General features: G+C 72.8%; 107 protein-coding genes (2 of these 107 cut by a window edge). 87 read left to right on the plus strand and 20 right to left on the minus strand.

The window, feature by feature from the left end:
* The 6 genes from rfbB to IE332_RS13520 all read left to right on the plus strand — a co-directional run.
* Positions 1–603, plus strand: partial view of a dTDP-glucose 4,6-dehydratase gene (gene rfbB / locus IE332_RS13495; RefSeq protein ID WP_189916057.1) — the 3' portion only. The gene continues 375 nt to the left of window position 1, outside the view; only the last 603 of its 978 coding nucleotides appear in the window; its start codon lies beyond the left edge, outside the window; it ends in the stop codon at positions 601–603.
* Positions 600–1,514: a dTDP-4-dehydrorhamnose reductase gene (gene rfbD / locus IE332_RS13500; protein WP_268256563.1), complete on the plus strand. Its 915-nt coding sequence runs from the start codon at positions 600–602 to the stop codon at positions 1,512–1,514. The genes rfbB and rfbD overlap by 4 nt, the downstream gene beginning before the upstream one ends.
* The gene (locus IE332_RS13505) at positions 1,511–2,815 is read left to right on the plus strand and encodes a lipopolysaccharide biosynthesis protein (protein WP_189916058.1); all 1,305 of its coding nucleotides are present in this window, start codon (positions 1,511–1,513) and stop codon (positions 2,813–2,815) included. The genes rfbD and IE332_RS13505 overlap by 4 nt, the downstream gene beginning before the upstream one ends.
* A gap of 91 nt (positions 2,816–2,906) precedes the next feature.
* Positions 2,907–3,299 carry a DUF2304 domain-containing protein gene (locus IE332_RS13510; RefSeq protein ID WP_189916059.1) on the plus strand — a complete coding sequence of 131 codons (393 nt, stop codon included), beginning with the start codon at positions 2,907–2,909 and terminating at the stop codon, positions 3,297–3,299.
* Entirely contained in the window at positions 3,296–4,075 is a 780-nt protein-coding gene (locus tag IE332_RS13515; RefSeq protein ID WP_189916060.1) for a glycosyltransferase family 2 protein, read from the plus strand. Before IE332_RS13510 ends, IE332_RS13515 begins: the two co-directional genes overlap by 4 nt.
* Positions 4,076–4,084: 9 nt before the next feature.
* On the plus strand, positions 4,085–4,978 hold the full coding sequence (locus tag IE332_RS13520; protein ID WP_189916061.1) for a glycosyltransferase family 2 protein: 894 nt from the start codon (positions 4,085–4,087) through the stop codon (positions 4,976–4,978).
* Positions 4,979–5,072: 94 nt separating this feature from the next.
* On the opposite strand, the gene IE332_RS13525 is transcribed toward IE332_RS13520, so the two are convergent.
* Entirely contained in the window at positions 5,073–6,281 is a 1,209-nt protein-coding gene (locus tag IE332_RS13525) for an acyltransferase family protein (RefSeq protein WP_189916062.1), read from the minus strand.
* A gap of 323 nt (positions 6,282–6,604) precedes the next feature.
* Between IE332_RS13525 and IE332_RS13530 the strand changes: the two genes are divergently transcribed.
* The 37 genes from IE332_RS13530 (at position 6,605) to glmM (ending at position 31,316) form a co-directional block, all read left to right on the plus strand.
* On the plus strand, positions 6,605–8,419 hold the full coding sequence (locus IE332_RS13530; RefSeq protein ID WP_189916063.1) for a phospholipid carrier-dependent glycosyltransferase: 1,815 nt from the start codon (positions 6,605–6,607) through the stop codon (positions 8,417–8,419).
* Between the two features lie 391 nt (positions 8,420–8,810).
* Positions 8,811–9,119 carry a 30S ribosomal protein S10 gene (rpsJ, locus tag IE332_RS13535; protein WP_012785157.1) on the plus strand — a complete coding sequence of 103 codons (309 nt, stop codon included), beginning with the start codon at positions 8,811–8,813 and terminating at the stop codon, positions 9,117–9,119.
* A gap of 14 nt (positions 9,120–9,133) precedes the next feature.
* Positions 9,134–9,781, plus strand: a complete 648-nt coding sequence (gene rplC, locus IE332_RS13540; RefSeq protein WP_189916064.1) for a 50S ribosomal protein L3 — start codon at positions 9,134–9,136, stop codon at positions 9,779–9,781.
* 5 nt (positions 9,782–9,786) lie between these two features.
* Positions 9,787–10,464, plus strand: coding sequence for a 50S ribosomal protein L4 (rplD, locus tag IE332_RS13545; protein WP_189916065.1), 678 nt, complete (start codon positions 9,787–9,789; stop codon positions 10,462–10,464).
* Positions 10,464–10,784, plus strand: a complete 321-nt coding sequence (gene rplW / locus IE332_RS13550) for a 50S ribosomal protein L23 (protein ID WP_030055819.1) — start codon at positions 10,464–10,466, stop codon at positions 10,782–10,784. The genes rplD and rplW overlap by 1 nt, the downstream gene beginning before the upstream one ends.
* Before the next feature lie 43 nt (positions 10,785–10,827).
* Complete coding sequence (rplB, locus tag IE332_RS13555; RefSeq protein ID WP_030393297.1) at positions 10,828–11,664, plus strand: 50S ribosomal protein L2; 837 nt, start codon at positions 10,828–10,830, stop codon at positions 11,662–11,664.
* Positions 11,665–11,675: 11 nt separating this feature from the next.
* Positions 11,676–11,957, plus strand: coding sequence for a 30S ribosomal protein S19 (rpsS, locus tag IE332_RS13560; RefSeq protein ID WP_030055821.1), 282 nt, complete (start codon positions 11,676–11,678; stop codon positions 11,955–11,957).
* Positions 11,958–12,014: 57 nt separating this feature from the next.
* Positions 12,015–12,362 carry a 50S ribosomal protein L22 gene (gene rplV / locus IE332_RS13565; protein ID WP_030055822.1) on the plus strand — a complete coding sequence of 116 codons (348 nt, stop codon included), beginning with the start codon at positions 12,015–12,017 and terminating at the stop codon, positions 12,360–12,362.
* Complete coding sequence (gene rpsC, locus IE332_RS13570; protein ID WP_030393298.1) at positions 12,362–13,186, plus strand: 30S ribosomal protein S3; 825 nt, start codon at positions 12,362–12,364, stop codon at positions 13,184–13,186. Before rplV ends, rpsC begins: the two co-directional genes overlap by 1 nt.
* Positions 13,187–13,191: 5 nt before the next feature.
* Positions 13,192–13,611: a 50S ribosomal protein L16 gene (rplP, locus tag IE332_RS13575; RefSeq protein WP_030055824.1), complete on the plus strand. Its 420-nt coding sequence runs from the start codon at positions 13,192–13,194 to the stop codon at positions 13,609–13,611.
* Positions 13,611–13,835: a 50S ribosomal protein L29 gene (gene rpmC / locus IE332_RS13580; protein ID WP_049649042.1), complete on the plus strand. Its 225-nt coding sequence runs from the start codon at positions 13,611–13,613 to the stop codon at positions 13,833–13,835. Before rplP ends, rpmC begins: the two co-directional genes overlap by 1 nt.
* The gene (gene rpsQ, locus IE332_RS13585; protein ID WP_030055826.1) at positions 13,835–14,107 is read left to right on the plus strand and encodes a 30S ribosomal protein S17; all 273 of its coding nucleotides are present in this window, start codon (positions 13,835–13,837) and stop codon (positions 14,105–14,107) included. Before rpmC ends, rpsQ begins: the two co-directional genes overlap by 1 nt.
* Before the next feature lie 102 nt (positions 14,108–14,209).
* Positions 14,210–14,581 (plus strand): 50S ribosomal protein L14, encoded by a 372-nt coding sequence (rplN, locus tag IE332_RS13590; protein WP_030393301.1) that lies wholly within the window; start codon positions 14,210–14,212, stop codon positions 14,579–14,581.
* 15 nt (positions 14,582–14,596) lie between these two features.
* On the plus strand, positions 14,597–14,908 hold the full coding sequence (rplX, locus tag IE332_RS13595; RefSeq protein ID WP_030055828.1) for a 50S ribosomal protein L24: 312 nt from the start codon (positions 14,597–14,599) through the stop codon (positions 14,906–14,908).
* Entirely contained in the window at positions 14,908–15,477 is a 570-nt protein-coding gene (gene rplE, locus IE332_RS13600) for a 50S ribosomal protein L5 (protein WP_030393302.1), read from the plus strand. The genes rplX and rplE overlap by 1 nt, the downstream gene beginning before the upstream one ends.
* A 3-nt stretch (positions 15,478–15,480) precedes the next feature.
* On the plus strand, positions 15,481–15,666 hold the full coding sequence (locus IE332_RS13605) for a type Z 30S ribosomal protein S14 (protein WP_030393303.1): 186 nt from the start codon (positions 15,481–15,483) through the stop codon (positions 15,664–15,666).
* A gap of 266 nt (positions 15,667–15,932) precedes the next feature.
* Complete coding sequence (gene rpsH / locus IE332_RS13610; protein ID WP_030055831.1) at positions 15,933–16,340, plus strand: 30S ribosomal protein S8; 408 nt, start codon at positions 15,933–15,935, stop codon at positions 16,338–16,340.
* Positions 16,341–16,362: 22 nt separating this feature from the next.
* Positions 16,363–16,902: a 50S ribosomal protein L6 gene (gene rplF / locus IE332_RS13615; protein WP_189916066.1), complete on the plus strand. Its 540-nt coding sequence runs from the start codon at positions 16,363–16,365 to the stop codon at positions 16,900–16,902.
* A gap of 3 nt (positions 16,903–16,905) precedes the next feature.
* The gene (rplR, locus tag IE332_RS13620; RefSeq protein ID WP_030280785.1) at positions 16,906–17,289 is read left to right on the plus strand and encodes a 50S ribosomal protein L18; all 384 of its coding nucleotides are present in this window, start codon (positions 16,906–16,908) and stop codon (positions 17,287–17,289) included.
* A 48-nt stretch (positions 17,290–17,337) separates the two neighbouring features.
* Positions 17,338–17,961: a 30S ribosomal protein S5 gene (rpsE, locus tag IE332_RS13625; RefSeq protein ID WP_030055834.1), complete on the plus strand. Its 624-nt coding sequence runs from the start codon at positions 17,338–17,340 to the stop codon at positions 17,959–17,961.
* On the plus strand, positions 17,961–18,143 hold the full coding sequence (gene rpmD / locus IE332_RS13630; RefSeq protein WP_030055835.1) for a 50S ribosomal protein L30: 183 nt from the start codon (positions 17,961–17,963) through the stop codon (positions 18,141–18,143). Before rpsE ends, rpmD begins: the two co-directional genes overlap by 1 nt.
* A 2-nt stretch (positions 18,144–18,145) precedes the next feature.
* A complete protein-coding gene (rplO, locus tag IE332_RS13635; protein WP_189916067.1) occupies positions 18,146–18,598 on the plus strand; it encodes a 50S ribosomal protein L15 in 453 nt (150 codons plus the stop codon).
* 354 nt (positions 18,599–18,952) lie between these two features.
* Entirely contained in the window at positions 18,953–20,263 is a 1,311-nt protein-coding gene (gene secY, locus IE332_RS13640; protein ID WP_189916068.1) for a preprotein translocase subunit SecY, read from the plus strand.
* Complete coding sequence (locus tag IE332_RS13645; RefSeq protein WP_189916069.1) at positions 20,263–20,916, plus strand: adenylate kinase; 654 nt, start codon at positions 20,263–20,265, stop codon at positions 20,914–20,916. The genes secY and IE332_RS13645 overlap by 1 nt, the downstream gene beginning before the upstream one ends.
* 117 nt (positions 20,917–21,033) lie before the next feature.
* The gene (map, locus tag IE332_RS13650) at positions 21,034–21,873 is read left to right on the plus strand and encodes a type I methionyl aminopeptidase (protein ID WP_189916070.1); all 840 of its coding nucleotides are present in this window, start codon (positions 21,034–21,036) and stop codon (positions 21,871–21,873) included.
* A gap of 150 nt (positions 21,874–22,023) precedes the next feature.
* On the plus strand, positions 22,024–22,449 hold the full coding sequence (mscL, locus tag IE332_RS13655; RefSeq protein WP_189916071.1) for a large conductance mechanosensitive channel protein MscL: 426 nt from the start codon (positions 22,024–22,026) through the stop codon (positions 22,447–22,449).
* Positions 22,450–22,643: 194 nt separating this feature from the next.
* On the plus strand, positions 22,644–22,865 hold the full coding sequence (gene infA / locus IE332_RS13660; RefSeq protein ID WP_003956442.1) for a translation initiation factor IF-1: 222 nt from the start codon (positions 22,644–22,646) through the stop codon (positions 22,863–22,865).
* Positions 22,866–22,897: 32 nt separating this feature from the next.
* Positions 22,898–23,011, plus strand: coding sequence for a 50S ribosomal protein L36 (rpmJ, locus tag IE332_RS13665; protein ID WP_003956441.1), 114 nt, complete (start codon positions 22,898–22,900; stop codon positions 23,009–23,011).
* Between the two features lie 175 nt (positions 23,012–23,186).
* Entirely contained in the window at positions 23,187–23,567 is a 381-nt protein-coding gene (gene rpsM / locus IE332_RS13670) for a 30S ribosomal protein S13 (RefSeq protein WP_189916072.1), read from the plus strand.
* A 72-nt stretch (positions 23,568–23,639) separates the two neighbouring features.
* Positions 23,640–24,047 carry a 30S ribosomal protein S11 gene (gene rpsK, locus IE332_RS13675; protein ID WP_030232513.1) on the plus strand — a complete coding sequence of 136 codons (408 nt, stop codon included), beginning with the start codon at positions 23,640–23,642 and terminating at the stop codon, positions 24,045–24,047.
* Positions 24,048–24,177: 130 nt separating this feature from the next.
* A complete protein-coding gene (locus tag IE332_RS13680) occupies positions 24,178–25,200 on the plus strand; it encodes a DNA-directed RNA polymerase subunit alpha (protein WP_030232516.1) in 1,023 nt (340 codons plus the stop codon).
* 122 nt (positions 25,201–25,322) lie between these two features.
* A complete protein-coding gene (rplQ, locus tag IE332_RS13685) occupies positions 25,323–25,802 on the plus strand; it encodes a 50S ribosomal protein L17 (RefSeq protein WP_189916073.1) in 480 nt (159 codons plus the stop codon).
* An 82-nt stretch (positions 25,803–25,884) separates the two neighbouring features.
* Positions 25,885–26,841: a tRNA pseudouridine(38-40) synthase TruA gene (gene truA / locus IE332_RS13690; RefSeq protein ID WP_229928574.1), complete on the plus strand. Its 957-nt coding sequence runs from the start codon at positions 25,885–25,887 to the stop codon at positions 26,839–26,841.
* Positions 26,842–26,883: 42 nt separating this feature from the next.
* The gene (locus tag IE332_RS13695) at positions 26,884–28,542 is read left to right on the plus strand and encodes an ABC-F family ATP-binding cassette domain-containing protein (RefSeq protein ID WP_189916074.1); all 1,659 of its coding nucleotides are present in this window, start codon (positions 26,884–26,886) and stop codon (positions 28,540–28,542) included.
* Positions 28,543–28,784: 242 nt separating this feature from the next.
* Positions 28,785–29,228, plus strand: a complete 444-nt coding sequence (gene rplM, locus IE332_RS13700; RefSeq protein ID WP_030055846.1) for a 50S ribosomal protein L13 — start codon at positions 28,785–28,787, stop codon at positions 29,226–29,228.
* A 45-nt stretch (positions 29,229–29,273) separates the two neighbouring features.
* Positions 29,274–29,783, plus strand: a complete 510-nt coding sequence (gene rpsI, locus IE332_RS13705) for a 30S ribosomal protein S9 (protein WP_229928575.1) — start codon at positions 29,274–29,276, stop codon at positions 29,781–29,783.
* 168 nt (positions 29,784–29,951) lie between these two features.
* A complete protein-coding gene (glmM, locus tag IE332_RS13710; protein ID WP_189916075.1) occupies positions 29,952–31,316 on the plus strand; it encodes a phosphoglucosamine mutase in 1,365 nt (454 codons plus the stop codon).
* A 76-nt stretch (positions 31,317–31,392) separates the two neighbouring features.
* Here glmM and coaA read toward each other — a convergent pair whose 3' ends face one another.
* A complete protein-coding gene (gene coaA / locus IE332_RS13715) occupies positions 31,393–32,388 on the minus strand; it encodes a type I pantothenate kinase (protein ID WP_189916076.1) in 996 nt (331 codons plus the stop codon).
* Between the two features lie 99 nt (positions 32,389–32,487).
* Between coaA and glmS the strand changes: the two genes are divergently transcribed.
* A complete protein-coding gene (glmS, locus tag IE332_RS13720; protein WP_189916077.1) occupies positions 32,488–34,344 on the plus strand; it encodes a glutamine--fructose-6-phosphate transaminase (isomerizing) in 1,857 nt (618 codons plus the stop codon).
* Positions 34,345–34,385: 41 nt separating this feature from the next.
* Here the strand turns inward: glmS and IE332_RS13725 are convergent, their stop codons facing one another.
* On the minus strand, positions 34,386–34,943 hold the full coding sequence (locus IE332_RS13725) for a Uma2 family endonuclease (protein WP_308437565.1): 558 nt from the start codon (positions 34,941–34,943) through the stop codon (positions 34,386–34,388).
* 170 nt (positions 34,944–35,113) lie between these two features.
* Here IE332_RS13725 and IE332_RS13730 point away from each other — a divergent pair, with 170 nt between their 5' ends.
* From IE332_RS13730 to IE332_RS13750, 5 genes are all read left to right on the plus strand, one after another.
* A complete protein-coding gene (locus IE332_RS13730; protein WP_189916078.1) occupies positions 35,114–36,589 on the plus strand; it encodes an NAD(P)H-hydrate dehydratase in 1,476 nt (491 codons plus the stop codon).
* 187 nt (positions 36,590–36,776) lie between these two features.
* Positions 36,777–37,976, plus strand: coding sequence for an alanine racemase (gene alr / locus IE332_RS13735; RefSeq protein ID WP_189916079.1), 1,200 nt, complete (start codon positions 36,777–36,779; stop codon positions 37,974–37,976).
* Positions 37,973–39,265, plus strand: coding sequence for an alpha/beta fold hydrolase (locus IE332_RS13740; protein WP_189916080.1), 1,293 nt, complete (start codon positions 37,973–37,975; stop codon positions 39,263–39,265). The genes alr and IE332_RS13740 overlap by 4 nt, the downstream gene beginning before the upstream one ends.
* 109 nt (positions 39,266–39,374) lie before the next feature.
* Positions 39,375–39,872 (plus strand): tRNA (adenosine(37)-N6)-threonylcarbamoyltransferase complex ATPase subunit type 1 TsaE, encoded by a 498-nt coding sequence (gene tsaE / locus IE332_RS13745; protein ID WP_189916081.1) that lies wholly within the window; start codon positions 39,375–39,377, stop codon positions 39,870–39,872.
* Between the two features lie 183 nt (positions 39,873–40,055).
* Entirely contained in the window at positions 40,056–40,250 is a 195-nt protein-coding gene (locus IE332_RS13750; protein WP_189916254.1) for a hypothetical protein, read from the plus strand.
* Positions 40,251–40,257: 7 nt separating this feature from the next.
* Here the strand turns inward: IE332_RS13750 and IE332_RS13755 are convergent, their stop codons facing one another.
* The gene (locus IE332_RS13755; protein WP_189916240.1) at positions 40,258–40,845 is read right to left on the minus strand and encodes a hypothetical protein; all 588 of its coding nucleotides are present in this window, start codon (positions 40,843–40,845) and stop codon (positions 40,258–40,260) included.
* Positions 40,846–40,997: 152 nt separating this feature from the next.
* Here IE332_RS13755 and tsaB point away from each other — a divergent pair, with 152 nt between their 5' ends.
* Genes tsaB through IE332_RS13780 form a run of 5 tightly spaced genes read left to right on the plus strand, consistent with a single transcriptional unit; the run spans position 40,998 to position 44,535 of the window.
* The gene (tsaB, locus tag IE332_RS13760) at positions 40,998–41,672 is read left to right on the plus strand and encodes a tRNA (adenosine(37)-N6)-threonylcarbamoyltransferase complex dimerization subunit type 1 TsaB (RefSeq protein WP_189916082.1); all 675 of its coding nucleotides are present in this window, start codon (positions 40,998–41,000) and stop codon (positions 41,670–41,672) included.
* Between the two features lie 23 nt (positions 41,673–41,695).
* Complete coding sequence (rimI, locus tag IE332_RS13765; RefSeq protein WP_189916241.1) at positions 41,696–42,184, plus strand: ribosomal protein S18-alanine N-acetyltransferase; 489 nt, start codon at positions 41,696–41,698, stop codon at positions 42,182–42,184.
* Positions 42,177–43,277, plus strand: coding sequence for a tRNA (adenosine(37)-N6)-threonylcarbamoyltransferase complex transferase subunit TsaD (gene tsaD, locus IE332_RS13770; RefSeq protein ID WP_189916083.1), 1,101 nt, complete (start codon positions 42,177–42,179; stop codon positions 43,275–43,277). The genes rimI and tsaD overlap by 8 nt, the downstream gene beginning before the upstream one ends.
* Entirely contained in the window at positions 43,274–43,576 is a 303-nt protein-coding gene (locus IE332_RS13775) for a hypothetical protein (RefSeq protein ID WP_189916084.1), read from the plus strand. Before tsaD ends, IE332_RS13775 begins: the two co-directional genes overlap by 4 nt.
* A 38-nt stretch (positions 43,577–43,614) precedes the next feature.
* Positions 43,615–44,535: a polysaccharide deacetylase family protein gene (locus IE332_RS13780; protein WP_229928576.1), complete on the plus strand. Its 921-nt coding sequence runs from the start codon at positions 43,615–43,617 to the stop codon at positions 44,533–44,535.
* A gap of 14 nt (positions 44,536–44,549) precedes the next feature.
* On the opposite strand, the gene IE332_RS13785 is transcribed toward IE332_RS13780, so the two are convergent.
* From IE332_RS13785 to IE332_RS13795, 3 genes are read right to left on the minus strand one after another with little or no spacing between them, the layout of a single operon-like run.
* Entirely contained in the window at positions 44,550–45,725 is a 1,176-nt protein-coding gene (locus tag IE332_RS13785) for a THUMP-like domain-containing protein (protein WP_189916085.1), read from the minus strand.
* A 50-nt stretch (positions 45,726–45,775) separates the two neighbouring features.
* Positions 45,776–46,102 (minus strand): hypothetical protein, encoded by a 327-nt coding sequence (locus IE332_RS13790; RefSeq protein WP_189916086.1) that lies wholly within the window; start codon positions 46,100–46,102, stop codon positions 45,776–45,778.
* Positions 46,099–46,410, minus strand: a complete 312-nt coding sequence (locus IE332_RS13795) for a hypothetical protein (RefSeq protein ID WP_189916087.1) — start codon at positions 46,408–46,410, stop codon at positions 46,099–46,101. Before IE332_RS13795 ends, IE332_RS13790 begins: the two co-directional genes overlap by 4 nt.
* A gap of 248 nt (positions 46,411–46,658) precedes the next feature.
* On the opposite strand from IE332_RS13795, the gene groES reads away from it, so the two are divergent.
* The 3 genes from groES (at position 46,659) to IE332_RS13810 (ending at position 49,887) form a co-directional block, all read left to right on the plus strand.
* Complete coding sequence (groES, locus tag IE332_RS13800) at positions 46,659–46,964, plus strand: co-chaperone GroES (RefSeq protein WP_014136232.1); 306 nt, start codon at positions 46,659–46,661, stop codon at positions 46,962–46,964.
* Positions 46,965–47,081: 117 nt separating this feature from the next.
* Entirely contained in the window at positions 47,082–48,710 is a 1,629-nt protein-coding gene (gene groL / locus IE332_RS13805; RefSeq protein WP_189916088.1) for a chaperonin GroEL, read from the plus strand.
* Between the two features lie 178 nt (positions 48,711–48,888).
* Entirely contained in the window at positions 48,889–49,887 is a 999-nt protein-coding gene (locus tag IE332_RS13810) for a LysR family transcriptional regulator (protein WP_189916089.1), read from the plus strand.
* Positions 49,888–49,971: 84 nt separating this feature from the next.
* Here the strand turns inward: IE332_RS13810 and IE332_RS13815 are convergent, their stop codons facing one another.
* Positions 49,972–50,298, minus strand: coding sequence for a WhiB family transcriptional regulator (locus tag IE332_RS13815; protein ID WP_189916090.1), 327 nt, complete (start codon positions 50,296–50,298; stop codon positions 49,972–49,974).
* Positions 50,299–50,861: 563 nt separating this feature from the next.
* Between IE332_RS13815 and IE332_RS13820 the strand changes: the two genes are divergently transcribed.
* The 4 genes from IE332_RS13820 to IE332_RS13835 all read left to right on the plus strand — a co-directional run bounded on the left by IE332_RS13820 (position 50,862) and on the right by IE332_RS13835 (position 55,582).
* Positions 50,862–51,473 carry a response regulator transcription factor gene (locus IE332_RS13820; protein ID WP_014136228.1) on the plus strand — a complete coding sequence of 204 codons (612 nt, stop codon included), beginning with the start codon at positions 50,862–50,864 and terminating at the stop codon, positions 51,471–51,473.
* Between the two features lie 332 nt (positions 51,474–51,805).
* A complete protein-coding gene (gene shbA, locus IE332_RS13825; RefSeq protein ID WP_189916091.1) occupies positions 51,806–52,516 on the plus strand; it encodes an RNA polymerase sigma factor ShbA in 711 nt (236 codons plus the stop codon).
* 287 nt (positions 52,517–52,803) lie between these two features.
* Positions 52,804–54,306 carry an IMP dehydrogenase gene (gene guaB / locus IE332_RS13830; protein ID WP_189916092.1) on the plus strand — a complete coding sequence of 501 codons (1,503 nt, stop codon included), beginning with the start codon at positions 52,804–52,806 and terminating at the stop codon, positions 54,304–54,306.
* A 148-nt stretch (positions 54,307–54,454) separates the two neighbouring features.
* The gene (locus tag IE332_RS13835) at positions 54,455–55,582 is read left to right on the plus strand and encodes a GuaB3 family IMP dehydrogenase-related protein (RefSeq protein WP_189916093.1); all 1,128 of its coding nucleotides are present in this window, start codon (positions 54,455–54,457) and stop codon (positions 55,580–55,582) included.
* Between the two features lie 82 nt (positions 55,583–55,664).
* Here IE332_RS13835 and IE332_RS13840 read toward each other — a convergent pair whose 3' ends face one another.
* Positions 55,665–56,228 carry a hypothetical protein gene (locus IE332_RS13840; RefSeq protein ID WP_189916094.1) on the minus strand — a complete coding sequence of 188 codons (564 nt, stop codon included), beginning with the start codon at positions 56,226–56,228 and terminating at the stop codon, positions 55,665–55,667.
* Positions 56,229–56,480: 252 nt separating this feature from the next.
* On the opposite strand from IE332_RS13840, the gene IE332_RS13845 reads away from it, so the two are divergent.
* Positions 56,481–58,493, plus strand: a complete 2,013-nt coding sequence (locus IE332_RS13845; RefSeq protein ID WP_189916095.1) for a serine/threonine-protein kinase — start codon at positions 56,481–56,483, stop codon at positions 58,491–58,493.
* A 25-nt stretch (positions 58,494–58,518) separates the two neighbouring features.
* Here IE332_RS13845 and IE332_RS13850 read toward each other — a convergent pair whose 3' ends face one another.
* Positions 58,519–59,067, minus strand: a complete 549-nt coding sequence (locus tag IE332_RS13850) for an SHOCT domain-containing protein (RefSeq protein ID WP_189916096.1) — start codon at positions 59,065–59,067, stop codon at positions 58,519–58,521.
* Positions 59,068–59,124: 57 nt separating this feature from the next.
* Between IE332_RS13850 and IE332_RS13855 the strand changes: the two genes are divergently transcribed.
* The 7 genes from IE332_RS13855 to IE332_RS42220 all read left to right on the plus strand — a co-directional run bounded on the left by IE332_RS13855 (position 59,125) and on the right by IE332_RS42220 (position 71,895).
* Complete coding sequence (locus IE332_RS13855) at positions 59,125–60,282, plus strand: protein kinase family protein (RefSeq protein WP_189916097.1); 1,158 nt, start codon at positions 59,125–59,127, stop codon at positions 60,280–60,282.
* 161 nt (positions 60,283–60,443) lie between these two features.
* Positions 60,444–62,267 (plus strand): serine/threonine-protein kinase, encoded by a 1,824-nt coding sequence (locus IE332_RS13860; protein ID WP_189916098.1) that lies wholly within the window; start codon positions 60,444–60,446, stop codon positions 62,265–62,267.
* Positions 62,268–62,369: 102 nt separating this feature from the next.
* A complete protein-coding gene (locus IE332_RS13865) occupies positions 62,370–64,001 on the plus strand; it encodes a succinic semialdehyde dehydrogenase (RefSeq protein WP_189916099.1) in 1,632 nt (543 codons plus the stop codon).
* Between the two features lie 163 nt (positions 64,002–64,164).
* A complete protein-coding gene (locus tag IE332_RS13870) occupies positions 64,165–65,955 on the plus strand; it encodes a GMC family oxidoreductase (RefSeq protein WP_189916100.1) in 1,791 nt (596 codons plus the stop codon).
* Positions 65,956–66,348: 393 nt separating this feature from the next.
* Positions 66,349–68,034, plus strand: a complete 1,686-nt coding sequence (locus tag IE332_RS13875; protein ID WP_189916101.1) for a proline-rich domain-containing protein — start codon at positions 66,349–66,351, stop codon at positions 68,032–68,034.
* Positions 68,035–69,040: 1,006 nt separating this feature from the next.
* On the plus strand, positions 69,041–70,636 hold the full coding sequence (gene guaA / locus IE332_RS13880) for a glutamine-hydrolyzing GMP synthase (protein ID WP_189916102.1): 1,596 nt from the start codon (positions 69,041–69,043) through the stop codon (positions 70,634–70,636).
* Between the two features lie 224 nt (positions 70,637–70,860).
* Entirely contained in the window at positions 70,861–71,895 is a 1,035-nt protein-coding gene (locus IE332_RS42220) for a Rieske 2Fe-2S domain-containing protein (protein WP_189916103.1), read from the plus strand.
* Between the two features lie 33 nt (positions 71,896–71,928).
* Here the strand turns inward: IE332_RS42220 and IE332_RS13890 are convergent, their stop codons facing one another.
* Both IE332_RS13890 and IE332_RS13895 read right to left on the minus strand, forming a co-directional pair.
* Positions 71,929–72,138 carry a hypothetical protein gene (locus IE332_RS13890; protein WP_189916104.1) on the minus strand — a complete coding sequence of 70 codons (210 nt, stop codon included), beginning with the start codon at positions 72,136–72,138 and terminating at the stop codon, positions 71,929–71,931.
* Positions 72,135–73,577 carry a PspC domain-containing protein gene (locus IE332_RS13895; RefSeq protein ID WP_189916105.1) on the minus strand — a complete coding sequence of 481 codons (1,443 nt, stop codon included), beginning with the start codon at positions 73,575–73,577 and terminating at the stop codon, positions 72,135–72,137. Before IE332_RS13895 ends, IE332_RS13890 begins: the two co-directional genes overlap by 4 nt.
* Before the next feature lie 218 nt (positions 73,578–73,795).
* Here IE332_RS13895 and IE332_RS13900 point away from each other — a divergent pair, with 218 nt between their 5' ends.
* The 3 genes from IE332_RS13900 (at position 73,796) to pcrA (ending at position 78,638) form a co-directional block, all read left to right on the plus strand.
* Positions 73,796–75,172: an ATP-binding protein gene (locus tag IE332_RS13900; RefSeq protein WP_229928595.1), complete on the plus strand. Its 1,377-nt coding sequence runs from the start codon at positions 73,796–73,798 to the stop codon at positions 75,170–75,172.
* The gene (locus IE332_RS13905; RefSeq protein ID WP_229928577.1) at positions 75,165–75,869 is read left to right on the plus strand and encodes a LuxR C-terminal-related transcriptional regulator; all 705 of its coding nucleotides are present in this window, start codon (positions 75,165–75,167) and stop codon (positions 75,867–75,869) included. The genes IE332_RS13900 and IE332_RS13905 overlap by 8 nt, the downstream gene beginning before the upstream one ends.
* Before the next feature lie 120 nt (positions 75,870–75,989).
* Complete coding sequence (gene pcrA, locus IE332_RS13910; protein ID WP_189916107.1) at positions 75,990–78,638, plus strand: DNA helicase PcrA; 2,649 nt, start codon at positions 75,990–75,992, stop codon at positions 78,636–78,638.
* Between the two features lie 58 nt (positions 78,639–78,696).
* On the opposite strand, the gene IE332_RS13915 is transcribed toward pcrA, so the two are convergent.
* Positions 78,697–79,491: a M23 family metallopeptidase gene (locus IE332_RS13915; RefSeq protein ID WP_189916108.1), complete on the minus strand. Its 795-nt coding sequence runs from the start codon at positions 79,489–79,491 to the stop codon at positions 78,697–78,699.
* A gap of 324 nt (positions 79,492–79,815) precedes the next feature.
* Between IE332_RS13915 and icmB the strand changes: the two genes are divergently transcribed.
* Complete coding sequence (icmB, locus tag IE332_RS13920) at positions 79,816–80,220, plus strand: coenzyme B12-dependent isobutyryl CoA mutase small subunit (RefSeq protein ID WP_189916109.1); 405 nt, start codon at positions 79,816–79,818, stop codon at positions 80,218–80,220.
* Between the two features lie 106 nt (positions 80,221–80,326).
* Here icmB and IE332_RS13925 read toward each other — a convergent pair whose 3' ends face one another.
* Together IE332_RS13925 and IE332_RS13930 are read right to left on the minus strand one after the other, a co-directional pair.
* A complete protein-coding gene (locus IE332_RS13925; RefSeq protein ID WP_189916110.1) occupies positions 80,327–81,925 on the minus strand; it encodes a DUF5691 domain-containing protein in 1,599 nt (532 codons plus the stop codon).
* An 87-nt stretch (positions 81,926–82,012) separates the two neighbouring features.
* A complete protein-coding gene (locus IE332_RS13930; RefSeq protein ID WP_189916111.1) occupies positions 82,013–83,311 on the minus strand; it encodes an SWIM zinc finger family protein in 1,299 nt (432 codons plus the stop codon).
* A 180-nt stretch (positions 83,312–83,491) separates the two neighbouring features.
* Here IE332_RS13930 and IE332_RS13935 point away from each other — a divergent pair, with 180 nt between their 5' ends.
* The 5 genes from IE332_RS13935 to sucD all read left to right on the plus strand — a co-directional run bounded on the left by IE332_RS13935 (position 83,492) and on the right by sucD (position 90,679).
* Positions 83,492–84,574: an ATP-binding protein gene (locus tag IE332_RS13935; protein WP_189916112.1), complete on the plus strand. Its 1,083-nt coding sequence runs from the start codon at positions 83,492–83,494 to the stop codon at positions 84,572–84,574.
* A 64-nt stretch (positions 84,575–84,638) separates the two neighbouring features.
* The gene (locus tag IE332_RS13940; RefSeq protein WP_189916113.1) at positions 84,639–87,086 is read left to right on the plus strand and encodes a DUF5682 family protein; all 2,448 of its coding nucleotides are present in this window, start codon (positions 84,639–84,641) and stop codon (positions 87,084–87,086) included.
* Positions 87,087–87,125: 39 nt separating this feature from the next.
* Positions 87,126–88,292, plus strand: a complete 1,167-nt coding sequence (locus tag IE332_RS13945; RefSeq protein WP_189916114.1) for a VWA domain-containing protein — start codon at positions 87,126–87,128, stop codon at positions 88,290–88,292.
* Between the two features lie 304 nt (positions 88,293–88,596).
* A complete protein-coding gene (gene sucC / locus IE332_RS13950) occupies positions 88,597–89,769 on the plus strand; it encodes an ADP-forming succinate--CoA ligase subunit beta (RefSeq protein ID WP_189916115.1) in 1,173 nt (390 codons plus the stop codon).
* 19 nt (positions 89,770–89,788) lie between these two features.
* Positions 89,789–90,679 carry a succinate--CoA ligase subunit alpha gene (gene sucD, locus IE332_RS13955; RefSeq protein WP_189916116.1) on the plus strand — a complete coding sequence of 297 codons (891 nt, stop codon included), beginning with the start codon at positions 89,789–89,791 and terminating at the stop codon, positions 90,677–90,679.
* Between the two features lie 61 nt (positions 90,680–90,740).
* On the opposite strand, the gene IE332_RS13960 is transcribed toward sucD, so the two are convergent.
* A complete protein-coding gene (locus IE332_RS13960; RefSeq protein WP_189916117.1) occupies positions 90,741–93,071 on the minus strand; it encodes a LuxR C-terminal-related transcriptional regulator in 2,331 nt (776 codons plus the stop codon).
* A 132-nt stretch (positions 93,072–93,203) separates the two neighbouring features.
* Here IE332_RS13960 and IE332_RS13965 point away from each other — a divergent pair, with 132 nt between their 5' ends.
* A complete protein-coding gene (locus tag IE332_RS13965) occupies positions 93,204–94,712 on the plus strand; it encodes a cell division protein PerM (RefSeq protein WP_189916118.1) in 1,509 nt (502 codons plus the stop codon).
* Between the two features lie 37 nt (positions 94,713–94,749).
* Here IE332_RS13965 and IE332_RS13970 read toward each other — a convergent pair whose 3' ends face one another.
* Complete coding sequence (locus IE332_RS13970) at positions 94,750–95,433, minus strand: hypothetical protein (RefSeq protein WP_189916119.1); 684 nt, start codon at positions 95,431–95,433, stop codon at positions 94,750–94,752.
* A 561-nt stretch (positions 95,434–95,994) separates the two neighbouring features.
* Here IE332_RS13970 and purN point away from each other — a divergent pair.
* Together purN and purH are read left to right on the plus strand one after the other, a co-directional pair.
* Positions 95,995–96,654: a phosphoribosylglycinamide formyltransferase gene (gene purN / locus IE332_RS13975; RefSeq protein ID WP_189916120.1), complete on the plus strand. Its 660-nt coding sequence runs from the start codon at positions 95,995–95,997 to the stop codon at positions 96,652–96,654.
* A complete protein-coding gene (gene purH, locus IE332_RS13980; RefSeq protein ID WP_189916121.1) occupies positions 96,651–98,228 on the plus strand; it encodes a bifunctional phosphoribosylaminoimidazolecarboxamide formyltransferase/IMP cyclohydrolase in 1,578 nt (525 codons plus the stop codon). The genes purN and purH overlap by 4 nt, the downstream gene beginning before the upstream one ends.
* Positions 98,229–98,347: 119 nt before the next feature.
* On the opposite strand, the gene IE332_RS13985 is transcribed toward purH, so the two are convergent.
* Positions 98,348–98,950 (minus strand): hypothetical protein, encoded by a 603-nt coding sequence (locus IE332_RS13985; protein ID WP_189916122.1) that lies wholly within the window; start codon positions 98,948–98,950, stop codon positions 98,348–98,350.
* A gap of 548 nt (positions 98,951–99,498) precedes the next feature.
* Here IE332_RS13985 and IE332_RS13990 point away from each other — a divergent pair.
* From IE332_RS13990 to IE332_RS14015, 6 genes are all read left to right on the plus strand, one after another.
* Positions 99,499–100,353, plus strand: a complete 855-nt coding sequence (locus IE332_RS13990; RefSeq protein ID WP_189916123.1) for a bifunctional methylenetetrahydrofolate dehydrogenase/methenyltetrahydrofolate cyclohydrolase — start codon at positions 99,499–99,501, stop codon at positions 100,351–100,353.
* Positions 100,354–100,372: 19 nt separating this feature from the next.
* Entirely contained in the window at positions 100,373–100,798 is a 426-nt protein-coding gene (locus IE332_RS13995) for a DUF3017 domain-containing protein (protein WP_189916124.1), read from the plus strand.
* Between the two features lie 296 nt (positions 100,799–101,094).
* Positions 101,095–102,087, plus strand: a complete 993-nt coding sequence (locus IE332_RS14000) for a malate dehydrogenase (RefSeq protein ID WP_189916125.1) — start codon at positions 101,095–101,097, stop codon at positions 102,085–102,087.
* Positions 102,088–102,198: 111 nt separating this feature from the next.
* Positions 102,199–103,524 (plus strand): hemolysin family protein, encoded by a 1,326-nt coding sequence (locus tag IE332_RS14005; protein ID WP_189916126.1) that lies wholly within the window; start codon positions 102,199–102,201, stop codon positions 103,522–103,524.
* A gap of 75 nt (positions 103,525–103,599) precedes the next feature.
* Positions 103,600–104,595 carry a tryptophan--tRNA ligase gene (gene trpS / locus IE332_RS14010; RefSeq protein ID WP_189916244.1) on the plus strand — a complete coding sequence of 332 codons (996 nt, stop codon included), beginning with the start codon at positions 103,600–103,602 and terminating at the stop codon, positions 104,593–104,595.
* Between the two features lie 47 nt (positions 104,596–104,642).
* Positions 104,643–105,131 (plus strand): 2'-5' RNA ligase family protein, encoded by a 489-nt coding sequence (locus IE332_RS14015; RefSeq protein ID WP_229928578.1) that lies wholly within the window; start codon positions 104,643–104,645, stop codon positions 105,129–105,131.
* Here the strand turns inward: IE332_RS14015 and IE332_RS14020 are convergent.
* Together IE332_RS14020 and IE332_RS14025 are read right to left on the minus strand one after the other, a co-directional pair.
* Positions 105,116–107,641 (minus strand): CDP-glycerol glycerophosphotransferase family protein, encoded by a 2,526-nt coding sequence (locus IE332_RS14020; protein WP_189916127.1) that lies wholly within the window; start codon positions 107,639–107,641, stop codon positions 105,116–105,118. The genes IE332_RS14015 and IE332_RS14020 overlap by 16 nt on opposite strands.
* 229 nt (positions 107,642–107,870) lie before the next feature.
* On the minus strand, positions 107,871–111,231 hold the 3' portion of the coding sequence (locus IE332_RS14025) for a bifunctional glycosyltransferase/CDP-glycerol:glycerophosphate glycerophosphotransferase (protein ID WP_189916128.1). Its footprint extends 212 nt past the window's final position; only the last 3,361 of its 3,573 coding nucleotides appear in the window; its start codon lies beyond the right edge, outside the window; its stop codon occupies positions 107,871–107,873.

Raw genomic sequence — 111,231 nt, forward strand, 5'->3', positions numbered from 1 at the left:
GTCTACGGCTCCATCACCGAGGGCTCCTGGACCGAGTCCTGGCCGCTGGCCCCGAACTCCCCCTACTCGGCCTCCAAGGCCGGCTCCGACCTGCTCGCGCTGGCGTACCACCGCACCCACGGCATGGACGTCGTGGTCACCCGCTGCTCCAACAACTACGGGCACTACCAGTTCCCGGAGAAGGTCATCCCGCTGTTCACCACCAACCTGATCGACGGCAAGAAGGTGCCGCTGTACGGCAACGGTGGCAACATCCGCGACTGGCTGCACGTCTCGGACCACTGCCGGGGCATCGAGCTGGTCATGCGCGGCGGCCGCGCCGGTGAGGTCTACAACATCGGCGGCGGCACCGAGGTCACCAACAAGGAGCTGACCGGCCTGCTGCTCGAGGCCGCCGGCGCCGGCTGGGACATGGTCGAGTACGTCGAGGACCGCAAGGGCCACGACCTGCGCTACTCCCTGGACATCAGCAAGATCGGCGAGGAGCTCGGTTACGAGCCGCAGGTGTCCTTCCCGGACGGCCTCGCCGCGACTATCGCCTGGTACCGCGAGAACCGCGCCTGGTGGGAGCCCCTGAAGCAGAAGGCGGCCCTGGAGAAGTGACCGCGAACGCCGCCGGCCCGGTGCGCTGGCTGGTCACCGGCGCGGCCGGGATGCTCGGGCAGGACCTGCTGTCGGTGCTGTCCGCCGACCCGACCGCCGAGGTCACCGCGCTGCGCCGGGCCGACCTCGACATCACCGACGCGGCGGCCGTGCAGGCCGCCGTCGAGGGCCACGACATCGTGGTCAACTGCGCCGCGTGGACGGACGTCGACGGTGCGGAGGCCTCGGAGGAGGCCGCCACCGCCGTCAACGGCACCGGTGTGCGCCACCTCGCGGCGGCCTGCGCCAAGACCGGCGCCCGGCTGCTGCACGTCTCGACCGACTACGTGCTGCCGGGCGACGCGACCGAGCCCTGCCCGGAGGACGCCCCGACCGCGCCGGTCAACGCGTACGGCCGCGGCAAGCTGGTGGGGGAGCGGGCCGTCGCGGAGCTGCTCCCCGAGCACGGCTACGTCGTGCGCACCGCCTGGCTGTACGGCGAGCACGGCCCGAACTTCGTGGCCACCATGCTCAAGCTGGCCGCCCAGCGGGACACCCTGGACGTGGTGGACGACCAGCACGGCCAGCCGACCTGGTCGTACGCGCTGGCCGGCCGCCTGGTCGAGCTCGGCCGCGCCGCGCTCGCCGGGCGGGCCCCGGGAGGGGTCTACCACGGCACCGCGAGCGGCCGGACCACCTGGTGCGGGCTGGCCCGCGAGACCTACGCGCTGAGCGGGCTGGACCCGGAGCGGATCCGTCCGACCACCTCGGAGGCGTTCGTCCGCCCGGCCGTCCGCCCCGCCTTCAGCGTGCTGGGCCACGACCGCTGGGCCGACGCCGGCCTGGCGCCGCTGCCCGAGTGGCGGGCCATGCTGGCCGAAGCCCTGGAGCGCCCGGCCTTCCGGGCGCTGCGCACCGCGGCGGAGCGGTGAGCGGCGTGCTCGGCCGGCTGACGCGCGCGCTGCCGCCGGGACTGCTGGCGGTCGGCGTGGGGACGGTCACCCTCGGGGTGGCCTCGTACGCGCACCTCGCGGTGGCCGGGCACGCCCTCGACCGCGAGTCGCTCGCCGAGGTCTCCGTGCTGTGGACCATGGCGATGTCCTTCGCGCTCGGGCTGTTCTTCCCGGTCGAGCAGGAGCTGACCCGGGTCATCGCGGCCCGGGCCGCCCGGGGCGAGGGCGCGGCCCCGGTGCTGCGCAAGGCGGCCGTGCTGACCGGCGGGCTGCTGCTGGCGGTCCTGATCGGGCTCGGGGCGTTCTCCCGGCAGCTCGCGGACGTGTTCTTCCACGGCGACCGGAGCCTGGTGGTGGTGCTGGCCGCCGCCTTCGTCGGCCCGGCCGCCTGCTACCTGACCCGCGGGGTGCTGGCCGGCCTCGGGCACTTCGGTGCGTACGGCCTCCAGCTCGGCCTGGACGGCGTCCTGCGGATCGTCTTCTCGATCGGCCTGCTGGTGGCGGGCGTGCACTCGGCGCTCGCGTACAGCCTGATCCTGGCCGTCTCCCCGGTGCTGGCCATGCTGGTCAGCCTGCCGCGGACGCTGCGGATCGCACTGCCCGGGCCGGCCATCGGCTGGCGGGAGCTGTGCAGCGGCCTGGGCATGCTGACCGTCTCGTTCCTGCTGGCGCAGTTCGTCGCCAACGCGGCCGTGCTCAGCATCCAGGTGCTGGCGCCGTCGCAGGCCGTCCTGGTCGGCGCGTTCACCGGCGCGATGGTGCTCAGCCGGGTCCCGCTGTTCGTCTTCGGCGCCCTGCAGGCCTCGCTGATGTCGGGGCTGTCGACGGCCGTGGCGACCGGCGACCGGGCCGGGTTCCGTAAACTCCTCACCAAGACCTGTGGCATGGTGGCGGCCCTCGGCCTCCTCGGCGGAGTGCCCGCCGTGGTCCTGGGGCCATGGGTGATTCACGTCGCGTTCAACGCGGACCGGCATGCTCTGGGCCCGGTGGACTTCCTCTGGCTCTCGGTGGGCACGCTCGCCTACCTGCTCGCCACGGTGGTCGGCCAGGCGGTCATCGCCCGCGGCCACCACCGCCGGCAGCTGCTCGGATGGGTGCTCGGCACCGCCGCGCTGCTGCTGGTGACCTGCCTGCCGGGCGCCCCGGCGACCCGGGTCGAGGCCGCGTACACCGTCGGCCCGCTGGTGGTGCTGGTGTTCATGTTGCTGGCGCTGCGCGGCGGCGGTAGCGTGCGCGGCGCCGAGGCCGACGTACCGCGAGTGACGGTCTCCGCGGGTTGATCGCAGTGTCACCACCGTTCCCCCGGAGACGTGCCGTCATTTCGGCATCTCTACTATGTGCCTCACCCACGCGAGAAAGGCGAGATCCATCGTGCAGCTGAGTGTGCTGACTTCGATCACCGGCGTGCTGGTGCTCGTGTGGATCCTGGAGCTGCTGCGTCGTCAGCAACTCCGGGAGAAGTACGCGGCGCTCTGGCTCGGCATCGGTCTGGTGGTCGCGCCGCTGGGCTTCTTCCCGCGGCTCCTGGACTCGACCGCACGGCGGCTGGGGGTGGCCTCCGGCGTGAGCCTCGTGCTGTTCGCCGGCTTCCTGCTGGTCCTGCTGGTCTGTGTGCACCTCAGCTGGGAGACCAGCCGTCTCGAGGCGGAGACCCGCACCCTGGCCGAGGACGTCGCGATGATGCGCGCCCACCTCGCCGAGCACCACGACTTCCCGATTGCGCGCACGGGCAACGGCGCGATTGACCCCGAGGTGAAGGCATGATCGACGGCAAGCGGGTACTGATCATCCTCCCCGCCTGGAACGAGGCGGACGGTCTGCCCAAGATCCTCCGCGAGATCCAGCAGAAGCTCCCCGGCGTCGACACCCTGGTCGTCGACGACGGCTCGACCGACAGCACCGCCGCCGTCGCCGCCGCCTACGGCTCCAAGGTCGCGCAGCTGCCGTACAACCTCGGTGTCGGCGGCGCGATGCGCTTCGGCTACCGCTACGCGCACCTGCACGACTACGACGTGGCGATCCAGTGCGACGCCGACGGCCAGCACGACCCGGCCTACGTGCCCGCGCTGCTGGAGAAGCTCCGCAGCGAGGCGGACCTGGTCATCGGCGCCCGCTTCGCCGGCGAGGGCTCGTACAAGGTGCGCGGGCCGCGCGCCTGGGCGATGAAGCTGCTCTCGGTGGTGCTGTCGCGGGTCGCCAAGACCCGGCTGACCGACACCACCTCGGGCTTCAAGGCCTGCAACAAGCCGATGATCGAGTTCTTCTCGCACTGGTACCCGGTCGAGTACCTGGGCGACACCATCGAGAGTATGGTCGGCGCCGCCCGCTGCGGCTTCGTCATCCGCCAGGTCCCGGTCGCGATGCGCGAGCGGACCACGGGCACGCCCTCCGCCTCCCCGATCAAGGCGACGATCTACCTGGCCCGGGCCGGTCTGGTCCTGCTGCTCGCCCTCATCCGCCGCATGCCGGCGAACGTGAAGGCCATCGAGCCCGCCACCCGTACCGCCGCTCGTCGGCCCGAGCTCATTGGCAAGGTCTAGGTCCTGCAGATGTCCCGTTTCGAGATCCTGATGCCGTACTACGGCGACGTCCGGCTGATGCAGGACGCCGTCCGCAGCGTGCTGGCCCAGGACGGGGACGACTGGCGCCTCACGGTCGTCGACGACGGCAAGGAACCGGACGTTCCGGGCTGGTTCGAGTCGCTCGCCGACCCCCGGGTGCGGTACTTCCGCAACGAGAACAACCTCGGCGTCAGCGGCAACTTCAACCGCTGCGTCCAACTCGCCGAGTACGACTACCTCGTGCTCATGGGCTGCGACGACCTGATGCACCCCAACTACCTCCGGGTGGCCAGGGAGGCGCTGCGGCGCTTCCCCGAGGCGGGCATGGTGCAGCCGGGCGTGCAGGTCATAGGGGCGGACGGGCAGCCGGCGAACAGCCTCGCGGACACCGTCAAGCGCAAGCTGTACGCGCCGAAGAACCCCGGGCCGGTCCTGATGTCTGGCGAGCCGCTGGCGATGAGCCTGATGCGCGGTGACTGGCTGTACTTCCCGTCGATCTGCTGGCGGACCAAGGACATCCAGAGCACCAGCTTCCGGTCGGATCTTGGGGTCATCCAGGACCTCGCGATCATCGTCGACCTGCTGCTCGCGAACGTCTCGCTGGCGGTCATGACCGAGGTGTGCTTCAGCTACCGGCGGCACGCGGTCAGCGAGTCCTCGGTGACGGCCTTCACCGGCAAGCGGTTCGAGGAGGCCCGCCGCTTCTTCCGGGAGACGGGCAACCGGCTGGACGCCCACGGCTGGCACCGCGCCGCCGCCATCTCGCGCCGCTACGTCTCCTCCCGGCTGCACGCCATCAGCATGATCCCCGCGGCCGGCCGCAAGGCGGGCCTGCGGGGGGTCGGGGCGATGCTCAGCCACGTGGCCGGCCGCCGGGCCTGACCCGGCCGGCCGCTCCCCGGTCCCAGGACCCGGAAACGACACGGGCCCGGTACGCGAACCGCGTACCGGGCCCGGTTCCGTTTCCGGGGGCCGGTCAGGTGGAGAGCTGGGAGAGCGGCCGTACCGGCGGGGCGGCCGGCGGCTGCTCGCGCGGCGGCTTGCGCAGGCCGAGGTCCTTCAGCTTGAGGGCGGGCTTCTCCACGGCGTGCCAGGAGCAGAACGCGGCGGTGACCGAGAGCGCCACCGAGGCCGCGGTGTACGCCCAGTAGCCGTGCTTGTTGACGCCCCAGAGCGACAGGCACTGCTGGATCGGGAACGCGTAGATGTACACGCCGTAGGAGAGGTCGACCTTGGTGCCGACCTTGGTCAGCGGGCCGGGCATCCGGCAGGCGAGCCAGATCAGCAGGTAGGCGAAGGCGGGCAGGCCGAAGACGGTGAAGCCGCCGTACCGGGCGCTGCCGAGGAAGACGACGGCGGCCAGGACGCCGAGCACGTCGTTGATCGGCAGGCGCTCCTTGTAGAGCTCCGCGACCGCGCCGAGGCCGAACATGACGACCAGCGGGATCAACATGTCCATGCTGATTCCGCCCAGGAAGGGCAGCTGCCACCCGGTGAGCCCGGCCGGCGCGTACTCGGGGGCGCGCAGCAGGTGGAAGCCCCACGCCAGGTGGACCATGTACGCGTAGAGCCCGAGGACCGTCAGGGCGACGGCCCACCGCGCGCGCCGCAGCACGCCGACCGCGGCCAGCGAGACCACCATCAGGTAGCAGAGGACCTCGTACGCGAGCGACCAGACCGAGCCGTTGAAGGCGGTGGGGTGCGGGACGTGGTCGAGCAGCCCGGATATCCCCCACTGGTAGACGCCGATCGACCAGTTGGCCTGGAGGTAGGCCAGCGGGCCCTGCGGGTGCGACCAGAAGCCCGCCAGCCGGCCCTGGTGGTACGCCACGACCGGGGCGACCACGAGGGCGGTCAGCAGCAGGCAGGCCCAGAGGCCGGGGAGGATGCGGATGGCGCGGTTCCACAGGAAGCGCGCCGGGCTCAGCCGCATGCCGCTGCGCGTGATCAGCAGGCCGGACAGCACGAAGAAGCCGCTCACCGCGATCGCGCCGACGTTGGTCTGGCCGCGGCTCTCCAGCAGGCCGAGGTCGGGCTTGCCCATCCCGAGCGGCATCGCGTGGGCGAAGATCACCGCGAGGGCGAGCACCAGCCGCAGCAGGCCGAAGCCGTTCTTCCGGCCGAGGGCCTCCGCGAGCGGCGGACTTGCCGTCAGGACCGACCTTTTGCGTGCAGAGCGAGACATGGGCGGGAGACTCCGGGCCGGTGGTCGTGGAGGGGGAGGGGACTGCGCGGTGCTCACCATATCCGCACGGGTTCGGGGGATCGCGGTCGGCGGAAGGCCGGGCGGCCGGTCGGACGACTCGCGGTGGCGCGCTCCAGGGGTGCGGTTACGATGAGTCGCGCGAAGAGTGTGATATGGGAGCGGCCCGTCGATCCGGACGAGGCGAATCCGGGTGCTGTCTTCGAACCCGGGTGTGAGTGCTTCGCGTTGATTGTTAGCGTGACCTTCACAACCGGCCGGGCGGTAGCCGGAGCCGGACCATCCAGGGGAAGAGTCGGAGTTCAGTGCGTAGTCCAGCAAAGGCCGTCGAGGCGCAGCCCGATGACCTCGAGCAGACCAGACCGACCGACGCCCGCGGGGGGAGCGACCCGGTCCTCCGGATCAAGGCGTGGGCCCTGCGGGCCGCCACCCACCGGAGGTTCTGGCCGTCCGTCCTGATCGGGGGCTACCTGGCCCAGTTGCTCTTCCGGCTGTACCTGGTCCGGCACCTGAGCTACCCGTCGGTGCACGCCGACGAGGACTCCTACCTCGTCCTCGCGCGGGTGCTGGCGGGCCGGTCGACCACCGAGATGCCGATCGGCGTGGTGATCCCCGGCGGCTACCCGCTGCTGATATCCCCGGCCCTGCGGGTCACCGACGACCCGGTGCTGGCGTACCACCTGATCATGGGCATCAACGCGGTGCTCAACGCGCTGGTCCTGCCGCTCGCCTACGTCGCCCTGCGCCGGCTGGGCCTGCGCCGGATGCTGGCGTACGGCTTCGCCTTCGCCACCGCGCTGCTGCCCCCGGTGATCTTCTACTCGCAGTTCGTCATGTCCGACGCGGTGCTCCCGGTGCTGGCGCTGTGCTGGGTGATCTGCATGCACGGCTGGCTCTCCGAGGAGACCGCGAAGCGGCGGTACTGGTACGCCGCGGGCATGTCCGCCGCCGCGGCGTACTCGATGGCCACGCACGACCGCGGCGCCGTGATCGTCGCGCTGACCGGTCTGGTCATCGTGCTGGCGCTGGTCTTCCGCTGGGCGCCGTGGCGCACCGGCGTGGTCGCCCTGGTGGTGCTCGGCGCGGGCGCCGCCGCGGCGAAGGTGATGGCCGCCTGGCTGCTCAAGCAGTTCACGGTGCCGGACAGCAGCGTCGGCACCCAGGCGATCGACGCCTTCACCAACCCCGAGCTGCTGGGCCGCACCCTGGCCCGTGCGCTCGGCCAGATCTGGTACCTGATCGTCTCCACCTGGGGCATGGCCGGCCTGGCCGTCGCGGTCTGCCTGTTCGGGCTGTTCAGCGGCCGGATACCCCGGGCCTCCCGGGTGGTCGGCGCGGTGATGGTCGCGCTGATGTGCGGTGTCGCGCTGGCTTCCGCGGCCGCGCTGCCGGAGGACGGCCGGATCGACAACTGGGTGTACGCCCGCTACCTCGCGCTGCTGGTGCCGGCGATGTTCGTGACCGGCGCGGCCGTGCTGACCAGGCTGAGGCTCCGGCAGGTCGGTTACCTGATCCTGGGCGCCCTGGGCGTCACGGCGCTCTGCTACGTGGTGGTCACCCAGTACGCGAGCTGGCGCCTCTACAAGCAGGTCTTCATCGGCTGGTCGATGCCGGACACCTCGTTCCTGACCGCCAACTGGAGCGGCCTGCAGATGGCCCGGGCGACCGTCGCGGCCTTCGCGCTGCTGCTGGTCGGCTACCTGTTCCGGATCACCGCCGGGCGCAAGGGCCTCTGGGCGGTCGCCGTCTCGCTGGTCCTGTTCGCCGGCTTCGCGACCGCGACGATCACCGAGCGGGTCTCCTACTCGCACTCCAACTACCGCAAGCCCGAGGCGACCGGCTTCACCAAGGAGGCCGGGATCAAGCGCGGCGACAACCTGGTGATCGCCTGGGACATGGAGTGGGGCCTGCGGATGGCGCAGACCTACGAGATCTTCCCGGGCCGGGTCTGGTACAAGGACCCGCGCTGGCAGGAGGTGCCCGCGGAGGCGACGGCGATCGTCACCCCGCTGGCGGCCGAGGGCAAGGCCGCGGAGTCGTACTGGCCGAACCGCCCGAACGAGTGGTACGTGGCCAAGGAGAGCAAGAAGAGCGGCTGGATCGTCTGGCGCAAGCACTGACCAGCAGGATCACCCCGTCGGGGCCGGTGAGGAGCACCTCACCGGCCCCGATTGGCATCCGGGCTGCTCCATGTGGCAGTATGTCCAAGTTGCTCGGTTGAGTGCCGATGCTGCGCGCCTCCCGCCGGGAGGACCGGAAGCGAGTCCCATGTACTCGTCGTTCCCGTGATGGCCGTCAAGCGTGAGTTCTACGCCACGGCAGCTGCGGGGCGAAAGTACGGGAATCTTCCGGGAAGCGTGAGCGGGGTCTCGACCCGGCACCCCCACCCCGAAATCTCGAAACCGACGAAGTGATTCGTTGGTTTTTTGCAAGCGCGACGGCGACACGCCCGAGCGCGGGGGTCGGAGGGTCGTCGTGCAGTGACTAAGGACAAAGGACTACTGAGTAGCCATGGCGGGACAGAAGATCCGCATCCGGCTCAAGGCCTACGACCACGAGGTCATCGACTCTTCGGCGAAGAAGATCGTCGAGACGGTGATCCGTACTGGTGCGCAGGTCGCGGGCCCGGTGCCGCTGCCCACTGAGAAGAACGTGTACTGCGTCATCCGCTCGCCGCACAAGTACAAGGACTCGCGCGAGCACTTCGAGATGCGTACTCACAAGCGTCTGATCGACATCCTCGACCCCACGCCGAAGACGGTTGACTCGCTGATGCGTCTCGACCTGCCGGCTGGCGTCGACATCGAGATCAAGCTCTGAGAGGCGCACCGAAGATGGCTAAGCAGATTAAGGGCATCCTGGGCGAGAAGCTCGGCATGACCCAGGTCTGGGACGAGAACAACCGGGTCGTCCCGGTGACCGTCGTCAAGGCTGGGCCCAATGTCGTGACCCAGGTCCACACCGCCGACAGCCCGGCCGGCTACGACGCCGTCCAGATCGGCTTCGGCGAGATCGACCCCCGCAAGGTGAACAAGCCCCTCGCGGGCCACTTCGCCAAGGCCGGTGTCACCCCGCGCCGCCACCTGGTCGAGCTCCGTACCTCGGACGCGTCCGAGTACACCCTGGGCCAGGAGATCACCGCCGAGCTGTTCGAGGCGGGTGTCAAGGTCGACGTGACCGGCACCTCCAAGGGCAAGGGCTTCGCCGGTGTCATGAAGCGCCACAACTTCCGTGGTCTCGGCGCTGGTCACGGTGTGCAGCGCAAGCACCGTTCGCCCGGTTCCATCGGTGGCTGCGCCACCCCGGGCCGCGTGTTCAAGGGCCTGAAGATGGCCGGCCGGATGGGTCACGAGCGTGTGACCACCCAGAACCTGACCGTGCACGCGGTCGACGCGGAGAAGGGTCTGCTCCTTATCAAGGGTGCGATCCCGGGCCCGAACGGCGGCCTCGTCCTCGTCCGCACCGCGGCGAAGGGGCTGTGAAGGATATGAGCACCATTGACATCCTGTCGCCCTCGGGCGACAAGACCGGCAGCCTCGAGCTGCCGGCCGAGATCTTCGACGCGAAGGTCAGCGTTCCGCTGATGCACCAGGTCGTCGTGGCGCAGCTCGCTGCGGCCCGTCAGGGCACCCACAAGACCAAGACTCGTGGCGAGGTCCGCGGTGGCGGCAAGAAGCCGTACCGCCAGAAGGGCACCGGCCGCGCCCGTCAGGGCTCGACCCGTGCGCCGCAGTTCGCCGGCGGTGGCGTCGTGCACGGTCCCGTGCCGCGCGACTACTCGCAGCGGACCCCGAAGAAGATGATCGCCGCCGCCCTGCGCGGTGCGCTCACCGACCGGGCCCGCCACAACCGCATCCACGTCGTCACCGACGTGGTCGCGGCCGAGGCGCCGTCGACCAAGGCCGCCAAGGGTCTGTTCGGCAAGATCACCGAGCGCAAGAACATCCTCCTCGTCGTCGAGCGTGCCGACGAGCTGGGTCTGAAGAGCGCCCGCAACCTGCCGCACGTTCACATCCTGGACGCCGGTCAGCTGAACACCTACGACGTGCTCGTCTCCGACGATGTGGTCTTCACCCAGGCCGCCTTCGAGCGTTTCGTGGCGGGTCCCGCCGCGTCCGCCAAGGCCGTGGCTGCTGAGGGCGAGCTCGAAGGGAGCGCCGCCTGATGGCTGCAGAGATCACGAGCAAGACGTTCACGGACCCCCGTGACGTCCTGGTGAAGCCGGTCATCTCCGAGAAGAGCTACAGCCTTCTCGACGAGAACAAGTACACGTTCATCGTGTCGCCGGGCGCCAACAAGACCCAGATCAAGCAGGCCGTCGAGGCGGTCTTCTCGGTCAAGGTCGAGGCTGTCAACACGATCAACCGTCAGGGCAAGCGCAAGCGCTCCAAGACGGGCTTTGGCAAGCGCAAGGACACCAAGCGCGCCATCGTGACGCTGGCCGAGGGCAACCGCATCGACATCTTCGGTGGTCCGGTCTCCTAACGGAGATCGTGATCGTCGATAAGGACGAGGACGAGAGAGCCAAATGGGCATCCGCAAGTACAAGCCGACTACGCCGGGCCGTCGTGGCTCCAGCGTGGCCGACTTCGTAGAGATCACGCGGTCCACGCCGGAGAAGTCGCTGGTTCGCCCCCTGCACAGCAAGGGCGGCCGTAACAACGCCGGTCGGATCACCGTTCGCCACCAGGGTGGCGGTCACAAGCGCGCCTACCGCGTGATCGACTTCCGTCGTCACGACAAGGACGGCGTGCCGGCGAAGGTCGCACACATCGAGTACGACCCGAACCGCACCGCGCGCATCGCGCTCCTGCACTACGCGGACGGCGAGAAGCGCTACATCATCGCGCCGCGCGGCATCACGCAGGGCGACCGGATCGAGAACGGCGCTGGCGCCGACATCAAGCCGGGCAACAACCTGCCGCTGCGCAACATCCCGGTCGGTACCACCATCCACGCGGTGGAGCTGCGTCCCGGCGGCGGTGCCAAGCTGGCCCGCTCCGCCGGCTCCGGCATCCAGCTGCTGGCGCGTGAGGGCAAGATGGCGCACCTGCGCATGCCCTCCGGTGAGATCCGCCTGGTGGACGCGCGCTGCCGCGCGACCGTCGGCGAGGTCGGCAACGCCGAGCAGTCGAACATCAACTGGGGCAAGGCCGGCCGTATGCGCTGGAAGGGCGTTCGCCCGACCGTGCGTGGTGTGGCCATGAACCCGATCGACCACCCGCACGGTGGTGGTGAGGGTAAGACCTCCGGTGGTCGCCACCCGGTCTCGCCGTGGGGCCAGAAGGAGGGTCGTACCCGTCGCCCGAAGAAGGCGTCGGACGCTCTCATCGTGCGCCGCCGCAAGACCAACAAGAAGCGCTAGGAGCAGGTCAGATGCCGCGCAGTCTCAAGAAGGGCCCCTTCATCGACGGCCACCTTCTCAAGAAGGTGGACGCGCAGAACGAGGCGGGTACCCAGAACGTCATCAAGACCTGGTCCCGTCGCTCCGTGATCTTCCCGGCCATGCTTGGCCACACGATCGCGGTTCACGATGGTCGCAAGCACGTCCCGGTGTTCGTCACCGAGTCGATGGTCGGCCACAAGCTGGGCGAGTTCGCTCCGACCCGCACCTTCCGCGGCCACGTCAAGGACGACCGCAAGTCGAAGCGTCGCTAGTCGCCTGAGCTTCACCGCCAGACCGACTCAATGACTTACTCCATTAAGGGGACAACCATGGAAGCCAGGGCCCAGGCGCGGTACATCCGCGTCACGCCCATGAAGGCCCGCCGCGTGGTGGACCTCATCCGTGGCCTGCCGGCCACGGAGGCCCAGGCCGTCCTGCGTTTCGCTCCGCAGGCCGCCACCGTGCCGGTGGGCAAGGTGCTCGACAGCGCCATTGCCAACGCCGCGCACAACTACAACCACTCCAACGTGGACGACCTCGTCATCAGCGAGGCGTACGTTGACGAGGGTCCGACCCTGAAGCGGTTCCGCCCGCGTGCCCAGGGCCGCGCCTACCGGATCCGCAAGCGGACCAGCCACATCACCGTGGTCGTCAGCAGCAAGGAAGGGACCCGGTAATGGGCCAGAAGGTTAACCCGCACGGGTTCCGCCTCGGCATCAGCACGGACTTCAAGTCCCGCTGGTACGCCGACAAGCTGTACAAGGACTACGTCAAGGAAGACGTTGCCATTCGTCGCATGATGACGAAGGGCATGGAGCGCGCCGGCATCTCGAAGGTTGAGATCGAGCGCACCCGCGACCGCGTCCGCGTCGACATCCACACCGCCCGCCCCGGCATCGTCATCGGTCGCCGTGGCACCGAGGCCGACCGCATCCGCGGCGACCTCGAGAAGCTGACCGGCAAGCAGGTCCAGCTGAACATCCTCGAGGTCAAGAACCCCGAGCTGGACGCCCAGCTCGTGGCTCAGGGCGTCGCGGAGCAGCTGTCCTCCCGCGTCTCCTTCCGTCGTGCCATGCGCAAGTCGATGCAGGGCACCATGAAGTCCGGCGCCAAGGGCATCAAGGTCCAGTGCTCCGGTCGTCTCGGCGGCGCCGAGATGAGCCGTTCGGAGTTCTACCGCGAGGGCCGTGTGCCGCTGCACACCCTGCGCGCGAACGTCGACTACGGCTTCTTCGAGGCCAAGACCACCTTCGGCCGCATCGGCGTGAAGGTCTGGATCTACAAGGGCGACGTCAAGAACATCGCCGAGGTCCGCGCTGAGAACGCCGCTGCCCGCTCGGGCAACCGCCCGGCCCGTCCCGAGGGTGGTCGTCCCGCCCGCGGTGGCGAGCGCCGTGGTGGCGAGCGCGGTGGCCGTGGCCGTCGCCCCGCCGCTTCCGAGGCCCCCGCGGCCCCGGTCGCCGAGGCTCCGGCTGCCGAGAACACCGGAACGGAGGCCTGACCGTCATGCTGATCCCCCGTCGGGTCAAGCACCGCAAGCAGCACCACCCCAAGCGCCGCGGCGCCGCCAAGGGTGGCACCGAGCTCGCGTTCGGCGAGTACGGCATCCAGGCCGTCACCCCGGCCTACGTGACGAACCGGCAGATCGAGTCCGCTCGTATCGCCGTCACCCGTCACATCAAGCGTGGCGGCAAGGTCTGGATCAACATCTACCCGGACCGTCCGCTCACCAAGAAGCCGGCCGAGACCCGCATGGGTTCCGGTAAGGGTTCGCCCGAGTGGTGGATCGCGAACGTGCACCCGGGTCGGGTCATGTTCGAGCTGTCGTACCCCAACGAGAAGGTGGCTCGTGAGGCGCTGACCCGCGCAGCTCACAAGCTCCCGATGAAGTGCCGGATCATCCGGCGCGAGGCAGGTGAGAGCTGATGTCGGCCGGCACCAAGGCTGCTGACCTCCGCGAGCTGGACAACGAGGGTCTCGTTGCCAAGCTCCGTGAGGCCAAGGAGGAGCTGTTCAACCTCCGCTTCCAGGCGGCGACCGGGCAGCTCGACAACCACGGACGGCTCAAGCTCGTCCGTAAGGACATCGCGCGGATCTACACCCTGATGCGCGAGCGCGAGCTGGGCATCGAGACGGTGGAGAGCGCCTGATGACTGAGAACACCAACGAGACGCGCGGTTTCCGCAAGACCCGTGAGGGTCTCGTCGTCAGCGACAAGATGGACAAGACCGTCGTCGTCGCCGTCGAGGACCGCGTCAAGCACGCGCTGTACGGCAAGGTCATCCGCCGTACGAACAAGCTGAAGGCGCACGACGAGGCGAACGCCTGCGGCATCGGCGACCGGGTCCTCCTCGCGGAGACCCGCCCGCTGTCCGCGACGAAGCGCTGGCGCGTCGTCGAGATCCTCGAGAAGGCCAAGTAACGAAGTTGATGCGGTACGGCCGTATGTGCACCGGGTCCCTCGCGGGCGCCGGTGTGAGCAGCGGCCGGCCCGTCAGCTCTCGTTGACGATCAGGAGAAAGCTGTGATCCAGCAGGAGTCGCGACTGCGTGTCGCCGACAACACGGGCGCGAAGGAAATCCTTTGCATCCGCGTTCTCGGTGGTTCCGGTCGCCGCTACGCCGGTATCGGGGACGTCATCGTCGCCACCGTCAAGGACGCGATCCCCGGCGGTTCGGTGAAGAAGGGTGACGTCGTCAAGTGCGTCGTCGTCCGTACCGTGAAGTCGCGCCGTCGTCCCGACGGTTCGTACATCCGGTTCGACGAGAACGCCGCCGTCGTCCTCAAGAACACCGATGGCGACCCCCGCGGTACCCGCATCTTCGGCCCGGTGGGCCGCGAGCTGCGTGACAAGAAGTTCATGAAGATCATCTCGCTTGCGCCGGAGGTGCTCTAACTCATGGCGAACAGCATGAAGATCAAGAAGGGTGACCTGGTTCAGGTCATCACCGGCAAGGACCGCGGCAAGCAGGGCAAGGTCATCCAGGCCATGCCCGCCGAGAACAAGGTCCTGGTCGAGGGTGTGAACCGGGTCAAGAAGCACACCAAGCCGGGCCCGGGCACTCAGGGTGGCATCGTCACCGTCGAGGCCCCGGTGCACGTCTCCAACGTCCAGCTGGTCGTGGAGAAGGACGGCAAGAAGGTCGTCACCCGCGTTGGCTACCGCTTCGATGACGAGGGCAACAAGATCCGCGTTGCCAAGCGAACCGGTGAGGACATCTGATGTCTGAGACGACTGTTGAGAAGGTGACCCCCCGTCTCAAGGAGCGTTACAACTCCGAGATCAAGGGTCAGCTGCAGGAGCAGTTCTCGTACGAGAACGTCATGCTGACGCCCGGCCTGGTCAAGGTCGTCGTCAACATGGGTGTCGGCGAGGCCGCCCGTGACAGCAAGCTGATCGAGGGCGCGATCCGCGACCTGACCGCGATCACCGGTCAGAAGCCGGCCGTGACCAAGGCTCGTAAGTCCATCGCGCAGTTCAAGCTGCGCGAGGGCCAGCCGATCGGCACCCACGTCACCCTCCGCGGTGACCGCATGTGGGAGTTCCTGGACCGTCTGGTTTCGCTGGCCCTGCCGCGAATCCGTGACTTCCGCGGCCTCTCCCCGAAGCAGTTCGACGGCCGTGGCAACTACACCTTCGGTCTGACCGAGCAGGTCATGTTCCACGAGATCGACCAGGACAAGGTCGACCGTCAGCGCGGTATGGACATCACCGTCGTGACCACCGCCCAGACCGACGACGAGGGCCGGGCGCTCCTGCGCGCTCTGGGCTTCCCGTTCAAGGAGGCGTAACACATGGCGAAGAAGTCCCTCATCGCGAAGGCCGAGCGGAAGCCGAAGTTCGGCGTCCGGGCCTACACCCGGTGCCAGCGCTGCGGCCGTCCGCACTCGGTGTACCGCAAGTTCGGCCTCTGCCGTGTCTGCCTCCGTGAGATGGCGCACCGTGGCGAGCTGCCGGGCGTGACCAAGAGCTCCTGGTAATCCAGGCGCTTTAGGCACACAGCGAAGCAGAGGTGCCCGATCCCACACCGGTCCGTTTTGGGCCTGCCGTACGGAGTCCCGTAAGGTAGTGGGGTCGGGCCCCCTGCCACGGCTTCCCCATGGATGTCCGTGGCCCTCTACGGAGGGCTCGCACCCAGTCTTACGACGTCGCAGGTCCCCTGCGCTTGTGCCCCTGCCGAACTCGGAAGAGTGCGGAAGGGGGACCTGGCGCGGAGAAACCGCGGCGAGAGAGGCCTGAGGCCATCATGACCATGACCGACCCCATCGCAGACATGCTCACGCGTCTGCGTAACGCGAACTCGGCGTACCACGACTCCGTGGCGATGCCGGCCAGCAAGATCAAGGCGCACGTCGCCGAGATCCTGCAGCAGGAGGGGTACATCTCCTCCTACAAGGTTGAGGAGCCCGTCGAGGGCGAGGTCGGCAAGAAGCTGACCATCGAGCTCAAGTTCGGCCCCAACCGTGAGCGCTCCATCGCCGGCATCAAGCGCATCAGCAAGCCGGGTCTGCGTGTTTACGCAAAGTCCACCAACCTGCCGAAGGTTCTCGGCGGCCTGGGCGTGGCGATCATCTCCACGTCCTCCGGCCTCCTGACCGACAAGCAGGCCGCCAAGAAGGGCGTAGGCGGAGAAGTTCTCGCCTACGTCTGGTAATTCGGGAAACGGAGGTACAGCAATGTCGCGCATTGGACGGCTGCCCATCCAGGTCCCCGCTGGCGTGGACGTCACCATCGATGGCCAGACGGTCTCGGTGAAGGGCCCGAAGGGCACCCTCACCCACGTCGTCGCCGCGCCGATCGAGATCGGCAAGGGCGAGGACGGCACTCTGGCTGTCACCCGCCCCAACGACGAGCGTCTGTCGAAGGCCCTGCACGGCCTGACCCGCACGCTGGTGGCGAACATGATCACCGGCGTGACCGCGGGCTACCGCAAGTCGCTGGAGATCAGCGGTGTCGGCTACCGAGTTCTGGCGAAGGGCTCCGACATGGAGTTCCAGCTGGGCTACAGCCACCCGATCGTCGTCGAGGCCCCCGAGGGCATCTCCTTCGTCGTCGAGTCGGCCACCAAGTTCCACGTGGACGGCATCGACAAGCAGAAGGTCGGCGAGGTCGCCGCGAAGATCCGCAAGCTGCGTAAGCCGGACCCGTACAAGGCCAAGGGTGTCAAGTACGCGGGCGAGGTCATCCGCCGCAAGGTCGGAAAGAGTGGTAAGTAAGCGATGAGTGTCTCTGTCAAGATCGGCAAGGGCAACGCCTACAAGAGCGCCGCTCGCAAGCGCCGCGCGATCCGCGTTCGCAAGCGCGTCGTCGGCACCGAGGTGCGTCCGCGCCTCGTCGTGACGCGCTCGAACCGTCACATGGTCGCCCAGGTCATCGACGACGCCAAGGGTCACACCCTGGCGTCGGCGTCCACCCTCGACGTGTCCATCAAGGGCGCCGAGGGCGACAAGACCGAGCTGGCCAAGAAGGTCGGGAGCCTGGTCGCCGAGCGCGCCAAGGCCGCCGGCATCGAGTCGGTCGTCTTCGACCGCGCGGGCAACCGGTACGCCGGCCGCATCGCCGCCCTGGCGGACGCGGCCCGCGAGGCCGGGCTCGACTTCTAAGCCGCTCGTCGACCCTGTCGACGGACGTAAACGAGAGAGGTAATTCCAATGGCTGGACCCCAGCGCCGCGGTAGCGGCGCCGGCGGTGGCACCGGCGGTGGCGAGCGGCGCGACCGTAAGCGTGACGACCGGGGCAACGCCCCCGCCGTCGAGAAGACCGCTTACGTCGAGCGCGTCGTCGCGATCAACCGTGTCGCCAAGGTTGTCAAGGGTGGTCGTCGTTTCAGCTTCACCGCGCTGGTCGTGGTGGGCGACGGTGACGGCACCGTGGGTGTCGGTTACGGCAAGGCGAAGGAGGTTCCGGCCGCCATCGCCAAGGGTGTTGAGGAGGCCAAGAAGAACTTCTTCAAGGTCCCCCGTATCCAGGGCACCATCCCGCACCCGATCCAGGGTGAGAAGGCCGCCGGCGTCGTGCTGCTGAAGCCCGCCGCCCCCGGTACCGGTGTTATCGCCGGTGGTCCGGTGCGCGCCGTCCTGGAGTGCGCCGGCATCCACGACATCCTGTCGAAGTCGCTCGGCTCGGACAACGCGATCAACATCGTGCACGCCACCGTGGCCGCTCTGAAGGGCCTCGTGCGCCCCGAGGAGATCGCCGCCCGTCGTGGTCTGCCGCTGGAGGACGTGGCCCCCGCCGCTCTGCTGCGGGCGCGTGCTGCTGGGGTGAGCGCCTGATGGCTCGCCTGAAGATCACGCAGACCAAGTCGTACATCGGCAGCAAGCAGAACCACCGTGACACCCTGCGTTCGCTTGGTCTCAAGCGCATGCACGACGTCGTGGTGAAGGAGGACCGTCCCGAGATCCGCGGGATGGCCCACACGGTCCGTCACCTGGTGACGGTTGAGGAGGTGGACTGATCATGGGCGAGAACCCGATCAAGATCCACAACCTGCGTCCCGCCCCGGGTGCCAAGACCGACAAGATCCGTGTGGGTCGTGGTGAGGGCTCCAAGGGTAAGACCGCTGGTCGTGGTACCAAGGGCACGAAGGCCCGCTACCAGGTTCCGCAGCGCTTCGAGGGTGGCCAGATGCCGCTCCACATGCGCCTGCCGAAGCTGAAGGGCTTCAAGAACCCGTTCAAGATCACCTTCCAGGTCGTCAACCTCGACAAGCTGGCCGAGCTCTACCCGCAGGGTGGAGAGGTCACGGTCGAGGACCTGGTCGCCAAGGGCGCGGTTCGCAAGAACTCCCTCGTCAAGGTGCTCGGCACCGGCGAGGTCTCGGTTGCCCTGCAGGTGACGGTCGACGCCGTCTCCGGCTCGGCCGCCGAGAAGATCAAGGCCGCCGGCGGTACGGTCACCGAGCTCGTCTGAGCCCGCTGAGAACCGCTTTCGAGCCCCGCACCTCCTCCGGGAGGTGCGGGGCTCGTGCCTTTTCCGGGCCCGCGGTGTCCGGTGTCCCGAATCCGACGGTCGTTTTCCGGAACTCCGGGGCCTGTGAAGACGCTCGTTCTTTTGTGTGGCAAACCCGGGCATCCCGTACCCCGTGAGTGGGGGAGGGGCCGTACGCGCTTCTTCGGAGTGGCCGCGCACTGTTAGAGTCCGTGGAGTTCCCTTGTAGGCTGCGCGTAGGCTCGCCTGTGCCGTCTGTACGGGGGCCCGAACCGCAAACTCCCCATTCAGGACCGACCCTCCCGCCGACGACGCGCGGGAGGCGCAGGAGGCACCGTGCTCAGTGCGTTCGCGCGGGCGTTCCAGACGCCCGACCTGCGCAAGAAGCTGCTGTTCACGCTGGGCATCATGGTGCTGTTCCGCCTGGGCTCGCACATCCCGATTCCTGGCGTGAGCTTCACGGCCGTGAACGAGTGCGTGAAGGAGACCAAGAACAGCGGCCTCTTCGGGCTCGTCAATCTGTTCAGCGGTGGCGCGCTCCTCCAGTTGACGATCTTCGCGCTCGGCATCATGCCGTACATCACCGCGAGCATCATCCTCCAGCTCCTCACAGTCGTGATCCCGCGACTGGAGATGCTGAAGAAGGAGGGCCAGGCCGGCCAGACCAAGATCACCCAGTACACCCGTTACCTGACCATCGCGCTCGCCGTGCTCCAGGGCACCGGCATCGTGGCGACGGCCTCCAGCGGCGCGCTGTTCTCCGGCTGCCCGCTGGCCAACCAGATCGTGCCGGACACCGGCGTGTTCCGGATCGCCGTCATGGTCCTCACGATGACGGCCGGCACCACGGTCATCATGTGGCTGGGCGAGCTGATCACCGACCGCGGCATCGGCAACGGCATGTCGCTGCTGATCTTCACCTCGATCGCGGCCCAGTTCCCGTCCTCGATGTGGGCGATCAAGCAGTCCGGCACCATCGGCGGCGGCTGGGTCGAGTTCCTCTCCGTGGTCGCGGTCGGCATCGTCGTCGTGATGCTCGTCATCTTCGTCGAGCAGGCCCAGCGCCGGATCCCGGTCCAGTACGCGAAGCGGATGATCGGCCGGCGGGCGTTCGGCGGCACCTCGACCTACATCCCGCTCAAGGTGAACCAGGCCGGTGTCATCCCGGTCATCTTCGCCTCGTCGCTGCTCTACATCCCCGCCCTGGTGGTCCAGCTGACCAACAGCCAGGCCGGGTGGGCGACCTGGATCCGGACGAACTTCGTCAAGGGTGACCACCCGATCTACATGGCCACCTACTTCCTGCTGATCGTCTTCTTCGCCTTCTTCTACGTCGCGATCTCCTTCAACCCCGAAGAAGTTGCCGACAATATGAAGAAGTATGGTGGGTTCATCCCGGGTATCCGGGCCGGTCGGCCGACGGCCGAGTACCTGAACTACGTGCTGACCCGAATCACGTGGCCGGGTTCGCTCTACCTGGGCCTGATCGCGTTGATCCCGATGATCGCCCTGGTCGCCTTCGGACAGCAGACCAACTTCCCGTTCGGCGGCACCAGCGTTCTCATCGTCGTCGGCGTCGGACTCGAAACTGTGAAGCAGATCGAGAGCCAGCTCCAGCAGCGCAATTACGAAGGGTTCCTCCGCTGATGCGTATCGTCCTCGTTGGTCCTCCCGGGGCCGGGAAGGGTACTCAGGCGCACCTGCTCGCCAAGACCCTGTCCATCCCCCACATCTCCACCGGCGACCTCTTCCGTGCCAACATCGGCCAGGGCACCCCGCTGGGGCTCGAGGCCAAGAGCTACATGGACGCGGGCCGCCTGGTACCGGATGAGGTCACCATCGGGATGGCCAAGGACCGCATGCTCCAGGAGGACGCCGTCAACGGCTTCCTGCTCGACGGCTTCCCCCGCAACCTCGGCCAGGCCGAGGCGCTCGACGACTTCCTCGCCGAGCAGGGCATCAAGCTGGACGGCGTCCTGGACCTGGAGGTCCCCGAGGACGAGGTCGTCAAGCGGATCGCCGGGCGCCGGCTCTGCCGCAACGACGGTGGCCACGTCTTCCACGTGGACTACAACCCGCCGAAGGTCGAGGGCGTCTGCGACGAGTGCGGCGGCGAGCTGTACCAGCGCTCGGACGACACCGAGGACAAGGTGCGCACGCGCCTGGAGGTCTACCACACGGAGACCGAGCCGATCATCGGTTACTACAAGGAGCAGGGTCTCCTGGTGACCATCCCGGCCCTCGGCAAGGTGGACGAGGTCACCGCCCGCGCGATCGAGGCGCTGAAGCACGACAGCTGAGTCTCTCGGCGAACGTACGACGGTACGGCCGGGTCGCCCGCCCAGCGGGTGGCCCGGCCGTTTCGGCGTCGTACGGTGGTAGGGCAGTGGTAATCCGGACTTGGAAGGCGTGACCAGATGGTGGAGATCAAGACCCCCGAGCAGATCGCGAAGATGCGAGCGGCCGGGCTGGTCGTCGCCGAGGCCCTCAAGGCCTGCCGCGAGGCGGTCGTCCCGGGGGTGACCACCCAGGAGCTCAACGACGTCGCGGACAAGGTCATCACCGACCACGGTGCCACCTCGAACTTCCGCGCCGACCACGGCGGCCTCTGGTTCCCGGGCGTGATCTGCGCCTCGGTGAACAACGAGGTCGTGCACGGCATCCCGGGCGACCGGGTGCTGCAGGAGGGCGACGTCATCTCGATCGACTGCGGCGCCATCCTGGACGGCTGGCACGGCGACGCCGCGATCACCGTGGCGGTCGGCGAGGTCCGCCCGGAGGTCGAGATGCTGAGCCGGGTCACCGAGGGCTCGATGTGGGCCGGCATCGCCCAGATGAAGAAGAACAACCGCCTGGTCGACGTCTCCAAGGCGATCGAGGGCTTCATCCGCCGCCAGCCGCTGCCCCCGAAGGGCAAGTGGGGCATCACCGAGGGCTACGGCGGCCACGGCATCGGCACCGCGATGCACATGGAGCCGCACGTGCTGAACTACGTCGAGCGCGGCCGCGGCAAGGGCCCGAAGCTCGTCCCGGGCACCGTGCTGGCGATCGAGCCGATGGTCTCGCTGGGCACCCCGCACACCACCGTGCTGGACGACGAGTGGACGGTCGTCACCAACGACGGCACCTGGGCCTCGCACTGGGAGCACTCGGTGGCCGTGACCGAGCAGGGCCCGCTGGTGCTGACCGCATTCGACGGCGGCAAGGCCGAACTGGCGAAGCTGGGCATCACCGCAGCTCCGGACCCGCTCGCGTAGTCGCGCGGCGCTCGACCGGCGTCGCTGACGAGGGATCAGGGCCCTGGGGGTTTGGACCTCCAGGGCTTTTGTCCTATTTTTATCGGCTGGCAGTGGTCCACTCGTGGTCCACTGCGAACTGACCGGCAAACGAGCGATGCAGGAGAGCACGTGCTCAAGGGATTCCGCGACTTCATGATGCGCGGCAACGTCGTCGACATGGCCGTCGGTGTGGTCATCGGTGCCGCGTTCACCGCGGTGGTGACCGGCTTCGTGTCCGCCTTCCTCACCCCGCTGGTGGGTGTGGTGGTCGGCGCCGCCGGCGACTTCAGCTCGTACAAGGCGACGGTGGCCGGGGTCACCTTCCCGTACGGCCAGTTCCTCAACGTCCTGATCGCGTTCGTGATGACGGCCGCGGTGCTGTACTTCTGCGTGGTGCTGCCGATCACCAAGGCGACCGCGCGGTACATGCCGAAGAAGCCGAAGGCCCCGAAGCGCCCCTGCCCCGAGTGCCTCACCGAGATCCCCGAGGCGGCCCGCCGCTGCTCGGCCTGCACCGCCCACGTCGAGCCGCTGACGCTCACCACCGGGGTCTGAGCCGACGGCTGTGACGGGTGCCGCTTTCCGGGACCCCCGTTTTGGTCCACCCCACGCGCTGGCGTAGGATGGACCGTCGGCTCACTCGTAGCGTGCTTCAGCACGCCCTCTTCCCCTCGGGGGCGGGGTGAACCCAGGTTCGCACGAGCGTTCCGCATACGGTAGCCGGTCCCGGAAGGTGGATCTCGCAGTTCATGGCTAAGAAGCAAGGCGCCATTGAGATCGAGGGCACCGTGATCGAGTCTCTTCCGAACGCGATGTTCAAGGTCGAGCTGCAGAACGGTCACAAGGTCCTCGCGCACATCAGTGGCAAGATGCGCATGCACTACATCCGCATCCTGCCGGACGACCGGGTCGTCGTGGAGCTCAGCCCCTACGACCTCACGCGCGGCCGGATCGTCTACCGCTACAAGTAAAACGTCAGATCTAGACCCGGAGAACCTGAAACATGAAGGTCAAGCCGAGCGTCAAGAAGATCTGCGACAAGTGCAAGGTGATCCGCCGTCACGGCCGGGTCATGGTGATCTGCGACAACCTGCGCCACAAGCAGCGCCAGGGCTGATCCTCCCCAGCATTTCTCGTAGTACTTCGCGCGACGCGAAAACGTCATAAGCGGGCTGCCCGATCCGTCCTTTCCGGGACGGACTGCCACCCCCGGTCAGAGGCCGGGGCTCCCTCACCGTGAGGTGTCGGAGTAGGTAGCACGCAAGACCTCTGAAAAAGCACAGGAGCCTTGAATGGCACGCCTCGCCGGCGTTGATCTCCCCCGTGAGAAGCGGATCGAGATCGCCCTTACGTACGTGTACGGCATCGGCCGTACCCGCGCCCAGCAGACCCTCGCCGAGACCGGCGTCAACCCGGATGTCCGCGTTCGCGACATCACCGAGGAAGACCTGGTCAAGCTGAGCCAGTACATCGACTCGAACTACACGGTCGAGGGTGACCTCCGCCGTGAGGTGGCCGCCGACATCCGCCGCAAGGTCGAGATCGGCTGCTACGAGGGTCTGCGTCACCGCCGTGGCCTGCCGGTCCGCGGCCAGCGCACCCACACCAACGCGCGTACCCGCAAGGGCCCGCGTCGCGCGATCGCCGGCAAGAAGAAGCCGGGCAAGAAGTAGTCCGTCCCGTAACCGGACATCCCTCCGGCCCGCGGGTCAGCGGACCGACCACCTCAGTAGGAGAACAGACTTATGCCCCCCAAGGGTCGTCAGGCTGCCGGCGCGAAGAAGATCCGCCGCAAGGAAAAGAAGAACGTCGCTCACGGCCACGCGCACATCAAGAGCACGTTCAACAACACCATCGTTTCGATCACCGACCCCGCGGGCAACGTGATCTCCTGGGCCTCCGCCGGCCACGTCGGCTTCAAGGGCTCGCGCAAGTCCACCCCGTTCGCCGCGCAGATGGCCGCCGAGGCCGCTGCCCGTCGCGCGCAGGAGCACGGCATGCGCAAGGTTGACGTCTTCGTGAAGGGTCCGGGCTCCGGCCGCGAGACCGCGATCCGTTCGCTCCAGGCCACCGGCCTGGAGGTCGGCTCGATCCAGGACGTCACCCCCACCCCGCACAACGGCTGCCGTCCGCCGAAGCGCCGCCGCGTCTGACGTAGCGCCTTCGGGCACGCTGGGTTTGCTTTAAACCTCGTACGGGCTCCCGTTTTTTGCGGGAGCCCGTACGCTTGGTCCTGTCGGCATCAAATAGTGGGTGCCGAAGACAACTGGAGGAACATCCCCCATGCTTATCGCTCAGCGCCCCTCGCTGACCGAAGAGGTCGTCGACGAGTTCCGCTCGCGGTTCGTGATCGAGCCGCTGGAGCCGGGCTTCGGCTACACCCTCGGCAACTCCCTGCGCCGCACGCTCCTGTCGTCGATCCCGGGTGCCGCTGTCACCAGCATCCGCGTCGACGGCGTCCTGCACGAGTTCACCACCGTGCCGGGCGTCAAGGAGGACGTGACCGACCTCATCCTCAACATCAAGCAGCTGGTCGTCTCCTCGGAGCACGACGAGCCGGTCGTGATGTACCTGCGCAAGCAGGGCCCGGGTGTCGTCACCGCCGCCGACATCGCCCCGCCGGCGGGTGTCGAGGTGCACAACCCGGAGCTGGTCCTCGCCACGCTGAACGGCAAGGGCAAGCTGGAGATGGAGCTGACCGTCGAGCGCGGTCGCGGCTACGTCTCCGCCGTCCAGAACAAGGCCTCCGGCCAGGAGATCGGCCGCATCCCGGTCGACTCGATCTACAGCCCCGTGCTGAAGGTCACCTACAAGGTCGAGGCCACCCGTGTCGAGCAGCGGACCGACTTCGACAAGCTGATCGTCGACGTCGAGACCAAGCCCGCCATGCGCCCGCGTGACGCCATGGCCTCGGCCGGCAAGACCCTGGTGGAGCTGTTCGGTCTCGCCCGCGAGCTGAACATCGACGCCGAGGGCATCGACATGGGCCCGTCCCCGACGGACGCCGCCCTGGCCGCCGACCTGGCGCTGCCGATCGAGGAGCTGGAGCTCACCGTTCGGTCGTACAACTGCCTCAAGCGCGAGGGCATCCACACCGTGGGTGAGCTCGTCGCCCGCTCCGAGGCCGACCTGCTCGACATCCGCAACTTCGGTGCGAAGTCGATCGACGAGGTCAAGGCGAAGCTGGCCGGCATGGGCCTGGCCCTCAAGGACAGCCCGCCCGGGTTCGACCCGACCGCCGCCGCCGACGCCTTCGGCGCCGACGACCTGGACGACGCGGGTTACGCGGAGACCGAGCAGTACTGAGTTTGGACGGGGGCGGCCCTCGGGTCGCCCCCTGTTCGATGAAAGAAAGCCGCCTGGGCACAGTGCACAGGCGCCCGCTCCGGTACCTGATACGGCCGGAGTCGGAGATTTAAGGAGCTACCATGCCCCGTCCCGCGAAGGGTGCCCGCCTCGGCGGTGGCCCCCACCACGAGCCGCTGCTGCTCGCCGGCCTCTGCCGCGAGCTCTTCCAGTACGGCCGCATCACCACGACCGAGGCCAAGGCCCGTCGGATGCGCCCGCTGGCGGAGAAGCTGATCACCAAGGCGAAGAAGGGCGACATCCACAACCGTCGCCTGGTGCGCAAGACCATCACCGACGTGTCGGTGCTGCACACCCTCTTCACCGAGATCGCGCCGCGCTACGAGAACCGCCCGGGTGGTTACACCCGTATCACCAAGATCGGTCCCCGTCGTGGCGACAACGCCCCGATGGCCGTGATCGAGCTGGTCGAGGCGCTCACCGTCGCGCAGAACGCCGTCGGCGAGGCCGAGGCCGCCACCAAGCGCGCCGTCAAGGAGGCCGACGAGGCCGCCGCCGTCGAGACCAAGGCCGACGAGGCCGAGGCCGCCGAGCAGGCCTGACGCCTCTAGGTGTTCCGCGGGCCCGTTTCCCCACTGGTGGGGGAGCGGGCCCGTTCCTCATCCCCGGGAGATGTGAGAAGCAGTGGTCAACGATTGCGCCGAGCAGCCGCCGGTGAAGGACGGCCCGGCCGACGGGTACGTCCGGGTCCGGCTCGACCTCGCCTACCAGGGCGCCGAGTTCTCCGGCTGGGCCCGGCAGAAGGGCGGCCGGCGGACGGTCCAGGAGGAGATTGAGACCGCGCTGCAGATCGTCACCCGCAGCCCCGAGCTGTTCCCGCTGACCGTGGCCGGCCGCACCGACGCCGGGGTGCACGCCCGCGGCCAGGTCGCGCACGTCGACCTGCCGGCCGAGCTGTGGGAGGCGCACCGGGAGAAGCTGCTGCGCCGGCTGGCCGGCCGGCTCCCCGGGGACGTCCGGATCTACCGGGTCGGCGAGGCGCCGGCCGGGTTCGACGCCCGCTTCTCGGCGGTCTGGCGCCGGTACGCGTACCGGGTCGCCGACCACCCGGGCGGGGTGGACCCGCTGCTGCGCGGCCACGTGCTCTGGCACGACCGGCCGCTGGACGTCGACCGGATGAACGAGGCGGCGAAGCTGCTGCTCGGCGAGCACGACTTCGCCGCGTACTGCAAGAAGCGCGAGGGCGCGACGACCATCCGCACCCTGCTGGAGCTGCACTGGGACCGCGTCCCGGTGGACTCCTACGCGGCCCAGGAGGGCTCGCTGGCGGTCGCCACCGTCCGGGCCGACGCCTTCTGCCACAACATGGTCCGGGCGCTGGTCGGCGCGATGCTGCTGGTCGGCGACGGGCACCGGCCGGTGGAGTTCCCCGGCGAGGTGCTGGCCGGCGGGGTGCGCAACTCCGCCGTCAACGTGATCCGGCCGTACGGGCTGACGCTGGAGGAGGTCGGCTACCCGCCGGACGACCAGCTGGCCGAGCGGAACCGGGCGGCCCGCCGGATGCGCACCCTTCCGGGCCAACCGGCCGTGTCCCGGGGGGAGCCCGGCGCCGGGTCGGGGGAGCCGGAGGCCGCATCCTAAATCGGTTTTGGCCCTGCGCGTCGGCTTGGGACAATCGCTCCCATGGGACACGTCGAGATTTCGCACCTTGAGTACTACCTGCCCGACGGACGGGTGCTGTTCGACGACGCGTCCTTCCGGGTCGGCGAGGGCGCCGCGGTCGCGCTGGTCGGCGCGAACGGCGCCGGCAAGACCACCCTGCTGCGGATGATCGCCGGGGACATCCAGCCGCACGGCGGCTCGGTGACGATCAGCGGCGGGCTCGGGGTGATGCGCCAGTTCGTCGGCACCACCGGCCGGGAGGACCAGGAGTCCACCCCCGGCGCGCTGCCGGCCGACGCCTCCGTGCGCGACCTGCTGGTCTCGGTCGCCCCCGCGCGGATCGCGGTGGCCGCCCGCGCGGTGGACGCCGCCGAGCTGGCGATGATCGCCCAGGACGACGAGAAGACGCAGATGGCCTACGCCCAGTCGCTCTCCGACTGGGCCGACGTCGGCGGCTACGACTACGAGACCGACTGGGACGTCTGCACCATGGCGGCCCTCGGCATGCCCTTCGACAAGGCCCAGTGGCGCGGCCTGAACACCCTCTCCGGCGGCGAGCAGAAGCGGCTCGTGCTGGAGGCGCTGCTGCGCGGGCCGGAGGAGGTGCTGCTCCTCGACGAGCCCGACAACTACCTGGACGTCCCGGCCAAGCTCTGGCTGGAGGAGGCCATCAAGGCCACCTCGAAGACCGTCCTGTTCATCTCGCACGACCGCGAGCTGCTCTCCCGCACCGCCGACAAGATCATCAGCGTGGAGACCGGCGCGGCCGGCAGCAGCGTCTGGGTGCACGGCGGCGGCTTCGACACCTTCCACGAGGCCCGCAAGGCCCGCTTCGAGCGCTTCGAGGAGCTGCGCCGCCGCTGGGACGAGGAGCACGCCAAGCTCAAGAAGCTGGTCGTCAACCTGCGCCAGGCCGCGTCCGTCAGCCACGACATGGCCTCCCGCTACTCCGCCGCCCAGACCAGGCTGAAGAAGTTCGAGGACGCCGGCCCGCCGGAGGCCCCGCCGCGCGAGCAGAGCATCACCATGCGGCTCAAGGGCGGGCGCACCGGCGTGCGCGCCTTCACCATGGAGCGGCTGGAGCTCACCGGGCTGATGCAGCCCTTCGACCTGGAGGTCTTCTACGGCGAGCGGGTCGGTGTGCTGGGCGCGAACGGCGCCGGCAAGTCGCACCTCCTGCGGCTGCTGGCCGGCGACGAGACGGTCGCGCACAGCGGCGACTGGAAGCTGGGCGCCCGGGTCGTGCCCGGCCACTTCCGGCAGACCCACGCCCACCCGGAGCTGTTCGGCCGTACCGTCCGCTCGATCGTCGAGGAGGAGCACGCGCTCAGCCGAGGCGCCGCGATGGGCGCGCTGCGGCGGTACGAGCTGGACCGCCAGGAGGAGCAGAAGTTCGAGTCGCTGTCCGGTGGGCAGCAGGCCCGGCTGATGATCCTCAAGCTCGAACTCTCCGGTGTGACGGCCCTGTTGCTCGACGAGCCGACCGACAACCTGGACCTGGAGAGCGCCGAGGCGCTGCAGGCCGGGCTGGAGGCCTTCGAGGGCACCGTGCTCTGCGTCACCCACGACCGCTGGTTCGCCAAGACCTTCGACCGCTTCCTGGTGTTCGGGGCGGACGGCCGGGTGTTTGAGTCCGCCGAGCCGGTCTGGGACGTGACCCGGGTGGACCGCGAACGGTGAGCGGCGGGCGGGCCGCCGATGGTGGACGCCCGGGCATTTTTGACCGACCCGGGCCCTGCCGGTAACCTGGACGCTTGATGTGCGTATTGGCTCGCTCTATCTCACGTGAGAGGTCGGTACGCCGGAGACATCAGGTCGTCGACCAGCGGTCATCCTTGAATTGCGTCCAAGGCTGATCAGGCTGCTCTTCCGTCCCGGTGCTCCTGTCAGGACTCACTCACTGAAAAGCGAAGGCTACGACCGTGCGTACGTACAGCCCCAAGCCCGGCGACGTCCAGCGTCAGTGGCACGTCATCGACGCGACCGACGTCGTGCTCGGCCGCCTGGCTTCCCAGGCCGCCAACCTCCTCCGGGGCAAGCACAAGGCGATCTACGCGCCGCACGTTGACACTGGTGACTTCGTCATCATCATCAACGCCGACAAGGTGCACCTGTCCGGTAACAAGAAGACCCAGAAGCTGGCCTACCGCCACTCGGGCTTCCCGGGCGGTCTGCGCTCGGTGCGCTACGACGACCTGCTGGCGAACAACCCGGAGAAGGCCGTCGAGAAGGCCATCAAGGGCATGATCCCCAAGAACAGCCTGGGCCGTCAGATGCTCTCCAAGCTGAAGGTCTACTCGGGCGACCAGCACCCCCACGCTGCCCAGCAGCCGGTGCCGTTCGAGATCACCCAGGTCGCGCAGTAATTCGGCCACCAAGCCCCCCAACACTGAAAAGAGCTGAGGAACACCGTGGCCGAGACCACTGAAACCCTTGAGGTCGACTTCGACGAGGCCGTTGAGGCCGTCGAGGGCGAGTACACCTCCGAGGAGAGCTACACCTCCGAGTCCCTGGCCGGCCGCTTCGGCGAGGCCACCCCGGGCGCCGGCCTGGGCCGTCGCAAGGAGGCGATCGCCCGCGTGCGCATCGTCCCCGGCACCGGCCAGTGGAAGATCAACGGTCGCACCCTCGAGGGTTACTTCCCCAACAAGGTGCACCAGCAGACCGTGAACGAGCCCTTCAAGCTCCTCGAGCTGGACGGTCGTTACGACGTCGTCGCCCGCATCAGCGGTGGCGGCGTGTCCGGCCAGGCCTACGCGCTGCGCCTCGGCGTCGCCCGTGCCCTGAACGAGGCCGACGTGGACAACAACCGCGGCGCGCTGAAGAAGGCCGGCTTCCTGACCCGTGACGCCCGCGCCGTCGAGCGCAAGAAGGCCGGTCTCAAGAAGGCCCGCAAGGCGCCGCAGTACAGCAAGCGCTAATCGCGTCCCAGGGGGTGCGGTCCGCCCTGGCGGCGCATCCCCTGGTTGTGCGAAACCGTCGCCCCGGAGTACCACGTGTACTCCGGGGCGACGTGTTCCCCGGCTACTGTGCGGCGGTCGGGGCTCTTCGGTTGGGTTCCGAGCAGTGGTGTGATGGAGGACGGGACAGTGGGACGACTCTTCGGTACGGACGGCGTACGCGGGGTGGCCAACGAAGGACTGACGGCGGAGCTCGCGCTCGGGCTGTCCGTCGCGGCGGCGCACGTGCTCGGCGAGGCCGGCGCCTTCGAGGGCCACCGGCCGGTCGCGGTGGTCGGCCGCGACCCGCGTGCCTCGGGCGAGTTCCTGGAGGCCGCCGTCATCGCCGGTCTGGCGAGTGCCGGAGTCGACGTCCTGCGGGTCGGCGTCCTGCCCACCCCGGCCGTGGCGTACCTCACCGGCGCGCTCGGCGCCGACTTCGGCGTGATGCTGTCCGCCAGCCACAACGCCATGCCGGACAACGGCATCAAGTTCCTCGCCCGCGGCGGCCACAAGCTGGACGACCGCATCGAGGACGCGATCGAGTCCCACTACCGCAAGCACACGCTCGGCGAGGAGGACTGGAAGCGCCCGACCGGCGCCGCCGTCGGCCGCGTCCGCGAGTACACCGAGGGCTTCGACAAGTACGTCGCCCACCTGATCGGCGTGCTGCCCAACCGCCTGGACGGCGTCAAGGTCGTCATCGACGGCGCCCACGGCGCGGCCGCCTACGTCGCCCCCGAGGCCTTCGCCCGGGCCGGCGCCGAGGTCGTCCACACCCTGGGGGCCGAGCCCACCGGCCTCAACATCAACGACGGCGTCGGCTCCACCCACCTGGACCGGCTGCGCACCGCGATGAAGGAGTACAAGGCCGACCTCGGCATCGCCCTGGACGGCGACGCCGACCGCTGCCTGGCCGCCGACGCCGACGGCGACGAGGTCGACGGCGACCAGATCATCGCCATCCTCGCGGTCGCCATGAAGGAGGCCGGCACCCTGCGCGGCAACACCGCGGTGGCCACCGTGATGTCCAACCTCGGCTTCAAGCTGGCGATGGAGCGCGAGGGCATCGAGCTGGTGGAGACCGCCGTCGGCGACCGCTACGTGCTGGAGGCCATGAAGGAGCACGGCTTCGCCCTGGGCGGTGAGCAGTCCGGCCACGTCATCCTGCTGGACCACGCCACCACCGGCGACGGCACCCTGACCGGCCTGATGCTGGGCGCCCGGCTGGCCGCCACCAAGCAGCCGCTGGCCGACCTGGCCGCCGTGATGACCCGGCTGCCGCAGGTCCTGATCAACGTCAAGGGCGTCGACAAGTCCCGGGTGAGGACCAGCACCGAGCTGGCCGCGGCCGTCGCCGGGGCCGAGGCCGAACTGGGCTCCACCGGCCGGGTGCTGCTGCGCCCGTCGGGCACCGAGCCGCTGGTCCGGGTGATGGTCGAGGCCGCCGACGCGGCGCAGGCCGACGCGGTCGCGCGCAAGCTCGCCGAGGCCGTCAGCACCCACCTGGGCTGAGGCCGGCCGGGCGCGCCGCCCACCGTGTGACGAAGGCCCCCGCCGAGCTCGGCGGGGGCCTTCGTCACGTCGTGGTTCAGAGCTTGCGCAGCAGCGCCCGGCGGACCTTGTGGTCCGCGCCCTTCTGCAGGATCAGGGTGGCCCGGCCGCGGGTCGGCAGCACGTTCTCCAGCAGGTTGGGCTTGTTGATGGTGCGCCAGACCTGTCGGCCGTACTCCATCGCCTCCTCCTCCGGCACCTCGGTGAAGCGGCGGAAGTAGGAGTTCGGGTCCTGGAAGGCGGTTTGCCGCAGCTTGCGGAACCGGTCCAGGTACCAGTGCTCGATGTCGTCGGTACGGGCGTCGACGTAGATCGAGAAGTCGAAGTAGTCGGCCACCGCGAGGCGGGTGCGGCCGTCGCTGCCGGGCAGGGCCGGCTGGAGCACGTTCAGGCCCTCGACGATCAGGATGTCCGGGCGCTCCACGGTCAGCCGCTGGTCCGGCACGATGTCGTACACCAGGTGCGAGTAGACCGGCGCGCTGACGCTCTCCTTGCCCGCCTTCACGTCCGCGACGAAGCGCATCAGCGCCCGGCGGTCGTACGACTCGGGGAAGCCCTTGCGGGCCATCAGGCCGCGGCGGCGCAGCTCGGCGTTGGGGAGCAGGAAGCCGTCGGTGGTGACCAGTTCGACCCGGGGGTGCTCCGGCCAGCGGGCGAGCAGCGCCTGGAGGAGGCGCGCGGTGGTGGACTTGCCGACGGCCACGGAGCCGGCCACGCCGATGATGAACGGGGTCCGGGTGCGCTCGGTGTCCGGGGTGTCCAGGAAGGTGCCCAGGGTGCCGCGCAGCTCGTGCGTGGCGTGGATGTACAGGTTCAGCAGCCGGGACAGCGGCAGGTAGACGTCACGGACCTCGTCGAGGTCGAGGGCGGTGCCGAGGCCGCGCAGCCGCTCGACCTCCTCGGCCGTCAGCGGCAGCGGCGTACGCTCGCGCAGCGCGCTCCACTCGGCCCGGCTGAGGTCAACGTAGGGGGACGGTGACGGGCCGGGCGTGGCGGCGCCCCGCGTACAGAGTTCGGTCAGCACATGCTCCATTGTGAGCCGTAGCGGCGTTCACGGTGGTTGTGGTGTCGGTCACGCAGCGTTCGCGGGAGGGGGGAATACGGCCACAGAACCGCCCTTATGCTGGCACGCATGTGCGGAATTGTTGGATACGTGGGCGCGCAGTCCGCCCTCGACGTAGTAATCGCAGGCCTGCAGCGCCTGGAGTACCGGGGTTACGACTCGGCCGGTGTCGCGGTGCAGGTTCAGGACTCGGACGGGCAGTGGAGCCTGTCCACGGACAAGCGGGCCGGGAAGCTCGCCAACCTCCAGAAGTCGCTCGCCGAGAACCCTCTGCCCGGCGGCACCACCGGCATCGGCCACACGCGCTGGGCCACCCACGGCGGCCCGACGGACGCCAACGCCCACCCGCACCTGGACGACGACCAGCGTGTCGCCGTGGTGCACAACGGCATCATCGAGAACTTCGCCCAGCTGCGCGCCGAGATCGCCGAGCGCGGCCACACCCTCCGGTCCGAGACCGACACCGAGGTCGTCGCCCACCTGCTGGGCGAGGCCTACCAGGGCGACCTCGCCGAGGCCATGCGCGTGGTGTGCCGTCAGCTGGAGGGCGCCTTCACCCTCGTCGCGGTGCACGCCGACGCCCCGGACGTCGTCGTGGGCGCCCGTCGCAACTCGCCGCTGGTCGTCGGCCGCGGTGAGGGCGAGAACTTCCTCGCCTCGGACGTCGCCGCCTTCATCGCGCACACCCGCGAGGCGATCGAGCTGGGCCAGGACCAGGTCGTCGAGCTGCGCCGGGAGGGCGTGACCGTTACCAACTTCGACGGCACCCCGGCCGACGTGCGCGAGTACCACGTCGACTGGGACGCCTCCGCCGCCGAGAAGGGCGGCTACGACTACTTCATGCTCAAGGAGATCGCCGAGCAGCCGAAGGCCGTCGCCGACACCCTCCTCGGCCGGATCGGCACCGACGGCCGGCTCACCCTCGACGAGCTGCGGATCTCCGACGCCGACCTGCGGTCGGTCGACAAGGTCGTCATCGTCGCCTGCGGCACCGCGTTCCACGCGGGCATGATCGCCAAGTACGCGATCGAGCACTGGACCCGCATCCCCTGCGAGGTCGAGGTCGCCTCGGAGTTCCGCTACCGCGACCCGATCATGGGCCCGGGCACGCTGGTCATCGCCATCTCGCAGTCCGGCGAGACCATGGACACCCTGATGGCCCTGCGGCACGCCCGCGAGCAGGGCGCCAAGGTGCTGGCGATCTGCAACACCAACGGCTCCACCATCCCGCGCGAGTCGGACGCCGTGCTGTACACGCACGCCGGCCCCGAGGTCGCGGTCGCCTCCACCAAGGCGTTCCTGACCCAGCTGGTCGCCTGCTACCTGGTCGCCCTCTACCTGGGCCAGGTGCGCGGCACCAAGTGGGGCGACGAGATCTTCGCCGTCATCAAGGAGCTCGGCGACGCGCCCAAGCAGCTGGAGCAGGTCCTGGAGACCATGGAGCCGGTGCGCGAGCTGGCCCGCTCGCTGGCCGACGCCCGCTCGGTGCTGTTCCTCGGCCGTCACGTCGGCTTCCCGGTGGCCCTGGAGGGCGCGCTCAAGCTCAAGGAGCTGGCGTACATGCACGCCGAGGGCTTCGCGGCGGGCGAGCTCAAGCACGGCCCGATCGCGCTGATCGAGGAGGGGCTGCCGGTCGTGGTGGTCGTGCCCTCGCCGCGCGGCCGGTCGATCCTGCACGACAAGATCGTCTCCAACATCCAGGAGATCCGGGCCCGCGGTGCCCGCACGATCGTCATCGCGGAGGAGGGCGACGAGACCGTCGCGCCGTACGCGGACCACCTGATCCGCATCCCGGTCACCCCGACCCTGCTCCAGCCGCTGGTCTCCACCGTCCCGCTGCAGGTCTTCGCCTGCGAGCTGGCCACGGCCAAGGGCCACGAGGTCGACCAGCCGCGCAACCTGGCGAAGTCGGTCACCGTCGAGTAGTCGCTCGCCGTCCGGCACGGCGTCCCTGCGGTGGCTGCGTCCTACCGCAGGGGCGCCGTGTCGAGCGTGAAGGAGAACGGGGCGGGGAGGTCGATCGGCTTACCGAACTCGACCCTGGTTTGAGTGACGTAGTCCTCGCCCTGGGGGTTGGTGAACAGGGTGATCATTCCGTCGGTGCGATCGATCAGCAGGTAACAGGGGATTCCCGCTGCGGCGTAGCCCCTGCGCTTGGGCTCGCGGTCCTTGTGCGGGTCGATCGAGGTGACCTCGAAGACGAGTAGGACGCCCTCCGTCGGGGCCCAGGAATCCAGATGGTCGAAGTGGTCGGCTGGGACGACCGTGCCATCGGGGATGAACCGACCCTTCGGTGTGATCAAGCCCTTGACACCGGCGATGTCCAGATCGATCGCGGCGCTCCGGAAGAATTGCTTGGCGAGCTTCGAGACCGCGCCCTCGTGCTGTCCGTCTGGTGGCGGTGTCACGACGATCGCTCCTTCGATGAATTCGGCCTTGCTGCCCAGCGGGGTGTCCAGCTTCAGAAACGCCTGGAGGAGGCTGTCCTCGCCCAGCGGGTGCTCGACTGCCGGCATGGCGACCATGGCCCTTCTCCCTCCTGCTGGTCTGTGCCGAGCGACAAAGTAGGCGTACGGACCGGAGCCGGTGGGGGATCGAAGTGGGTGTCACTCGAAAGTGTGCCGCAGGGCCGGGTCCCGTGGGGCGGTGACGCGGGCTAGCGTCGTCGGTACGTCGACGGCCGGAGGAGCCCGCCATGCGTCATGCACACCCTGTGGAAACCGTTCGGGCCGCCGAGGGCGCGCTGATGGCGCGGCTGCCGGAGGGCACGCTGATGCAGCGGGCGGCCGCCGGGCTGGCGGTGACGTGCGCCCGGTTGCTGACCCGGCGTCGGGGGCGGGTGTACGGCAGTCGGGTGGTGGTGCTGGCGGGCAGTGGGGACAACGGGGGTGACGCCCTGTACGCCGGGGCCGCGCTGGCCCGGCGCGGGGCCCGGGTGACGGCGGTGCTGCTGGCACCGGAGCGGGCGCACCGGGGCGGGCTGGCCGCGCTGCGGGCGTCCGGCGGACGGGTGACGGCGGAGCAGGACGTCGGACTGGCCGACTTCTCGTGCGCGGACCTGGTGCTGGACGGGATCGTCGGCATCGGTGGCCGGGGCGGGCTGCGCCCCGCGGCGGAGCCGTACGCGCGGGCGGCGCGGCGCGGCGTGGTGGTCGCGGTGGACCTGCCCAGCGGCGTGGACGCCGACACCGGCGAGGTGCCGGGCGCGGCGCTGCGCGCGGACGTCACGGTCTGCTTCGGCACGTACAAGCCCGGGCTGCTGGTCGACCCGGGGGCCTCGTACGCGGGCGCCGTGCAGCTGGTCGGCATCGGGCTGGAGCTGCCGGAGGCGGACGTGACGGCCCTCCAGCACGCGGACGTGGCGGCGCTGCTGCCGGTGCCCGGCGCGGAGAGCGACAAGTACCGGCGCGGCGTGGTCGGGGTGGCGGCCGGCTCGGCGACGTACCCGGGGGCGGCGCTGCTGGCGGTCGCCGGGGCGCTGCGCGGTGGCGCGGGCGCCGTCCGGTACGTGGGCGCCGCGGCCGAGGAGGTGGTGCGGCGCTTCCCGGAGACGCTGGTCACCGAGGGCGGGCCGGCCGGGGCCGGGCGGGTGCAGGCCTGGGTGGTCGGGCCGGGCGGCGGCGAGGGGGCGCGGCAGGCGCTGGCCGAGGCGCTGGCGAGCGACGTCCCGGTGCTGGTGGACGCGGACGGGCTGACCGAGCTGGGCCGGCTCGGCCCGGACGCGCTGGCCGGCCGCACCGCGCCCACCCTGCTCACCCCGCACACCGGCGAGGCCGCCCGGCTGCTCGCCGGCGCCGAGGGCACCCCGCCGCCGGCCGCCGACGACCTGGCCGCCGCCCGGCTGGCCACCGCCCGCCGGCTCGCGGCCGCCTACCGCGCGACCGTGCTGCTGAAGGGCTCCACCACGGTGGTCGCCGATCCGGGCGGCGCCGTCCGGGTGAACCCCACCGGCACCTCCTGGCTGGCCACCGCCGGCAGCGGCGACGTGCTGGCCGGTCTGGCCGGCTCCCTGCTGGCGGCGGGCCTGCCGCCGCTGGACGCCGCCTCGGTGGCCGCCTACCTGCACGGTCTGGCCGGCCGCGAGGCGGCGGGCGACCCGGGCGCGCCGGTGACGGCGCTCGCGGTGGCGGAGGCGCTGCCGGCGGTGTGGCGGGCCGTCCGGGAACCTTAGGACGGCGGCCGCGCGGGGCCCGGGTGGCGGCGCCCGAACGGAACCGTGGACTCCGGCCGCGGCGTCCGAACAGAAGGCGTCGAGCGGTCCGTCGGCGGGCCCGGACGGCGGGCGGGCCCCGGCCGTCGGTCGCCGCGCCGACGGGCCGTTCGGCGAGGACTCCGGGACGTCTGGGAGACTGACCCTGATGACAACTGCGAACACGACCGGCACAGCCACCCTGACCGACGGCGTACGGGCCGAGGCGACCATCGATCTCGGCGCCCTGCGCGGCAACCTCGCGGCGCTGCGCGAGCGCGTCGGCAGCTCGGCGGTGATGCTCGCGGTCAAGGCGGACGCCTATGGCCACGGCGCGGTCGAGTGTGCCCGGGAAGCGGTCGCCAACGGGATCGGCTGGCTCGGCTGCGCGACGCCCGACGAGGCGCTGGCGCTGCGGGCCGCGGGCATCCGCCCGGAGCAGGCCCGCATCCTGTGCTGGCTGTGGACGCCCGGCGGGCCGTGGCGCGAGGCGCTGCGCGCGGGCCTGGACATCTCGGTCGGCGGCCAGTGGGCGCTGGACGAACTGCTCCCGGCCGTCCGCGAGACCGGCATCCCGGCACGCGTGCACCTGAAGGCCGACACCGGCCTCGGCCGCAACGGCTGCCAGCCGCACGACTGGCCGCAGCTGGTCGCGGCCGCCCGGCGCGCCGAGACCGAGGGCCTGCTCACCGTGGTCGGCGTCTGGTCGCACTTCGCGGCCGCCGACGAGCCCGGCCACCCGTCGATCCGGGCCCAGCTGGACTCCTACCGCGCCGCGCTGGCCGTGGCCGAGTCGGCCGGGCTGCGCCCCGAGGTGCGGCACCTGGCGAACTCGCCGGCCACCCTGCTGCTGCCGGAGGCGCACTTCGACCTGGTCCGCACCGGCCTGGCCGCGTACGGGCTGTCGCCGGTGCCCGAGGTGGGCTCGCCGGCCGACTTCGGGCTGCGCCCGGTGATGGCGCTGTCCGCGCGGCTGGCGCTGGTCAAGCACGTCCCCGGCGGGCACGGGGTCAGCTACGGCCACCACTACACGACGCCCGGCCCGACCACCCTGGGCCTGGTCCCGATCGGTTACGGCGACGGCGTCCCCCGGCACGGCAGCGGCACCGGCCCGGTGCAGATCGGCGGCAAGTGGCGCACGGTGGCCGGCCGGGTCGCGATGGACCAGTTCGTCGTGGACCTGGGCGGGGACACCCCCGGGATCGGTGACGAGGCGCTGCTGTTCGGCAACGGCGAGCGCGGTGAGCCGACCGCCGAGGACTGGGCCCGGGCCTGCGGCACCATCTCGTACGAGATCGTCACCCGGATCGGTGCCCGGGTGCCCCGGCGCTACCTGGACGGCAGCCACACCGGGGTGCCGTCGGCATGACCGAGGCGCCGACCGGGGAGGGAGCGGTCGCGGCGGTCGCCAAGGCGGCCGGCGCGGCCTCCGGGGTGAGCCGGGCGGGCGTGATCGGGATCTCGGTCGGCGTGCTGGCGGCCGGGGCGGCCGCCGGGGTGGCGATCGAGCGGCTGACCGTCGGCCGGGCGATGCGCCGCCGGGCCCGGGCCGAACTGGACGCCGGCGCGCCGTACGGCTCGCTGCGCGGGCGCCCGCGGACGGTGGCCGCGCCGGACGGCACCGAGCTGTACGTGGAGCTGGACGGCACCGGCTGGGGCCCGGACGGGCCCGGGCACCTCGGCGAACCCCGCCCCGGAGGCGAGCGGGCGGATCACACCGCACCGCTGACCGTGGTGTTCTGCCACGGCTACTGCCTCAACCAGGACAGCTGGCACTTCCAGCGGGCCGCGCTGCGCGAGGGCATGCGGCTGGTCTTCTGGGACCAGCGCAGCCACGGCCGCTCCGAGCGCTCCCGCTCGTACCTGGCGGGCGAGCCGGCCGGCATCGACCAGCTGGGCGGTGACCTCAAGGCGGTGATCGACGCCGTCGCGCCGACCGGTCCGCTGGTGCTGGTGGGCCACTCGATGGGCGGCATGACCGTGATGGCGCTGGCCGACCAGCACCCGGAGCTGTTCCGGGACCGGGTCGCCGGGGTCGCCCTGATCGGGACGCTCGCCGGTGACTGGAACGAGGTGAGCCTCGGCCTGCCGAAGGCCGGCGCGAAGCTGTTCAAGAAGGTCGCGCCCGGGATGGTGAAGCTGCTGGGCCGCCAGGTCGACCTGGTGGAGGCGACCAGGCGGCTGGGCTCGGACGTCACCGCCGTCTTCTACCGGCGGTTCTCCTTCGGCGGCCGGGACGTCGACCCCGGCGTGGTGCGGTTCGCCGAGCAGCTGCTGGACGCCACCCCGATCGACGTGGTCGCCGAGTTCTACCCGGTCTTCGGCGCGCACGAGAAGTACGAGGCGCTGTCCGCGCTGCGCGGCCTGCCGGCGCTGGTGCTGGCCGGGACGAAGGACCTGCTGACGCCCTCGGCGCACAGCGAGGCGATGGCCGAGCGGCTGCCCGGGGCCGAGCTGGTGCTGGCCGAGGGCGCCGGGCACCTGGTGATGCTGGAGCGCCCGGAGCTGGTCGACCGCGAGCTGGCGTTGCTGCTGCGCCGGGCCGCCGACTTCGCCGGGGCCGCGCCGCTGCCCCCGGCCGTTCTCGACCTGGCCCGCGGGCCCGCCGCCGAACCGGTCGCGGACAGCACCGCCGAACCCGCCGTCGACCCCGCCTGACGTCCCGTCCCGGTACCCGCCCGGCGCACCCGGGGCCGGCGATGTGGCACGGTAGCGGTGGCGGCCGGCGGTCGGCTCGCCGGTACGGACCGAAGGGCAAGACACGCGCATGGGCTCGCACGCCACTCTCACCGTCCCCACCCCGGAGCGGATGGGCCGGCTCGGCCGGGAGCTGGCCACGCTGCTTCGGCCGGGTGACCTGGTGCTGCTCTCCGGCGAGCTGGGGGCGGGGAAGACCACGCTGACCCGCGGCCTGGGGGAGGGGCTCCAGGTCCGCGGCGCGGTGACCTCGCCGACCTTCGTGATCGCCCGGGTGCACCCCTCGCTGGTCGGCGGCCCGGCCCTGGTGCACGTCGACGCGTACCGGCTCGGCGGGGACCTGGACGAGATGGAGGACCTCGACCTGGACGTCTCGCTGCCGGAGTCGGTGGTCGTGGTCGAGTGGGGCGAGGGCAAGGTCGAGCGGCTGTCCGAGGACCGGCTGGAGGTCCGGATCGAGCGTGCCCTGGGCGACACCGCCGCCGGGGACGACCAGGACCCGCGCCGGGTGGTGCTGACCGGCATCGGCCCGCGCTGGGCGGCCGTGGAGCTGGCGGAGCTGGCGTAGCGGTCCAGGGGCCCGTCTTCGAATTCCCGGGACCGCCGGCGTCGGGCCGGGGGTACGCCACCGCCGGTTCCGGCGGCGAGTCGCGGAGACTTGCCGACAGGCTGTCGGCAAGATGTTGCGGCCGGGGCACCGGGCGTGGTGGGATGGTTGCTGCGGTTAGGTCTGCCTAACTAGGGAGGCGCCATGTCGAGCACCACCCCCGCCCCGGAACGCGCCGTGCGCGCCGCCGGGGCCGGAGAGCCCGCCCGCTGCGCTCCGGGGGAGCCGATGCGGGCGCTGCTGGCCGCCTGCGCGGCCGCCGAGGCGGTGTCCACCCCGCCCGAACCCGGGCCCGGGCAGGCCGAGGAGCCCGAGGCGCGGGCGCCCCGGGCCGCGTGAGGCCGCCTCAGGCGACCACGACCACCTTGGTGTCCTTCGGCGCGAAGTCCCAGAGCAGCTGACCCTCGGCGCGGCCGCTGCGGATGCCGCCGGTCTTGGCCTTCGGGTCGGCGGTCGGGGTCTTCGGGTCGGTGGTCGAGGTCGTGCCGTCCACCGCCGCGCTGAAGCCGAACACCACGCCGTTCTGCTGCGCGAAGCGCACCACGTGCTCGATCTGCCGGCCGTCCGTGCCGGTGCCGGTCGGCGTACGGCTGTACACCGCGTAGCTGCCCGGGGTCGGCTCGACCGTGCCCGGGGCGACCTGGAAGGCGGCCGCGACCTGCGGCGTCTTCTTCGGGTCGACCAGCCAGACGTAGTGGCTGCTCACCGAGTAGACCACCCGCGGGCCGGTGCCCGTGGTGACCGGCGGCGGCGGGACGGTCGGCGTGGCCGAGGCGCTCGGCGCCGCCGTGGTCGGCGTGCCGGCCGCCGCGGTGGTCACGGCGGGCTTGGCCACGCCGGCCCGGTCCTGGGCGCCGTTGGCCTGGAAGGCCAGCAGGCTCACCACCGCCAGGGCCCCCAGGGTCAGCCCCGTGACCACCACTCCAGGACCCATCTTCGCCACGTGCGCTCCCGCTGCCGTCCCTTTTCGTACTGCCTTATCGTGCCAGGTCCGTCCGTCCGGGTCGCAGCGCCTCGGATGTGTGTTCCCGGTTGGCACGTCCTGCCGGTCGGCCGGTCGGCCCAACGTCGGTCTAACCTTGACCCGTGCTGCTGCTCGCGTTCGACACCGCTACCCCCGCCGTCACCGCCGCCGTCCACGACGGCACCGCCGTCCTGGCCGAGACCCACCAGGTCGACGCCAGGCGCCACGGCGAACTGCTGCTGCCCGCGATCGACGGGGTGCTGCGGACGGCCGGGGTGGACAAGCGCCGGCTCACCGGCATCGCGGTCGGGGTCGGCCCGGGCCCGTACACCGGCCTGCGGGTCGGCCTGGTGACCGCCGCCGCGCTCGGCCACGCCCTCGGGCTGCCGGTGCACGGCGTCTGCACCCTGGACGCGATCGCCTTCCAGGCCCGTGCCGAGGGCCTCGCCGGGCAGCCGTTCACGGTGGCCACCGACGCGCGCCGCAAGGAGGTCTACTGGGCCTCCTACGACGCCGAGGGCCGCCGCACCGAGGGCCCCGGCGTGGACCGCCCGGCCGAGCTGACCCCGCACCCGCGGTCCGTCGGCGCCGGCGCGCTGCTCTACCCCGACGCCTTCCCGGGCGCGGACGGCCCCGCGCACGTGTCGGCCGGCGCCCTGGCCGGCTTCGCCGCCGCCGAGCTGGCCGCCGGGCGCGAGCTGCTGCCGAACGTCCCGCTGTACCTGCGCCGCCCGGACGCCCAGGTCCCCGCGGCCTACAAGACTGTTCTAGGGGGCAAGGCGGTGCTCCCGGCGTGAACGACGGCACCACCCTGCGCCCGATGCGCTGGTGGGACATCGCGCCGGTGATGGAGCTGGAGCAGCGGCTCTTCCCCGAGGACGCCTGGTCCAGCGGGATGTTCTGGTCCGAGCTGGCCGAGGCCCACGCCGGCGGCACCCGCCACTACACCGTCGCCACCGCCGCGGACGGCACGATCGTCGGCTACGCCGGGCTGATGGCCGTCGCCGGCGAGGGCGACGTCCAGACCATCGCGGTCGACGGGCGCCACCAGGGCGCCGGCCTCGGCACGGCACTGCTCACCGACCTGATCCGGGAGTCCGCCCGGCGCGGCTGCGCCGAACTGCTGCTGGAGGTGCGGGTGGACAACCCGCGCGCCCAGCGGCTGTACGAGCGCCACGGCTTCGAACCGGTGGGCATCCGGCGCGGCTACTACCAGCCCGCCAACGTCGACGCGCTGGTGATGCGCCTCGACCACCCCAGTACCGACAGCACTGACCCGAAGGACATTGAGGACACCCGCCATGGCTGACGAACCGCTCGTCCTCGGCATCGAGACCTCCTGCGACGAGACCGGCGTCGGCATCGTGCGCGGCACCACGCTGCTGGCCGACGCGGTCGCCTCCAGCGTCAACGACCACGCCCGCTTCGGCGGCGTCGTCCCGGAGATCGCCAGCCGCGCGCACCTGGAGGCGATGGTCCCGACCATCCAGCGCGCCCTGGACACCGCCGGGATCAAGGCCGGTGACCTCGACGGCATCGCGGTCACCGCGGGCCCCGGCCTGGCCGGCGCGCTGCTGGTCGGCGTCAGCGCCGCCAAGGCGTACGCCTGGGCGCTCGACAAGCCGCTGTACGGGGTCAACCACCTCGCCTCGCACATCTGCGTCGACCAGCTGGAGCACGGCCGGCTGCCCTCGCCGACGATGGCCCTGCTGGTCTCCGGCGGGCACTCCTCGCTGCTGCTCAGCGAGGACATCACCACCGACGTCCGCCCGCTCGGCGCCACCATCGACGACGCGGCCGGCGAGGCCTTCGACAAGGTCGCCCGGGTGCTCGGCCTCGGCTTCCCCGGCGGCCCGGTCGTCGACCGCACGGCCCGCGACGGCGACCCCAAGGCGATCGCCTTCCCGCGCGGCCTCTCCGGCCGGAACGACCCCGCGTACGACTTCTCCTTCTCCGGCCTGAAGACCGCCGTCGCCCGCTGGGTGGAGGCCAAGCGCCGGGCCGGCGAGGAGGTGCCGATCGCCGACGTGGCGGCGTCCTTCCAGGAGGCCGTCACCGACGTGCTCACCCGCAAGGCCGTCAAGGCGTGCAAGGACAACGGCGTCGACCACCTGATGATCGGCGGCGGCGTGGCGGCCAACTCGCGGCTGCGCGAGATGGCCCAGCAGCGCTGCGACCGGGCCGGCATCCGGCTCCGGGTGCCCCGGCCGGGCCTGTGCACCGACAACGGCGCGATGGTCGCCGCCCTCGGCGCCGAGATGGTGTGGCGCGACCGCGCCCCCTCCGCCTTCGACCTGTCCGCCGACTCCTCGCTGCCGGTGACCGACGTCCACGTCCCCGCCGCCGGGCACGGCGACGTCCACGGCCAGGCCTACGACGCCCTCGCCGGCGGCAACGGATGACCGTCGCCGCGATGTGGGAGGCCCGGGCGGCGGACGGCCGGGGCGCCGAACTCGCCGCCTGGGTACGGGAGTCCGTGCTGCCCGCGGTGCGCGGCACGGCCGGGCTGGAACGCCTCGAACTGCTCTCCGCCCCGGGCGAGCGGGTGCTGCTGATCACCTGGTGGAGCGGCGAGCCGGCGCCCGTCGCCGACCCGCCGGCCGGACTGCTCGGCCGTCCGGTGCACCGGTGGTCGTTCACCAGCCAGCACGTCGAACAGGACCTGGCCGGGAACCGCCGCCCCGGCCGCTACCGTGCATAGCTGAGAGAAAGCTGGACGGGAACCGGGAGCGCGGTGCGGTGAGCAGGTACGGGCTGAGTGGGAACGGGCTGAGCAGGACCAGGGCGTACGCGGCGGGGGCGCTGGCCCTGCTGGCCTTCGCCACCGCGTGCGGCGACAACGGCGGCGGCGCCGCGCCCGCCGCCACCACGGCGGCGCCCGCCGCGCCCAAACCCACCGGAGCCGCCCCCACCAGCGCCGCCGCCACCCCCGGAGCCACCGCCCCGGCGGGCGCGAACGCGGCGGCCTGGGCGAAGTGGAACCTCACCCCGCTCCCACCCGCCCCGGCGGCGCCCGCCGACAAGCCCGTCAAGCTCGAACGGACCGGCCCGGTACCGGTGTTCAGCGAGGTGAAGACCACCGACAAGGTCGTCTTCATCACCATCGACGACGGCGCCGAGAAGGACCCGAAGTTCGTCGAGATGCTGACCGACCTCAAGGTGCCGATCTCGATGTTCCTGACGAAGGACATCGTCAAGAACGACTACGGCTACTTCAAGCCGCTCCAGGCGCTGGGCAACCACATCCACAACCACACCGTGGACCACCCGGTGATGAGCAAGCTGTCGCCGGAGAAGCAGAAGGCCGAGATCTGCGACGACCAGGCCGCGCTCACCCAGCAGTACGGCACCGCCCCGCTGCTGTTCCGCCCGCCGTTCGGCGACGGCGCCAACACGCCGACGCTCAACACCTCGGTGCAGGAGTGCGGCCCGCGCGCGATCGTGCTCTGGCGCGAGTCGATGCAGATCCACGACATGCAGTACCAGGCGGCGGACAAGAAGCTGAAGCCCGGCGACATCGTCCTGGCGCACTTCCGCGGCCCCAAGGAGCTCAAGGGCGCCACGATGACCCAGATGTTCGGCGACTTGCTGGCCCGGATCCAGGAGCAGGGCTTCTCGGTGGCCCGGCTGGAGGACTACATCCAGGCCCCCGCCTCGTAGCCGCCGCTACGAGGCTAGGAGGCCCGGACCGGCTGCCCCAGCATCATCAGCGGGCCGTGGTCGGTGCGGCTGAGGATCACCGTGACGGAGTTCGGCCCGGAGGGCTTGAGCTGGCGGCGCAGCTCCTCCGGGGTGATCGCCATCCCGCGCTTCTTGATCACCACGGTGCCGACCGCCCGCTCACGCAGCAGCGCCTTCAGCTTCTTGATGTGGAAGGGCAGCACGTCGGTCAGCTCGAAGGCGTGCGCGTACGGGGTGGCGACCAGCTCGTCCGAGGTCAGGTAGGCGATCTTCGGGTCGATCAGCCGGCCGCCGACCCGTTCGGCCACCTCGGCCACCAGGTGGGCCCGGATCACCGCGCCGTCCGGCTCGTACAGGTAGCGCCCCACCGGGCCGGCCGGCGGGTCCGGCAGGTCGCCGCCGACCAGGCTGGCGCCCTCCGGCAGCAGCGTGGCGCGGTGCGGGCGGGCGGCCTTGGTGCCGAACCAGAGCACCGCCTCCTTGACGTCGCCGTGGTCGGAGACCCACTCGGCCTCGGCGTCCTCCGGGACGGCCTCGTGCGGGATGCCAGGGGCGACCTTCAGTGCCCCGATCGGGGTCCGCCGGCCCGCCTCGACCGCCCAGGACAGCGGCGGGGCGTACGCCTCCGGGTCGAACACCCGGCCGCGCGAGGTCCGCCGGGCCGGGTCGGTGAACACCGCGTCGTAGCCGGCCACGTCCACCTCGGCGACGTCCGCGCAGCGCACCTCGACCAGCTCGGCCAGGCCCAGCGCGGCGGCGTTCGCGGCGGTGGCGGCGCAGGCCGCCGGGTCCTTGTCGACGGCCAGCACCTCGATGCCCGCCCGGGCCAGCGCCAGCACGTCCCCGCCGATGCCGCAGCACAGGTCCGCCAGCCGCCGGACGCCCAGCTCGGCGAACCGCCGCGCCCGCCACTCGGCCACGCTGCGCCGGGTGGACTGCTCGACCCCGTTGGGCGTGAAGTACATCAGGTCGGCGTCCGCCCCGAACTTCGCCCGGGCCCGCTGCCGCAGCCGCGCCTGCCCGAAGGCCGCCGACACCAGCTCCGCCGGGTGCTCCCGCCGCAACCGGGTGGCCAGCGCCAGCTCCTCCTCGGGGGTGAACTCGCGCAACTCGGCGAGCAGGGCCTGGCCCTCGGGCGTCAGCAGCGGCTGGAGGTTCTCGGTGTCCACGGGATCATTCTCGCCGGTCGAGGGTCAGTCGACCGGCCACCGGGACGTGCTCACCACAGGACGCCCGAGGAGAACAGCGCGGGCAGGACGAACGGCGCGATCCCGGCGGCGACCGGGACGAACCGGTAGCCGGACCGCCGGCTGCGGACGACCACCACGAGGCTCGCCACCAGGGCGACCACCGGGGCGGCCATGACCGCGACGCCCAGGACGCCCCAGCCCCAGCCGCTCCCGTCGTCGCCGGCGCCGGGACCGTTGGCGAAGCTGCCGATGAGGAAGAACACGGCGACCGGGAGCACGGCGCCCAGCAGGGGCAGCGCCAGCAGCGCGAGGGACGCGTCCTTGAGCCGGGACGGGCCGACGCCGGTGGCGTTCATCGGAGGGCTCCCAGGCAGAGCAGGACGGGCAGCGCGAAGGGCGCGACGAGCGCGGAGAGCGGCAGCCACTGGTAGCCGTCCCGGCCGCTGCGGACGGCGACGGCGACGGGCGCGCCCCAGCCGATGACCACGGCGGAGAGCACGGCGCACAGGAAGTCGCCCCCGGTGTCGGAGCCGGCGGCCTCGGCGATCGCGCCGCCGGCCTGGAAGGCGACCAGCGGGAGGGCGCCCAGCAGTGGCAGGAGCAGCAGTGCGAGCGCGGCGTCCTTCGCGTCGGACGGGCCGACGCGCGTCGGGGTGTCGGTCATGGCACGAGTGTGCCGAGCGGGCGGCGAGCCGCACATGAGTACGGGTACTCATCCGTGATCCGGGATCTCCCGGGCGCGCCGTTGGCACTCTGGTTGACTGAGTGCTAACACGGGCCTATGGTCGTCCTTGGCACTCCCCACCGGGGGAGTGCTAACGCGAAGACGCGTGTCTGACCCCCGCGACGGCAGGCTCGCAGGCTCGCCCTACCCGTTAGAAAACCCCGTAATCTCCGAAGGGGAGCTCGGACGTGACCACCAGCAGCAAGGTTGCCATCAAGCCGCTCGAGGACCGCATCGTGGTCCAGCCGCTCGACGCCGAGACCACCACGGCCTCCGGCCTGGTTATCCCGGACACCGCCAAGGAGAAGCCCCAGGAGGGCGTCGTCCTGGCCGTCGGCCCGGGCCGCTTCGAGGACGGCCAGCGTCTGCCGCTCGACGTCGCCGTGGGTGACATCGTCCTGTACTCGAAGTACGGCGGCACCGAGGTGAAGTACCAGGGCGAGGAGTACCTGGTGCTCTCCGCTCGCGACGTTCTCGCGATCATCGAGAAGTAAGTCGTTCCTGACCCGCCCCGGATCCGTGTCCCAAGTGACAGGGGCCCGGGGCGTGGTTGTTGGTTCACGTAGTTCGGCGGCCGGTGGCCCGGTCGCAGCCCCGAGGGAATAGGGAACATGGCGAAGATCCTGCAGTTCGACGAGGACGCCCGCCGCTCGCTGGAGCGCGGTGTCAACAAGCTGGCCGACACCGTCAAGGTGACCATCGGCCCCAAGGGCCGCAACGTCGTCATCGACAAGAAGTTCGGCGCCCCGACCATCACCAACGACGGTGTCACCATCGCCCGTGAGGTCGAGCTGGACGACCCGTACGAGAACCTTGGCGCGCAGCTCGTCAAGGAGGTCGCCACCAAGACCAACGACGTCGCGGGCGACGGCACCACCACCGCCACCGTGCTGGCCCAGGCCCTGGTCAACGAGGGTCTGCGCAACGTCGCCGCCGGTGCCGGCCCGGCCGCCCTGAAGAAGGGCATCGACAAGGCCGTCGCCGCCGTCTCCGAGCACCTGTTGTCCGTGGCCCGCGAGATCGAGGGCAAGGACGACGTCGCCGCCGTCGCGTCCCTCTCCGCGCAGGACACCCAGGTCGGCGAGCTGATCGCCGAGGCGATCGACAAGGTCGGCAAGGACGGTGTCATCACCGTCGAGGAGTCGAACACCTTCGGCGTGGAGCTGGACTTCACCGAGGGCATGCAGTTCGACAAGGGCTACCTGTCGCCGTACTTCGTCACCGACGCGGAGCGGCAGGAGGCGGTCTTGGAGGACCCGTACATCCTGATCAACCAGGGCAAGATCTCCTCCATCCAGGAGCTGCTGCCGCTGCTGGAGAAGATCCTGCAGGGCGGTGCCTCGAAGCCGCTGCTGATCATCGCCGAGGACGTCGACGGCGAGGCGCTGTCGACCCTGGTCGTGAACAAGATCCGCGGCACCTTCAACGCCGTCGCCGTCAAGGCCCCGGGCTTCGGCGACCGCCGCAAGGCGATCCTCGGCGACCTGGCCACCCTGACCGGCGGCACGGTCATCTCCGAGGAGGTCGGCCTCAAGCTCGACCAGGTCGGCCTGGACGTGCTGGGCACCGCCCGCCGCGTGACCATCACCAAGGACGAGACCACCGTCGTCGACGGTGCCGGTGACGCCGAGGCCGTGGCCGGCCGCGTCGCCCAGATCAAGGGCGAGATCGCCGCGACCGACTCCGACTGGGACCGCGAGAAGCTGCAGGAGCGCCTGGCCAAGCTGGCCGGCGGCGTCTGCGTCATCAAGGTCGGCGCCGCCACCGAGGTGGAGCTGAAGGAGCGCAAGCACCGCCTGGAGGACGCCATCTCGGCGACCCGCGCCGCGGTCGAGGAGGGCATCGTCGCCGGTGGTGGCGCCTCCCTGGTCCACGCCGCCAAGGTGCTGGACGGTGGCCTGGGCCTGTCGGGTGACGAGGCGACCGGTGTCGCGGTCGTCCGCAAGGCGCTGCACGAGCCGCTGCGCTGGATCGCCCAGAACGCCGGCCTCGAGGGCTACGTCATCACCCACAAGGTCGCCGAGCTGGAGGCCGGTCACGGCTACAACGCGGCCACCGGCGAGTACGGCGACCTGCTGAAGGCCGGCGTCATCGACCCGGTCAAGGTCACCCGTTCCGCCCTGGAGAACGCCGCCTCGATCGCCTCCCTGCTGCTCACCACCGAGACCCTCGTGGTGGAGAAGAAGGAGGAGGAGGCCGACAGCGGTCACTCCCACGGTGGCCACGGCCACTCCCACTGACGCCTGATCAGTGACCGGAGGCCCGGTCCGCGCCCCGCGAGGGGCAGCGGGCCGGGCCTCCGGCTGTCATTCGCCCGCTCGCCCGTGACGCGGCTCGGGGCGGGGGCCTCCGCGGTCGTCAGGGCTTCAACTATCAGTAGAATTTTGCAGAACGCAAAGATTGCCTTATAACTAAGGCATGATCGAGGCCCGCCACCTGCGCGTCCTGCGTGCCGTCGCCCGCACCGGCTCCTTCTCCGCCGCCGCCCGCGAGCTGGGGTGCACCCAGCCCGCCATCAGCCAGCAGATGAAGGCCCTGGAGAAGTCCGTGGACACCCCGCTGGTGGTCCGTTCGGGCCGCGGGATGCAGCTCAGCGAGGCCGGGCGGGTGCTGCTCAAGCATGCCACCGGGATCCTGGCGGGGCTCTCCGCCGCCGAGGAGGAGGTGGCCGCGATCGCCGGGCTGCGGGCCGGACGGGTGCGGCTGGTCTCCTTCCCGACCGCGAGTTCCACCCTGGTGCCGCCCGCGGTCGCCCGGCTGCGGGACGGCCATCCGGGGGTGCGCGTGTCGCTGGTCGAGGCGGAGCCGCCGGAGTCGCTGGCGATGCTGCGCGGCGGCGAGTGCGAGATCGCGCTGGCCTTCCGCTACCCGCAGTCCGACGGCGCCGCCGCGCTGCCGGCCCCGGCGCACGGCACGCCGCGCGAGGCGCGGGCCGAGGCCAACCTGGAGGCCCAGCAGCTGACCGCCGGGACCGACTGGTCCGATCTGGTGGTCACCCCGCTGCTGGACGACCCGCTGGTGGGCGTGCTGCCCGCCGCCCACCCGCTGGCCGGGCGGGGCGGCCCGGTGGGGCTGGCCGAGCTGGCGGGGGAGCAGTGGATCGCCGGCTGTCCGCAGTGCCGGGGGCACCTGGTGGAGCTGTGCGCCGGGGCCGGCTTCGAGCCCCGGATCGACTTCGCGACGGACGACTACCCGGCGGTGGTCGGCCTGGTCGCGGCCGGGCTGGGGGTGGCCGTGCTGCCCCGGCTGGCGCTGCAGTCGGTGCGCCCTGACGGTGTGTCGACGGTGCCGGTGCGGACGGCCTCCGGGGCGCCGGCGGTGCGCCAGGTGGTCGCGCTGACCCTGTCGGACCTGGCCGAGGTGCCGGCCGTGGCCCTGATGCTGGAGCGGCTGGCGGGGGCGGCCGCCGCCCGCTGACGGTGCCTGCGGGGCCCGTGCCCGCGGCGCCCAGGCCGCGACGCCGTGAGGAAACGTTTCTTCACGGCGCGCCGAGGAGGCGGGTCAGTGCCGCGCGATCGCCGGCGGGGTCAGCGGGACCTCCACCAGCCGGTGCCGCGAGCGGCCCAGCATCTCCTCGCGCTCGTCCTCGGTCATCCCGCCCCAGACGCCGTACGGCTCGCGGACCGCCAGCGCGTGCGCCGCGCACTCGGCGATGACGGGGCAGCGCATGCAGACCTCCTTGGCGCTGGCCTCGCGCGAACTGCGCGCGGCTCCGCGCTCGCCCTCGGGGTGGAAGAAGAGCGAGCTGTCCACGCCACGGCAGGCTGCGGAGAGCTGCCAGTCCCAGAGGTCCGCGTTGGGACCGGGGAGGCGGGAGAAATCTGCCATGGCTCATTCCCTTCAGAGGCTGTCGGCCGTCGGCCGGGCGTTCGGCGGGCTGCTGCCGAGCGGCACGGCGGGGCTTCTATGCACTGGTGTGGACACCTGGAAATATGACTTAAGGCAACTCCATGGACAAGTCACCCACACACTGGCACAACAGTCAATGACCATACGAAAGCTATAAAAACGGGCAAAGTGGGCAAGGGTCTTCGGCGGGCGCGGGCGTGGCAATCGGGTGGCCGACGGGGCGCACGACGCGCCGAAACGGTGTGCGGGTCGCGCGCCCACCGCGCGCGAGCTGCGGAAAAGTGCGGCGTGTGCACCGCGATGCGGCTGATCGGTAATGGGTTGGCCACGTACAGTGGTGGAGATGGCCCTGAAGGCCGTAACTCATTCGAGTGACGGTCGTTGGAAGTGCGGAGGCGGTTAGCGGGCGCCGGACATCGGGAACGATCGCGGGCAAGTCGGGGCGATCAGCACGGAGTCTGTCGCCGATCGGCCGTGTCGTAGAGGTTCGTACCAGCCAGGAGGCTCAACGTGACGCGGATCAGCTGCGGAGGACGACGGTCATGACTTCCGTTCTCGTTTGCGACGATTCCCCGCTCGCCCGCGAGGCGCTTCGCCGCGCGGTCGCGACCGTACCCGGTGTGGACCGGGTCACCACCGCGACGAACGGGGAGGAGGTCCTCCGCCGCTGGGTGGCCGACCGCTCCGATCTCGTTCTGATGGACGTCCGGATGCCCGGCCTCGGCGGGGTCGAGACGGTCCGGCGGCTGCTGTCCGCCGACCCGGGCGCGCGGATCATCATGCTCACCGTCGCCGAGGACCTCGACGGGGTCGCGCTCGCGGTGGCCGCGGGCGCCCGCGGGTACCTGCACAAGGACGCCTCGCGCGCCGAGCTGCGGGCCACCGTCACCCAGGCCCTCGCCGACCCGACCTGGCGGCTCGCCCCGCGCCGGCTGCGCAGCCCCGACATGGGCGCCGCGCCGACGTTGACGGCGCGTGAGATCCAGGTGCTGGAGGGGATGAGCCACGGCCGCAGCAACGCCGAGATCGGGCGCGAGCTGTTCCTGTCCGAGGACACCGTCAAGACCCACGCCCGGCGGCTGTTCAAGAAGCTCGGGGCCTCCGACCGGGCGCACGCGGTGGCGCTGGGTTTCCGCTGGGGCCTGGTCCGCTGACCACCGCCGGCGCCGCCGGGTGCGGCGCGCCGCCGGTGATCGTCGGTGCGGGTGCCGCACGGGTGTGTGACGTTACGGTCCCGAGGTTGCACCATGGAGGAGTGGAGCACCTCGGGGACCAGCGGACAGGCACTGCGGCGAACCACGCAGCCGCAGGACACTCGGCGGACGGCGAGACGGACGGGACCACCGACGGCGGGGCGGGAGGCGGCACGGTGCAGGAGGGGCCGGTGGTGCGCGGCACGCCCCACGGTGCGCCAGCGCATAACGTTCCGGTGCACAACTCCGGACGCGGTGCCGCGTTTTCCCGCTCGACCAGGCACCATGGACCGATGCGCGACGACGTCGCCGGCGCGGCCGGCCAGGTGGACCCGGTGGAGGCCGAGCCCTCCGGTCCGGGTCACGACCCGTCGTACGCCGGATCGGGCGCGGCGGAGACCGGTCCGGTCCGCCCGCCGGTGCTCGGTTCGGGCGGCTCGCCGCTGGTGGGCGAGCTGGTCGCGGCCGCGGTGCGCGGCGAAGGGCCGGCCATCGACGCCCTGCTCGCCTACGTCCACCCGCTGGCGCAGCGCTACTGCCGCGCCAAGCTGGTCCGGCTGCCCGGCGGGGCCCGGCACCACGTGGACGACGTCGCCCAGGAGGTCTGCGTCGCGGTGCTCTGCGCGCTGCCCAGGTACAAGGACCAGGGGCGGCCGTTCGAGGCCTTCGTGTACGGCATCGCCGCGCACAAGATCGCCGATCTGCAGCGGGCCGCGATGCGCGGGCCCGGCTCGACCGTCGTCCCGCAGGACGACCTGCCGGAGGTGCCGGACGAGGCGCTCGGCCCGGAGGAGCAGGCGCTGCTGAGCAGCGACGCGGCCTGGGCCAAGGAGCTGCTGTCCAACCTGCCGGCCCGTCAGCGCGAGCTGGTGCTGCTGCGGGTCGCCGCCGGACTGTCGGCGGAGGAGACCGGCGAGGTGCTCGGGATGTCGCCGGGGGCCGTCCGGGTGGCCCAGCACCGGGCGCTCAGCCGGCTGCGGGCGCTCGCGGAAGAGTCCTCCTGACCTGGTCCCCTTTCCCCGCCCCCGCCGTCCGCGGGGCCGGCCGACGCCGCGGAATGAGCGGCGGGGCGGGGGTGTTGTCAAGGGCACACGAGGACACATTCGCGGTGCCAGTACCATGGGGTATCGGCGCCTGGGCGGGTAGCCAAAGTTTCACGGGTGCGCGCGGGGTCCCCTTGGAGGATCCTCCCATTGCACCCGGCTTCGGCGGTCTGCGCGAGTGAGCGATGACAGCGCCCCCACCCTCAGGGCGTGAGCGGATAAGGCCGGCCACGGAAGGTACCCCCCAAATGTCTTACAACGCCGCAGGCGTACCCGAGAAGTTCGCCATGCTCGGGCTCACGTTCGATGACGTCCTGCTGCTGCCCGGGGCCTCCGAGGTGCTGCCGAACGGGGTCGACACCTCCTCGCGGGTCTCCCGGAACGTGCGCGTCAACATCCCGCTGCTCTCCGCGGCGATGGACAAGGTCACCGAGTCGCGGATGGCCATCGCGATGGCGCGCCAGGGCGGCGTCGGCGTGCTGCACCGCAACCTGTCGGTCGAGGACCAGGCCAACCAGGTCGACCTGGTGAAGCGCTCCGAGTCCGGCATGGTCACCGACCCGATCACGGTCGGCCCCGACACCACGCTCGCCGAGGCCGACGCCCTGTGCGCCAAGTTCCGCATCTCCGGCGTGCCGATCGCCGACGAGGCCGGCAAGCTGCTCGGCATCGTCACCAACCGTGACATGGCCTTCGAGTCGGACCGCAGCCGCCAGGTCCGCGAGATCATGACCCCGATGCCGCTGATCACCGGCAAGGTCGGCATCTCCGGCGTCGACGCGATGGCGCTGCTGCGCCGCCACAAGATCGAGAAGCTGCCGCTGGTCGACGACGAGGGCCGGATCAAGGGCCTGATCACCGTCAAGGACTTCGTCAAGGCCGAGCAGTACCCGAACGCCGCCAAGGACGCCGAGGGCCGGCTGCTGGTCGGCGCCGCCGTCGGCGCCAGCGCCGAGGCGTTCGACCGGGCCCAGGCCCTGGTCGAGGCCGGCGTGGACTTCCTGGTGGTGGACACCTCGCACGGCCACAGCCACAACGCGCTGGCCTGGATCGCCAAGATCAAGTCGGCCGTCGGCGTCGACGTGGTCGGCGGCAACGTCGCCACCCGCGACGGCGCCCAGGCGCTGATCGACGCCGGCGTGGACGGCGTCAAGGTCGGCGTCGGCCCCGGCTCCATCTGCACCACCCGCGTGGTCGCCGGCATCGGCGTCCCGCAGATCACCGCCATCTACGAGGCCGCCCAGGCCTGCCAGGCGGCCGGCGTGCCGGTCATCGGCGACGGCGGCCTGCAGTACTCCGGCGACATCGGCAAGGCGCTGGCCGCCGGCGCCGACACCGTGATGCTCGGCTCGCTGCTGGCCGGCTGCGAGGAGTCCCCGGGCGAGCTGCTGTTCATCAACGGCAAGCAGTTCAAGTCCTACCGCGGCATGGGCTCGCTGGGCGCCATGCAGTCCCGCGGCCAGGGCCGCTCCTACTCCAAGGACCGCTACTTCCAGGCCGAGGTGGCCTCGGACGACAAGCTCGTCCCCGAGGGCATCGAGGGCCAGGTGCAGTACCGCGGCCCGCTGTCGGCCGTGCTGCACCAGCTGGTCGGCGGTCTGCGCCAGACCATGGGCTACGTCGGCGCCGGCACCATCGCCGAGATGGAGAGCAAGGGCCGCTTCGTCCGGATCACCTCGGCGGGCCTCAAGGAGAGCCACCCGCACGACATCCAGATGACCGTCGAGGCGCCGAACTACTCGACCCGCTGACGCGCTGAACACGGAAGGGCCCGCTCCGGCGGGCCCTTCCGCGTGTCCGGGGGCCGGGCCGTCGGGGCGGCCCTGCCCCCGGTACGGGATACTGGGGTGCGGCCGGGGTGACCCGGTCGGCATGGGCAATACAGCAGAAGGGCTCGAAGTGACTGAGATCGAGATCGGGCGAGGCAAGCGCGGCCGCCGGGCATACGCATTCGACGACATCGCCGTCGTCCCCAGCCGCCGTACCCGGGACCCGAAGGAGGTCTCGATCGCCTGGCAGATCGACGCCTACCGCTTCGAGCTGCCGTTCCTGGCCGCCCCGATGGACAGCGTGGTCTCGCCGCAGCAGGCCATCGCCATCGGCCGCCTCGGCGGCCTGGGCGTGCTGAACCTCGAAGGCCTCTGGACCCGCTACGAGGACCCGCAGCCGCTGCTCGACGAGATCGCCTCGATCACCGACGCCTCCCTGGCCACCCGCCGGCTGCAGGAGATCTACGCCGCGCCGATCCGGGCCGAGCTGATCAAGCAGCGCATCCAGGAGGTCCGCGACTCCGGCGTGGTCACCGCCGCCGCGCTCTCGCCGCAGCGCACCGCCGAGTTCTCCAAGGCCGTCGTGGACGCCGGCGTCGACGTCTTCGTCATCCGCGGCACCACGGTCTCGGCCGAGCACGTCTCCGGCGCCGCCGAGCCGCTCAACCTCAAGCAGTTCATCTACGAGCTGGACGTCCCGGTGATCGTCGGCGGCTGCGCCACGTACACCGCGGCCCTGCACCTGATGCGGACCGGCGCGGCCGGCGTGCTCGTCGGCTTCGGCGGCGGCGCCGCCCACACCACCCGCACCGTGCTCGGCATCCAGGTGCCGATGGCCACCGCCGTCGCCGACGTCGCGGCCGCCCGCCGTGACTACATGGACGAGTCCGGCGGCCGCTACGTGCACGTGATCGCGGACGGCGGCGTCGGCTACAGCGGCGACATCCCGAAGGCCGTCGCCTGCGGCGCCGACGCGGTGATGATCGGTGCCGCGCTGGCCCGTGCCACCGACGCCCCGGGCAAGGGCTTCCACTGGGGCATGGAGGCCGTCCACGAGGAGCTGCCGCGCGGCAAGCGGGTGGACCTCGGCACCGTCGGCACCACCGAGGAGATCCTGACCGGTCCGTCGCACACCCCGGACGGCACCATGAACCTCTTCGGTGCGCTGCGCCGTGCGATGGCCACCACGGGCTACACCGAGCTCAAGGAGTTCCAGCGGGTCGAGGTGACCGTCAACCCGGCGCTCGACCACCGCTGAGCCGCGTGCTGAGGAAGGCCCCCGCCGGGTACGGCGGGGGCCTTCGGGCTGTCCGGGGGCGGGCGGTGTCGTCCGGGAGGGGTCAACCGCGGTCGGCGGCGCGGCGGGTGAGGAGGAAGCCGCCGATGACGGCGATGGCGTAGAAGGCGGCGTCGAGGGGGCGGAGGTCGGCGCGCCAGGTGGCCAGGGTGTCGTGCAGGAGGCCGCGGGGGCCGGGGCCGTCGGCGTGCACCCGGCGGAGGTGTTCGGTCAGCTGGCCGAGGAGGAGCGCGCCGGCCGCGAGGAGGGCGCCGAGGGGCGGGAGCAGCCGGTTCCGGCCACCGAGGCGTCCGAGCGGGAGGGCGACCAGGCCGGCCGGGGCGATGGCCAGCCAGCCGAGGCTGTCGGCGGCCCGCAGCGGGGCGCAGCCGTAGGCCAGGCCGCCGACCAGCACGGCGAGGGCGGCGAGGGCGACGGCGAGGGCGGTGCGGCGGCGGGGGGCGGTCCGGGGCGCGGGCTCGACGGGCTCGTAGCCGGTGACCGGGGCGCCGGGCATGCCGGGCGCGACGTAGCCCTCGGGGGAGGCCGGGGCGGGTGCGAGCGAGTAGTGCTGGGCGGTGTGCGGCCGGGCGGATGGGCCGTCAGTGCCCGGTGCGGGTGCGGACATGGGCGTCGAATCCCCCCGGAAAAGACGATGAGCTGCCGAACGGTAGCAGTCCTTCGGGCGGATCTTGGCGAGTTTTCGATCACAGATCGGGCACGGAGCGCCGCCCCGGTTCCGGTTCGTCCCAGGTTGGGACGGGGGGCGGGTGGTCGAGGGGCCCCGGGACAGGGGATGATGGAGGCTTGGGCGTTCGGGCCCGGCCGGTCCGACGCGCCGTCACCACGACCGCCAGCAGCACATGGGGGAACGTTCCGAATGACCCAGGCGCAGGGTTCCACCGGCCGCCTCCTCGCCGGCCGCTACCGCCTGAACGGCGTGCTCGGACGCGGCGGGATGGGCACCGTCTGGCGGGCCGAGGACGAGATGCTGGGCCGGACCGTCGCGGTCAAGGAACTGCGGATGAACGCCAGCGTCGAGGAGGAGGAGAAGCACCGGCTGATCGTCCGGACGCTGCGCGAGGCCAAGGCGACCGCCCGGATCCGGCACAGCTCCGCCGTCACCGTCTTCGACGTGGTCGACGAGGACGACCGGCCGTGGATCGTCATGGAGCTGGTCGAGTCCCGCTCGCTGGCCGACGTCATCCGCGAGGACGGGCCGCTCGCGCCCGCCCGGGCCGCCGAGATCGCGCTCGACGTGCTGGGCGTGCTGAGCGCCGCGCACGCGCTGGGCATCCTGCACCGGGACGTCAAGCCGTCCAACGTGCTGATCGGCGAGGACGGCCGGGTCGTGCTGACCGACTTCGGCATCGCGAGCGTGGAGGGCGACGCGTCCGTCACCTCCACCGGCATGCTGGTCGGCGCGCCCTCGTACATATCCCCGGAGCGGGCCCGCGGGCAGAAGCCCGGGCCGCCGGCCGACCTGTGGTCGCTGGGCGGCACGCTGTACGCGATGGTCGAGGGCCGGCCGCCGTACGACCGCGGCTCGGCGCTGGCCACCCTGACCGCGGTGATGACCGAGGACCTGGCCACGCCGGTGAACGCCGGGTCGCTGGGGCCGGTGATCGAGGGGCTGCTGGCGAAGGACCCGGCCGAGCGGCTGGACGCCTCGCAGACCCGGTCGATGCTCAAGCGGGTGGTCGCGGAGGCGACCGTGAAGGCCGAGTCGACCACCGAGCACGCGATGTCGGTGGAGGCGGCGGTCGGCGCGGCCGAGTCGAAGACGAAGGGCGAACCGCAGGCCGAACCGAAGAGCGAGTCGAAGGCCGAGCCGGCGACGGCGCCGGAGTCGACGCCGTCGCCGTCGCCGGAGAAGCCCGAGGGCGGCCGCAAGCGGACGGTGGGCGGGCTGCTGGGGACGGTCCGGGTGGGCAGCCGCGCCCGCGACGAGGTGCCGCCCGCGGAGGCCGTGGCGGAGCCCGCGGCACCGGCGGCGCAGGCGGTGGAGCCGTCGCCCGAGCCGATCAGGCCGGTCACCAGCGAGTGGACGCTGGGGGCGACCCAGGCCGCCGGGGCCGACCCGCGCACCGGCCGGCGGCGGCTGGCCATCGCGACCGTGGTCGTGGTGCTGCTGCTGATCGCCGGCGTGGTCGCGGTGATCCAGGCCGTCGGCGGGGACTCCGACGCGAAGGGCGGTTCCACCCACGGCTCGGGCGCCACCGCGCCGGTCGTGGCGACCACGGACACCACGCCGAGCCAGAGCGCCCCGGCCCCGGCCCCGGCCACGGAGCCCGCCCCCGCGCCCGCCGCGACGGCCACCGGGACGCCGGGCGCCGAGACCGGCACGCCCGCCGCTCCGGCCCCCGCGCAGCCCGCCGCCACCACGCCCGCGGCGCCCGTGCAGCCCCCGGCCCCCGCCCAGACGCCGGCGCAGCCCGCGCCGGGCGGCGCGGTGCCGGCCGGGTACCACGAGTACAAGGACCCGAGCGGTTTCTCGGTCGTCCTGCCGGACTGGCTGCAGCCCTCCGGGTCGGACGCCAACCGGCGGATCTTCAAGAACGCCAGCGGCAGCCAGCTGCGGATCGAGTGGACGACCTCGCCGGGCGAGAGCGCCGTGGCCGACTGGCAGGAGTCCGAGCCCAACGTGCGCGGCCAGGTGACCAACTACCAGCGGCTGAACCTGTCGGCGATCAGCTACCGGCAGTGGACCAACGCGGCGGACTGGGAGTGGACCAACGGCACGCCCAAGACGCACTCCCTCAACCGCGGTTTCGTGACCGGGACCCCGGCCAAGTACGGCTACTCGATCTACTGGATCGTCCCGGACGCGGAGTGGGCGGCGCAGGCCCCGGTCCGGGACGTCGTCTTCAACAGTTTCCAGCCCGCGCCGTAGCGCGGCGGGCGGGTGGGCGGTGGGCTCAGCCGATCAGACGCTGTTTGGCGCGGCTGAACTCGTCCTCGGTGAGCGCACCGGTAGCGTGCAGGGCGACCAGCCGCTCCAGCTGGCCGATGAGCTGCTCGCCGTCGACGAGCGGGCCGGCGGCGGCCGGTGCGGCGGGCTTCTCCAGGGCGGCGGCGGGGGCGGTGCGGGCGAGCCGGGCCGACTCCCGTACCTGCTCGGCGAAGACGTCGGCCTTGACCACGTCCTCGAAGCGGTGCGCGCCGGTCAGCGCGACGACCGTCAGCACGTCACCATTGAGCTTGGTGCGGGCCACCGTGGCGTCGGTGACGGCGGTGAGCGGAACCGGTATCGGCGGCTTCCCGTCCTTCAGGAAGAGCAGCCGGTGGGTGGTCAGGACGAGCACCCCCTTGCGGAAGTGGTCGGGATGGCGCCCGGCGGTGGAGGCGACCGGCTTCTCGCCGTCGATCACGGAGGCCTCGACCGTACGGACGGCCTCCGCCCGGTTGGCTTGGTTGTTGTTTCCCGCCACCCTGAAGGCGGTGTCGATCAGATCGGTCCATTCCATGGGACCGAGCGTAAAGGAGCCGCTCAGTAGGCTGCTCGGTGAGCGAGAGGAACTGGCATGCGAGGCGGCCCCGGGCAAGTGCTGGCGGGACGGTACCGGCTGACGGACCGTCCCGAACTCCTGCGTGCCCACGCGGTGGACGAGCGGACCGGTGAATCGGTCCTGCTGCGCGCCCTGGAACTGCCCGCGCTGCTGACCGCGGGTCAGGACCCGGAGGACGCGGTGCCCGCCCAGGCGGACCGGCTGGTGCGGAGGGTGGCGGCGGTCGGTTCGGCCGCCCCGGCCGCGCACCCCCGGCTGCTGCGCGGGGTCGGCGCCTTCGTCGAGCACGATCTGCTGTGGACGGTGGAGGAGCGGCCGCCCGGGCTGACGGCGGCCGAACTCCTCACCGCCGGGCCGCTGCCGCCGTACCGGGCGGCCGAGCTGGCGGCCGACCTGGCCGCCGCGCTGCGGACGCTGCACGCGGCCGGGCTCAGCCACGGCAACGTGGCCGCCGGCTCGGTGCTGGTCTGCGAGGACGGCGCCGCGATGCTCGGCGGGCTGCTCGCCGGGGTGGCGGAGGAGGCGCTGGCCGAGGAGCTCGGCGGGCCCGGTGGGCGGCGGCGGTACGACGTGCGGGCCACCATGGTCGGCCCGGTGGCGGAACGCTGGCCGCTGGACGGCGGCCCGGCGGGCGACTGCTGGGCGCTCGGGGTGCTGCTGCACCGGCTGGTCGCCGGCCGCTCGCCGTACCCGGAGGGCGGTGTGCCGGAGCTGGTGACGGCCGTACGGGACGGGCGGCGCGAGCACTCGGCGGTCTGCGGGCCGCTGGGGCCGCTGGTCGAGCGGCTGCTGCAGCCGGACCCGGTGCTGCGGCCGACCGCGGAGGCGGTGGGCCGGGAGCTGGCGGAGCTGCTGGCCGGCGCGCCGGAGCCGGTGGACGAGGAGCGGGTGGCGCGGGCGGTGACCCTGAAGCCGGAGGCGCCGCTGGTGCCGCTGCGGCCGCGCCGGGGCGGTCGGCGCGGCGGAAAGGGCGCGGATTCCGGGAATGCCGGGGCCGGTAAGGGTGCCGGTAAGGGCGTCGGTAAGGGTGCCGGTAAGGGCAGCGGTAACGGGCTCGGGGGCGCGGCGAAACCGCCGCGGATACCCCCGGCCCTCCTGGGCCCGTTGCTGGTGGGCGGGGTCTTTGTCCTGCTGGCGCTGGGAATAGCGGCGGTGGTGTTGTTCGCGGGCTGACGGCCCGCCCGGATCCGGGGTGGCCGGTCCGGGGGGTGGGCGAGATTACCGGGGGCGGCGGGGTACGCCTAATGTGTGCGTGGGATTTGTTCGAACAGTGGTCTGCACCAGGACCTCCGTCGCGGTGACGGCAGGCGGAACGTGTGGGGGAGCGGTCGCAGATGGGTGTGCAGGACGGGCCGGATGCGGCCGAGGCGGAGCGGCTGCTGGCCGGGCGGTACGAGCTCGGTGAGCGGCTCGGCCGTGGCGGCATGGGCACCGTCTGGCGGGCCTGGGACCGGATGCTCGACCGCGAGGTCGCGGTCAAGGAGCTGACCGTCAACCACCTGCCCGAGGAGGACCTGCAGATCCTGCACACCCGGATGAAGCGCGAGGCCAGCGCGGCCGCGCGGATCAAGCACCCGGGCGTGATCACCGTGCACGACGTGCTGGAGCAGGACGGCCGGCCGTGGATCGTCATGGAGCTGGTCGACGGCCGCTCGCTGGCCGACGTGATCAGCCAGGACGGCACCCTGCAGCCGCGCGCCGCCGCCGAGGTCGGCAGCCAGGTGCTCGCCGCGCTGCACCGCGGCCACCAGCTGGGCGTGCTGCACCGGGACGTGAAGCCCGCCAACGTGCTGCTGGAGCGCGGCACCGGGCGGGTGGTGCTGCTGGACTTCGGCATCGCCAAGTACGAGGGCTCGACCGAGCTGACCCGGCCGGGCGACCTGGTCGGCTCGCCGGACTACCTGGCGCCGGAGCGCGCCCAGGGCGAGCGGCCCGGGCCGGCCTCCGACCTGTGGGGCCTCGGGGCGACGCTGTACGCCGCCGTCGAGGGCCAGTCGCCGTTCCGCCGGGACTCGCCGATCACCACGCTGGCGGCGGTGGTCGACGAGCCGCTGCCGGAGTCGCGCCGGGCCGGGCCGCTGGGGCCGGTGCTGGCCGCGCTGATGGCCAAGGACCCGGCCGACCGGCCGACCGCGGACGAGGCGGCCCGGATGCTGGCCGAGGTGCAGGCCGGGCACACGATGGGCTTCAAGGCGGTCGCGCCGCTGCGCGCGCCCACCCAGTCGGTGCCGGTGGTGGACCGTAGCGAGGGCGCCCTGGTGGTCGGGCCGGTGCCGGGCGAGGGGGCCGAAGGGGCTGAGGGCTTCGAGGGCTCCGAGGGGCCGACCGAGGCGCAGGCCGCTGCGGCCACTCCGGCCGTCCCCGTCGTTCCCGTCGTTCCCGTCGTTCCGGTGGTCCCCGTCGTGCCTGCCGTCGCGGCCGTTCAGGAGACCTCCAGGGGCGGGTCGGCCGCCGCACAGGCGCACACCGGGCCGGTCACGCCGGTGGCGCACTCCAGCACGCCCGCGCGCGGACCGGCCAAGCGCCGCAGCACCGCCAAGATCGTCGCCGTCGCGCTGGCCGTCGGACTGCTGGCGGCCGCGGGGACCTTCCTCACCACCCGGTTCCTGGTGGGCGGGGAGGGCCCGGACGGCCCGTCGCCGACCGCACCGGTCGAGTCGTCCGCACCGGAGCCCGGCAACGGCGCCAGCGCCCCGGCGGCGCCCAGCGGCTACCACTGGGTCGACGACCCGGCCGGCTTCCGCTTCCCGCTGCCCTCGGGCACCCCGGCCTGGCAGCGCAGCGCCACGTCCGACAACCAGATCTACTACAGCCCCGACAACAAGGCGCACTACCTGCAGTTCGCCGTCACCGTGGGGCAGTCGGTCAAGCCGCTGGACCACATGCGGCAGATGGAGGGCTCCGTCTCCAAGTCGCTGAAGGACTACAAGCAGCACAAGCTGACCAGCGTCGCGGTGAACGGCCACGAGGCGGCCGTCTGGGAGTTCAGTTACGCGGCCCAGGGCGGCGGACGGCGCCGGGCGATCGAGGCCGAGTTCATCGACGACGACGGCACCAGCTACGCGATCTACTCGTCCAGTCCGGAGCGGGGCAACGAGTGGAACGAGGCCGAACAGCGCTTCAACGCGGTGCTCCACTACTTCACGCCGACCCGCTGACGACGAGGGCGCGCGGGCGGCGCGCCCGCTTTCGCCCGACTGCGGCAGATTCTTGTTACCGACGGGTACCGGACCGGCCGCCGAAGGCCTAGGCTGCGCCGTATGTCGGACCTCACAGCAGATGCAGTGGCCACCGAACACCCCGGCGCCGGCAACCCGGCGGCCCCCGGCGGCGGCCGCACCGTCGCGGCGGCCGTCCCGCCGTCCCTGGTCGCCCGGCTGGCCGCCGGCGTCACCGCCACCGGCGAGCCCGACCTGGTGGAGACCGTCGCCCCGCTGACCGGCGAGCGGCTGGCCAGCCTGCCGCAGTCCACCCCCGCCGACGTCGAGGTCGCCTTCCAGCTGGCCCGCCGCGCCCAGTCCGCCTGGGCCGCGCTGCCGGTCCGCCGGCGGGCCGCCGTCCTGCTGCGCTTCCACGACCTGCTGCTCAAGCGGCAGGACGAGGTGCTGGACCTGATCCAGGCGGAGACCGGCAAGGCCCGGCTGCACGCCTTCGAGGAGGTGCTGGCCGTCGCCATGGCCGCCCGGCACTACGGGCGGTCCGCGCCCGGGTACCTCAAGGACAAGCGGCGCGGCGGCGCGCTGCCGGTGCTCACCCACGCGGTCGAGGCCCGCCGCCCCAAGGGCGTGATCGGCCACATCTCGCCGTGGAACTACCCGCTGGAGCTGTCCGTCGGCGACGCCCTGCCCGCCTTCGTGGCCGGCAACGCGGTGGTCAACAAGCCCGACACCCAGACCGCGCTGACCGCCCTGTGGGCGCGTGAGCTGCTGGTCGAGGCCGGGCTGCCGGCCGACCTGTGGCAGGTCGTGATCGGCGACGGGCCGGTGATCGGCCCCGCCGTGGTGGAGCACGCCGACTACGTCTCGTTCACCGGCTCCACCCGCACCGGCCGCGACGTCGCCCAGCGCGCCGCCGCCCGGCTGGTCGGCGCCTCGCTCGAACTCGGCGGCAAGAACGCCATGCTGGTGCTCTCCGACGCCGACCTGGACGCCGCCGCCGCGGGCGCCGTACGGGCCTGCTTCTCCTCAGCCGGGCAGCTGTGCATCTCGATCGAGCGGCTGCTGGTGCACCGCTCGGTGGCCGACGAGTTCCTGGAGCGCTTCGCCGCCCGCACCCGGGCGCTGCGCCTGGGCGGCGGCCTCGCGTACGGCGCGGACATGGGCTCGCTGGTCTCCGTCCGCCAGCTGGAGACCACGACCCGGCACGTGGAGGAGGCCGTCAAGGCCGGCGCCACCGTGGTGGCCGGCGGCCGCGCCCGGCCGGACCTCGGCCCGTTCTTCTTCGAGCCGACCGTCCTCGACGGCGTCACCCCCGACATGGCGGTCTGCGCCGAGGAGACCTTCGGCCCGGTCGTCTCCGTCTACCGCTTCGACACCGAGGAGGAGGCGGTGGCCGCCGCCAACTCCACGCCGTACGGCCTGAACTCCAGCGTCTGGACCAGGAACCCCCGGCGCGGGCGGGCGGTCGCGGCCCGGCTGCGCACCGGGACGGTCAACGTCAACGAGGCCTACGCGGCCGCGTACGGTTCGGTCGCCTCGCCGATGGGCGGCATGGGCGACTCCGGGCTGGGCCGCCGGCACGGCGCCGAGGGCATCCTGCGCTTCACCGAGGCGCAGACCATCGCGACCCAGCGGCTGATGCCGATCGCGCCGTCGTTCGGCCTGGACGACAAGCAGTTCGCCGCCGTGATGACCGGCGGGCTGCGCGCGCTCAAGGCGCTGCGCTTCAAGTAGGCCCCGGCGGCGACCGGACCCAGGCGGTATCGCGTGGCCCGGCGGTGTCGCGTGGCCCGGCGGTGTCGCGTGGCCCGGCGGGTATCGCGGGCTCCCGGCAGCGCGGGGGCCCGATCCCGCGGTTCTCCCAGGCAGTTTCATCCCGGCGAAGGAGCAGTGGCAGATGGTGGAGTCCGGCGGTGCGGCGGAGTTCGACTACGACGTGGTCGTGGTCGGGTCCGGCTTCGGCGGTTCGGTCGCGGCGCTGCGGCTGACCGAGAAGGGCTACCGGGTCGCCGTCCTGGAGGCCGGGCGGCGCTTCGACCGGGACGAACTGCCCAGGAACTCCTGGGACCTGCCGAACTACCTGTGGGCGCCGCAGCTCGGGCTGTACGGCATCCAGCGGATCCACCTGCTGGCCAATGTGCTGATCCTGGCCGGCGCCGGGGTCGGCGGCGGTTCGCTCAACTACGCCAACACCCTCTACGTGCCGCCGAAGGCCTTCTTCGAGGACCGCCAGTGGCGCCACATCACCGACTGGCAGGAGGAGTTGGCGCCGTTCTACGACCAGGCGCAGCGGATGCTCGGGGTCCGGCTCAACCCGACCGTCACCCCCTCCGATGTGCACCTCAAGGCGGCCGCCGAGAAGATGGGCGTCGGCGACACCTTCCACATGGCGCCGGTCGGGGTGTTCTTCGGCGACGGCAAGGACACCGACGGGACGGCCAAGGCGGCGCCGGGCGACGAGGTCGCCGACCCGTACTTCGGCGGCGCGGGCCCGGCCCGCAAGGCCTGTGTGGAGTGCGGCGAGTGCATGACCGGCTGCCGGCACGGCGCAAAGAACATGCTCACCGAGAACTACCTGTACCTGGCCGAGCGGGGCGGCGCGGAGATCCACCCGCTCACCACGGTGGCCCGGATCCGGGAGCAGGGCGAGGGCTACGCGGTGGACGTGCGCCGCACCGACGCGCGGTCGAAGACCGACCGGGTGAAGGCGGGCGCGCGGACCGTCACCGCCGCCCGGGTCGTCGTCGCGGCCGGCACCTACGGCACCCAGTCGCTGCTGCACCGGATGCGCGCGGACGGCCACCTGCCCCGGATCTCGGCCCGGCTCGGCGAGCTCACCCGCACCAACTCCGAGGCCCTGGTGGGCGCCCAGACCACCGACCGGCGCTACGGCACCAAGGCGGACTTCACCAAGGGCGTCGCGATCACCTCCTCGATCCACCCGGACGCCAACACCCACATCGAGCCGGTCCGCTACGGCAAGGGCTCCAACGCGATGGGCGCGCTGTCGATCGCCCAGGTCAAGGGCGGTGGGCGGGGCCCGCGCTGGCTGCGCTACCTGGGCAACTCGGTGCTCCACCCGGTGACCTTCGCCCGCTCGATGAACCAGCGCGGCTGGTCCGAGAAGACGATCATCGGCCTGGTGATGCAGTCGCTGGACAACTCGATCACCGTCTCGCTGAAGAAGGGCCCGCTCGGCAAGGACCGGCTCACCTCCAGCCAGGGCCACGGCGCCCCCAACCCGACCTGGATCCCGGCCGCCGAGCAGGGCGCCCAGGCGCTGGCCGACGAGATCAACGGCTTCGCGGGCAGCACCGTCGGCGAGATCTTCGACATCCCGATGACCGCGCACTTCCTCGGCGGCTGTCCGATCGGCGACGCCCCCGAGACCGGCGTGGTCGACCCGTACCACCGGCTGTACGGCTACCCGGGGATCAGCGTGGTGGACGGCGCGGCCGTCTCCGCCAACCTCGGCGTCAACCCCTCGCTCACCATCACCGCGCAGGCCGAGCGCGCCATGTCGATGTGGCCGAACAAGGGCGAGGCGGACCGGCGCCCGGCACAGGACGAGCGGTACCGGCGGGTCACCCCGGTGGCGCCGGTGCGGCCGGCCGTGCCGGAGGGCGCGTTCGGTGCGCTGCGGCTGCCGCTGCTGCCCGTCCCGGAGGTCCCGAAGAAGCGGGACTGAGGCCGGTCGGAGCCGGTCCCGGGGGCCAACCCGCCTGCCGGGGTTCCCGGTTGACATCCGTTCGAGACCGATGGGATAAACGGGCTCCCTGGGGCGGCCCAGGGACTCGTCGAGCGGGGGGACCGGTCCATGACCAACTGCGCATCCTGCGGCGCGACTTCGGCGGAGGGGGTGGCGGCCTGCGGCTCCTGCGGGCGGCCGCTCGCACCGCCCGCGCCTCCGTCCGGACCGCCCGCACCTCCTCCCGCACCCCCACCGGCGCCTCCGGCCGGACTGCCCGTCGCGCCTCCGGCCGGACCGCCCGTCGCGCCGCCCGCCGCGCCGCCCGCGGGCCCGCCCGGGTACCCGCCTCCGCCGCCCGGCCCGGGCGGGGCGCTGCCCGCCCCGCCGACCGTGGGCAGCTGGGGCGCCGGGCAGCCGTACACCCAGCCGCCGCCCGTCCACCGCCTGCTGACCGGGGCCGACTGGCGGCCGGCGCTCCGGGCGGCCGTCGCGCCGACCCTCGTGCTGCTGCTGGCAGCGCTGATCGCGGCCCTCCCGAGCGACTACCAGTACGAGTACCGGTTCCGCTCGCCCGACTTCGGGGACCGCTTCGGCGCGACCCTGTCGATGGCGCTGAACGCGCTCGGCGCGCCGTTCAAGGTCGGGTACCAGAGCCCGCTCAGCCGGGGCAGCGCCGAACGGATGGACATCGTCCTCCGGGTGGCGCCGATGACCGTCACCGTGCTGTGGTGCCTGGCGCTCTGGTCCGGCCTGCGGGCCGGGCTGCGCCGGCGCAAGGCGGTGGAGGGCCAGCTGACCCGGGGCCAGGCGGCCGGCGAGGCGCTGCGCACCGCGCTGGTGCTGGCCGGGGTGACCACGGTGCTCTGGGCGGTCGGCGGCACGACCTGGCGGCCGCGGGACGACTACGGCTACCCCGACTACACCGGCAGCGCCGGCCGGGACCTGGCCCGGCCGGCGCTCACCGCGGGCGCCGGCTGGCTGGAGGCGGTCGGCTGGACGGTGCTGCTGGCCGGCCTGCTCGCCTTCCTCGTCCACGGCACCGACGCGCTGCGCTGGGCCGCCTGGCGCAGCCGGTCGGTGCGTGGCTGGGCGGTGGCCGCGCTGACCGCGGGCCAGGTGCTGGCGGTGTCGGTGGGCCTGTCCGCGGCGACGGCCTTCGTGCTGGTCGCGGCGAACAGCACCAGCGGCGGGCAGATCGGGCTGTCGCTGGCCTTCCTGCCGAACCTCGGCCTCTCCCTGCTCGGCTTCGGCTCGGGCGCGACCGTCCAGGCCCACAGCGGCCTGACCGGCGCCGATTCCTCCTGGGGCGACCGCAGTGAGGACGTGGAGTTCTCCTTCTTCGACCTGCACGACCAGGTGGGCGCCGACTGGCGCTGGGTGGGGCTGCTGGCGCTCGTCGCGGCCGGCCTGCTCGGCTGGACGGCGTACCGGCGCCGGCTGGACGCGGCCGACCGGCTCCGCCTGGCGGTGGTGCACACCGGGGTGCTCACCCTGCTGATGACGGTGGCCGGGGCGATGATGACCCGGACCTCGTCCACGGCGGGCTGGAGAGGTGCCTCCGACCTGGAGGTGTCCCAGGAGAACTCGGTCGGGCTGACCTTCCTCACCGTCCTGGCGGCCAACGCGGTCTGGGCGGTGGTCGGCGCCCTGCTGGTGCCGCCGCTGCTGGCGGCCGCCCGGGTCGGGGGAACGGGCGCCGGGTACGCCGGGGCCGGGCAGGGCGGTGTGCCGTACGGCGCGCCCCAGGGCGCCGGCGCCGCCGCGTACCCGTACGCGCCGGTGCCGCCGGAGGTGCCGTACGGTCCGACGCCGCCGCACGGCGTGCCGGTCCCGGGCGTGCTGCCGCAGGGCGCTCCGGTGTCCGGCGGGCCGTCGCTGGAGAAGCGGGACGAGCGGGACGAGATGCGGGACGGGCCGGGGGAGGAGCCGCCCGTGCCGGGCTCGGGGGTGAGCGAGGTGCTGGCCTCGCACGAGGCGCCGGCCACGCCGGCCGCCGGGACGCCGCTGCCCGCCGACCTGCCGCCGCCGCGGGCCGAGGCGCCGGTCGACCCGAGCGTCTGGCGCGAGCACCCGTAGCGCCGCCGGAGGGCGGAGAGGTCCGGACAGGGCAAAGGGCCCCGCGGGGGAACGGGGCCCTTTGTCGCTCAGCACTCGGCGTCAGGGCCGCGCCGGTGCTGGGGTGACGGCGCCGGGGGAGGAGCGCCGTCGTGTCGGTTGGCTTCGGGTCGCGCCCCCGCCGCTCCGGCGCGGGTGGCCGGTGGTGCCGGGGCGCGCACGGTGGTGCGGGGCGCGCACGCTCCTGGGGCGGCGGCCGTCACGCGGGTCCGCGCCGGTCGCTCGCTTACGGAGCGTGAAGTGAAAACCGCTGCCACCTCCCTGGGCGGCGGCCGCGGAGCCATCGTCGGCGGACCCCTCGGTGAGCCGTCAGGTCGCCGGGAGAACCGCCTACACCGAGCATCGTCCTGGACGGAGGGCTCGCTCTGCAACCGATTCGGCGCAGTTCGACCCGGTCCATTTGCCGTCGGCACGGGTGTCGATGATCACGGTGCGTAGTGGTCTGCGGGGTCTCGGCGCACGGGGACGCGCGTAGCGGCGCGAGCCGGACGGGGGCGTACGCCGGGGGTGACCCGGATCGGGCCGGGGGTGCGACGGCCGGTCCCGGGCGTCCCCGGACTCCGGCCGTCCCACCTCGCGGCCCAGTCGCGGCCGGGTTCGCTGTCCCCTGCTGACCGGCCTCGGCACCCGCGCACGGTCCCACGGAGCCGCGCTCCCGGTGTTCCGGGCGGGCGGCGCCACATGCGCCGGTGGACTGGGGTGAAGCTCCACGCGTGGTCCTGCAGCCGTACGGCGGTGCCCCCGCGGGGGTCGGTCGGCGCGTCTGGCGGACGCGGCGGGGCCGTGCGGTCGTGTGAAGCAACGAACCGCGGGCCCGCGCGGTCACGGTCCTTTGGACGGGCAGACGAGTGAAACCGGACAGCCCGGTAGAATCGGTGTCCAGACACCCCACGCCCGTCGCCACCGCAGCCCCGCAGGGGGAGGCGGCTCCGCGTGACACCCCGATACCGCTGCCGGAAGGCCGTCTGTGTCCTCTGCAATTCCCGTCCAGTCCGCGCCGGACAACGACCCCGTCCTGGTGGTCGACTTCGGTGCCCAGTACGCCCAGCTCATCGCCCGTCGGGTGCGTGAGGCACGGGTCTACAGCGAGATCGTGCCGAGCAGCATGCCGGTCGCCGAGATGCTCGCCAAGAACCCCAAGGCGATCATCCTCTCCGGCGGCCCGTCGTCGGTCTACGAAGAGGGCGCGCCGCAGATCGACCGCGCGATCTTCGAGGCCGGTGTCCCGGTCTTCGGCATGTGCTACGGCTTCCAGCTGATGGCCGTGACCCTCGGCGGCACCGTGGACAACACCGGTTCCCGCGAGTACGGCCGCACCCCGCTGACCGTCTCCCGGACCGGCTCGACCCTGTTCGAGGGCGTCCCGGCGAAGCACTCGGTCTGGATGTCGCACGGCGACGCCTGCTCCGCCGCGCCGGAGGGCTTCACCGTCACCGCGTCCACCGACGTGGTCCCGGTCGCGGCCTTCGAGAACGACGAGGCCCGGCTGTACGGCGTCCAGTACCACCCCGAGGTGCTGCACTCCGACCACGGCCAGCAGATCCTGGAGCACTTCCTCTACCGCGGCGCCGGCATCGCCCCCACCTGGACCACCGGCAGCGTGGTCGAGGAGCAGATCGCCCTGATCCGCGAGCAGGTCGGCACCAAGCGCGCGATCTGCGGCCTGTCCGGCGGCGTGGACTCCGCGGTCGCGGCCGCCCTGGTCAACAAGGCCATCGGTGACCGTCTGACCTGCGTCTACGTCGACCACGGCCTGATGCGCAAGGGCGAGACCGAGCAGGTCGAGAAGGACTTCGTGGCCGCCACCGGCGTGCAGCTGAAGGTCGTCGACGCCGCCGACCGCTTCCTGGACGCGCTGAAGGGGGTCACCGACCCCGAGGAGAAGCGCAAGATCATCGGCCGGGAGTTCATCCGGGTCTTCGAGCAGGCCCAGGCCGAGATCATCGCCGAGGCCGGCGAGCACGGCGAGTCGGTCGACTTCCTGGTCCAGGGCACCCTGTACCCGGACGTGGTGGAGTCCGGCGGCGGCACCGGCACCGCCAACATCAAGTCCCACCACAACGTCGGCGGCCTGCCCGAGGACCTCCAGTTCCAGCTGGTCGAGCCGCTGCGCAAGCTGTTCAAGGACGAGGTCCGGATGGTCGGCCAGGAGCTGGGCCTGCCGGAGGAGATCGTCCAGCGCCAGCCGTTCCCGGGCCCCGGCCTGGGTATCCGGATCGTCGGCGAGGTCACCAAGGAGCGTCTGGACCTGCTCCGCGACGCCGACGCGATCGCCCGCGAGGAGCTGACCGCGGCCGGTCTGGACCGCGAGATCTGGCAGTGCCCGGTCGTGCTGCTCGCCGACGTGCGCAGCGTGGGCGTGCAGGGCGACGGCCGCACCTACGGTCACCCGATCGTGCTGCGCCCGGTCTCCTCCGAGGACGCCATGACCGCCGACTGGTCGCGCCTGCCGTACGACGTGCTGGCCCGGATCTCCACCCGGATCACCAACGAGGTCCGCGACGTCAACCGCGTCGTCGTCGACGTCACCAGCAAGCCGCCGGGCACCATCGAGTGGGAGTGATCACTCCCCCCGGCCGTCAGGGCCGGTCCGGCGGATCCCGCCGGGCGCGCCCCAGGGCCTGAACGGTCGCGCCGTCGTTCCCGTACTGGAGGGAGCGGCGGCGCGACCGTTCGCGGTGCGGGAGCCGCCCTCCGGGTGGGACCTCCCACCGAAAGCTGGCAGGACCGGGCAGAATGCGGACCGGACCTGTCAGGGAGTGGCAGGCGAGAGGGAAGGTGTACGGGATGTCGGAGGCCAGCAACGCGGTGCCGGCCGGCGGGGGAGCGACCGGCCGGGCCGACCGGGCGGCGCAGCGAAGGGCGCTCGCGTCGAAGTACGCGCTGCTCCCGCTGCGGCTCTTCCTCGGCGTCACGTTCGTGTACGCCGCGCTCGACAAGCTCTCCGACGCGCACTTCCTGGCCGGGGCGGGCGACCCGGCCTCCTTCGTCTCGCAGACCCAGGCGGCCAAGTCCGGCGGCAGCCCGATCTCCTTCCTGCTCGGCCCCGCCCTCGACCACCCGACCCTGTTCGCGCTGGCCATCGCCTTCGGCGAGCTGGCGGTCGGCCTCGGCACCCTGCTCGGCCTCTGGGGCCGGGTCGCGGCGCTCGGCGGCGCGCTCCTCAACCTCAGTCTCTGGCTGACCGTCAGCTGGAGCGTCTCGCCGTACTACCTCGGCAACGACCTCGGCTACCTGATGGCCTGGACCCCGCTGCTGCTGGCCGGCACCCCGTACCTCTCGGTGGACGGCTACCTCGCCCGCCGGGCCGACCGGGACCGGGCGCGCGGGCTGGGCGAGGACCACGTCAAGCGCCGGGCGCTGGTGGACGGCGGGATCGCGGCCGTCGCGATCGGCGGCGCCGGGCTGCTCAGCGGCTCGCTGACCCGCACCTTCGGCCGGGACCGGTCGGCCGTGCCCAGGCAGTCGGCGGCCCCGGTCTCCAACCCCCCGGTCGCCAACGCCCAGGCACCGGCCCCGACGGTGGCCGCCGCGAGCGTGCCGGTCGGCGGCTCCGCGCAGGTCAAGGACCCGGCCACCGGCGACGCCGTCTACATCGTGCAGCCCAAGGCCGGCCAGTACTGCGGCCTCTCCTCGGTGTGCACCCACTCCGGCTGCGCCGTGGACGCCCCGAAGAACGGCCAGCTGTACTGCCCCTGCCACGGCTCCCGCTTCGACGCCGCCACCGGCGCGGTGGTGAACGGTCCTGCGGTCAAGCCGCTGCCGAAGTACGCCGTCACCAAGGACGGCGACAAGCTGACCCTGGGCCCGCAGCAGGGCTGAGGCCCGACCGCCCCGGCTCACCGCCCGGCCGGATCACTCCTCGCGGTCGGGACGGCCGCGCCGGGCCACCGCCACGACCGCGCCGGCCAGGCCGCCGACGCCGAGCACGATGAAGGTGACGGGGATGACGATCCGTCCGTTCACCGACTGGTCGTTGAGCGCCGCGACCAGGTAGAGCACCGCGAGCACGGTGAACAGTCCGCCCGCGATCAGCGAGAACAGGTCGAGCCGGTGCTTCCTCACTGCTGGACCACCTTGATGTCGCCGAGCCCGATGCCGAGTTCGAGGTTGAGCGTGCCCTTGGACGCCCGGCCGCCGGCCGGGCCGATCAGATAGGTGTGCCGTCCGGTGCTGTCGCTGCGGTCGCCGGGGACGCTGACGTCGCCGAGCCCGACCCGGGCGACCAGGTGCACGGTCACGTCGTCCGGCACGGTCACGGTCATCTCGCCGGCTCCGAGGTCGGCCTTGGTGGCGAGGGTCCCCCCGGCCGGGTCGAGCCCGGACAGGTCCAGGCGGAGCTGCCCGGCCCCGAGGTTGTAGCGGTCGTGCAGGTCGGTCACCGCGGTGACCGTCCACTGGCGCTCGCCGGCCGCGTTGCGCATCGAGTCCGGCGAGTGGCCGACGAAGGCCAGCGCCAGGGTGAGCAGCAGACCGGTCGCCGCCAGCTTGCGGGCCCGGCCGAACTTCGCGCCGACCAGCAGCGTCAGGCCGACCACCAGCAGCGCGGTGGCCAGCACCGTCGCGCCCAGCACGGTCGGGTCGTGGTGGTCCGCGGAGGCGGCCCAGACCGCGGCGCCCGCGCCGATCGCCAGCAGGAAGCCGAAGAAGCCGAGCGCCGAGCGCTCCCGGGGGCGCCGTACGGCGGCGGGCTCGGAGCGGCGCTTCGGGCGCTCCTTGCGCAGCGGGTCGCCCTCGGGCAGGTCGGCGCGCTGCCACCAGGGCTGGGCCGGGCCGCCGGCCGGCGGCACCGGGGTGCCGAACGGCGGGGTCGGGCTCGCGGAGGTGGCGCCGTACGGGTTGCGCTCGGGGTGGCGCGGGTCCCACAGGTAGCCGCCGGCACTCGGCGCCGGGCCGTCCGCGGGGACCGTCCCGGCAGCCCGGCCGGCGCGCGCCGCCTCGTCCTGCTCCGGCCGCGGCCAGACGTAGCCCGCAGCGCCGGAGCCCGCCCCGGAACCGGACTCGGCCCCGGGGAAGTGGCGGTCGTACGGGCCGCCGTGCCGGCGCCCCCGCCCCCGGCCGCGCCGGCGCTCCGGGTCGTAGCGCACCGCCAGGAAGACCAGGCCGGCGAGCAGCAGCAGCGGGAACATCTGGTCCCCGTCGCCCATCGAGGAGAAGAACACCCCGGTGCCGATCACGGTCAGCAGCACCGCGCCGACCGACTGGCCGTCCACCCGGCCGGTGAGCACCCGCTGCAGCTCGGTGCGCCCGCCGCGGCCCTTGGACTCCTCGTCCGTCGGGACGATCAGCCAGGCCAGGCCGTACAGGAACAGCCCGAGGCCGCCGGAGAGGCAGAGCACCACGACGACCACCCGGAAGACCACCGGGTCGATGTCCAGGTGCCGGCCGAGGCCGCCGCAGACGCCGGCCACCACGCGGTGGTGCTCGGCCCTGGTCAGCGGCGGGCGGTCCGGCTCCGGCGGGGCGGCGGGCCCGGCCTCCTCGATGCGGTGGTCCTCGGTCATGGGCACCATCCTTCCGGCAGGTGCCGGTCCGGCCCAACCGGGAGTACCCCTGCCCGTACCCTGACTTGTCCCTGATACGGGCTAGGGACACACCCTGATGCGCCCGCGGGGGCGCGCGTGGAACCATCGTTGCCGTGGCAGCCCCCGGTACCGACCCCCGACCCACCGCCCCCGACGCCCCGTCGTCGGCGGGCGCCGACCCGAACGCGTCCGACGGCGTGAAGCCGCCGTACCGCCGGCTCTACCGCAGCCCGCAGGGCCGGATGCTCGGCGGCGTCGCGCACGGCCTGGCGGTGCACCTCGGGCTGCCGGTGCGCTGGGTGCGGATCGCGTTCGTCCTGCTGTTCTTCGCGCAGGGCATCGGCGCGCTGCTCTACGCCGCGTTCTGGTTCGTGGTGCCGATCGGCATCGGCGAGCCCTCGGCCCGCGGCGGCGCCCAGTGGATGTACCTCAACGGCGTGTTCGTCCCGGCCGCGCCCGGGCTGCAGGGCGGCCGGGTGAGCAAGGGGCCGTCCGGCGGCTGGCTCGGCCGGCTGCGCCAACTGCTCCAGCACACCCTGCAGGGCGAGCCGGTGGCGCCGCCCGCGGAGGGCGGGGCCGCGGCGCCCGCCGCCAAGGGCGGGCAGGGCGGCCTCGGCCAGCTCGCCGCCCTGGTCATGGTCGTGATCGGCCTGATCGCGCTGCTCAACGTGCTCGGCTGGCAGACCGCCAAGCCGTACACCTGGCCGCTGCTGGCGATCGGGGTCGGCGTCGCGCTGGTCTGGCGGCAGGCCGACGACTCGCGCTGGCAGCGCTGGTTCGGCATCGAGGAGGGCGAGAAGCGGCGCGGCGCCTACACCCGGGTCGGCGCCGGCGTGCTGCTCGCGGTGGCCGGCACCATCGCGCTGCTCGCCATGCAGGGCAGCGGCTCCACGCTCGGCTCGGTCGTCGAGGCCTCGCTCGCGGTGCTCGCCGGGGTGCTGGTCCTGCTCGGCCCGTACGGCCTGCGGCTGTGGCAGGACCTCGGCGCCGAGCGCACCGCCCGCATCCGCGCCCAGGAGCGGGCCGAGATCGCCGCGCACATCCACGACTCCGTGCTGCACACCCTGACCCTGATCCAGCGCCGGGCCGAGGACCCCAAGGAGGTGCTGCGGCTGGCCCGCTCGCAGGAGCGCGAGCTGCGGCTGTGGCTGTACCGGCCGGAGGCCGCCGCGGAGACCGCGCCGGACACCATGGCGGAGAGCCTGCGGGCCGCCGTCGCCGAGGTCGAGGACCGGCACGGCGTCCCGGTCGAGCTGGTGATCGTCGGCGACTGCCCGATGGACGAGAAGATCGCGGCACAGATGCAGGCCGCGAGGGAGGCGACCGTCAACGCGGCCAAGTACGGTGGCGGGGGACCGGTCCAGGTCTACGCCGAGGTCGAGGGGAGGACGGTGTCGGTGTTCGTCCGCGATCACGGGCCCGGCTTCGACCCCGACACGGTGCCGGAGGACCGGATGGGCGTACGGGAGTCGATCATCGGCCGGATGAAGCGCAACGGCGGCACCGCTCGGGTGCGGCCGGCGGCGGGCGGCGGTACCGAGGTCGAGCTGGAGATGGAGAGAACTGATGACTGAGGCAGCGCCGATGGGGGTCCCCCCGGCCGAAGGCTCGGGGCGCACTGCACGGGTCGTCCTGGTGGACGACCACCGGATGTTCCGGACCGGGGTCCGGGCGGAGATCGGCCGCACCGAGGTGACCGGCATCGACGTGGTGGGCGAGGCCGACGACGTGGACTCGGCCGTCCGCGTGGTCGCCGAGACCAGGCCCGACGTGGTGCTGCTCGACGTCCACCTGCCCGGCGGCGGCGGCGTCGAGGTGCTGCGCCGCTCGGTCGGCGTGATGGGCGAGCAGGGCGGGGTGAAGTTCCTGGCGCTGTCGGTGTCGGACGCCGCCGAGGACGTCATCGGGGTGATCCGCGGCGGCGCGCGCGGCTACGTCACCAAGACCATCACCGGCACCGACCTGGTGAACGCGATCTTCCGGATCGCCGACGGCGACGCGGTGTTCTCGCCCCGCCTGGCCGGCTTCGTCCTGGACGCCTTCGCGGCCACCGACACCCCGCCGATCGACGAGGACCTGGACCGCCTCACCCAGCGCGAGCGCGAGGTCCTGCGCCTGATCGCCCGCGGCTACGCCTACAAGGAGATCGCCAAGCAGCTCTTCATCTCGGTGAAGACCGTCGAGAGCCACGTCTCCGCCGTCCTGCGCAAGCTGCAGCTCAGCAACCGCCACGAGCTGACCCGCTGGGCCACCGCCCGCCGCCTGGTCTGACCGCTTCCGCGTTCGCTTCCGCGTTCGCTTCCGCGTTCGTTTCGCGCGGCGGCCCCGCCCGGTCCGGATTCCTCCGGGCCGGGCGGGCTTGTCGGTGGGTGGCCATAGACTCGTTGTGCCATGAGTAGCCTCTTTGACGACCTTCCGCTCCCCGGTTTCGAGGTACCCGCCGCCGGGTCGAAGCAGCCCGCCGAGCCCGTCGGCGAGGAGCCCCCGCCGTACGAGGACGAGGCTCCGTACGACGCCTACGAGGAGGCGATCCCGGACGGGCTGTTCCAGACCGACCATGCCGCCGAGGCGGAGCGGGACGCCTGGTACCGCAACGGCGCCGCCCGTACGGTGGTCGACCCGGCGCAGCTGCTGGAGGGGATGAACGACCCGCAGCGGGAGGCGGTGCTGCACGCGGGGTCGCCGCTGCTGATCGTGGCCGGCGCCGGGTCGGGCAAGACCCGGGTGCTGACCCACCGGATCGCGTACCTGCTGGGCGCCCGCGGGGTGCAGCCGGGGGAGATCCTGGCGATCACCTTCACCAACAAGGCCGCCGGCGAGATGCGCGAGCGCGTCGAGGCGCTGGTGGGCCCGCGGGCCCGGGCGATGTGGGTGTCCACCTTCCACAGCGCCTGCGTGCGGATCCTGCGCCGCGAGTCCAAGCAGCTGGGCTTCACCTCCAGCTTCTCGATCTACGACTCGGCGGACTCGCAGCGGCTGATGTCGCTGGTCTGCCGAGACCTCGACCTGGACCCGAAGCAGTTCCCGCCGAAGTCCTTCACGGCCAAGATCAGCAACCTCAAGAACGAGCTGATCGACGAGGAGACCTTCGCCGACCAGGCCGCCAACCCGATGGAGAAGAAGCTCGCCGAGGCGTACGCGCTGTACCAGCGGCGGCTGCGCGAGGCCAACGCGCTGGACTTCGACGACATCATCATGACGACGGTGAACCTGCTGCAGGCCTTCCCCGACGTCGCCGAGCACTACCGGCGCCGGTTCCGGCACATCCTGGTCGACGAGTACCAGGACACCAACCACGCCCAGTACATGCTGGTCCGGGAGCTGAGCGGCGGGTCCGTCGGGGCCGCGCCGAAGCGCACCGCGGACGGCGACTTCGTGAACCCGGCCGCCGCGCACCTCGCCCAGGTGCCGCCGGCCGAGCTGTGCGTGGTCGGTGACGCGGACCAGTCGATCTACGCCTTCCGCGGCGCGACCATCCGCAACATCCTCCAGTTCGAGGAGGACTACCCGAACGCGACCACGATCCTGCTGGAGCAGAACTACCGCTCCACGCAGACCATCCTGAGCGCGGCCAACGCCGTCATCGAGCGCAACGCCAACCGCCGCGACAAGAAGCTCTGGACGGCCGGCGACCACGGCGAGAAGGTCGTCGGCTACGTCGCGGACGACGAGCACGGCGAGGCCCAGTTCATCGCCGACGAGATCGACCGGCTCACCGACAAGGGCGAGGCCAAGCCCGGCGACGTCGCGATCTTCTACCGGACCAACGCCCAGTCCCGGGTGTTCGAGGAGGTGTTCATCCGGGTCGGCCTGCCGTACAAGGTGGTCGGCGGGGTGCGCTTCTACGAGCGCAAGGAGGTCCGGGACGTCCTGGCGTACCTGCGGGTGCTCTCCAACCCGGAGGACACCGTGCCGCTGCGCCGGATCCTCAACGTGCCCAAGCGCGGCATCGGCGAGCGGGCCGAGGCGATGATCGACGCGCTGGCGTCGCGGGAGCGGATCTCCTTCGCCCAGGCGCTGGCGCGGGTGGACGAGGCGTACGGGATGGCCGCGCGCTCGGCCAACGCCGTGAAGAAGTTCAACACCCTGATGGCCGGGCTGCGCCAGGTGGTCGAGTCGGGCGCGGGCCCGGCGGCGGTGCTGGAGGCCGTCCTGGAGGAGACCGGCTACCTGGCCGAGCTCCAGTCCTCCACCGACCCGCAGGACGAGACCCGGGTGGAGAACCTGCAGGAGCTCGCCTCCGTCGCCCTCGAGTACGAGCAGGACCCGGGCGAGCGGCCGGACGCCGGGGAGGACGGCGCGCCGCCGGTCGGCTCGCTGGCCGACTTCCTGGAGCGGGTCGCGCTGGTCGCCGACTCCGACCAGATCCCGGACGAGGACGAGGAGGGGCGGGGCGTCATCACGATGATGACCCTGCACACCGCCAAGGGCCTGGAGTTCCCGGTCGTCTTCCTGACCGGCATGGAGGACGGGATCTTCCCGCACATGCGGGCGCTCAACCAGGTCAAGGAGCTGGAGGAAGAGCGCCGGCTCGCGTACGTCGGGCTCACCCGGGCGCGCGAGCGGCTGTACCTGACCCGCTCGGTGCTGCGCAGCGCGTGGGGGCAGCCGGCGTACAACCCGGCGTCGCGGTTCCTGGAGGAGATCCCGGAGACGCTGGTCGAGTGGAAGCGCACCGGGGCGGCGCAGGCGCCCGTCCAGCGCGGCTTCTCCTCGGGCTCCTCCTGGGGCAAGTCCTCGTCCGGGGGCGGGAGTTCGCGTTCCTCCTCGGGGTCCTCGGGCTCGGGCTCCGGCTCCGGGTTCTCGGCCTCGGCCTCGCCGAAGGCGGGCTGGGGGCAGTCGGCGCGGCGCGGCGGCAAGGTCGTGGAGCGCGACGCCGTCTCGCTGGCGGTCGGCGACCGGGTCACCCACGACAGCTTCGGGCTGGGCACGGTGGTGGCCGTGACGGGCGTGGGCGACCGGGCGCAGGCCACCGTCGACTTCGGCACGGACGGGCGCAAGCAGCTGCTGCTGCGCTACGCGCCGGTCGAGAAGCTGTAGCCGGGGCCGGTTCTCCGGGCTCCTGGCGGGGCCCGGGTTCCCGGCGGGGCCCGGGTTCCTAGCGGGGGTCCAGGCCGTTGGCGAGGAACCACGGCAGCGGGTCGATCGGCCCGCTGCCGGCCGGCCGGACCTCGAAGTGCAGGTGCGGCCCGGTGCTGTTGCCGCTGCTGCCGACGAAGGCGATGACGTCGCCCTGCTTCACCGGCCCCTTGCGGATCTTGTACGAGCGCAGGTGGCAGTACCAGGCCTCGGTGCCGTCGGACATCTTGAGTATCGACATGTAGCCGTAGAACGGGTTCCACTGGGTGCGGATCGTGCCGTCGGCGACGGCCATGACCTGGCTGCCGCCGTCCACCGGGAAGTCGATGCCGGTGTGGCGGTTGGCCCAGCGGCTGCCCGCCTCGCCGAACAGTTCGCCGAGGCCGTGCTGCGCGACCGGCATGACCACCTTCGGCTTGACCGGTTCGGGGGCCGGGGCGGGGGCGGGCGGGGCCTCGGCGGGCTGGGTGCCGGCCAGCGGCTGACGGGCGTCGCCGCGCGAGGCCTGGGTCCGGCCGCCGTCCGCGGCCACCTGGGCCGCCGCCTGGGCCGCCGTGCCGTCCGGGGCGTCGTCCGCCGTGGCCTGCGAGGGCACCCGTCCGGCGGCCTGGGCGCGCTGCTGGTCGGCCTCCCCCTGCACCGTGATCGCCGCCGCGGCCGCCACGCCGAGCGCGGCCACCGACGGCAGCGCGACCCGCAGCAGCGCCGTCCGGGTGGCCGCCTTGGCGGCACCGCGGCGCTGGGCGCGGGACTGCTCGCGGGCGGCGAGGCGCAGCTCCGCGCGGGTCGGACGGGCGGCTGCTTCGGGAGCCATCGGGGGCTGCCTCCTCGGTGGGCCTCGGGCACGTCGTCGGGCGAGGTCAGACAGCCGCGACTGTAGCCGGAAGGCCGACGCCCCGGAAAAACCTCCGGTTGTCAAGAGGTCGCCCGGGGGGTCTGTGGGGAGGTTGCGGAAAGGGCGGGTATACCCGCTGGTAGCAAGGCCTGGAGCTGTGACTTTGCCCTCCTCTTGGGAGGTGGCACGGTCAACCGGGCCGGGTGGCGCTAACCTCCCCTCAGGTTGGTTATTGACCGTTAACCGCGCCCGTGGCCCACGAGGCCCGGCGGGGTGGTGGACGACGAGGTCCAGGAGGCAGTGATGAGTGTGTCGGGGCCCATCCGTGTGGTGGTCGCCAAGCCGGGGCTCGACGGTCACGACCGTGGCGCCAAGGTCATCGCGCGCGCCCTGCGCGACGCCGGTATGGAGGTCATCTACACCGGGCTGCACCAGACGCCCGAGCAGGTCGTCGACACCGCGATCCAGGAGGACGCGGACGGCATCGGGCTGTCGATCCTCTCCGGTGCCCACATGACGCTGTGCGCGCGGGTGCTGGAACTGCTGAAGGAGCGCGACGCGGCGGACATCAAGGTCTTCTGCGGCGGGATCATCCCGGACGAGGACATCGCCGAGCTGAAGGCGATGGGCGTCGCGGACATCTTCACCCCGGGCACGCCGACCCGGGACGTGGTGGCCTGGGTCGAGGCCAACCTGCGGGCGAGCTGAGCCTCGGCCGAGCCGACTTCTTCGTACGGCGGAGCGGGCCGCGCCCTCGGGGGAACGGCCCGCTCTGCCGTTCCCGGGGCACGGTCCGCTCTGCTGTGACGGTGGCTCAGCCCGTCAGCTCCGCGAGCATCGCGGCCCGGAAGCGCAGGGTGCCGGCCAGCCGGGCGAAGGTCTCGGCCCAGGCGGAGTCCGGGGCGGCCTCGGCGGCCAGCCGCTCCACCGCGGCCGCCGTCTCCGGGGCGAGCGCGCGCTCGGTCATCCCGAGCACCCCGCTGTGGCTCCACGGGTACGCGCCGGAGGTGGCTGCCCGGGCCAGGGCGCTCACCACGGCGGTGGACAGCGGCGGCGTCCACGGGGTCGCGCAGGCGCCGAGCAGCTGGAACGCCTCGCCCAGCCCGTGCACCTCGATGAACGCGGCCGTCCAGGCGGCCCGCTCCTCGGGCGGCAGGACGGCCAGCAGCTTGGCCGGGGCGCCGGTGGTGCGCGGGGCGCGGGCCCGGCCGGCGCCCCGGGCGGGCGGTGCCGGGGCCGGGCCGAGCAGTGCCCGGGCCCAGTCGGCGTCGTGCTGGCGTACGGCGGCGCGCGCCCAGGCCTCCCGCAGGTCGTCGGCCCAGCTGCTGCTGGTCTCGTCGATGCTGTCGCCGACCCGCAGGGCGAGCAGCTGGTCCGGCGTCAGTCCGGTGCTCTCCGGCCAGAGCGGGAGCGGTGCCGCGGCCACCACCTCGCCGAACCACCAGGCCCGTTCGCCGCGCCCGGTGGGGGACTTGGGGGTGATGCCGTCGCGCTGCATCCGCGCGTCGCACTCGGCGGGCGGGGTGACCAGCAGGTGCGTTCCGGCCGGTGCGAGGTGGACGGCGGCGCGCGCCCGCTCGGCCATCCGGCCCGCCAGCGCGGAGCCGGGCAGGGTGGAGAGCAGTTCGGCGGCGGTGGCGCGGACGTTCTTGCTGCGGTCGCCGAGGGCGGCCTCCAGGAACGGCTCGTCGGCGGGGGAGAGGCCGTCCTGGAGGGCGTCCAGGAACAGCAGGCGGTCCTCGGCGCGCTCGGTGGACCAGGTGCTCCGCAGCAGCTCCAGCCCGGCGGCCGGGTCGCGGCGGCGCAGCAGCGTGAGGTGGGTGACGCGCTCGGCGAACAGGCCCTCGTGCCAGAGGTGGTGGTCGGTGGGGGCGTCCTGCCGGGCCGCCTCCTCGACGGTGGTGCGCAGCACGAACCGCCAGTCCGGGTTCTGCTCGGCCAGCCAGCGGCCCAGCGGGCCGGCCAGCGCGACGGCGTCGGAGCGGAGTTCGCCGCGGGCGCGGGCGGCGTCGAGCAGCCCGGGTATCAGCGCGGCGGGCGGCCGCAGGCCCCGGGCCCGGGCGGTGGCGAGCCACTGCGGCAGCAGCTCGGCCAGGTTGGCCAGGGTGCCGCCGCTGCCACTGCCGGCCCGGCCGGCCAGCAGGACGGCCAGTCGGCGGGCGGCCGGCTCGGGCAGCTCCGGGCGGGTGTCCTCGGGCGCGGGCGGCCCGGGCGGTTCGGCGGCCGGTACGGGCAGCGCGCCAGCCCGGCGCCGGACGGTGGCGAGGGCGGCCAGCTCCAGCAGGGCGGTGGCCGGGTCCGTCGGGTCCACGACGTCGGCGAGCGGCAGGGCGGTCGCCGGGAGCGGGCGGCGGTCGATGCCGAGCAGGGCGCTGGTGCGCAGGGTCTCCCACGGGTCCTGGATGATCGTCATTCTCGGTGCTCCTAGGGCGGGTCTCGTGGATTTCGTCGGATCAGGCCACGGGCCTGGCAGGGGTCCGCACGACGGGCCCGACGCGCTCTAGGCGTTGGTGAGGCCGACCGGGCGGTGGCCCGCGGGCCAGGCCGTGACCGGCTCGAAGCCCTGGTGGCCGTACTCGCCGAAGACCGCCAGCGGACGGCCGGTGGAGACCGCGGCCAGCCGCCACAGCGCCGCCTCCGGGACGGCCGAGGCGCGGACGGGCACGGTGTGCCGGCCGTCCGTCAGGTACCAGCCGTCCGGGGTGCGGACCGGGACGACGTCGGCGAGGACGGCCGGGTGGCTCTCCAGCCACGGGTCGTCGGCGACGGCGGCGCCGTAGCCGGCCACCGCCTCGGCGACGGTGAGCCCGGCGGGCGGCCCGGCCGGCCCGGCCTCGGGGGCGCCGTAGCGGGTGCCGAGAGCGGCGCGCAGCGGGCGGGCGCCGGGGTGGTAGGCGAGTTCGGCCTCCAGCAGGTGGCCGGTGGGCAGGGCGAGGTCGGGGGCCTGGCCGGGGCGGCCGAAGGCCAGCAGCAGGGCCGGGCGGCCGGTCTTGGCGCCGCGCAGCCAGACCCGGCGGGTGGTGAGCCGCTCGTCGGCAGTGTCCCGGCTGCCGAGCACCAGCCAGCGGTCCCGGACGGTGGGGCCGGCCAGCACCTCGGCGGCGTCCACGGTGTAGCCGACCCGGGTGCGGACCGTCGCGGCCAGCTCGGCGGGCAGCTCGTCGATCCGGGTGGCGGCGGTGGCGAGCAGGTGCAGCATCGCGTACTCCTCCAGCAGCCGCTCCTGCGGCACGGTGTCGAGTTCGCGGACCCGGGTGGCCAGCCCGGGGGCCTGGGCGTCGACCATCCGGGCGGCGACCTCCTCCCAGGGGCCGGCGGTGGACTGGTCGGCCAGGCCGTGCCGGATCCGGTCGGCCAGCCGCAGCCGCAGCTCGGCCGCGCCGGCCGCGACCCGGGCGCCGCGCTTCTCGGCCCGGCGGCGGGCGGCCTCCGGGTCGGCCGGGGCCGCCGCGCGCTTCTCGGCGCGGTCCCGGCGGGCCTCCAGCCACTCGGCGGCCCAGTCGGCCGGTGCGGCGGCCGGGACGGCCTCCGGGGAGCCGCTCCACAGCAGGAGGAGCCCGAGCGCGTGCTTGCACGGGAACTTCCGGCTGGGGCAGCTGCACTGGTAGGCGGGCGTGGCGAGTTCGACCACGGTGCGGTACGGCGTGCGGCCGCTGCCCCTGCACTCGCCCCAGAGCGCGGTGCCGTCGGTGCCCGTGCCGGACCACGGCGCGGGCGAGGAGAGCTTGCCCGCGGCCTTCTGCGACGAGGTGTCAGGTGCCAGGGACAGGACGTGTTCGGTGCTCCAGCGTTCCTCCATGCGACCGACCGTAGGCGGTGGCACTGACAGTCGCTGACTGTCCGTCCGGAGGCCTCCCGCCGTTGTCAGTGGCGGGGTGCAGGGTGGGTTCCACAGGCCGGGACCGCCGACCTGGCTCCCCCCGATCACCCTGCCGCCCGGGCATCCGTATACCCCGCGGCCGACCCGAAGGAGCCCCCCATGACCGACGTTCTCCGGCAGCACGCCGAGGACGCCTTCGCCGGCGAACTGGCCGCCCTGGCCGCGCAGGACGACCGTCCGCGCCCCGAGCGCTGGAAACTGTCGCCGTGGGCCGTGGCGACGTACCTGCTCGGCGGCGAACTGCCCGACGGCACCCCGGTCAGCCCCAAGTACATCGGCCCGCGCCGCGTCGTCGAGGTCGCCGTGACGACCCTGGCGACGGACCGCGCGCTGCTGCTGCTCGGCGTGCCCGGCACCGCGAAGACCTGGGTGTCCGAGCACCTGGCCGCCGCGATCAGCGGCGACTCCACGATGCTGGTGCAGGGCACCGCCGGTACCCCCGAGGAGGCCGTCCGGTACGGCTGGAACTACGCCCGGCTGCTCACCGACGGCCCCAGCCGGGACGCCCTGGTGCCCTCGCCGCTGATGCGGGCGATGGCCGACGGCAAGATCGCCCGGGTCGAGGAGCTGACCCGGATCCCGGCCGACGTCCAGGACAGCCTGATCACCATCCTGTCCGAGAAGACGCTCCCGGTACCGGAGTTGGGCAGCGAGACGCAGGCCGTGCGCGGCTTCAACGTGATCGCCACCGCCAACGACCGCGACCGCGGCGTCAACGAGCTCTCCAGCGCGCTGCGCCGCCGCTTCAACACCGTGGTGCTGCCGCTGCCGGGCTCGCTGGAGGAGGAGGTCGACATCGTCACCCGCCGGGTCAACCAGCTCGGCCGCTCCCTGGAGCTGCCCGAACTGCCCGGCGGCGCCGAGGAGATCAGGCGGGTGGTCACCGTCTTCCGCGAGCTGCGGGCCGGGATCACGGCGGACGGCCGGACGAAGGTCAAGACCCCGAGCGGCACCCTCTCCACCGCCGAGGCGATCTCGGTGGTGACCAACGGCCTGGCCCTGGCCACCCACTTCGGCGACGGCGTGCTGCGCGCCGGGGACGTGACGACCGGCATCGTCGGCGCCGTCGTCCGTGACCCGGTGGCGGACCGGGCGGTCTGGCGCGAGTACGTCGAAGGGGTGGTGCGCGAGCGCGACGGCTGGAAGGACTTCTACCGGGCCGCCCGCGAGGCGGGCGCATGAGCGAGCGAACGGTCCAGGGGTGCCGCTTGCGCGGAGCGCCCGCCGAGCGTAGCGAGGTGGGGGCATGAGCGCCGGTGAGGTCGCCCTGCTCGGCATCCGCCACCACGGCCCCGGCTCGGCCCGGGCGGTGGCCGCCGCACTGGCGCGGTGGCGGCCGGACGCGGTGCTGATCGAGGGCCCGCCGGAGGCCGACGGCATCGTCCACCTGGCTGCCGAGAAGGACCTGGTGCCGCCGGTCGCGCTGCTCGCCCACGCGGTGGACGACCCGGCGAAGGCGGCCTTCTGGCCGTACGCCGAGTTCTCCCCGGAGTGGGTGGCGATCCGGCACGCCGTGGCGCACGACCTGCCGGTGCGCTTCATCGACCTGCCCGCCGGGTACGGCTTCGCGCCAGCGCCCGACGTCGACGTCGACGACGCCGCGGACGCCGCTGCCGAGGACGGCGCCGGCCACGACGGCCCGGCCGCGCCGCCCGCCGACCCGGTGGCGCTGCTCGCCGAGGCGGCCGGGCACGACGACCCGGAGCGCTGGTGGGAGGACGTGGTCGAGCACCGCGCGCCCGGCACCGACGCGCTGGCGCCGTTCGCCGCCGTCGCCGAGGCGATGGGCGCGCTGCGCGCCGAGGGCCTCGGCGAGTCCCGCCGGGACCTGCTGCGCGAGGCGTACATGCGCCAGCAGATCCGCGCCGCCCGCCGGGCCGGGCACGAGCGGATCGCCGTGGTCTGCGGGGCCTTCCACGTCCCCGCGCTGGAGACGATGCCCACCGTCGCGCACGACCGGGCGCTGCTCGCCGGGCTGCCGAAGAAGGTCCGGACGGACATCACCTGGGTGCCGTGGACGCACCGCAGGCTCTCCCAGGCCACCGGCTACGGCGCGGGCGTGGAGTCCCCCGGCTGGTACCACCACCTGTTCACCACCGACGGCGACCCGGTGCCGCGCTGGCTCACCCGGGCCGCCGACCTGCTGCGCGCCGAGGACCACCCGGTCTCCTCCGCCCACGTGATCGAGGCGGTGCGCCTCGCCGAGACCCTGGCGGTGATGCGCGGCCGCCCGCTCGCCGGGCTGACCGAGACCCTGGACGCCGTGCGCGCGGTGCTCTGCGAGGGCTCGGACGTCGCCCTGGAGCTCGTCCGGGACCGCCTGGTGGTCGGCGACCAGCTCGGCGAGGTCCCGGACACCGCACCGGCGGTGCCGCTGCAGCGCGACCTCGCCCGGCTGCAGCGCTCGCTGCGGCTCAAGCCCGAGGCCGCGCCGAAGGAGGTCGACCTCGACCTGCGCAAGGAGAACGACGCGGCCCGCTCCCGGCTGCTGCACCGGCTTCGGCTGCTGGGCGTGGACTGGGGCGTGCCCGCCCGCTCCACGGTCACCTCGACCGGCACCTTCCGGGAGAGCTGGCGGCTGTGCTGGCAGCCGGAGTTCGCGGTCCGGATCGCCGAGGCCGCCCAGTGGGGCACCACGGTCGAGGAGGCGGCCGGCAACAAGGCCGTCGGCACCGCCCGCGCGGCCGTCGAACTCGCCGAGCTGACCGGCCTGGTGGAGTCCTGCCTGCTGGCCGGGCTGTCCGGCGCGCTGCCCGCCGTGATGCGGGTGCTCGCCGACTGCGCGGCCCTGGACACCGACGTCGCGCACCTCGCGGGCGCGCTGCCCGCCCTGGTCCGCGCGCTGCGCTACGGCGATGTGCGCGGCACCGACCACGGCGCGCTCGCCGAGGCGGCGGCGGGCCTGGCCGAGCGGGTCTGCGTCGGACTGCCGTCCGCCTGCGTCGGCCTGGACGCGGAGGGCGCGACGGCGATGCGCGCCCGCCTCGACGAGGTGCACGGCGCGATCGGGCTGCTGACCTCCGCCGCGCCGCGGGCCTGGAGCCCGGACGGCCCGGACCACCGAGACGGCCCAGACGGCCAAAACGGCCAAGACGGCCCGGATCACCAAGCCGGCCAACATGGCCAGGCCGACCGGGACGATCCGTACGACCCCGACGGCCTGACCGGCCGCTGGGCCGCCGCCCTGCGCTCGCTGGCCGCCCGCGAGCCGTCCGGCGGACCGGCCACCGGCGCCCCCGGCCTGCTCCGCGGCCGGGCCGTCCGACTGCTGCTGGACGAGGGCCGGCTCGACTCCGAGGAGGCCGGCCGCCGACTGCGGCTGGTCCTGTCCGTCGCCAGCGCCCCGGCGGACGCGGCCGGCTGGGTCGAGGGCTTCCTCACCGGCGGCGGCGCCCTGCTGCTGCACGACCCCCGGCTGCTCGCCCTGCTCGACGAGTGGCTGACCGGGGTGAGCGGCGAGGTCTTCACCGACGTCCTGCCGCTGCTGCGCCGCACCTTCGCCGCGCTGGAAGCGGGTGTGCGCACCACCATCGGCGGCCGGGTCGCGGCCGGCCCGCTCGGCGAACCCCCGGCGGACCTCGCCCCGGCCGGCGAACTGGACCGGGACCGCGCCGACGCCGCCGTTCCCGTGGTGGCCCTGCTGCTCGGCGTCCGCCCGCGGATCCCCCGGCAGCCCGCCGGCCGCGACACCTGACACCCCGGCCGACCCGGCCGACCCCTGAAGGAGGACGAGATGGCAGCGCCCACGACCGACGAACGGCTGCGCCGGTGGCGGCTGGTGCTCGGCGGCGAGGCCGACGGCACCGGCCACCCCCTGCGCGGCCGGGACGCCGCGATGGACGGCGCCCTCGCCGCGCTCTACCGCGGCGCGCCCGAGGAGGGCGCCCGGGCGGGCCGCGGCGGCCGCCGCGGCGCCGGGCTGGGCGGCTCGGCCCCGCAGGTGGCCCGCTGGCTGGGCGACATCCGCACCTACTTCCCGTCCACCGTCGTCCAGCTGATGCAGCAGGACGCGATCACCCGGCTCGGCCTGGACCGGCTGTTGCTGGAGCCGGAGATGCTGGAGGCCGTCGAACCGGACGTCCACCTGGTCGGCACCCTGCTCTCGCTCAAGCACGCGCTGCCGGAGACCACCCGGGAGACCGCCCGGGCCGTGGTCGGCAAGGTGGTCGCCGACCTGGAGCGCCGGCTCGCCGACCGCACCCGGGCCACCCTCGGCGGAGCCCTCGACCGCAGCGCCAAGGTCAATCGCCCCCGGCACCGCGACATCGACTGGGACCGCACGATCCGGGCCAACCTGAAGAACTACCTGCCGGAGCACGGCACCGTCGTCCCCGAGCGGCTGGTCGGCTACGCCCGCGCCCAGCGCGCGGTGAAGAAGGACGTCATCCTCTGCATCGACCAGTCCGGCTCGATGGCGCCCTCGGTCGTGCACTCGGCGGTCTTCGGCGCGGTGCTCGCCTCGATGCGCACCCTGGACACCCGGCTGGTCGTCTTCGACACCTCGGTGGTCGACCTCACCGAGCAGCTGACCGACCCGGTCGACGTCCTGTTCGCCACGCAGCTGGGCGGCGGCACCGACATCAACCGCGCGCTGGCCTACTGCCAGTCGAAGATCACCCGCCCGTCCGAGACCGTCGTCGTGCTGATCAGCGACCTCTACGAAGGGGGCATCCGGGACGGCATGCTCAAGCGGGTCGCCGCGATGAAGGCGGCCGGGGTCCAGTTCATCGCCCTGCTCGCGCTCTCCGACGAAGGCGCTCCCGCCTACGACCACGCGCACGCCGCCGCGCTGGCCGCCCTCGGCGCGCCGGCCTTCGCCTGCACCCCGGACGCCTTCCCCGGGATCATGGCGGCCGCCATCGAGAAGCGTCCGATCCCGGTGCCGGAGCCGGGTCTGTGACGGCCTCACCCGTACGGGCGAATCCACCCGATCGGTGGACGGGGCGTTCACCGGGACGCTCCGGCCTGTCTGTGACGGTTCTCACCCAAGACGGGCAGGCCCCGGGCGAAAGACTCCCGTCCCACGGGGATAACCTGCCAGACGGACGTGACGCGCGTGTTGATTGACGTGTGCGCCCGTGGCTGTGTGGGCCGCAAGGCCGTACCTCTGCGTACCCGCACCGCCCCGACGACCCGCAGCGAAGATCCTGCCGTGGCACGCTCGTAGAGACACAATCCGCGACCACGAACAAGGACGAACACACGTGGACCTGTTCGAGTACCAGGCGAGGGACCTCTTCGCCAAGCACGGCGTGCCCGTGCTTGACGGTGATGTCATCGAGACCCCCGAAGCCGCTCGCGCCATCGCCGAGCGCTTCGGCGGACGCGCCGTCGTCAAGGCTCAGGTGAAGGTCGGCGGCCGTGGCAAGGCCGGCGGCGTCAAGCTCGCCGCCGACCCGGCCGACGCCGTCGCCAAGGCCGAGGCGATCCTCGGTATGGACATCAAGGGCCACACCGTTCACAAGGTGATGCTGGCCCAGACCGCGGACATCAAGGACGAGTACTACGTCTCGTTCCTGCTGGACCGCACCAACCGCACCTTCCTGGCCATGGCCAGCGTCGAGGGCGGCGTGGAGATCGAGGTCGTCGCCGAGCAGAACCCCGAGGCGCTCGCCAAGATCCCGGTCGACGCCAACGAGGGCTGCACCCCGGAGAAGGCCGCCGAGATCGTCGCCGCGGCGAAGTTCCCGGCCGAGGTCGCCGACCAGGTCGCCGAGGTCCTGCAGAAGCTGTGGACCGTCTTCATCAAGGAGGACGCCCTCCTCGTCGAGGTCAACCCGCTGATCAAGTCCGGTGACGGCAAGATCATCGCGCTCGACGGCAAGGTCTCCCTGGACGAGAACGCCGAGTTCCGCCAGCCGGAGCACGAGGCCCTGGAGGACAAGGCCGCGGCCAACCCGCTCGAGGCCGCCGCCAAGGCCAAGGGCCTGAACTACGTCAAGCTCGACGGCCAGGTCGGCATCATCGGCAACGGCGCGGGCCTCGTCATGAGCACCCTCGACGTGGTCGCCTACGCCGGTGAGAACCACGGCGGCGTCAAGCCCGCCAACTTCCTCGACATCGGCGGCGGCGCCTCCGCCGAGGTCATGGCGAACGGCCTGGAGATCATCCTGGGCGACCCCGACGTCAAGTCGGTCTTCGTCAACGTCTTCGGCGGCATCACCGCGTGCGACGCGGTCGCCAACGGCATCGTGCAGGCCCTCGCGCTCCTGGAGAGCAAGGGCGAGAACGTCACGAAGCCGCTGGTCGTCCGCCTGGACGGCAACAACGCGGAGCTGGGTCGCAAGATCCTCGACGACGCCAACCACCCGCTGGTCCAGCGCGTGGACACCATGGACGGCGCCGCTGACCGCGCCGCCGAGCTGGCCAACAAGTAAGGAAGGGGACTTTCACACCATGGCTATCTTCCTTACCAAGGACAGCAAGGTCATCGTCCAGGGCATGACCGGCGCGGAGGGCATGAAGCACACCCGCCGCATGCTCGCCTCCGGCACCCAGATCGTCGGCGGTGTCAACCCGCGCAAGGCCGGTACCACGGTCGACGTCGACGGCACCGAGATCCCGGTCTTCGGCTCCGTCGCCGAGGCGATGGAGAAGACCGGCGCCGACGTCTCGGTCCTCTTCGTGCCGCCGGCCTTCACCAAGGCCGCCGTCGTCGAGGCCATCGACGCCGAGATCGGCCTGGCCGTCGTCATCACCGAGGGCGTCCCGGTGCACGACACCGCCGCCTTCTGGGCGTACGCCGGTGCCAAGGGCAACAAGACCCGCATCATCGGCCCGAACTGCCCCGGCCTGATCAGCCCCGGACAGTCGAACGCCGGCATCATCCCGGCCGACATCACCAGCTCCGGCAAGATCGGCCTGGTCTCGAAGTCGGGCACCCTGACCTACCAGCTCATGTACGAGCTGCGCGACATCGGCTTCTCCTCGGCCGTGGGCATCGGCGGTGACCCGGTCATCGGCACCACCCACATCGACGCCCTCAAGGCGTTCCAGGAGGACCCGGACACCGAGATCATCGTCATGATCGGTGAGATCGGTGGCGACGCCGAGGAGCGTGCCGCGGCCTTCATCGCCGAGCACGTCACCAAGCCGGTCGTCGGCTACGTCGCGGGCTTCACCGCCCCCGAGGGCAAGACCATGGGCCACGCCGGCGCCATCGTCTCCGGCTCCTCGGGCACCGCCCAGGCGAAGAAGGAGGCCCTCGAGGCCGCCGGTGTCAAGGTCGGCAAGACGCCGTCCGAGACCGCCCGCCTGGCCCGCGAGATCATCGCCGCCCAGGCCTGATCCCCGCGTTCAGCGCGTGACGAGCGCCCCCGCCCTCCCCGGGCGGGGGCGCTCGCCGCGTTCAGCGCGTCCTCGGCCCCGTCGCACACGGCCGCGGCGCCCACAACGGACAGGCCGACGGCCCCTGCGGCGGCGGGGCGTCCGCGCCCCGGGCCGACCCCGGCAGCCCCCAGCGGGCCGCCGCCTGCGCGTGCGGCTCCACCAGCACCGCCTCCAGCCCCGGCGCCGGACTGCACCACAGGCTGCTGATGCCGTTCGGCACCCCGCCCGGCAACAACGGCACCCCGGGCTCCGCCACCTCGGCGGCGGGCAGGCAGAGCGAAGGCGCCGGCGGGGCCGGCGGCCGGAACAGCACCGCGGGCCGCACCCCCGCCAACGTCGCCAGCGTCGCCCCGCCCACCGCCACCGTCAGCAGCGCCGCCGCGCCCGTCCGGCTCGCCGTCCACAACCGGTGCCGGGCCCGCAGCACCGGCACCGGCGACCGGTGCGGCTCCGGACACCCGCGCACCGCCGCCCGGTGCAGCAACCGGCTCAGCCCGTCCGCGAACCCCGGCGCCGCCGGATCCGGGCCCACCAGGTCCGGCACCCACTGCGCCAGCGCCGCCCGGGCCGTCCACACCCGCCCCTCGGCGGCCGCCAGGGTCGACTCCACCTCCACCGCGATCGCCGCCGCCGGCAGCCCCAGCCCGTCGTGCAGCACCAGCGCCCGGCGCTGCGGCCGTGACAGCCGCCTCAGCGCCTTCAACAGCGCCCGGTCCCGGTCGGTCAGCCGGTCGTGGTCCGGCAGCACCGCCTGCGACTCGTCCGCCGGCCGCACCTTGATCCGCCGGTGCGGCAGACCCCACGCGTGCGCCCGCCGCGGGCCGCCCCGGTGCCACGGCGACAACGCCAACTCGCACGCCCGCACCCGCACCCACCCCTCCGGGTCCCCCGACCCGGCCGCCGCCGGCCACCCCCGCCGCGCCTCCCCGAACGCCCGCCGCACGCAGTGCACCGCCCGGTGCCGACAGGCGGTCAGCAGGAACACCTGCTGGACCAGACGGGTGTGCGCGGTCTCGTACAGCTCCTCGAAACCCGGCACCGGACGGGCGGCGGGCACGGGTCCGGGCCCGGACCCGGCGGGTGGCGGGGACACGGCCGGGGCCGTCCGGGCACGCCCGCCCGCGGCTGCTGCGACCGGAGCCGTCTGCGTCATCTCGCCGTGCCCTTCCGTACCCGCGGGGTGCTGCCGCTCTCCGCTCGCCGTGCCGGGACGCGGGGCCCCGGCCGGGGACACCCCGTCACCGGGCCCGCCCGAGCCGGCCGACGCCACCCCGGAGGGGCGCCGCGACCCCTTCGCCATGGTGGAGGCTCGGGCGTCCCCGGCCCCGCCGCCACGCCTTTCGGCACCCCCGGGGCCCGCCTGGCTCCGCCGATCGGCGGCCGGGGGCTGCGGATCGCCCGCCGCCGAGGCGGGGTGGAGAGGGGCCGAGGGCCGGTGGTTCGTCGGGGCCGTGGCGGCCGGGGGCTCCTGCACGGCGTCGGCGCGCTTCGCGGTGTCGGCCGGGTCGGGCAGGCTCCGCCCGTCGGCGGCTGGTGCGGGCGATGAGGTCGTACGCGCGGCGGCCGCCGGGGGCTGCCGGTTGCCCGATGCAGAAGGGGGGCGGGTGTCCTCGGATGCGGTGGCCTGTGGCCGCTGACCCTCCCGAGCCTGGACAGCCAGGGGGCCGGGTGCCGCGCTGTCGTGTTCCGCCTCGCTCTGGTCCGGCCCGGCACCGGAGGGCCCGTGCCCGTCGGCGGTCGGCGGGGCCGGGGCAGGGTGCGTCGGGCCGGTGCGCTGGTCCCGGGCCGGGCGGGGCCCTCGTGCGGCGTCGGCGGCCGGGTCGGCCCCTGGTGCGAGGGCGGGTGGGTCTTCGCGCGCGGGCGTGTGCGCCGGGTCCTCGCGCTCTTCTCGGGTACGGCGCGCCGTTGGGCCGCGGCGGGTGCGGGCGCCCGGCTCGGCGGCCGGGGTGGCGCTTTCCCGCTGGTCGGCGGTGGTGGTGTCGGCGGCCTCGCCGTCGCCGCCTGCCCTGGTCGCCGGGCCGAGGGAGGAGGGGGTGAGGCCGGCGAAGTTCGTGGGGCCGAGGGCGGCCGGGACGTCGGGGAGGGCGCCCGCGGCGAGGGTGATGGCCTCGGCCTGGGTGGGGGCGCCGAGCTTCCGCATGGCGCGCAGCAGGTAGCTGCGGGCCGTGGTGGGGGTGACGCCGAGGGCGGCGGCGGTGCGGGGGAGGTCGTGACCGGCGGCGAGGTGGGCGAGGGTCTGGGCCTCACGGGGGGTCAGCTTCCGCAGGAGGCGGGCCGTGTCCTGGCCACCGCGGTCAGGCCCGCGGTGGCGCTCGGGGGTGGGGGAGTCGGCGGTGGGCGGCGTGGTCATCAGACGCTCCGGGCCGGGGCGCCGGCGGCTTGGGGGCAGGGTCTGAAAATGCGCATAAGCCAATAATCTGGGACACGGCGGCGGTTTGCCGCTTCACGGAGCATGGCGAGTCGCCTTGGCACCATGAGGCGCATGACGCAGCTGATGGGCCGTCCGATCCTGGAGGCGCCGGGAGAACTGGGCGGACGCCCCGCGCTGGCCGACCTGTTGGCGGGGGTGCGGACGGCGCTGGTCGGCTTGGCGGTGGTCGGGGTGCCGGTGCTCGGGCTCTGGGTGGTGACCCCGGACGCGGACGACGGCGCGGCGGCCGCCACCCGGTTGGCGGGGGTGTTGTGGCTGCTCGGGCACGGTGCGCCGGTGCTGCGCGGGGAGGCGGACGCCCCGCTGACGGTCACTCCGTTGCTGCTCGGCGCCCTGGCCGTGGTGCGGCTCCACCGGGCGGGTGCAGGGGTGGCGGCGCGGCGCGGGCTGCGGTCGCGCTGGGGCGGTCCGGTGGCGTTGTGGGCGGGGTACTGCGCGGTGGCGGTCGTGGTGGCGTTGCACTGCGCGGGTGCCGGGCTGTTCCGCAGCCGGGTGGTGTGGGACGTCCTGGTGGTGGCGCTGGTGGCCGCCCTGGCGACGGCGGCCGGGGTCCGCTCGGCCGGCACCGGGGCCACCCCGGTCGCCGGTTCCCTGCTGGACCGGCTCCCGCCGCCGTACCGTCCGGACGGTGCCGCGCCGGTGGTGCGGGCGGCGGCGTCGGCGGCCGGGGCCGGGCTGGTCGCGGCGGGCGGGGTGCTGGTGGCGGTGTCGGCGGTGCTGGACGCGGTGGCCGGCGGCGGGCGCGGGATGGCGCTGCTCGGGGGCGGGCCCGCCGCGCTGCTGGGGTTGTCGCTGCTCTCGCTGGTGCTGCTGCCGAACGCGCTGGTGTGGGGTGCGGCGTACGCGCTGGGCCCGGGGTTCGCGGTGGGGGCCGGGACGGTGGTGTCCCCGGCCGGGACGGCGCTGGGGCCGGTACCGGACTTCCCGTTGTTCGCCCTGCTGCCGGCCGACGGGCCGGGCGGCTGGCGATGGGCGGTGCTGGTGCTGCCGTTGCTGGCCGGGGTGGTGCCGGCGGTGCTGCTGGGCCGTGCGGCGGCGGGGTTGCGGGGTCCGGACGGCGGGGTCGAGGACCGGCCCGAGCCGTGGCCGCCGGCCGCGACGGTGGCGGCCGCGGTGGCGACGGCCCTGGTGGTCGGGGCGGCGGCGGTGCTGTCGGGCTGGCTGTCCGGTGGGGCGCTGGCGGGCGGGCGGATGGTCCGGCTGGGGCCGGTGCCGTGGTGGACGGGCCTGGCGGCGGCGGCCTGGGTGGTGCTGGTGGCGGTGCCGGGCGCGCTGCTGGTGCGGCATCAGGTGCTCGGCGCGGCGGCTCGGCAGGCGGCGGAGCGAACGGCGGCGGAGCAGCAGCCGGCGGGCCTTCAGCCGGCGGACCGGGGCCCGGCGGCCGGGCAGGGCGCGTACGCCCGGCTCGCGTGGCGGGCGCGCCGGGGTGCGCTGGGGCTGCGCGCCCGGACGTACGCCCTGGTGCTGCGGCTGTCGGGGCCGGCCGCCGGGGCCTCGGACCCGGACGAGGGCTTGGACGAGGGCCTGAACGGGGGCCTGAACGGGGGCCCGGCCGACTGACGGCCGCGCCCCCGACCGCTCGCTCGCCCGCCCGCGGCTACTCGGTGTTGCCGGTGAAGTCCACGTACCACTGCGGTGCGTACCGGTCGCAGTTCTCGGCGCCGACCGTGGTCAGCGAGTCCCGCACGCAGGTGACGTAGTCGCGGTAGTGGTAGTTGAGGCCGATCACCGACATGGCGACGACGACGGTCATCGCGCCGGTCAGGATGCCGGCGAGTGCGGCCGGGGTGAGCGGGTTGGGCGCCGGGGCCATCGGGACCGGCCCGGCCGGGCCGACCGGACCGAACGGCCCCGCCGCGGCGGCGGTCGCCGCCGGGGTGCCCTTCGGGCTCCGCAGGGCGCCGATGCCCCAGACGATGCCCAGCAGTCCGACCAGCAGGGCGATCCAGTGGAAGCCGGTGAACAGGCAGACCAGGGCGAACGGCCCGGCCAGCGCCGCGTTGCGGGCCCGGCGGTGGGCCGGGTTCGCGGGGTCGAGCCGGGGCGGCTGCGGGGCCGGCGGCCGCTGGCCGGGGCTGCCGTCGCCCTGGCCGGAGCCCCACGGCGGCGGGAGCTGCGGGCGCTCGCCACCCGGGCCGCCGCCCTGACCGCCGCCACCGTGACCGCCGCCGTCCTGGCCCTCGCCGGTCCAGGGGCTGCGCGGCTGCCACGGCTGGTCCGGGGCGTCCGCCGGCGGCGGCGCGAAGGGGTTGCGCTCGTCGGTGTCGTCGCCGCTGCTCATGGGTTCAGCCAATCCTCGTCGGTCCGGTCGGTCTGGTCGGTCTGGTCGGTCGGTCGTCGGTTCGTCGGTCGGGGGCACCCGTCGTCGCCCGGCAGGCCCGTCGGGCGTCCGTCGGCCGGTCGTCCGTGCGGGCCCGGGTCGGGCCTCGGAAGGTCCTTCGTCAGTCCTCGGTCAGTCATCGGCCGCGGCTCCGGGGGAGCCCGGCCCGGGGGCCTGGCGGTCGGCGCGGTCGCCCGCGCCCTCCAATGATCCCGCAGCCGTCCGTCGCTCCACCGGCGGCCCGGGCTCCGGGCCGGTCGGGTCCGGTCGGCCGGGAGCGACCCGGGTGCCGGGGCCGGGGAGATCCCCGTCTCAACTACGCGCGTAGCGCCGCCAGGAGGGTGCGGAGGCCCTCCGACCAGCCGTTATCGTGGTGACGGTCAGCAGCTCACATCGGTTCCCCGGGGCCCGCGTCGCGGCGGGTTCTCCTGGTGTTCCCCCTCGCTCGACCTGCCGTTCGTAGTGGCCCCACCACCGGTGGACGTACCAGCGCACGGCGCCCGACCTACGGAGAATCGCGCAGTGGCCGCCGCCCCCGCCCAGCACTTCCCGCCCCGTACGTCCGGACCGGCCCGCCTGGTGGTGCTGGTCTCCGGCTCCGGCACCAACCTGCAGGCGCTGATCGACGCCGTCGCGGACGAGGCGTACGGCGCCGAGATCCTCGCCGTCGGCGCGGACCGGGACGCGATCGCCGGCCTGGAGCGCGCCGCGAAGGCCGGCCTGCCGAGCTTCGTCCACCGGGTGAAGGACTTCCCGGACCGGGCCGCCTGGGACCGCGCGCTGACCGCCTCCGTCGCCGAGTACGAGCCGGACCTGGTCGTCACGGCCGGTTTCATGAAGATCCTCGGCCCCGAGTTCATCACCGCCTTCGCCGGGCGGATCGTCAACACCCACCCCGCACTGCTGCCCGCCTTCCCCGGCGCCCACGGCGTCACCGACGCGCTCGCGTACGGCGTGAAGGTCACCGGCTGCACCGTCCACCTGGTCGACGCCGGCGTGGACACCGGGCCGATCATCGCGCAGGGCGTCGTCGAGGTCGTCGACGCCGACCACGCCGATGGCGGCGACGCGCTGCACGAGCGCATCAAGACTGTCGAGCGCAAGCTGCTCGTCGACGTCGTGGGCCGGCTGGCCCGCGAGGGTCACCGCATCGAGGACCGAAAGGTATGGATCCCGGCATGAGTGCCAGCTCCACCACCCCCCCTGTCTCCGAGAACATCCGTCCGATCCGTCGTGCGCTGATCAGCGTGTACGACAAGACCGGTCTGGAGGAGCTGGCCCAGGGCCTGCACGCCGCCGGGGTCGCCATCGTCTCCACCGGTTCCACCGCGGGCCGGATCGCCGCCGCCGGCGTCCCGGTGACCGAGGTCTCCGAGCTCACCGGCTTCCCGGAGTGCCTGGACGGGCGGGTGAAGACCCTGCACCCGCGCGTGCACGCCGGAGTGCTGGCCGACCTGCGCCTGGAGTCGCACCGCGCGCAGCTGGCCGAGCTGGGCGTCGAGCCCTTCGACCTGGTCGTGGTGAACCTCTACCCGTTCAAGGCCACCGTCGCCTCGGGCGCCACCCCGGACGAGTGCGTCGAGCAGATCGACATCGGCGGCCCGAGCATGGTGCGCGCCGCCGCCAAGAACCACCCCTCGGTGGCCGTCGTGGTCGACCCGGCCCGCTACGCCGACGTGCTGCAGGCCGTGCAGGACGGCGGCTTCGACCTGGCCACCCGCAAGCGCCTGGCCGGTGCCGCGTTCGCCCACACCGCCGCCTACGACGTGGCTGTCGCCTCCTGGTTCGAGGACGGCTACGCCCCCAGCGACGAGCGTTTCCCGGAGTTCCTGGGCGCCACCTGGGAGCGGCAGAACGTGCTGCGCTACGGCGAGAACCCGCACCAGGGCGCCGCGCTGTACAGCGACGGCACCGGCGGCCTGGCCGGCGCGCAGCAGCTGCACGGCAAGGAGATGTCGTACAACAACTACGTCGACACCGACGCCGCCCGCCGTGCCGCGTACGACCACGCCGAGCCGGCCGTCGCGATCATCAAGCACGCCAACCCGTGCGGCATCGGGACCGGCGCCGACGTCGCCGAGGCGCACCGCAAGGCGCACGAGTGCGACCCGGTCTCCGCGTACGGCGGCGTGATCGCGGTCAACCGCCCGGTCACCGTCGAGCTGGCCGAGCAGATCGCCCCGATCTTCACCGAGGTCGTCGTGGCCCCGGGTTACGAGGACGGCGCCCTGGAGGTGCTGACCCGCAAGAAGAACCTGCGGGTGCTGCTCGCCCCCGAGGCCCCGGCCAACCGCCAGGAGGTCCGCCCGATCTCCGGCGGCGTGCTGCTGCAGGAGACCGACCGGGTGCACGCCGAGGGCGACGACCCGGCGAACTGGACGCTCGCCACCGGTGAGGCGCTCTCCGCGGCCGAGCTGGCCGAGCTGGCCTTCGCCTGGCGGGCCTGCCGGGCCGTCAAGTCCAACGCGATCCTGCTGGCCAAGGACGGCGCCTCGGTCGGCGTCGGCATGGGCCAGGTCAACCGGGTCGACTCCTGCAAGCTCGCGGTCGAGCGGGCCGGCGAGCGGGCCAAGGGCGCGTACGCGGCCTCGGACGCCTTCTTCCCGTTCGCGGACGGCCCGGCGATCCTGATCGCGGCCGGCGTCAAGGCCATCGTCCAGCCCGGCGGTTCGATCCGTGACGAGGAGGTCGTCGCGGCGGCCGCCGAGGCCGGCGTGACCATGTACTTCACCGGCGCGCGGCACTTCTTCCACTGAGCCGCGTCCGGCCGTGACCGGACGGGCCCGCCGGGCCCGCTGACGGCGTGACGGCATGACAGAGCGGCCCGGCCCCTCCGAGGAGGGGCCGGGCCGCTCTCGCGCGTCGCGCGGGCCGGTCAGTACCTCGGCCGGTTGAACCAGTTGACGCCGTCCCGGACGCACATGGCGCTGATCCAGATGATGCAGATCGCCAGCCACAGCAGGCCGAAGACCAGCAGCGCGGCGCTGCCGACGTTGATCCCGCCGATCAGGATCAGCAGGCCCAGCAGCGAGGCGATCGAGCCGTAGACGATGGTGGTGATGCGGACGCTGTTGCCGCCCTTGCCGAACTTCGCGCCCAGCGTGATGGAGAGCGCGGCGGCCAGCGCGAACAGGATCGCGAAGACCACCGCGATGCCCGCGGCGGCGTCGCCGATCGCGCTGAACGGGTTGTCGCTGGTGGTGGTCCTGCTGAGGGTGGTGCTGGCGTCCTTGGCGGCCGCGGCGCCGATCAGGTAGGCGATCGCGAGGATCACCTGCACGCCGCCCACCACGAACAGCAGCACCCGCGCGGTCGTCACCAGGCCCGGCATGGACGGCGGCACGGCCGGCGCGTAGCCGTAGACCGGGGCCTGCTGCGGGTAGCCGTACGCGGCCGGCGGGGCCTGCTGCGGGTAGCCGTAGCCGGGGGCGGCCGGCGGCTGGCCGTACGGGTTGTTCGGGTCGGGCGGGTAACTCATGGATGCCTCCGGGCAGTTACGGGGACGCGGGGACGGGACGGCGGGCGGCCCGGTGTCGGTCGGTGAGTCGGGTCGCCGACCGGACGGGACGGTAGCGGAGCGGGGTGACGGCCCGGCGGCGGTGCCGGGCGCCGTCGGCTCAGCGACGTGGTGAGGACCGGAGGAGCGGGACCGTCGACGGGCCCGACGCGGGCGGGACGGCGCCGCGGTGTTCGGGCTGCTCGGACTGCTGTGGTCGACTCACTGGCTCTTTCCCCCGGGTACGCACCGCCGCGGGATCCGTCGGCCCGTCACCGGGCCGGTCGCGGCGGAGATGCCCGCTTATCGTGATCCGGACGGCGGCGCCGTGTCCAGCCGGTTCCGCGGGCCGGGCCAAGACTGTGGCGCAACCGCAACGTCCGGCGGACCTTCGTGCCCGTCCGGTCACCTGCCCGGCCACCCGCACCGTCGCCTGCCCGGCCACCCGCCCGGTCATCTGCCCGGCCACCTGTCCGGCCACCCGTCCGGCCGTGGTACGGCGACCGGTCGCGATCCGGGAGAATGGTGTCATGACTGCCCAGATTCTCGATGGCAAGGCCACCGCCGCCGCGATCAAGTCCGAACTCGCCGCCCGCGTGGCGGCCCTCAAGGCGAAGGGCGTCACGCCCGGCCTCGGCACCGTCCTGGTCGGCGACGACCCGGGCAGCCGCTGGTACGTGAACGGCAAGCACAAGGACTGCGCCGAGGTCGGCATCGCCTCGATCCAGCGCGAGCTGCCCGCCACCGCCACCCAGGAGGACGTCGAGAACGTCGTCCGCGAGCTCAACGCCGACCCGACCTGCACCGGCTACATCGTCCAGCTGCCGCTGCCCAAGGGCCTGGACCAGAACCCGGTCCTGGAGCTGATGGACCCGGACAAGGACGCCGACGGCCTGCACCCGACCTCGCTCGGCCGGCTCGCCCTCGGCATCGAGGGCCCGCTGCCCTGCACCCCGCTGGGCATCGTCGAGCTGCTGCGCCGCCACGACGTCGAGATCGACGGCGCCGAGGTGGTCGTGGTCGGCCGCGGCATCACCGTCGGCCGTTCGATCGGCCTGCTGCTGACCCGCCGGTCCGAGAACGCCACGGTGACCCTGTGCCACACCGGCACCCGGGACCTGAGCTCCCACCTGCGCAAGGCCGACATCATCGTGGCCGCCGCCGGCGTGCCGCACCTGGTGAAGCCGGAGGACGTCAAGCCGGGCGCGGCGGTGCTGGACGTGGGCGTCAGCCGCAGCGAGGGCAAGATCGTCGGCGACGTCCACCCGGGCGTGGCCGAGGTGGCCGGCTGGATCTCCCCCAACCCCGGCGGCGTGGGCCCGATGACCCGCGCGATGCTGCTCAACAACATCGTCGAGGCGGCCGAGCGCCGCGCCGGCATCTGACACCCCAGGGACGGCGAGCATGACTGAACCGCGACCGGCGCGGACCCGGCGCAGGCCGGTCAAGACCACCGGCACCCTGCCGCCCGAGGGCTCGGCCGCGGCCCTCGGGCGCGAGCACGCCCTGCCGGTCCGGCAGTGGCCGATAACGCTGGTCCTGCTGGTGGTCGGCGCCGGACTCGCGGTCACGTGGTTCGCCGACTTCAAGGACGGCTTCAAGTACGGGCTGCTGATCCTCGGCGGCGGTGTGCTGCTGGGCGCGGTGCTGCGCCTGCTGCTGCCCGAGGTCGGGATGCTGGCGGTGCGCAGCCGCTTCACCGACGTGATCGTGCTGACCTTCCTGGGAGCCTCGATCGTGCTGCTGACCCTGGTCGCGCAGCCGAACCCGTGGCTGCAGATCCCGCTGCTCGACAACATCGGCCAGCTGATGGGCCGGCCCAAGCACTGACCGGCCCGAACGCCGCGGCCCCCGCCCGACCCCCGCGCTCCGGGGCGCCGGGCGGGGGCCGCGGCGTTCCCGCGACACATCCGCCCTGCGACGCGTCGGCTCCGTGGCGCATCAGCGATGTGGCGCATCAGCGCTGTGACGCATCAGCGCTGTGACGCATCAGCCACGCCCGCACACGCGGCGTACGCTTCCCTTTGCGATAACCTGACGCGGGTCTCTCGATGTCGAGAGACCATCCTCGGCTCCAGTGCGCCGGTGTGCCTGGGGCACCTGGCGATTTGCTGGAGAAGGTAGAAATGACTCGCACCCCCGTCAACGTCACCATCACCGGAGCGGCCGGCCAGATCGGCTACGCGCTGCTCTTCCGCATCGCCTCGGGCCACCTGCTCGGTGCCGACGTGCCGGTGAACCTGCGCCTCCTGGAGATCCCGCAGGGCCTCAAGGCCGCCGAGGGCACCGCCATGGAGCTCGTCGACTGCGCCTTCCCGCTGCTGCGTGACATCACGATCACCGACAACCCGAACGTGGCCTTCGACGGCGCCAACGTCGCGCTGCTGGTCGGCGCCCGTCCGCGCACCGCCGGCATGGAGCGCGGCGACCTGCTGCAGGCCAACGGCGGCATCTTCGGCCCGCAGGGCAAGGCGATCAACGACCACGCCGCGGACGACATCAAGGTCCTGGTCGTCGGCAACCCGGCCAACACCAACGCCCTGATCGCCCAGCGCAACGCCCCGGACGTCCCGGCCGAGCGCTTCACCGCGATGACCCGCCTGGACCACAACCGCGCCGTCGGCCAGCTGTCCGCCAAGACCGGCGCCCTGGTCTCCGACATCAAGCGCGTCACCATCTGGGGCAACCACTCCGCGACCCAGTACCCGGACATCTTCCAGGCCGAGATCGCCGGCAAGCCGGCCTTCGAGGCCATCGGCAGCGACCAGGCCTGGCTGGCGGACGAGTTCATCCCGACCGTCGCCAAGCGCGGCGCCGCCATCATCGAGGCCCGTGGCGCCTCCTCGGCCGCCTCGGCCGCCAACGCCGCCATCGACCACGTGCACACCTGGGTCAACGGCACCGCCGAGGGCGACTGGACCTCGATGGGCGTCGTCTCCGACGGCTCCTACGGCGTCCCGGCCGGCCTGATCTCCTCCTTCCCGGTCACCACCAAGGACGGCGAGTTCTCGATCGTCCAGGGCCTGGAGATCTCCGACTTCTCCCGCGGCCGCATCGACGCCTCGGTCAAGGAGCTGACCGAGGAGCGCGACGCGGTGCAGGAGCTGGGCCTCATCTGAGCCCGCTGAGCACTCCGGCGGCCCGTCACCCCTCCCCGGGGCGGCGGGCCGCCGCCGTGTCCGGCCACAGGGGCCCGCCGCCGGGCACCGGCCGCCCTACACTGGCCCGCTGTGAACGAAACCCTCGGGGACGCCGCGCTCGTCCTCGTCTTCATCCTGCTGGGCGGGCTGTTCAACGTCGCCGAGATCTCGCTGATCTCGCTGCGCGAGGGCCAGATCCGGACGCTGGAGGCGCGCGGCACCCGGCGTTCGGCCCGGGCCGCGCACCTGGCCGCCGACCCCAACCGCTTCCTGGCCGCCGTCCAGGTCGGCGTGACCTGCATGGGCTTCCTCTCCGCCGCCTTCGGCGCGGACACCCTGGCCGGGAAGGTCGCCCCGCTGTTCGTCCGGGCCGGCCTGACCGAGGGGATGGCCGACGCGGTCGCGCTGGTCGGCCTCACCCTGGTGATCAGCTACGTGTCGCTGGTGCTCGGCGAGCTGACCCCCAAGCGGATCGGCCTGCAGCGCGCCGAGTCCATCGCGGTGACTTCCGCCCCGGTGGTGGACGTGATGTCGGTCGTGCTGCGCCCGGTGATCTGGCTGCTCGGCCACTCCACCAACCTGATGGTCCGGCTGCTCGGCGGCGATCCGACGGCCGGCCGGGGCTCGATGAGCTCCGAGGAGCTGCGCGGCCTGGTCGCCGCCAACACCGAACTCGGCAGCGACGAACGGACGATGATCGCCGACGTGTTCGCCGCCGGGGAGCGCCAGCTGCGCGAGGTGATGGTCCCGCGCACCGAGGTGACCTTCCTGGACGCCGAGCGCCCGCTGGCCGCCGTACGGCACCAGGCCGACACCTCCCCGCACTCGCGCTACCCGGTGGTCGAGGGCAGCGCGGACGCGGTGGTCGGCTTCGTGCACGTCCGCGACCTGTACGGCGCGCGCGGCGAACAGGCCGCCAAGGCCCGCGACCTGGCCCGCCCGGTCAAGCTGCTGCCCGGCACCAAACTGGTGCTGGAGGCGATGGGCGAGATGCGCCGCGAGGGCCACCACCTGGCCATCGTGGTGGACGAGTACGGCGGCACCGCCGGGATCGTCACCCTGGAGGACCTGGTCGAGGAGGTGATCGGGGAGATCCGGGACGAGTACGACCGGCCGGAGACCGCGCCCACCCGCCGGCTGGCCGGCGGCGGCGTGGAGCTGGACGGCCTGCTCAACCTCGGGGACTTCGCCGAGGAGACCGGCGTCACCCTGCCCGAGGGCCCGTACGAGACGGTGGCCGGCTGCCTGGTCGCCTCGCTCGGCCGGCTGCCCCGGGACGGCGACCAGGTGCGGGTGCCGCTGGAGGGCGACGGCGTGGTGCTGCTGACGGTGGCCAAGGTGGAGGGCCGGCGGATCGCCCGGGTGAGGGTGAGTGCCGTCACACTGGCCGAGCCTCCGGGGGCGGACGTTTCCTGAGCGACCGGTGGAACTGGAAGAATGGCCCGCATGGTCAACGCAGCGGTCACCGGTCCGGTCAAGGAGCGTCCCCGGGTGCTCTCCGGCATCCAGCCCACCTCCGGCTCGTTCCACCTCGGCAACTACCTCGGCGCGGTGCGCCAGTGGGTCGACCTGCAGAAGGAGAACGACGCCTTCTACATGGTCGTCGACCTGCACGCGATCACGGTGCCGCAGGACCCGGCGACGCTGCGCGAGAACACCCGGATCTCCGCCGCCCAGCTGCTCGGCGCCGGCCTGGACCCCGACCACTGCACCCTCTTCGTCCAGTCGCACGTGCCCGAGCACGCGCAGCTCGCCTGGGTGATGAACTGCCTCACCGGCTTCGGCGAGGCCGCCCGGATGACCCAGTTCAAGGACAAGTCCTCCCGGTACGGCGCCGACAGCACCACGGTCGGCCTGTTCACCTACCCGATCCTGCAGATCGCGGACATCCTGCTCTACCAGGCGGACGCCGTCCCGGTCGGCGAGGACCAGCGCCAGCACGTGGAGATCACCCGCGACATCGCCGAGCGCTTCAACACCCGCTACAGCCCGACCTTCACGGTGCCGAAGCCGTACATCCTCAAGGAGACGGCGAAGATCCAGGACCTCCAGGACCCGGCCGTCAAGATGAGCAAGTCGGCCTCCTCGCCCAAGGGCCTGGTGAGCCTGCTGGACGAGCCGAAGGCCAGCGCCAAGAAGTTCAAGAGCGCCGTCACCGACACCGGCACCGTCGTGTCCTACGACGAGGAGGGGAAGCCGGGCGTCTCCAACCTGCTGCGCATCCACTCCGCGCTCAGCGGCCGGTCGGTCGAGGACCTGGTCGCGCACTTCGAGGGCAAGATGTACGGCGCCCTGAAGACCGAGCTGGCCGAGCTGTTCACCGAGTGGGTGACGCCCTTCCAGGAGCGCACCCGCACCTTCCTGGACGACCCGGCGGAGCTGGACCGGGTGCTGGCGATCGGCGCCGACAAGGCCCGCGAGGTGGCGTCGGTGACGCTGGAGACGGTGTACGACCGGATCGGCTTCCTCCCGGCCGCCAAGCGGTGACGCCCCTCACACACCTGCCGGGGGAGCTCCTCACCATCGGCGTGTCCGTGAGCGTCCCGGAGCCGTACGGCACGGCGATCCAGGACGCCCGGGCCGGGCACGGCGACCCGCAGGCCCGGTCGATACCGACGCACGTCACCCTGCTGCCGCCGACCGAGGTGCCGGCCGAGCTGCTGCCGAAGATCGAGGAGCACCTGGCGGCGGTGGCGGCCGCGCACCGGCCGTTCCGGATGCTGCTGCGCGGCGGCGGGACCTTCCGCCCGGTCTCCCCGGTGGTGTACGTCCGGGTCGAGGAGGGCGCGCAGGAGTGCCGGCTGCTGGAGGCGGACGTCCGCTCCGGCCCGCTGGCCCGCGAACTGGCCTTCCCGTACCACCCGCACGTGACGGTCGCCCACGGCCTGCCGGACGACGTGCTGGACCAGGCGTACGAGCAGGCGCGCGGCTTCCGGGCGTCCTTCGTGGTGCCGGGCTTCGGCATCTCCCGGTTCGACGCCGACGAGGTCTGGCGGCCCTGGCGGAGCTACTCCTTCTGCTGAGGGACGGCGGCGCGCCCCAGTGCGAGCATCCGGTCGACCACCCGGCGGGCCGCTCCGCCGTCGTCCAGCGCGCAGTGCTCGGCCCGGAAGCGCCGGTAGCGCGCGGCGTACCCGGACGGCAACCGGGCTCCGCCGTCGGCGAGTTCGCGCAGCGCGCCGAGCAGTTCGGCGGAGGTCGGCACCAGCGGGCCGGGGGCGTCGGACTCGAAGTCGAAGTAGAAGCCGCGCAGGGTGTCGCGGTAGTGCTCCAGGTCGTAGGTGAAGAAGTACACCGGGCGGCCGGTGATCGCGAAGTCGAACATGATCGACGAGTAGTCGGTCACCAGCACGTCCGCGACCAGCAGCAGCTCCTGGGGGTCGGGGTAGTCCCCGCAGTCGTACACGAAGCCGTCGCCGGCGCCCGTGAGGGGCTCGCGCACGTGCGCGTGCGGGCGGACGAGCAGCACGTGGTCGGCGCCGAGCAGGCGCCGGGCGTGGTCGAGGTCCAGCCGCAGGTCGAGCCGGAAGCCGTCGCCGTCGCCGCGCTGCTGGTCCTCGCGCCAGGTCGGCGCGTACAGCACGATCCGCTTGCCGGCGGGGATGCCGAGCCGGCGGCGCACGGCCGCGGCGGTCCGTCCGTCCGGGCGGGCGAGCACGTCGTTGCGCGGGTAGCCGGACTCCAGCACCTCGCCGCGGTAGCGGAAGGCCCGCCGCAGGATCGGGGTGGCGAACGGGCTGGGGGAGAGCAGCAGGCTCCACTGCGGGGTCTCCCGGTCGAGCGCCTCCAGGTAGCCGCGGTCGGCCAGCCAGGGGTTCGGGACGTCGTGGGCGATCCGCTTCAGCAGTGAGCCGTGCCAGGTCTGCACCACGACCTGGCCGGGGCGGCGGGTCAGGAAGTCCGGGAAGTGCGTGTTGCCGACCAGGTACCGGCAGGTGGCCAGCGCCCGGTACCACTCCGGGCTCCACACCCGCACCGGGGTGACCCCGGCCGGCAGCTCGGCCTGGGCGTCGTCGACCGCCCACAGGTGCTCCAACGGCGTTCTGCGGCGCGCCAGTTCGGCGTGCACCGCGCGCGGCGAGTCGGCGTAGCCGCGGCCGCCGAACACGTCGTACAGCACCGCCTCGCAGAGCGGTTCGCGGCGGGCGGCCGGGTAGCGCTCGGTGCGCTGGCGGTGCTGCGCCCAGGCGCTGCGCTCGCCCGCGCCGAGCACCGGGGTGGAGTCCACCAGCAGGGTGTCGTGCCAGCGGCGCTGCAGCAGCACCTGCTTGCCGCCGGCCGTGGTGGCGGCCGGGACGGCGGGCAGCGCGGCGGGGGCGGCGAGCAGCGGCCGGCCGGGGCCGGTGCCGTCGGCCGGTTCCAGCGCGGCCTCCCAGAGGCCCTTGCGCAGCGGCAGCGCGGCGCCGTCCGAGCCGGTGCGGGTGGCGGGGATCCGGGCCAGGAAGCGGCCGTCCGGGCCGGTCTCGACCGGGGTGCGGACCTCGCTCGCGGTGCGGTCGTGCCGCAGCACCAGGTCCAGCCGGTCCGCGGCCGGGGCCGGGCAGTGGCCGGACAGCTCGAAGCCGTCGGCGCGGACGGCGATCCGGTCGACCAGGCCGGCCGCGGGCTGGACACAGACCTGGAGGCGGCCGTCGTCGAGGTGCTTGAGGTAGAGCACCCGGTCCGGGGCGTCGGGCAGCGGGTGCTGGCCGGTCACCGGGCCGCCGCGTTCGTCGAGGCAGAGCTGGTCGGTCCTGCCGTCGGGGCGCAGCAGTTCGGCGTCCCAGTGCTCCAGTCCGCCGCGGCCGCGGCCGCCGGCGGTGAACGGCCGGTACGGCAGGTGGGCGGTGAAGGTGTCGCCGCCGCGGGTGAGCGGGCGTTCGATCACCGCCGGGCTCTGCCGGTGGCGCAGCCGCAGGACGGTGCCGGCCGGGCAGGTGTCGGCGGTGCCGCCCAGGTCGAGGCCGCCGGGGGTGCGGGCGGCCCGGGTGATCCGTACGGCCGGGCGCTCCAGCCGTACCCGCAGCCGGCCGTCCTCGAAGTACGGCCGCAGGCGCACGTCGCGGTCCACCCAGTGGGCCGGGGGGTACTCGCCGGAGCCGCACCAGTGCGGGGCGAGGGCGCCGTACTGGCGGCGCAGCCGGGTGGCGCGCGGGCGGGTGAAGAGGGTGGTCTCGATCCGCCAGTCGCCGAGCAGCCACCGGCCCTCGCGGCGCAGCCGGCCGGGCTCCAGCAGGGCGGTGAAGCCGGACCAGTCGTGGTTGTGCTCGGGCTGGGCGCTGTCGTCGGTGACCTCGGGCATCCGGCGGGGCCGGGAGCGCAGGTGCAGCGGGGGCCCGGCGCCGTCCTCGTGGCGCAGGGTCAGCCAGGTCCAGGCGGAGCCGGGGCGGCCGGTGTCCACGCCCCGGGGGCGGGCGAAGCCGGTGAGCTCCAGGCCGCGGCCGTACCACCGGGCGCGCAGCAGCCCGAAGAGCACGTCCTCGTCGGCCTCGGGCCGGTCGGTGGTCACCCGGGGCGCGGCGTGCGGCAGGACGAGCCGGGTGAGCACAGGCATGGTGATCGGAGCCCTTCGGAATGGAAATTCATATCCCATCCAGAAATGGCACCAAGGTCAACTGAACGCTTTTTCGAATTGCCCGGTCAATTGATTCCGGGGAACTCCGGTTCGATGATTCCCGCGATATTCGATTCTTTTTCGATTCGGGCGGGCCTCGAAAACGGCCGGACGCGAAAGGGCGCCCGACACCGGTGGTGTCGGGCGCCCCGTCTACCGCTCGCGGCGACTACTCCTTGCGGAGCATCGCGTCGACCACCCGCGCGGCGGCCTTGCCGTCGTCCAGGTCGCAGTAGGCCTCGCGGAACGCGGCGGCCTTGTCCGCGTGCTCCGCCGCGACCTCGTCCACCCGGCCGAGCGCGGCGACCAGCTCCTCGGAGGTGGCCAGCAGCGGGCCGGGCGCCTCCGCCTCGAAATCGAGGCTGAAACCGCGCAGGTTGTCCCGGTAGTGCTCCAGGTCGTGGGTGAAGAACAGCATCGGCTTTCCGGTCGACGCGAAGTCGAACACGCTCGCCGAATAGTCCGTCACCAGCACGTCGGCGATCAGCAGCAGTTCCGCCATGTCGGGGTAGCTGCCGACGTCCCAGACGTAGCCGTTGCCGGCGCCCGGGATCTGGCCGCACATCACGTTGTGCCGGCGCACCAGCAGCACCTGGTCGTCGCCGAGCGCGGCCTTGGCCGCCTCCAGGTCGATCCGCAGGTCGATCTGGTAGCCGCCGTTCGGCCGGCGCCGGTCCTCGCGCCAGGTCGGCGCGTAGAGCACGACCTTCTTGCCCTCGGGCAGGCCGAGCCGCTCCCGGACCTGCTCGGCGGTCTTCTCCCGGTCCGCCGCGAACAGCAGGTCGTTGCGGGGCGAACCGCTCTCCAGGATCTCGCCCTTGAAGTCGAAGGCGCGCCGCAGCACCGGGGCCGACCAGCGGTTGCCCGCCACCAGCAGGCTCCAGTTCGGGACCTCCCGGGCCAGGCCCTTGAGGTAGTTGGAGTCGGTGAACCAGACCTTCTCGAAGTCGAAGCCGACCTGCTTCAGCGGGGTGCCCTGCCAGGTCTGCACCACCACCTGGCCGGGGCGGCGGACGAAGAAGTCGGGCAGGTGGGTGCTGGTCACGATGTACTTGGCGGTGGCCAGCGCCTCGAACCACTCCGGGCTCCAGAGCCGGATCGCCGTCGCGCTCTGCGGCAGCTCGACCTGCATGTCGTCGCTGCCCCACAGGTGGTCCAGCGCCAGACCGCGGCGGACCAGCTCCTCGTGGACGGCGCGCGGCGAGTCGGCGTACATGCTGCCGTTGCCGGCGTTGTACAGCACCGTGTCGCGCACCGGCAGCCGGCGGGCGGCCGGGTAGTCGGCGGTGCGCAGCTGGCGCTGGCGGAAGCCGGAGCGCTCCTCGGGCAGCAGCGCCGCGTGCGACTCCAGCGAGAGGCCGTCGTGGTGGCGCCGCTCCAGCACGATGCGCTTGCCGCGGGACTCCACCTCCAGCGGCAGCGCGCCGAAGCAGGCCGGGGAGACCTGCACGGAGGCGTCGGCCAGCTTCTCGGCCGGCCCGCCGACCTGGCGGAAGAAGACGTCCCAGGTGCCCTTGGCGAACGGCACCCGGCCGGCGAACGTGGCCGTCGGCACGGCGGGCAGCGCGGTGCGGAACCGGCCGTCCGTGATCTCCACCGGGTAGACGTGCTCCTCCTCGCGCCAGTTGTGGCGGACCACCAGCTCCCAGCGGTGCGCACCGGCCAGCGGGAACGAGCCGCTGAGCAGGAAGCCGTCGGCGCCGCGCGAGGACACCTCGTCCACCAGCGGCTGCAGCAGCTGGTCGGAGAACTGCAGGAAACCGCTGGGGGAGGGCTTGGAGTAGAGCGCCCGCCGCTCGGCGGCCGGGGCCTGCGGGTTCAGCGGCAGGTGCAGCTGCTCGGGCGCGTTGCGCTCGTCCCAGGCCAGCGAGACGACACTGGCGTCGGCCAGCACCAGCGCGGTGTCCCAGCGGTCCCGGGCACGGTCGTCGGCGACCGGGTCCAGCTCGGCCCAGGCCTCGCGGACGGCGGTCAGCTCGTCGATCGAGAAGGACGCGGTGAATGGCTGCAGCGAGCCGACCGGCGCGCCCAGCTCCAGCGGGACGGTCACCTCGCGGTCCGACTCGACGTGGGTGAGCCGCAGCCGGGCCCCGGCGAAGCTCGGGCCGGAGCGGGCCGCACCCGAGACCTCCACCCGGCCGGCGTGCGCCGCCAGGCCGGTCACCCGGGCCTTGACCGTCTCCACCCGCAGGTAGAGGAAGTTGTCCCGGACCCACGGCACGATCCGCACGTCCGGCTCGACCCACTGCGCCGGCACGTAGTGCGCGGTGTCGCTCCAGCCGGCCGAGATCCGGCCCTTGTACACCCCGCCCTTGCCGGCACCGGCCACCAGGACGCGCCAGTGCCCGTCCTTCCACTGACCGCGGTGCTTGAGCTTCTTCGGGTCGACGGAGACGCTGAAGCCGGACCAGTCGCAGCTGTACAGGTCGTGGTTGCAGCTCGCGGTGGCCTCGGGGCTGTACGTGGTCCGCATCGGCACCGCGATCACCCGGCGGCCCTTGGTCTCGCGCAGCACCAGGGTGCGGACCATGTCGTGCTTGTTGGCCGCGCCCAGCTGCTCCGGGTACGCGTGCCCGGTCAGCTGCAGCTTCCCGCCCACCCAGGCGCTCTCGTACAGCCGGCTGCGCATGACCAGCGAGTTGTCCAGCTTGAGCACGCCGGCCGGCACGCTCTTGCGCCCGCCGCGCAGGAACGGGTAGTCGGCGTACGGGCGCAGCACGCCGCGGGCCTGGACGCCGCCGCCGCTCTCGCCCTCGTACTTGATCTGCTCGACCAGCTCGTCCACCCGGCCCGCCAGGGTCAGGTGGTACTTCAGCCGCAGCGGCGCGCGCAGCTTGCGGACCTGCTCGGGGCCGATCGCCCGGAGCAGCCGGCTGACGCTCTGGACGTAGGCGGCCCGGTACTCCTTGTCGCCGTCCACGACGGACCAGAAGAACATCGGGATCTCCTCGACGAGGGTGTTCTCGTCGTAGGAGCGCAGGTACTGGGCGAAGCGCGGCTCGGTCTGCTTCTTCAGCCAGCCGCGGACCAGCTCGACCGAGGTGACCCGGTCGACCAGGCCCTTCGGGTTGGTGCGCATCTGCGTGATCGACATCTCGCCGACCTCGCGCTCGCGCCAGTGGTAGATCGGCTCGGAGAGCACGTCCACGCTCTTGGCCAGGTAGTGGTGCGGCACGCTGACCGGCGCGTCCTCGTACAGGATGCCCTCGGGGTACAGGATGCCGGCGGCGTCGAAGAACGAGCGGCGGTACACCTTGTTCCAGGCGGTGCGGTCGGTGACCAGCGCCGGGATCTCGGTGATGTGGGTCTTGAGCTTGGTCTCCTTGAACGGCTTCACGTGGCCGCCGGACTGGTAGTAGCCCACGGCGCGGAAGCGCAGCACGTTGCCGGTGCAGAAGTCCGAGCCGGTCTCGTCCAGCGTGTTGATCATCAGCTCGTACGCGCTGGGCGGCATCGAGTCGTCGCTGTCCACGAAGCACAGGAACTCGGCGTCCGGGTCGATGTGCCGGATGCCGGTGTTGCGGGCCGCG

The sequence above is a fragment of the Kitasatospora xanthocidica genome, assembly GCF_014656195.1.
Lineage (GTDB): Bacteria > Actinomycetota > Actinomycetes > Streptomycetales > Streptomycetaceae > Kitasatospora > Kitasatospora xanthocidica.

What these genes read in the sequence shown, in the direction of transcription:
- IE332_RS13515 (WP_189916060.1), top strand. Translation starts at nt 3,296, where the DNA reads ATGATCGACGGCAAGCGGGTACTGATCATCCTCCCCGCCTGGAACGAG.
- IE332_RS13520 (WP_189916061.1), top strand. Translation starts at nt 4,085, where the DNA reads ATGTCCCGTTTCGAGATCCTGATGCCGTACTACGGCGACGTCCGGCTG.
- IE332_RS13525 (WP_189916062.1), bottom strand. Translation starts at nt 6,281, where the DNA reads ATGTCTCGCTCTGCACGCAAAAGGTCGGTCCTGACGGCAAGTCCGCCG.
- rpsJ (WP_012785157.1), top strand. Translation starts at nt 8,811, where the DNA reads ATGGCGGGACAGAAGATCCGCATCCGGCTCAAGGCCTACGACCACGAG.
- rplC (WP_189916064.1), top strand. Translation starts at nt 9,134, where the DNA reads ATGGCTAAGCAGATTAAGGGCATCCTGGGCGAGAAGCTCGGCATGACC.
- rplD (WP_189916065.1), top strand. Translation starts at nt 9,787, where the DNA reads ATGAGCACCATTGACATCCTGTCGCCCTCGGGCGACAAGACCGGCAGC.
- rplW (WP_030055819.1), top strand. Translation starts at nt 10,464, where the DNA reads ATGGCTGCAGAGATCACGAGCAAGACGTTCACGGACCCCCGTGACGTC.
- rplB (WP_030393297.1), top strand. Translation starts at nt 10,828, where the DNA reads ATGGGCATCCGCAAGTACAAGCCGACTACGCCGGGCCGTCGTGGCTCC.
- rpsS (WP_030055821.1), top strand. Translation starts at nt 11,676, where the DNA reads ATGCCGCGCAGTCTCAAGAAGGGCCCCTTCATCGACGGCCACCTTCTC.
- rplV (WP_030055822.1), top strand. Translation starts at nt 12,015, where the DNA reads ATGGAAGCCAGGGCCCAGGCGCGGTACATCCGCGTCACGCCCATGAAG.
- rpsC (WP_030393298.1), top strand. Translation starts at nt 12,362, where the DNA reads ATGGGCCAGAAGGTTAACCCGCACGGGTTCCGCCTCGGCATCAGCACG.
- rplP (WP_030055824.1), top strand. Translation starts at nt 13,192, where the DNA reads ATGCTGATCCCCCGTCGGGTCAAGCACCGCAAGCAGCACCACCCCAAG.
- rpmC (WP_049649042.1), top strand. Translation starts at nt 13,611, where the DNA reads ATGTCGGCCGGCACCAAGGCTGCTGACCTCCGCGAGCTGGACAACGAG.
- rpsQ (WP_030055826.1), top strand. Translation starts at nt 13,835, where the DNA reads ATGACTGAGAACACCAACGAGACGCGCGGTTTCCGCAAGACCCGTGAG.
- rplX (WP_030055828.1), top strand. Translation starts at nt 14,597, where the DNA reads ATGAAGATCAAGAAGGGTGACCTGGTTCAGGTCATCACCGGCAAGGAC.
- rplE (WP_030393302.1), top strand. Translation starts at nt 14,908, where the DNA reads ATGTCTGAGACGACTGTTGAGAAGGTGACCCCCCGTCTCAAGGAGCGT.
- IE332_RS13605 (WP_030393303.1), top strand. Translation starts at nt 15,481, where the DNA reads ATGGCGAAGAAGTCCCTCATCGCGAAGGCCGAGCGGAAGCCGAAGTTC.
- rpsH (WP_030055831.1), top strand. Translation starts at nt 15,933, where the DNA reads ATGACCATGACCGACCCCATCGCAGACATGCTCACGCGTCTGCGTAAC.
- rplF (WP_189916066.1), top strand. Translation starts at nt 16,363, where the DNA reads ATGTCGCGCATTGGACGGCTGCCCATCCAGGTCCCCGCTGGCGTGGAC.
- rplR (WP_030280785.1), top strand. Translation starts at nt 16,906, where the DNA reads ATGAGTGTCTCTGTCAAGATCGGCAAGGGCAACGCCTACAAGAGCGCC.
- rpsE (WP_030055834.1), top strand. Translation starts at nt 17,338, where the DNA reads ATGGCTGGACCCCAGCGCCGCGGTAGCGGCGCCGGCGGTGGCACCGGC.
- rpmD (WP_030055835.1), top strand. Translation starts at nt 17,961, where the DNA reads ATGGCTCGCCTGAAGATCACGCAGACCAAGTCGTACATCGGCAGCAAG.
- rplO (WP_189916067.1), top strand. Translation starts at nt 18,146, where the DNA reads ATGGGCGAGAACCCGATCAAGATCCACAACCTGCGTCCCGCCCCGGGT.
- IE332_RS13645 (WP_189916069.1), top strand. Translation starts at nt 20,263, where the DNA reads ATGCGTATCGTCCTCGTTGGTCCTCCCGGGGCCGGGAAGGGTACTCAG.
- map (WP_189916070.1), top strand. Translation starts at nt 21,034, where the DNA reads ATGGTGGAGATCAAGACCCCCGAGCAGATCGCGAAGATGCGAGCGGCC.
- infA (WP_003956442.1), top strand. Translation starts at nt 22,644, where the DNA reads ATGGCTAAGAAGCAAGGCGCCATTGAGATCGAGGGCACCGTGATCGAG.
- rpmJ (WP_003956441.1), top strand. Translation starts at nt 22,898, where the DNA reads ATGAAGGTCAAGCCGAGCGTCAAGAAGATCTGCGACAAGTGCAAGGTG.
- rpsM (WP_189916072.1), top strand. Translation starts at nt 23,187, where the DNA reads ATGGCACGCCTCGCCGGCGTTGATCTCCCCCGTGAGAAGCGGATCGAG.
- rpsK (WP_030232513.1), top strand. Translation starts at nt 23,640, where the DNA reads ATGCCCCCCAAGGGTCGTCAGGCTGCCGGCGCGAAGAAGATCCGCCGC.
- IE332_RS13680 (WP_030232516.1), top strand. Translation starts at nt 24,178, where the DNA reads ATGCTTATCGCTCAGCGCCCCTCGCTGACCGAAGAGGTCGTCGACGAG.
- rplQ (WP_189916073.1), top strand. Translation starts at nt 25,323, where the DNA reads ATGCCCCGTCCCGCGAAGGGTGCCCGCCTCGGCGGTGGCCCCCACCAC.
- IE332_RS13695 (WP_189916074.1), top strand. Translation starts at nt 26,884, where the DNA reads ATGGGACACGTCGAGATTTCGCACCTTGAGTACTACCTGCCCGACGGA.
- coaA (WP_189916076.1), bottom strand. Translation starts at nt 32,388, where the DNA reads ATGGAGCATGTGCTGACCGAACTCTGTACGCGGGGCGCCGCCACGCCC.
- glmS (WP_189916077.1), top strand. Translation starts at nt 32,488, where the DNA reads ATGTGCGGAATTGTTGGATACGTGGGCGCGCAGTCCGCCCTCGACGTA.
- IE332_RS13725 (WP_308437565.1), bottom strand. Translation starts at nt 34,943, where the DNA reads ATGGTCGCCATGCCGGCAGTCGAGCACCCGCTGGGCGAGGACAGCCTC.
- IE332_RS13730 (WP_189916078.1), top strand. Translation starts at nt 35,114, where the DNA reads ATGCGTCATGCACACCCTGTGGAAACCGTTCGGGCCGCCGAGGGCGCG.
- alr (WP_189916079.1), top strand. Translation starts at nt 36,777, where the DNA reads ATGACAACTGCGAACACGACCGGCACAGCCACCCTGACCGACGGCGTA.
- IE332_RS13740 (WP_189916080.1), top strand. Translation starts at nt 37,973, where the DNA reads ATGACCGAGGCGCCGACCGGGGAGGGAGCGGTCGCGGCGGTCGCCAAG.
- tsaE (WP_189916081.1), top strand. Translation starts at nt 39,375, where the DNA reads ATGGGCTCGCACGCCACTCTCACCGTCCCCACCCCGGAGCGGATGGGC.
- IE332_RS13750 (WP_189916254.1), top strand. Translation starts at nt 40,056, where the DNA reads ATGTCGAGCACCACCCCCGCCCCGGAACGCGCCGTGCGCGCCGCCGGG.
- IE332_RS13755 (WP_189916240.1), bottom strand. Translation starts at nt 40,845, where the DNA reads ATGGGTCCTGGAGTGGTGGTCACGGGGCTGACCCTGGGGGCCCTGGCG.
- rimI (WP_189916241.1), top strand. Translation starts at nt 41,696, where the DNA reads ATGCGCTGGTGGGACATCGCGCCGGTGATGGAGCTGGAGCAGCGGCTC.
- tsaD (WP_189916083.1), top strand. Translation starts at nt 42,177, where the DNA reads ATGGCTGACGAACCGCTCGTCCTCGGCATCGAGACCTCCTGCGACGAG.
- IE332_RS13775 (WP_189916084.1), top strand. Translation starts at nt 43,274, where the DNA reads ATGACCGTCGCCGCGATGTGGGAGGCCCGGGCGGCGGACGGCCGGGGC.
- IE332_RS13790 (WP_189916086.1), bottom strand. Translation starts at nt 46,102, where the DNA reads ATGAACGCCACCGGCGTCGGCCCGTCCCGGCTCAAGGACGCGTCCCTC.
- IE332_RS13795 (WP_189916087.1), bottom strand. Translation starts at nt 46,410, where the DNA reads ATGACCGACACCCCGACGCGCGTCGGCCCGTCCGACGCGAAGGACGCC.
- groL (WP_189916088.1), top strand. Translation starts at nt 47,082, where the DNA reads ATGGCGAAGATCCTGCAGTTCGACGAGGACGCCCGCCGCTCGCTGGAG.
- IE332_RS13810 (WP_189916089.1), top strand. Translation starts at nt 48,889, where the DNA reads ATGATCGAGGCCCGCCACCTGCGCGTCCTGCGTGCCGTCGCCCGCACC.
- IE332_RS13815 (WP_189916090.1), bottom strand. Translation starts at nt 50,298, where the DNA reads ATGGCAGATTTCTCCCGCCTCCCCGGTCCCAACGCGGACCTCTGGGAC.
- IE332_RS13820 (WP_014136228.1), top strand. Translation starts at nt 50,862, where the DNA reads ATGACTTCCGTTCTCGTTTGCGACGATTCCCCGCTCGCCCGCGAGGCG.
- shbA (WP_189916091.1), top strand. Translation starts at nt 51,806, where the DNA reads ATGCGCGACGACGTCGCCGGCGCGGCCGGCCAGGTGGACCCGGTGGAG.
- guaB (WP_189916092.1), top strand. Translation starts at nt 52,804, where the DNA reads ATGTCTTACAACGCCGCAGGCGTACCCGAGAAGTTCGCCATGCTCGGG.
- IE332_RS13840 (WP_189916094.1), bottom strand. Translation starts at nt 56,228, where the DNA reads ATGTCCGCACCCGCACCGGGCACTGACGGCCCATCCGCCCGGCCGCAC.
- IE332_RS13845 (WP_189916095.1), top strand. Translation starts at nt 56,481, where the DNA reads ATGACCCAGGCGCAGGGTTCCACCGGCCGCCTCCTCGCCGGCCGCTAC.
- IE332_RS13850 (WP_189916096.1), bottom strand. Translation starts at nt 59,067, where the DNA reads ATGGAATGGACCGATCTGATCGACACCGCCTTCAGGGTGGCGGGAAAC.
- IE332_RS13855 (WP_189916097.1), top strand. Translation starts at nt 59,125, where the DNA reads ATGCGAGGCGGCCCCGGGCAAGTGCTGGCGGGACGGTACCGGCTGACG.
- IE332_RS13860 (WP_189916098.1), top strand. Translation starts at nt 60,444, where the DNA reads ATGGGTGTGCAGGACGGGCCGGATGCGGCCGAGGCGGAGCGGCTGCTG.
- IE332_RS13865 (WP_189916099.1), top strand. Translation starts at nt 62,370, where the DNA reads ATGTCGGACCTCACAGCAGATGCAGTGGCCACCGAACACCCCGGCGCC.
- IE332_RS13870 (WP_189916100.1), top strand. Translation starts at nt 64,165, where the DNA reads ATGGTGGAGTCCGGCGGTGCGGCGGAGTTCGACTACGACGTGGTCGTG.
- IE332_RS42220 (WP_189916103.1), top strand. Translation starts at nt 70,861, where the DNA reads ATGTCGGAGGCCAGCAACGCGGTGCCGGCCGGCGGGGGAGCGACCGGC.
- IE332_RS13895 (WP_189916105.1), bottom strand. Translation starts at nt 73,577, where the DNA reads ATGACCGAGGACCACCGCATCGAGGAGGCCGGGCCCGCCGCCCCGCCG.
- IE332_RS13905 (WP_229928577.1), top strand. Translation starts at nt 75,165, where the DNA reads ATGACTGAGGCAGCGCCGATGGGGGTCCCCCCGGCCGAAGGCTCGGGG.
- pcrA (WP_189916107.1), top strand. Translation starts at nt 75,990, where the DNA reads ATGAGTAGCCTCTTTGACGACCTTCCGCTCCCCGGTTTCGAGGTACCC.
- IE332_RS13915 (WP_189916108.1), bottom strand. Translation starts at nt 79,491, where the DNA reads ATGGCTCCCGAAGCAGCCGCCCGTCCGACCCGCGCGGAGCTGCGCCTC.
- icmB (WP_189916109.1), top strand. Translation starts at nt 79,816, where the DNA reads ATGAGTGTGTCGGGGCCCATCCGTGTGGTGGTCGCCAAGCCGGGGCTC.
- IE332_RS13925 (WP_189916110.1), bottom strand. Translation starts at nt 81,925, where the DNA reads ATGACGATCATCCAGGACCCGTGGGAGACCCTGCGCACCAGCGCCCTG.
- IE332_RS13930 (WP_189916111.1), bottom strand. Translation starts at nt 83,311, where the DNA reads ATGGAGGAACGCTGGAGCACCGAACACGTCCTGTCCCTGGCACCTGAC.
- IE332_RS13935 (WP_189916112.1), top strand. Translation starts at nt 83,492, where the DNA reads ATGACCGACGTTCTCCGGCAGCACGCCGAGGACGCCTTCGCCGGCGAA.
- IE332_RS13940 (WP_189916113.1), top strand. Translation starts at nt 84,639, where the DNA reads ATGAGCGCCGGTGAGGTCGCCCTGCTCGGCATCCGCCACCACGGCCCC.
- IE332_RS13945 (WP_189916114.1), top strand. Translation starts at nt 87,126, where the DNA reads ATGGCAGCGCCCACGACCGACGAACGGCTGCGCCGGTGGCGGCTGGTG.
- sucD (WP_189916116.1), top strand. Translation starts at nt 89,789, where the DNA reads ATGGCTATCTTCCTTACCAAGGACAGCAAGGTCATCGTCCAGGGCATG.
- IE332_RS13960 (WP_189916117.1), bottom strand. Translation starts at nt 93,071, where the DNA reads ATGACCACGCCGCCCACCGCCGACTCCCCCACCCCCGAGCGCCACCGC.
- IE332_RS13965 (WP_189916118.1), top strand. Translation starts at nt 93,204, where the DNA reads ATGACGCAGCTGATGGGCCGTCCGATCCTGGAGGCGCCGGGAGAACTG.
- IE332_RS13970 (WP_189916119.1), bottom strand. Translation starts at nt 95,433, where the DNA reads ATGAGCAGCGGCGACGACACCGACGAGCGCAACCCCTTCGCGCCGCCG.
- purH (WP_189916121.1), top strand. Translation starts at nt 96,651, where the DNA reads ATGAGTGCCAGCTCCACCACCCCCCCTGTCTCCGAGAACATCCGTCCG.
- IE332_RS13985 (WP_189916122.1), bottom strand. Translation starts at nt 98,950, where the DNA reads ATGAGTTACCCGCCCGACCCGAACAACCCGTACGGCCAGCCGCCGGCC.
- IE332_RS13990 (WP_189916123.1), top strand. Translation starts at nt 99,499, where the DNA reads ATGACTGCCCAGATTCTCGATGGCAAGGCCACCGCCGCCGCGATCAAG.
- IE332_RS13995 (WP_189916124.1), top strand. Translation starts at nt 100,373, where the DNA reads ATGACTGAACCGCGACCGGCGCGGACCCGGCGCAGGCCGGTCAAGACC.
- IE332_RS14000 (WP_189916125.1), top strand. Translation starts at nt 101,095, where the DNA reads ATGACTCGCACCCCCGTCAACGTCACCATCACCGGAGCGGCCGGCCAG.
- IE332_RS14020 (WP_189916127.1), bottom strand. Translation starts at nt 107,641, where the DNA reads ATGCCTGTGCTCACCCGGCTCGTCCTGCCGCACGCCGCGCCCCGGGTG.